Origin of the sequence: Bacillus infantis (genome assembly GCF_050107595.1) — a bacterium.
Lineage (GTDB): Bacteria > Bacillota > Bacilli > Bacillales > Cytobacillaceae > Bacillus_AB > Bacillus_AB infantis_C.
In genome coordinates this window covers 56,104-168,456 of the sequence record NZ_JBNILH010000007.1, presented here as the reverse complement: position 1 = coordinate 168,456, position 112,353 = coordinate 56,104, and the positions used below count along the sequence as shown (strand labels likewise).

General features: G+C 44.8%; 122 protein-coding genes, 3 pseudogenes and 4 riboswitches (2 of these 129 cut by a window edge). Of the genes and pseudogenes, 96 read left to right on the top strand and 29 right to left on the bottom strand.

Features of this window, described 5'->3' with window-relative positions:
* The 6 genes from ACQCVH_RS15990 to ACQCVH_RS15965 all read left to right on the top strand — a co-directional run.
* Nucleotides 1-349 carry the 3' end of an ABC transporter permease gene (locus ACQCVH_RS15990; protein ID WP_426836638.1) on the top strand. It extends 605 nt beyond the left edge of the window, so 349 of the gene's 954 nt are visible here — the last part of the coding sequence; the start codon falls outside the window, past its left edge; its stop codon occupies nt 347-349.
* Between the two features lie 714 nt (nt 350-1,063).
* Complete coding sequence (locus ACQCVH_RS15985; RefSeq protein WP_426836637.1) at nt 1,064-1,513, top strand: HIT family protein; 450 nt, start codon at nt 1,064-1,066, stop codon at nt 1,511-1,513.
* A complete protein-coding gene (locus tag ACQCVH_RS15980; RefSeq protein ID WP_426836636.1) occupies nt 1,510-2,319 on the top strand; it encodes a PP2C family serine/threonine-protein phosphatase in 810 nt (269 codons plus the stop codon). The genes ACQCVH_RS15985 and ACQCVH_RS15980 overlap by 4 nt, the downstream gene beginning before the upstream one ends.
* Before the next feature lie 41 nt (nt 2,320-2,360).
* Entirely contained in the window at nt 2,361-2,768 is a 408-nt protein-coding gene (locus tag ACQCVH_RS15975) for a hypothetical protein (RefSeq protein WP_426836635.1), read from the top strand.
* A 145-nt stretch (nt 2,769-2,913) separates the two neighbouring features.
* The gene (locus ACQCVH_RS15970) at nt 2,914-5,094 is read left to right on the top strand and encodes a malate synthase G (protein ID WP_426836634.1); all 2,181 of its coding nucleotides are present in this window, start codon (nt 2,914-2,916) and stop codon (nt 5,092-5,094) included.
* Between the two features lie 276 nt (nt 5,095-5,370).
* Complete coding sequence (locus tag ACQCVH_RS15965; RefSeq protein ID WP_426836633.1) at nt 5,371-5,988, top strand: hypothetical protein; 618 nt, start codon at nt 5,371-5,373, stop codon at nt 5,986-5,988.
* A 45-nt stretch (nt 5,989-6,033) separates the two neighbouring features.
* Here the strand turns inward: ACQCVH_RS15965 and ACQCVH_RS15960 are convergent, their stop codons facing one another.
* Nucleotides 6,034-6,408 carry a nucleotide excision repair endonuclease gene (locus tag ACQCVH_RS15960; protein WP_224897933.1) on the bottom strand — a complete coding sequence of 125 codons (375 nt, stop codon included), beginning with the start codon at nt 6,406-6,408 and terminating at the stop codon, nt 6,034-6,036.
* 187 nt (nt 6,409-6,595) lie between these two features.
* Here ACQCVH_RS15960 and ACQCVH_RS15955 point away from each other — a divergent pair, with 187 nt between their 5' ends.
* Both ACQCVH_RS15955 and ACQCVH_RS15950 read left to right on the top strand, forming a co-directional pair.
* The gene (locus ACQCVH_RS15955) at nt 6,596-7,129 is read left to right on the top strand and encodes an RNA polymerase sigma factor (protein ID WP_426836632.1); all 534 of its coding nucleotides are present in this window, start codon (nt 6,596-6,598) and stop codon (nt 7,127-7,129) included.
* A complete protein-coding gene (locus ACQCVH_RS15950; RefSeq protein WP_426836631.1) occupies nt 7,113-8,024 on the top strand; it encodes a hypothetical protein in 912 nt (303 codons plus the stop codon). The genes ACQCVH_RS15955 and ACQCVH_RS15950 overlap by 17 nt, the downstream gene beginning before the upstream one ends.
* Nucleotides 8,025-8,400: 376 nt before the next feature.
* Here the strand turns inward: ACQCVH_RS15950 and ACQCVH_RS15945 are convergent, their stop codons facing one another.
* Complete coding sequence (locus ACQCVH_RS15945) at nt 8,401-8,892, bottom strand: GNAT family N-acetyltransferase (RefSeq protein ID WP_426836630.1); 492 nt, start codon at nt 8,890-8,892, stop codon at nt 8,401-8,403.
* 155 nt (nt 8,893-9,047) lie between these two features.
* Nucleotides 9,048-9,209, bottom strand: a pseudogene (locus ACQCVH_RS15940) (YozQ family protein); the annotation flags it as partial.
* Between the two features lie 123 nt (nt 9,210-9,332).
* Here ACQCVH_RS15940 and ACQCVH_RS15935 point away from each other — a divergent pair.
* A complete protein-coding gene (locus tag ACQCVH_RS15935) occupies nt 9,333-9,473 on the top strand; it encodes a hypothetical protein (RefSeq protein ID WP_426836629.1) in 141 nt (46 codons plus the stop codon).
* Nucleotides 9,474-10,013: 540 nt separating this feature from the next.
* Here the strand turns inward: ACQCVH_RS15935 and ACQCVH_RS15930 are convergent.
* The 3 genes from ACQCVH_RS15930 to ACQCVH_RS15920 form a co-directional block, all read right to left on the bottom strand.
* Nucleotides 10,014-10,898 carry a PIG-L deacetylase family protein gene (locus ACQCVH_RS15930; protein ID WP_426836628.1) on the bottom strand — a complete coding sequence of 295 codons (885 nt, stop codon included), beginning with the start codon at nt 10,896-10,898 and terminating at the stop codon, nt 10,014-10,016.
* Between the two features lie 149 nt (nt 10,899-11,047).
* Nucleotides 11,048-11,227 (bottom strand): DUF8096 family protein, encoded by a 180-nt coding sequence (locus ACQCVH_RS15925; RefSeq protein WP_426836627.1) that lies wholly within the window; start codon nt 11,225-11,227, stop codon nt 11,048-11,050.
* A gap of 116 nt (nt 11,228-11,343) precedes the next feature.
* Entirely contained in the window at nt 11,344-11,718 is a 375-nt protein-coding gene (locus tag ACQCVH_RS15920) for a hypothetical protein (protein ID WP_426836626.1), read from the bottom strand.
* 147 nt (nt 11,719-11,865) lie between these two features.
* On the opposite strand from ACQCVH_RS15920, the gene ACQCVH_RS15915 reads away from it, so the two are divergent.
* Nucleotides 11,866-12,681: a metallophosphoesterase gene (locus tag ACQCVH_RS15915; protein ID WP_426836625.1), complete on the top strand. Its 816-nt coding sequence runs from the start codon at nt 11,866-11,868 to the stop codon at nt 12,679-12,681.
* A 716-nt stretch (nt 12,682-13,397) separates the two neighbouring features.
* Here ACQCVH_RS15915 and ACQCVH_RS15910 read toward each other — a convergent pair.
* Nucleotides 13,398-14,213, bottom strand: coding sequence for a helix-turn-helix domain-containing protein (locus ACQCVH_RS15910; RefSeq protein ID WP_426836624.1), 816 nt, complete (start codon nt 14,211-14,213; stop codon nt 13,398-13,400).
* Between the two features lie 135 nt (nt 14,214-14,348).
* Between ACQCVH_RS15910 and ACQCVH_RS15905 the strand changes: the two genes are divergently transcribed.
* The 6 genes from ACQCVH_RS15905 to ACQCVH_RS15880 all read left to right on the top strand — a co-directional run bounded on the left by ACQCVH_RS15905 (nt 14,349) and on the right by ACQCVH_RS15880 (nt 19,676).
* Complete coding sequence (locus ACQCVH_RS15905) at nt 14,349-15,116, top strand: sugar phosphate isomerase/epimerase family protein (RefSeq protein WP_426836623.1); 768 nt, start codon at nt 14,349-14,351, stop codon at nt 15,114-15,116.
* A gap of 5 nt (nt 15,117-15,121) precedes the next feature.
* Nucleotides 15,122-16,165 (top strand): Gfo/Idh/MocA family protein, encoded by a 1,044-nt coding sequence (locus ACQCVH_RS15900; RefSeq protein WP_426836622.1) that lies wholly within the window; start codon nt 15,122-15,124, stop codon nt 16,163-16,165.
* Complete coding sequence (locus ACQCVH_RS15895) at nt 16,162-17,130, top strand: sugar phosphate isomerase/epimerase family protein (protein WP_426836621.1); 969 nt, start codon at nt 16,162-16,164, stop codon at nt 17,128-17,130. Before ACQCVH_RS15900 ends, ACQCVH_RS15895 begins: the two co-directional genes overlap by 4 nt.
* A 472-nt stretch (nt 17,131-17,602) precedes the next feature.
* On the top strand, nt 17,603-17,923 hold the full coding sequence (locus ACQCVH_RS15890; RefSeq protein ID WP_426836620.1) for a hypothetical protein: 321 nt from the start codon (nt 17,603-17,605) through the stop codon (nt 17,921-17,923).
* Nucleotides 17,887-18,258, top strand: coding sequence for a BlaI/MecI/CopY family transcriptional regulator (locus ACQCVH_RS15885; RefSeq protein ID WP_426836619.1), 372 nt, complete (start codon nt 17,887-17,889; stop codon nt 18,256-18,258). Before ACQCVH_RS15890 ends, ACQCVH_RS15885 begins: the two co-directional genes overlap by 37 nt.
* A 509-nt stretch (nt 18,259-18,767) precedes the next feature.
* Nucleotides 18,768-19,676: an ROK family protein gene (locus ACQCVH_RS15880; protein ID WP_426836618.1), complete on the top strand. Its 909-nt coding sequence runs from the start codon at nt 18,768-18,770 to the stop codon at nt 19,674-19,676.
* Between the two features lie 111 nt (nt 19,677-19,787).
* Here ACQCVH_RS15880 and ACQCVH_RS15875 read toward each other — a convergent pair whose 3' ends face one another.
* The 3 genes from ACQCVH_RS15875 to ACQCVH_RS15865 form a co-directional block, all read right to left on the bottom strand.
* Nucleotides 19,788-20,624 (bottom strand): alpha/beta fold hydrolase, encoded by an 837-nt coding sequence (locus ACQCVH_RS15875; RefSeq protein ID WP_426836617.1) that lies wholly within the window; start codon nt 20,622-20,624, stop codon nt 19,788-19,790.
* Nucleotides 20,625-20,741: 117 nt separating this feature from the next.
* On the bottom strand, nt 20,742-20,957 hold the full coding sequence (locus ACQCVH_RS15870) for a hypothetical protein (RefSeq protein ID WP_148949282.1): 216 nt from the start codon (nt 20,955-20,957) through the stop codon (nt 20,742-20,744).
* Between the two features lie 149 nt (nt 20,958-21,106).
* The gene (locus tag ACQCVH_RS15865) at nt 21,107-22,807 is read right to left on the bottom strand and encodes a transglutaminase domain-containing protein (RefSeq protein WP_426836616.1); all 1,701 of its coding nucleotides are present in this window, start codon (nt 22,805-22,807) and stop codon (nt 21,107-21,109) included.
* A 231-nt stretch (nt 22,808-23,038) separates the two neighbouring features.
* Here ACQCVH_RS15865 and ACQCVH_RS15860 point away from each other — a divergent pair, with 231 nt between their 5' ends.
* The 19 genes from ACQCVH_RS15860 to ACQCVH_RS15770 all read left to right on the top strand — a co-directional run bounded on the left by ACQCVH_RS15860 (nt 23,039) and on the right by ACQCVH_RS15770 (nt 41,166).
* Entirely contained in the window at nt 23,039-24,505 is a 1,467-nt protein-coding gene (locus ACQCVH_RS15860) for an aldehyde dehydrogenase family protein (RefSeq protein WP_426836615.1), read from the top strand.
* 108 nt (nt 24,506-24,613) lie between these two features.
* The gene (locus tag ACQCVH_RS15855; RefSeq protein ID WP_426836775.1) at nt 24,614-25,801 is read left to right on the top strand and encodes an MFS transporter; all 1,188 of its coding nucleotides are present in this window, start codon (nt 24,614-24,616) and stop codon (nt 25,799-25,801) included.
* Nucleotides 25,802-25,875: 74 nt separating this feature from the next.
* Nucleotides 25,876-26,265, top strand: coding sequence for a CidA/LrgA family protein (locus tag ACQCVH_RS15850; protein ID WP_426836614.1), 390 nt, complete (start codon nt 25,876-25,878; stop codon nt 26,263-26,265).
* Nucleotides 26,243-26,935: an LrgB family protein gene (locus ACQCVH_RS15845; protein WP_426836613.1), complete on the top strand. Its 693-nt coding sequence runs from the start codon at nt 26,243-26,245 to the stop codon at nt 26,933-26,935. Before ACQCVH_RS15850 ends, ACQCVH_RS15845 begins: the two co-directional genes overlap by 23 nt.
* 75 nt (nt 26,936-27,010) lie before the next feature.
* Nucleotides 27,011-27,214 carry a ChaB family protein gene (locus tag ACQCVH_RS15840; protein ID WP_009793247.1) on the top strand — a complete coding sequence of 68 codons (204 nt, stop codon included), beginning with the start codon at nt 27,011-27,013 and terminating at the stop codon, nt 27,212-27,214.
* 102 nt (nt 27,215-27,316) lie between these two features.
* Nucleotides 27,317-27,748 (top strand): DUF4362 domain-containing protein, encoded by a 432-nt coding sequence (locus ACQCVH_RS15835; RefSeq protein WP_426836612.1) that lies wholly within the window; start codon nt 27,317-27,319, stop codon nt 27,746-27,748.
* Between the two features lie 87 nt (nt 27,749-27,835).
* On the top strand, nt 27,836-29,434 hold the full coding sequence (locus tag ACQCVH_RS15830; protein WP_426836611.1) for an ATP-binding protein: 1,599 nt from the start codon (nt 27,836-27,838) through the stop codon (nt 29,432-29,434).
* On the top strand, nt 29,431-30,108 hold the full coding sequence (locus ACQCVH_RS15825) for a response regulator (RefSeq protein WP_094767739.1): 678 nt from the start codon (nt 29,431-29,433) through the stop codon (nt 30,106-30,108). The genes ACQCVH_RS15830 and ACQCVH_RS15825 overlap by 4 nt, the downstream gene beginning before the upstream one ends.
* Before the next feature lie 201 nt (nt 30,109-30,309).
* A complete protein-coding gene (locus tag ACQCVH_RS15820) occupies nt 30,310-31,314 on the top strand; it encodes a tripartite tricarboxylate transporter substrate binding protein (protein WP_426836610.1) in 1,005 nt (334 codons plus the stop codon).
* 15 nt (nt 31,315-31,329) lie between these two features.
* On the top strand, nt 31,330-31,788 hold the full coding sequence (locus ACQCVH_RS15815; RefSeq protein ID WP_426836609.1) for a tripartite tricarboxylate transporter TctB family protein: 459 nt from the start codon (nt 31,330-31,332) through the stop codon (nt 31,786-31,788).
* Between the two features lie 12 nt (nt 31,789-31,800).
* Nucleotides 31,801-33,309, top strand: a complete 1,509-nt coding sequence (locus ACQCVH_RS15810; protein ID WP_426836608.1) for a tripartite tricarboxylate transporter permease — start codon at nt 31,801-31,803, stop codon at nt 33,307-33,309.
* A gap of 202 nt (nt 33,310-33,511) precedes the next feature.
* On the top strand, nt 33,512-33,781 hold the full coding sequence (gene rpsN, locus ACQCVH_RS15805) for a 30S ribosomal protein S14 (RefSeq protein WP_022544009.1): 270 nt from the start codon (nt 33,512-33,514) through the stop codon (nt 33,779-33,781).
* A gap of 45 nt (nt 33,782-33,826) precedes the next feature.
* Nucleotides 33,827-34,168 carry a hypothetical protein gene (locus ACQCVH_RS15800; RefSeq protein ID WP_426836607.1) on the top strand — a complete coding sequence of 114 codons (342 nt, stop codon included), beginning with the start codon at nt 33,827-33,829 and terminating at the stop codon, nt 34,166-34,168.
* Nucleotides 34,169-34,488: 320 nt separating this feature from the next.
* Nucleotides 34,489-36,264, top strand: a complete 1,776-nt coding sequence (gene ggt, locus ACQCVH_RS15795; RefSeq protein WP_426836606.1) for a gamma-glutamyltransferase — start codon at nt 34,489-34,491, stop codon at nt 36,262-36,264.
* Nucleotides 36,265-36,328: 64 nt separating this feature from the next.
* Nucleotides 36,329-36,811, top strand: coding sequence for a hypothetical protein (locus ACQCVH_RS15790; protein ID WP_426836605.1), 483 nt, complete (start codon nt 36,329-36,331; stop codon nt 36,809-36,811).
* 385 nt (nt 36,812-37,196) lie between these two features.
* Nucleotides 37,197-38,063: an ABC transporter permease subunit gene (locus tag ACQCVH_RS15785; RefSeq protein ID WP_426836604.1), complete on the top strand. Its 867-nt coding sequence runs from the start codon at nt 37,197-37,199 to the stop codon at nt 38,061-38,063.
* On the top strand, nt 38,060-38,977 hold the full coding sequence (locus ACQCVH_RS15780) for an ABC transporter permease (RefSeq protein ID WP_426836603.1): 918 nt from the start codon (nt 38,060-38,062) through the stop codon (nt 38,975-38,977). The genes ACQCVH_RS15785 and ACQCVH_RS15780 overlap by 4 nt, the downstream gene beginning before the upstream one ends.
* A gap of 113 nt (nt 38,978-39,090) precedes the next feature.
* Nucleotides 39,091-39,669, top strand: coding sequence for a TetR/AcrR family transcriptional regulator (locus tag ACQCVH_RS15775; protein WP_426836602.1), 579 nt, complete (start codon nt 39,091-39,093; stop codon nt 39,667-39,669).
* Between the two features lie 30 nt (nt 39,670-39,699).
* Nucleotides 39,700-41,166, top strand: coding sequence for a DHA2 family efflux MFS transporter permease subunit (locus ACQCVH_RS15770; protein ID WP_426836601.1), 1,467 nt, complete (start codon nt 39,700-39,702; stop codon nt 41,164-41,166).
* Between the two features lie 217 nt (nt 41,167-41,383).
* Here the strand turns inward: ACQCVH_RS15770 and ACQCVH_RS15765 are convergent, their stop codons facing one another.
* Nucleotides 41,384-41,632 carry a YueH family protein gene (locus ACQCVH_RS15765; RefSeq protein WP_346992523.1) on the bottom strand — a complete coding sequence of 83 codons (249 nt, stop codon included), beginning with the start codon at nt 41,630-41,632 and terminating at the stop codon, nt 41,384-41,386.
* A 159-nt stretch (nt 41,633-41,791) separates the two neighbouring features.
* On the opposite strand from ACQCVH_RS15765, the gene ACQCVH_RS15760 reads away from it, so the two are divergent.
* The 3 genes from ACQCVH_RS15760 (at nt 41,792) to ACQCVH_RS15750 (ending at nt 42,622) form a co-directional block, all read left to right on the top strand.
* The gene (locus ACQCVH_RS15760; RefSeq protein ID WP_426836600.1) at nt 41,792-42,040 is read left to right on the top strand and encodes a hypothetical protein; all 249 of its coding nucleotides are present in this window, start codon (nt 41,792-41,794) and stop codon (nt 42,038-42,040) included.
* Nucleotides 42,041-42,153: 113 nt separating this feature from the next.
* Complete coding sequence (locus ACQCVH_RS15755) at nt 42,154-42,318, top strand: hypothetical protein (protein ID WP_426836599.1); 165 nt, start codon at nt 42,154-42,156, stop codon at nt 42,316-42,318.
* A 109-nt stretch (nt 42,319-42,427) separates the two neighbouring features.
* Nucleotides 42,428-42,622, top strand: a complete 195-nt coding sequence (locus ACQCVH_RS15750) for a hypothetical protein (protein WP_426836598.1) — start codon at nt 42,428-42,430, stop codon at nt 42,620-42,622.
* 1 nt (nt 42,623) lies between these two features.
* On the opposite strand, the gene ACQCVH_RS15745 is transcribed toward ACQCVH_RS15750, so the two are convergent.
* Nucleotides 42,624-42,851: a hypothetical protein gene (locus tag ACQCVH_RS15745; RefSeq protein ID WP_426836597.1), complete on the bottom strand. Its 228-nt coding sequence runs from the start codon at nt 42,849-42,851 to the stop codon at nt 42,624-42,626.
* An 82-nt stretch (nt 42,852-42,933) separates the two neighbouring features.
* Between ACQCVH_RS15745 and ACQCVH_RS15740 the strand changes: the two genes are divergently transcribed.
* The 4 genes from ACQCVH_RS15740 (at nt 42,934) to ACQCVH_RS15725 (ending at nt 45,006) form a co-directional block, all read left to right on the top strand.
* On the top strand, nt 42,934-43,332 hold the full coding sequence (locus ACQCVH_RS15740; RefSeq protein WP_426836596.1) for a hypothetical protein: 399 nt from the start codon (nt 42,934-42,936) through the stop codon (nt 43,330-43,332).
* Nucleotides 43,332-43,664: a hypothetical protein gene (locus tag ACQCVH_RS15735; protein ID WP_426836595.1), complete on the top strand. Its 333-nt coding sequence runs from the start codon at nt 43,332-43,334 to the stop codon at nt 43,662-43,664. Before ACQCVH_RS15740 ends, ACQCVH_RS15735 begins: the two co-directional genes overlap by 1 nt.
* A gap of 83 nt (nt 43,665-43,747) precedes the next feature.
* Nucleotides 43,748-44,497 (top strand): hypothetical protein, encoded by a 750-nt coding sequence (locus tag ACQCVH_RS15730; RefSeq protein ID WP_426836774.1) that lies wholly within the window; start codon nt 43,748-43,750, stop codon nt 44,495-44,497.
* A gap of 29 nt (nt 44,498-44,526) precedes the next feature.
* A complete protein-coding gene (locus ACQCVH_RS15725) occupies nt 44,527-45,006 on the top strand; it encodes a GNAT family N-acetyltransferase (RefSeq protein ID WP_426836594.1) in 480 nt (159 codons plus the stop codon).
* A 65-nt stretch (nt 45,007-45,071) separates the two neighbouring features.
* Here ACQCVH_RS15725 and asnA read toward each other — a convergent pair whose 3' ends face one another.
* Complete coding sequence (gene asnA / locus ACQCVH_RS15720) at nt 45,072-46,055, bottom strand: aspartate--ammonia ligase (protein ID WP_426836773.1); 984 nt, start codon at nt 46,053-46,055, stop codon at nt 45,072-45,074.
* Between the two features lie 248 nt (nt 46,056-46,303).
* The gene (locus ACQCVH_RS15715; RefSeq protein ID WP_426836772.1) at nt 46,304-46,675 is read right to left on the bottom strand and encodes a hypothetical protein; all 372 of its coding nucleotides are present in this window, start codon (nt 46,673-46,675) and stop codon (nt 46,304-46,306) included.
* Between the two features lie 234 nt (nt 46,676-46,909).
* Here ACQCVH_RS15715 and ACQCVH_RS15710 point away from each other — a divergent pair, with 234 nt between their 5' ends.
* Nucleotides 46,910-47,755, top strand: coding sequence for a manganese catalase (locus ACQCVH_RS15710; protein WP_426836593.1), 846 nt, complete (start codon nt 46,910-46,912; stop codon nt 47,753-47,755).
* Nucleotides 47,756-47,832: 77 nt separating this feature from the next.
* On the opposite strand, the gene ACQCVH_RS15705 is transcribed toward ACQCVH_RS15710, so the two are convergent.
* Nucleotides 47,833-48,087, bottom strand: a complete 255-nt coding sequence (locus ACQCVH_RS15705; RefSeq protein ID WP_426836592.1) for a hypothetical protein — start codon at nt 48,085-48,087, stop codon at nt 47,833-47,835.
* 223 nt (nt 48,088-48,310) lie between these two features.
* On the opposite strand from ACQCVH_RS15705, the gene ACQCVH_RS15700 reads away from it, so the two are divergent.
* From ACQCVH_RS15700 to ACQCVH_RS15645, 12 genes are all read left to right on the top strand, one after another.
* Entirely contained in the window at nt 48,311-48,916 is a 606-nt protein-coding gene (locus tag ACQCVH_RS15700) for a DedA family protein (protein ID WP_426836591.1), read from the top strand.
* 56 nt (nt 48,917-48,972) lie between these two features.
* A riboswitch (TPP riboswitch) is annotated at nt 48,973-49,083 on the top strand.
* 235 nt (nt 49,084-49,318) lie between these two features.
* Nucleotides 49,319-49,429: riboswitch (TPP riboswitch) on the top strand.
* Nucleotides 49,430-49,504: 75 nt separating this feature from the next.
* Complete coding sequence (gene thiW / locus ACQCVH_RS15695; protein ID WP_426836590.1) at nt 49,505-50,011, top strand: energy coupling factor transporter S component ThiW; 507 nt, start codon at nt 49,505-49,507, stop codon at nt 50,009-50,011.
* Nucleotides 50,012-50,024: 13 nt separating this feature from the next.
* Nucleotides 50,025-51,380, top strand: a complete 1,356-nt coding sequence (locus ACQCVH_RS15690; RefSeq protein WP_426836589.1) for a solute carrier family 23 protein — start codon at nt 50,025-50,027, stop codon at nt 51,378-51,380.
* Nucleotides 51,343-52,446: a LuxE/PaaK family acyltransferase gene (locus ACQCVH_RS15685; RefSeq protein ID WP_426836588.1), complete on the top strand. Its 1,104-nt coding sequence runs from the start codon at nt 51,343-51,345 to the stop codon at nt 52,444-52,446. Before ACQCVH_RS15690 ends, ACQCVH_RS15685 begins: the two co-directional genes overlap by 38 nt.
* Nucleotides 52,409-53,902, top strand: coding sequence for an acyl-CoA reductase (locus ACQCVH_RS15680; protein ID WP_426836587.1), 1,494 nt, complete (start codon nt 52,409-52,411; stop codon nt 53,900-53,902). Before ACQCVH_RS15685 ends, ACQCVH_RS15680 begins: the two co-directional genes overlap by 38 nt.
* A 13-nt stretch (nt 53,903-53,915) precedes the next feature.
* Nucleotides 53,916-54,686 carry a 3-oxoacyl-ACP reductase gene (locus ACQCVH_RS15675; protein ID WP_426836586.1) on the top strand — a complete coding sequence of 257 codons (771 nt, stop codon included), beginning with the start codon at nt 53,916-53,918 and terminating at the stop codon, nt 54,684-54,686.
* Between the two features lie 73 nt (nt 54,687-54,759).
* The gene (locus ACQCVH_RS15670; RefSeq protein ID WP_426836585.1) at nt 54,760-55,023 is read left to right on the top strand and encodes a hypothetical protein; all 264 of its coding nucleotides are present in this window, start codon (nt 54,760-54,762) and stop codon (nt 55,021-55,023) included.
* Between the two features lie 519 nt (nt 55,024-55,542).
* Complete coding sequence (locus ACQCVH_RS15665) at nt 55,543-56,904, top strand: MATE family efflux transporter (protein WP_426836584.1); 1,362 nt, start codon at nt 55,543-55,545, stop codon at nt 56,902-56,904.
* Between the two features lie 14 nt (nt 56,905-56,918).
* Nucleotides 56,919-57,419: a GNAT family N-acetyltransferase gene (locus tag ACQCVH_RS15660; RefSeq protein ID WP_426836583.1), complete on the top strand. Its 501-nt coding sequence runs from the start codon at nt 56,919-56,921 to the stop codon at nt 57,417-57,419.
* A gap of 233 nt (nt 57,420-57,652) precedes the next feature.
* Nucleotides 57,653-57,895, top strand: a complete 243-nt coding sequence (locus ACQCVH_RS15655; RefSeq protein ID WP_426836771.1) for a hypothetical protein — start codon at nt 57,653-57,655, stop codon at nt 57,893-57,895.
* A gap of 119 nt (nt 57,896-58,014) precedes the next feature.
* Complete coding sequence (locus ACQCVH_RS15650) at nt 58,015-58,635, top strand: YdcF family protein (protein WP_426836582.1); 621 nt, start codon at nt 58,015-58,017, stop codon at nt 58,633-58,635.
* A gap of 16 nt (nt 58,636-58,651) precedes the next feature.
* Entirely contained in the window at nt 58,652-59,386 is a 735-nt protein-coding gene (locus tag ACQCVH_RS15645) for a Type 1 glutamine amidotransferase-like domain-containing protein (RefSeq protein WP_426836581.1), read from the top strand.
* Between the two features lie 65 nt (nt 59,387-59,451).
* Here ACQCVH_RS15645 and ACQCVH_RS15640 read toward each other — a convergent pair whose 3' ends face one another.
* Nucleotides 59,452-60,039, bottom strand: a complete 588-nt coding sequence (locus ACQCVH_RS15640; RefSeq protein WP_426836580.1) for a YhcN/YlaJ family sporulation lipoprotein — start codon at nt 60,037-60,039, stop codon at nt 59,452-59,454.
* A 168-nt stretch (nt 60,040-60,207) separates the two neighbouring features.
* On the opposite strand from ACQCVH_RS15640, the gene ACQCVH_RS15635 reads away from it, so the two are divergent.
* The 8 genes from ACQCVH_RS15635 to ACQCVH_RS15600 all read left to right on the top strand — a co-directional run bounded on the left by ACQCVH_RS15635 (nt 60,208) and on the right by ACQCVH_RS15600 (nt 65,968).
* The gene (locus ACQCVH_RS15635; protein ID WP_426836579.1) at nt 60,208-60,417 is read left to right on the top strand and encodes a helix-turn-helix transcriptional regulator; all 210 of its coding nucleotides are present in this window, start codon (nt 60,208-60,210) and stop codon (nt 60,415-60,417) included.
* Nucleotides 60,414-60,887 carry a hypothetical protein gene (locus ACQCVH_RS15630; protein ID WP_426836578.1) on the top strand — a complete coding sequence of 158 codons (474 nt, stop codon included), beginning with the start codon at nt 60,414-60,416 and terminating at the stop codon, nt 60,885-60,887. Before ACQCVH_RS15635 ends, ACQCVH_RS15630 begins: the two co-directional genes overlap by 4 nt.
* Nucleotides 60,888-61,017: 130 nt before the next feature.
* Nucleotides 61,018-61,584 carry an RNA polymerase sigma factor gene (locus tag ACQCVH_RS15625; protein ID WP_426836577.1) on the top strand — a complete coding sequence of 189 codons (567 nt, stop codon included), beginning with the start codon at nt 61,018-61,020 and terminating at the stop codon, nt 61,582-61,584.
* Nucleotides 61,562-63,166: a DUF4179 domain-containing protein gene (locus ACQCVH_RS15620; RefSeq protein WP_426836576.1), complete on the top strand. Its 1,605-nt coding sequence runs from the start codon at nt 61,562-61,564 to the stop codon at nt 63,164-63,166. Before ACQCVH_RS15625 ends, ACQCVH_RS15620 begins: the two co-directional genes overlap by 23 nt.
* A gap of 260 nt (nt 63,167-63,426) precedes the next feature.
* On the top strand, nt 63,427-64,575 hold the full coding sequence (locus ACQCVH_RS15615; protein WP_426836575.1) for a hypothetical protein: 1,149 nt from the start codon (nt 63,427-63,429) through the stop codon (nt 64,573-64,575).
* A gap of 24 nt (nt 64,576-64,599) precedes the next feature.
* Entirely contained in the window at nt 64,600-65,052 is a 453-nt protein-coding gene (locus ACQCVH_RS15610; protein ID WP_426836574.1) for a hypothetical protein, read from the top strand.
* A gap of 178 nt (nt 65,053-65,230) precedes the next feature.
* Nucleotides 65,231-65,677, top strand: a complete 447-nt coding sequence (locus tag ACQCVH_RS15605; RefSeq protein WP_426836573.1) for a hypothetical protein — start codon at nt 65,231-65,233, stop codon at nt 65,675-65,677.
* 63 nt (nt 65,678-65,740) lie between these two features.
* On the top strand, nt 65,741-65,968 hold the full coding sequence (locus ACQCVH_RS15600; RefSeq protein ID WP_426836572.1) for a hypothetical protein: 228 nt from the start codon (nt 65,741-65,743) through the stop codon (nt 65,966-65,968).
* Nucleotides 65,969-66,090: 122 nt separating this feature from the next.
* Here the strand turns inward: ACQCVH_RS15600 and ACQCVH_RS15595 are convergent, their stop codons facing one another.
* Nucleotides 66,091-66,429: a YlbF family regulator gene (locus tag ACQCVH_RS15595; protein ID WP_426836571.1), complete on the bottom strand. Its 339-nt coding sequence runs from the start codon at nt 66,427-66,429 to the stop codon at nt 66,091-66,093.
* 143 nt (nt 66,430-66,572) lie between these two features.
* Between ACQCVH_RS15595 and ACQCVH_RS15590 the strand changes: the two genes are divergently transcribed.
* The 5 genes and pseudogenes from ACQCVH_RS15590 (at nt 66,573) to ACQCVH_RS15570 (ending at nt 71,147) form a co-directional block, all read left to right on the top strand.
* Nucleotides 66,573-67,415: an alpha/beta fold hydrolase gene (locus ACQCVH_RS15590; RefSeq protein ID WP_426836570.1), complete on the top strand. Its 843-nt coding sequence runs from the start codon at nt 66,573-66,575 to the stop codon at nt 67,413-67,415.
* Nucleotides 67,408-68,292 carry a GNAT family N-acetyltransferase gene (locus tag ACQCVH_RS15585; RefSeq protein ID WP_426836569.1) on the top strand — a complete coding sequence of 295 codons (885 nt, stop codon included), beginning with the start codon at nt 67,408-67,410 and terminating at the stop codon, nt 68,290-68,292. Before ACQCVH_RS15590 ends, ACQCVH_RS15585 begins: the two co-directional genes overlap by 8 nt.
* 14 nt (nt 68,293-68,306) lie before the next feature.
* A complete protein-coding gene (locus tag ACQCVH_RS15580) occupies nt 68,307-69,320 on the top strand; it encodes an SDR family oxidoreductase (protein WP_426836568.1) in 1,014 nt (337 codons plus the stop codon).
* 96 nt (nt 69,321-69,416) lie between these two features.
* Nucleotides 69,417-70,202: pseudogene (locus tag ACQCVH_RS15575) on the top strand (HAMP domain-containing protein); the annotation flags it as partial.
* Nucleotides 70,197-71,147 carry a methyl-accepting chemotaxis protein gene (locus ACQCVH_RS15570; RefSeq protein WP_426836770.1) on the top strand — a complete coding sequence of 317 codons (951 nt, stop codon included), beginning with the start codon at nt 70,197-70,199 and terminating at the stop codon, nt 71,145-71,147. The pseudogene ACQCVH_RS15575 and the gene ACQCVH_RS15570, both read left to right, overlap by 6 nt.
* Nucleotides 71,148-71,182: 35 nt before the next feature.
* On the opposite strand, the gene ACQCVH_RS15565 is transcribed toward ACQCVH_RS15570, so the two are convergent.
* Both ACQCVH_RS15565 and ACQCVH_RS15560 read right to left on the bottom strand, forming a co-directional pair.
* Nucleotides 71,183-71,518, bottom strand: coding sequence for a hypothetical protein (locus ACQCVH_RS15565; protein ID WP_426836567.1), 336 nt, complete (start codon nt 71,516-71,518; stop codon nt 71,183-71,185).
* 323 nt (nt 71,519-71,841) lie between these two features.
* Entirely contained in the window at nt 71,842-72,168 is a 327-nt protein-coding gene (locus ACQCVH_RS15560; protein ID WP_426836566.1) for a hypothetical protein, read from the bottom strand.
* Between the two features lie 239 nt (nt 72,169-72,407).
* Here ACQCVH_RS15560 and ACQCVH_RS15555 point away from each other — a divergent pair, with 239 nt between their 5' ends.
* The 4 genes from ACQCVH_RS15555 to ACQCVH_RS15540 are packed head-to-tail and all read left to right on the top strand — an operon-like array spanning nt 72,408 to nt 77,356.
* Nucleotides 72,408-73,124, top strand: a complete 717-nt coding sequence (locus ACQCVH_RS15555) for a response regulator transcription factor (protein WP_426836565.1) — start codon at nt 72,408-72,410, stop codon at nt 73,122-73,124.
* Nucleotides 73,114-74,589 (top strand): sensor histidine kinase, encoded by a 1,476-nt coding sequence (locus ACQCVH_RS15550; RefSeq protein ID WP_426836564.1) that lies wholly within the window; start codon nt 73,114-73,116, stop codon nt 74,587-74,589. The genes ACQCVH_RS15555 and ACQCVH_RS15550 overlap by 11 nt, the downstream gene beginning before the upstream one ends.
* On the top strand, nt 74,579-75,640 hold the full coding sequence (locus ACQCVH_RS15545) for a LolA family protein (RefSeq protein WP_426836563.1): 1,062 nt from the start codon (nt 74,579-74,581) through the stop codon (nt 75,638-75,640). The genes ACQCVH_RS15550 and ACQCVH_RS15545 overlap by 11 nt, the downstream gene beginning before the upstream one ends.
* Nucleotides 75,641-75,652: 12 nt before the next feature.
* The gene (locus tag ACQCVH_RS15540) at nt 75,653-77,356 is read left to right on the top strand and encodes a M56 family metallopeptidase (protein ID WP_426836562.1); all 1,704 of its coding nucleotides are present in this window, start codon (nt 75,653-75,655) and stop codon (nt 77,354-77,356) included.
* 285 nt (nt 77,357-77,641) lie between these two features.
* Here the strand turns inward: ACQCVH_RS15540 and ACQCVH_RS15535 are convergent, their stop codons facing one another.
* On the bottom strand, nt 77,642-78,415 hold the full coding sequence (locus ACQCVH_RS15535; protein WP_426836561.1) for a class I SAM-dependent methyltransferase: 774 nt from the start codon (nt 78,413-78,415) through the stop codon (nt 77,642-77,644).
* A gap of 1,130 nt (nt 78,416-79,545) precedes the next feature.
* Here ACQCVH_RS15535 and ACQCVH_RS15530 point away from each other — a divergent pair.
* The 8 genes from ACQCVH_RS15530 (at nt 79,546) to ACQCVH_RS15495 (ending at nt 88,609) form a co-directional block, all read left to right on the top strand.
* Nucleotides 79,546-80,238 carry a response regulator transcription factor gene (locus ACQCVH_RS15530; RefSeq protein ID WP_009793320.1) on the top strand — a complete coding sequence of 231 codons (693 nt, stop codon included), beginning with the start codon at nt 79,546-79,548 and terminating at the stop codon, nt 80,236-80,238.
* Nucleotides 80,216-82,453, top strand: coding sequence for a sensor histidine kinase (locus ACQCVH_RS15525; RefSeq protein ID WP_426836560.1), 2,238 nt, complete (start codon nt 80,216-80,218; stop codon nt 82,451-82,453). Before ACQCVH_RS15530 ends, ACQCVH_RS15525 begins: the two co-directional genes overlap by 23 nt.
* A 12-nt stretch (nt 82,454-82,465) precedes the next feature.
* Nucleotides 82,466-82,981 carry an RNA polymerase sigma factor gene (locus ACQCVH_RS15520; protein WP_426836559.1) on the top strand — a complete coding sequence of 172 codons (516 nt, stop codon included), beginning with the start codon at nt 82,466-82,468 and terminating at the stop codon, nt 82,979-82,981.
* Nucleotides 82,982-83,176: 195 nt separating this feature from the next.
* A complete protein-coding gene (locus tag ACQCVH_RS15515; RefSeq protein ID WP_426836558.1) occupies nt 83,177-84,028 on the top strand; it encodes a GyrI-like domain-containing protein in 852 nt (283 codons plus the stop codon).
* 364 nt (nt 84,029-84,392) lie between these two features.
* Nucleotides 84,393-85,127 carry a hypothetical protein gene (locus ACQCVH_RS15510; protein WP_426836557.1) on the top strand — a complete coding sequence of 245 codons (735 nt, stop codon included), beginning with the start codon at nt 84,393-84,395 and terminating at the stop codon, nt 85,125-85,127.
* Nucleotides 85,128-85,203: 76 nt separating this feature from the next.
* Nucleotides 85,204-86,142 carry a catalase family peroxidase gene (locus ACQCVH_RS15505; protein WP_426836556.1) on the top strand — a complete coding sequence of 313 codons (939 nt, stop codon included), beginning with the start codon at nt 85,204-85,206 and terminating at the stop codon, nt 86,140-86,142.
* Nucleotides 86,143-86,201: 59 nt separating this feature from the next.
* Nucleotides 86,202-87,074, top strand: a complete 873-nt coding sequence (locus ACQCVH_RS15500; RefSeq protein WP_426836555.1) for a halocarboxylic acid dehydrogenase DehI family protein — start codon at nt 86,202-86,204, stop codon at nt 87,072-87,074.
* Nucleotides 87,075-87,328: 254 nt separating this feature from the next.
* Nucleotides 87,329-88,609 carry a histidine--tRNA ligase gene (locus tag ACQCVH_RS15495; RefSeq protein WP_426836554.1) on the top strand — a complete coding sequence of 427 codons (1,281 nt, stop codon included), beginning with the start codon at nt 87,329-87,331 and terminating at the stop codon, nt 88,607-88,609.
* Nucleotides 88,610-88,676: 67 nt separating this feature from the next.
* Here ACQCVH_RS15495 and ACQCVH_RS15490 read toward each other — a convergent pair.
* Nucleotides 88,677-88,841, bottom strand: a pseudogene (locus tag ACQCVH_RS15490) (hypothetical protein); the annotation flags it as partial.
* A 266-nt stretch (nt 88,842-89,107) separates the two neighbouring features.
* On the opposite strand from ACQCVH_RS15490, the gene msrA reads away from it, so the two are divergent.
* The 3 genes from msrA (at nt 89,108) to ACQCVH_RS15475 (ending at nt 91,561) form a co-directional block, all read left to right on the top strand.
* Complete coding sequence (gene msrA / locus ACQCVH_RS15485; RefSeq protein WP_426836553.1) at nt 89,108-89,638, top strand: peptide-methionine (S)-S-oxide reductase MsrA; 531 nt, start codon at nt 89,108-89,110, stop codon at nt 89,636-89,638.
* Between the two features lie 270 nt (nt 89,639-89,908).
* A complete protein-coding gene (locus ACQCVH_RS15480) occupies nt 89,909-90,451 on the top strand; it encodes a GNAT family N-acetyltransferase (RefSeq protein WP_426836552.1) in 543 nt (180 codons plus the stop codon).
* On the top strand, nt 90,452-91,561 hold the full coding sequence (locus ACQCVH_RS15475; RefSeq protein WP_426836551.1) for a DUF1835 domain-containing protein: 1,110 nt from the start codon (nt 90,452-90,454) through the stop codon (nt 91,559-91,561).
* On the opposite strand, the gene ACQCVH_RS15470 is transcribed toward ACQCVH_RS15475, so the two are convergent.
* A complete protein-coding gene (locus tag ACQCVH_RS15470) occupies nt 91,527-92,054 on the bottom strand; it encodes a small multi-drug export protein (protein ID WP_426836550.1) in 528 nt (175 codons plus the stop codon). The genes ACQCVH_RS15475 and ACQCVH_RS15470 overlap by 35 nt on opposite strands.
* Nucleotides 92,055-92,273: 219 nt before the next feature.
* Between ACQCVH_RS15470 and ACQCVH_RS15465 the strand changes: the two genes are divergently transcribed.
* The 5 genes from ACQCVH_RS15465 to ACQCVH_RS15445 all read left to right on the top strand — a co-directional run bounded on the left by ACQCVH_RS15465 (nt 92,274) and on the right by ACQCVH_RS15445 (nt 97,685).
* Nucleotides 92,274-92,972, top strand: a complete 699-nt coding sequence (locus ACQCVH_RS15465; protein WP_426836549.1) for a response regulator transcription factor — start codon at nt 92,274-92,276, stop codon at nt 92,970-92,972.
* A 6-nt stretch (nt 92,973-92,978) separates the two neighbouring features.
* Entirely contained in the window at nt 92,979-94,007 is a 1,029-nt protein-coding gene (locus ACQCVH_RS15460) for a sensor histidine kinase (RefSeq protein WP_426836548.1), read from the top strand.
* A 63-nt stretch (nt 94,008-94,070) separates the two neighbouring features.
* Nucleotides 94,071-94,835 (top strand): ABC transporter ATP-binding protein, encoded by a 765-nt coding sequence (locus ACQCVH_RS15455; protein ID WP_426836769.1) that lies wholly within the window; start codon nt 94,071-94,073, stop codon nt 94,833-94,835.
* The gene (locus ACQCVH_RS15450; RefSeq protein ID WP_426836547.1) at nt 94,810-96,690 is read left to right on the top strand and encodes an FtsX-like permease family protein; all 1,881 of its coding nucleotides are present in this window, start codon (nt 94,810-94,812) and stop codon (nt 96,688-96,690) included. The genes ACQCVH_RS15455 and ACQCVH_RS15450 overlap by 26 nt, the downstream gene beginning before the upstream one ends.
* Nucleotides 96,691-96,824: 134 nt before the next feature.
* A complete protein-coding gene (locus ACQCVH_RS15445; protein ID WP_426836768.1) occupies nt 96,825-97,685 on the top strand; it encodes a DMT family transporter in 861 nt (286 codons plus the stop codon).
* 49 nt (nt 97,686-97,734) lie between these two features.
* On the opposite strand, the gene spoIIP is transcribed toward ACQCVH_RS15445, so the two are convergent.
* Nucleotides 97,735-98,868 carry a stage II sporulation protein P gene (spoIIP, locus tag ACQCVH_RS15440; RefSeq protein ID WP_426836546.1) on the bottom strand — a complete coding sequence of 378 codons (1,134 nt, stop codon included), beginning with the start codon at nt 98,866-98,868 and terminating at the stop codon, nt 97,735-97,737.
* Between the two features lie 204 nt (nt 98,869-99,072).
* On the opposite strand from spoIIP, the gene ACQCVH_RS15435 reads away from it, so the two are divergent.
* Nucleotides 99,073-99,534 (top strand): hypothetical protein, encoded by a 462-nt coding sequence (locus ACQCVH_RS15435; RefSeq protein WP_426836545.1) that lies wholly within the window; start codon nt 99,073-99,075, stop codon nt 99,532-99,534.
* A gap of 127 nt (nt 99,535-99,661) precedes the next feature.
* Here ACQCVH_RS15435 and ACQCVH_RS15430 read toward each other — a convergent pair whose 3' ends face one another.
* Nucleotides 99,662-99,853 (bottom strand): hypothetical protein, encoded by a 192-nt coding sequence (locus ACQCVH_RS15430; RefSeq protein ID WP_426836544.1) that lies wholly within the window; start codon nt 99,851-99,853, stop codon nt 99,662-99,664.
* Nucleotides 99,854-100,118: 265 nt separating this feature from the next.
* Between ACQCVH_RS15430 and ACQCVH_RS15425 the strand changes: the two genes are divergently transcribed.
* Together ACQCVH_RS15425 and ACQCVH_RS15420 are read left to right on the top strand one after the other, a co-directional pair.
* The gene (locus tag ACQCVH_RS15425) at nt 100,119-100,937 is read left to right on the top strand and encodes an STAS domain-containing protein (RefSeq protein WP_426836543.1); all 819 of its coding nucleotides are present in this window, start codon (nt 100,119-100,121) and stop codon (nt 100,935-100,937) included.
* A 156-nt stretch (nt 100,938-101,093) separates the two neighbouring features.
* A complete protein-coding gene (locus ACQCVH_RS15420) occupies nt 101,094-101,870 on the top strand; it encodes a LysM peptidoglycan-binding domain-containing protein (protein WP_426836542.1) in 777 nt (258 codons plus the stop codon).
* Between the two features lie 52 nt (nt 101,871-101,922).
* On the opposite strand, the gene ACQCVH_RS15415 is transcribed toward ACQCVH_RS15420, so the two are convergent.
* Complete coding sequence (locus ACQCVH_RS15415) at nt 101,923-103,047, bottom strand: 5-methyltetrahydropteroyltriglutamate--homocysteine S-methyltransferase (protein WP_426836541.1); 1,125 nt, start codon at nt 103,045-103,047, stop codon at nt 101,923-101,925.
* A gap of 108 nt (nt 103,048-103,155) precedes the next feature.
* Nucleotides 103,156-103,259, bottom strand: a riboswitch (SAM riboswitch).
* 113 nt (nt 103,260-103,372) lie between these two features.
* Nucleotides 103,373-103,558 (bottom strand): hypothetical protein, encoded by a 186-nt coding sequence (locus ACQCVH_RS15410; RefSeq protein ID WP_035402415.1) that lies wholly within the window; start codon nt 103,556-103,558, stop codon nt 103,373-103,375.
* Between the two features lie 357 nt (nt 103,559-103,915).
* Nucleotides 103,916-104,056, top strand: a riboswitch (cyclic di-AMP (ydaO/yuaA leader).
* A gap of 254 nt (nt 104,057-104,310) precedes the next feature.
* Between ACQCVH_RS15410 and ACQCVH_RS15405 the strand changes: the two genes are divergently transcribed.
* Complete coding sequence (locus tag ACQCVH_RS15405) at nt 104,311-104,754, top strand: CBS domain-containing protein (protein WP_426836540.1); 444 nt, start codon at nt 104,311-104,313, stop codon at nt 104,752-104,754.
* A 416-nt stretch (nt 104,755-105,170) separates the two neighbouring features.
* Here ACQCVH_RS15405 and ACQCVH_RS15400 read toward each other — a convergent pair whose 3' ends face one another.
* The 3 genes from ACQCVH_RS15400 to ACQCVH_RS15390 all read right to left on the bottom strand — a co-directional run bounded on the left by ACQCVH_RS15400 (nt 105,171) and on the right by ACQCVH_RS15390 (nt 108,701).
* Nucleotides 105,171-105,920, bottom strand: coding sequence for a class I SAM-dependent methyltransferase (locus ACQCVH_RS15400; protein ID WP_426836539.1), 750 nt, complete (start codon nt 105,918-105,920; stop codon nt 105,171-105,173).
* 877 nt (nt 105,921-106,797) lie between these two features.
* Nucleotides 106,798-107,310, bottom strand: a complete 513-nt coding sequence (locus ACQCVH_RS15395) for a DUF3231 family protein (protein ID WP_101548137.1) — start codon at nt 107,308-107,310, stop codon at nt 106,798-106,800.
* A gap of 140 nt (nt 107,311-107,450) precedes the next feature.
* On the bottom strand, nt 107,451-108,701 hold the full coding sequence (locus tag ACQCVH_RS15390) for an MFS transporter (protein WP_426836538.1): 1,251 nt from the start codon (nt 108,699-108,701) through the stop codon (nt 107,451-107,453).
* 370 nt (nt 108,702-109,071) lie between these two features.
* Here ACQCVH_RS15390 and ACQCVH_RS15385 point away from each other — a divergent pair, with 370 nt between their 5' ends.
* The 4 genes from ACQCVH_RS15385 to ACQCVH_RS15370 all read left to right on the top strand — a co-directional run.
* A complete protein-coding gene (locus ACQCVH_RS15385; RefSeq protein ID WP_426836537.1) occupies nt 109,072-109,686 on the top strand; it encodes a hypothetical protein in 615 nt (204 codons plus the stop codon).
* 19 nt (nt 109,687-109,705) lie between these two features.
* Nucleotides 109,706-110,602, top strand: coding sequence for an alpha/beta fold hydrolase (locus ACQCVH_RS15380; protein ID WP_426836536.1), 897 nt, complete (start codon nt 109,706-109,708; stop codon nt 110,600-110,602).
* Complete coding sequence (locus tag ACQCVH_RS15375) at nt 110,602-111,513, top strand: aminoglycoside phosphotransferase family protein (RefSeq protein WP_426836535.1); 912 nt, start codon at nt 110,602-110,604, stop codon at nt 111,511-111,513. Before ACQCVH_RS15380 ends, ACQCVH_RS15375 begins: the two co-directional genes overlap by 1 nt.
* Before the next feature lie 103 nt (nt 111,514-111,616).
* Nucleotides 111,617-112,353: the 5' portion of an STAS domain-containing protein gene (locus tag ACQCVH_RS15370; protein ID WP_426836534.1), read on the top strand. 97 nt of this gene lie beyond the right edge of the window; only the first 737 of its 834 coding nucleotides appear in the window; its start codon is at nt 111,617-111,619; its stop codon lies off the right edge, out of view.

Here is a 112,353-nt window from a genome sequence, read left to right as displayed (position 1 = left end):
CATTGCCGGACATCTGGCTGTTTCCTATCTGCTCGCAAGTGTTGATGTACTGCTTGTAGCGACAATGGCTTTCATGATATCAGCCGTTTTCCGAAACAGCTCGCTTGCCATCGGCCTCTCCCTGTTTCTTCTGTTTACAGGAAGCACGGCAACCGTTATTTTGGCAGGTCTCTTCGATTGGGCAAAATATATCCTGTTTGCCAACACGAACCTTACCGTTTATTTTGATGGCGTCCCGCCAGTTGAAGGGATGACACTCACCTTTTCGGTCATCGTACTGCTTGTGTATTTTCTCATTTTCCATGCCCTTGCCTTCTGGCTGTTCAATAAAAGGGATGTATCAGCATAAAAGGGGAGCCGGACATTTTTTGTCCGGCTTATTTAGTTAGCAGAAGAATGGGTTAAGTTCTTAAAGGTTAAAGCGGGAGGATGTTAGTTAGGGGAACTGGGGCCGTCTAAATTGGAAAAAGAGAAATAGAGGGTGTTAGTGAGGGGAACTAATGCCGTCTAAATTGGAAAAAGAGAAACAGAGGGTGTTAGTGCGGTTAACTAATGCCGTCTAAATTGAAAAAAGAGAAATAGAGGGTGTTAGTGAGGGGAACTAAGGCCGTCTAAATTGGAAAAAGAGAAACAGAGGGTGTTAGTGCGGTTAACTAATACCGTCTAAATTGAAAAAAGAGAAATAGAGGGTGTTAGTACGGTTAACTAATACCGTCTAAATTGAAAAAAGAGAAATAGAGGGTGTTAGTGCGGTTAACTAATACCGTCTAAATTGGAAAAAGAGAAATAGAGGGTGTTAGTCTTGGTAACTAAGACCGTCTAAATTGCGAAAAGAGAATCAGAGGGTGTTAGTACAGGAAACTAGAGCCCTCTAAACAGAAAAAAGAGAAATAGACGGTGCTTGTAAGAGGAACTTCTGCCCACTAAGCCCTAAAAGAGAAGGGGATGTTGCCAGCGCAAACGCCTGAATCCACTCCTTTATTCAAAAAAACTATATTATCAGAAGATATAGACAACATCCAGCGAAAGTTATATTATACCAATTACCGAAGGAGGGGAAAAGATGGGAGAATGTTTTATTTGCAATAAGCATCAGGGAAAAATCAAAACTTCAGGAAGCGTAATCTATGAGGATCAGTTTGTTTATGCTGGACATATTGACGGAGGCGGAAAGCCCGTTTATCTTGGACATTTGATGATTGACTTAAAAAGGCATGCACCGACGCTGGCGGATTTGACGATGGAGGAAGCTTCGGCTTTTGGGAAATCTATGGCGAGGATCAGCCGGGCTTTGAAGGAGAGCGAGGGGGCAGAGCATATTTATTCTCTTGTATCAGGGAATAGCGTCCCTCATCTGCATATGCATTTGGTGCCGCGCTACCCGGGAACCCCGGAAGAACATTGGGGGCCGATGAGTGTTTATGATTGGGAGCAGGCACCGATGGGAGACGAAGAGGCGGTCAGCAAAATCTGCCGCAGAATCAATATTTACCTGGGAGGAGCAGAAACATGATTGAAATTTACTGGACTGGGATGGATGCTCCTTATCTGGATAATCCAGATGTCAGACAGGATGCCCATATTACGGTAGGGCGGTTTGGCGGAAATACAGAGGCCGGCCAGTGTAAAAATGAGGATGGCTGCCTCGTCTGGGCTGATGAAAATCGGGAATGGGAGTTTACCATCATCCTGGATGCACATGAATCACCAGAAAGTGCATACCTTGTCCTTCAGCAAATTAAATCGAAAAAGAAAGACATATTAGATATACTGCTGCTTCCAGCACATACAGCAATACCTGGTGTGGAAAAATTTATATTATCCCTCCTGGCTTCTGAAGAGTTCCGGTTGGAATGCAGCAAGGTAAAAGGTGAAACTGCCTGCCTGTTTGCTTTCCGGAAAGGGCAGTATCTTTGGTGGCTGTCTATCGGTGATTGTGTGCTTTTCCTCTTTCATCCCGAACTGGCGGCCATGGGGCAGCATCAGCTGAACCAGCGGCAATTTTTTGAATGGACAGGAAGGGCCAATGCATTTGATCTGCCGGTTCCCTGTTATACAACAGGGAGGAGGGAGCTCAGAGAAGGCTTAAATACCATCTTCCTAACAACCGATGGCCTCCTTGAATGCCCGGGAATGCCGTATGAAGACCCTGAAAAGATCATGGCGGCGCTGAAGGGGCCTTCAGATGGACAGGGTGTAAAAGAAATGCTGGAAGACATAAAGGCGCATAATGTCCGTGACAGTACAACGATCATCTCCTGGGAAGCCCGTTCCTTCCACAGGCCCTTGATGCCGGGAATCCTTCCAAGCAAGGGATAAATTTTCCGCACGATGGGCAACATACAGGCGGAGGGCTGCCAATGGCCAAGTTAAAGCATATACAGCAGGATACCAATATTGAAAGCTACTATATAACCTTATGCGATGTATATTTTTATCATCTTCCCGGAGAATCAGAAAAAGAAGAACAGCGGCTTGAGGCGGCTGTTGAAACTTTATCAAGCCTGATTTTTCATGCCATCAGCATAGACGGCACAACAATCAGGGAAATGGATAATAGCCGGTATGAGAAGGAGTACAAGCGGTTCTATACTGATATTATGAGGGCAATCAGAGAGTGTTCGCAGAACGAAGTGGACTTTAGCGAATTTCTCGAAATACTGGACGAAATCGTCGGGGCCGCCATTCTGCTTTCCAATGCTTTTGAAAAAATTGATAGGGTAAAAGAAGAGGCCGCACAGGAAGATGTTGAAGAGGAAGAGGAATGACCGGTTCCGGAGAGGGCCGGTCTTATTTCTGTTTCCTAAAGTTTTAATTTTAAAAAAATAATTGTAAAGACTTCTTTCTTTATGCTATTCTGTACTATAACAGATTAAGGAGACATCGCTGTGTAATAGAAAAAGGAGGATAAGGATGGCAAAGTATCGAAAAATCGGACACTTGCAGGTGGATGAAGCTCTGCATCAATTTATACAGAAGGAGGCCCTTACCGGGACCGGACTGGAAGAAAAGGCATTCTGGAATGGTTTGGAAAAGCTGATTGAAGAGCTAACTCCGGAAAACAAAAAACTTCTGGCCAAAAGGGAGGAGCTGCAAAGGGAGCTTGACCAGTTTCATTCTGAACATCGCGATGGCTTCAGTTTTGAGGCGTATAAACAATTCCTCCTGGATATCGGGTATGTGCAGCCGGAGCCTGGAGAGTTTCAGATCAGCACGAAAAATGTGGATGACGAGATCGCTCTGCAGGCAGGTCCACAGCTGGTTGTGCCGGTCAATAACAGCAGATACAGCATCAATGCGGCCAATGCGCGCTGGGGAAGCCTGTATGACGCTTTGTATGGAACAGACGCTATCAGTGATGAAGACGGAGCGGAAAGATCAGGCGGTTATAATCCTGTGCGCGGAAAAAAAGTAATAGAATCCGCAAAGGGATTTCTTGATCAGGCTGCCGCACTCGACGGTGCTTCCCATAAGGAAGCCGTCCGGTACTCAGTCAAGGAAGGCAGTCTGGTAATCGCTTTGAAGAATGGATCATCTTCAAAACTTAAAGAACCTGAAGCTTTTGCCGGTTACCGGGGAGATAAAGATCTTCCCGAAGCAGTATTGCTGAAGCATCATGGACTTCATTTCGAAATCCAGATTGACCGTGCTTCTGATATTGGAAAAAGTGATCCGGCGGGCGTTAAAGATATTCTTATGGAAGCAGCTGTTACAGTGATCATGGATTGTGAGGACTCAGTTGCGGCTGTTGATGCGGAGGACAAGATGCTCGTTTACCGGAATTGGCTTGGTTTGATGAAAGGGGAGCTCAGCGCCGATTTTTCTAAGGGAGGAAAAATTATAACAAGGAAACTGAACGGTGTCAGGCATTATCACGATCCTGAAGGCAATCCTTTTTCCCTGCCAGGCAGATCGCTTCTGTTTGTCCGCAATGTCGGCCATCTGATGACAAATCCGGCAGTTCTGGATAAGGCAGGAAATGAAGTGCACGAAGGAATCCTTGATGCCGTCTTTACTGGTCTGGCAGGGAAGCATTCTCTCTTGCAGAAAGAGGATCCGTCCAACTCCAGGAAAGGGTCGATTTATATTGTAAAGCCAAAGATGCATGGGCCGGAGGAAGCCGCATTTGCAGGGAAGCTTTTTGATAGAACAGAGGATTTGCTTGGGCTTGAGAGGAATACCATTAAGATCGGACTGATGGATGAAGAGCGCAGAACCTCACTGAATTTAAAAGGCTGTATAAAAGCAGTCAAAGACCGCATCGTGTTCATCAATACAGGATTCCTTGACCGGACAGGGGACGAAATCCACTCAAGCATGGAAGCAGGCCCGATGGTGCGTAAAGGAGACTTGAAAAAATCCAGTTGGCTGCAGGCTTACGAAGCGTCCAATGTTTCAGCAGGATTGTCTGCCGGCTTTTCAGGCAGGGCACAGATAGGCAAAGGCATGTGGGCCATGCCGGATAAAATGAAGGAGATGCTTGAGCAGAAGGGTGCCCAGCTCATGTCAGGGGCTAATACTGCCTGGGTGCCGTCGCCATCGGCGGCCGTCCTTCATGCATTGCATTACCATCAGATCAATGTAAAGGAAATCCAGCAAAAGGGGCTGCAGCGCCAGGCACTGTATAGGGATGAAATGCTGTCAATTCCTGTGGAGGACCATGAATCATGGTCTCCAGAAGAAATCCAGGAGGAAATCGAGAATAATGCCCAGGGCATTCTTGGCTATGTGGTCCGCTGGGTGGAACAGGGCATCGGCTGCTCGAAAGTGCCGGATATTCACGATGTCGGTCTGATGGAGGACCGTGCTACCCTGAGGATATCAAGCCAGCATCTGGCCAATTGGATCCATCATGAAGTGGCTTCAAAGGAACAGGTGATGGAAGCGCTCCAAAAAATGGCGAGGGTAGTAGATGCACAAAATGAAAATGAGCCGGGCTATAAAAGAATGTCTGATGATTTCAGCACTTCAGTTGCATTCCAGGCGGCCTGCGAACTGATTTTTGATGGGAAAAGTCAGCCTAATGGCTATACAGAACCTATTTTGCATAAAAGGAGACTGGAGGCGAAATCGAAACAGGCTGTCCGCCACTAAGGAGCATAAAAATAGTTAAGTCAGCAGGCCGCTCACTCTATATTAACGGGTTTCTCATGAAAAAAAGGGAGGGCATGGTGCTGCCGAACCCGCCAATATGATGGATATTATTAAAAGCTCTTTTAATAGAATTCCGGCTTCGATAGAACAATAGGGTTATGTCCCTGTTGCTGAAGTACATCTGTGGCCTGGTCTGAGCATGTCTTAAGAATATTGACGTTTTCGGATTTCTTCAGGTAAAATTTAGCTATTCTTACAGAAACTGAGGGGATTTTGTTGAAGCATTTGAAATTGTCATTATTTTTGGCAGGCCTGGTCATGATAAGCGCTGCCTGTTCCGGAGCAGGGGAAAGTGATTCAGCTTCAGAAAAAAAGGAGGAAGCTCCTGCAAAAAATGCAATAGAGGCAGTTGATGCTGCAGGGGAGAAAGCTGATGCTGAAGAGGCGGCAGGGAAGGAAAGCTTTATTGCCAACGGAAAGGAATGGCAGCTCGGCTTTACCGATTCTCAGAACGGGCTTTTTCAGGAATATGTCCTTGCAGGAGAAACAGTCGATAACTGGTCTGAGCTGATTACAGTTCACCGCTACAGCAATCCGAATGAGGTGCCGGTGCAGGCATATGCAGCCCAATTTAAAAATTCTCTTGAGCAGTCTGTTTCCGGTGACCTACACTTTGAGGTTCTAAAAGAGGATGCTCATAATCTTTATTATGAATTTCAGCTGACCGGAGATTCTGCCCATCCTGATCAATATGAAACAGCCAGGATTCAAAGCGAGGGCGGGGAAATTTGGTTCCTGCATTATGCCATTAAAACTGGCGGTATAGATGAAGGAGAAAAAAAGGCCTGGCAGAATATATTATCAACAGATGACTTGAAAAGCTGGGTTAAATAACGAAAAAAAACGAAGCGGTGATGCTTCGTTTTTTTCGTTGGCATGTTATTTATAAAAAACTTTTTCTGTATTATATTTGGCCTGGAGAGTATTGATGATATATGTCTCATAAATTTCCCTCTCCATCGGGTCTTCTACATAAATCAAGGCAATTTTGTATACATCATGGCGGACATCTTTAATTGGTGAAACCGTGTCTTCAAAGTGCTTCTTTACACGCTGCCTCAGCTTGCGCGCTTTTCCTACAAACATCAGGTCCTCATTTGAATCAAGGAACAGGATCAGGCCGCCTTTATCCCGGGGGATGCGGTGGTAATCCGTAAAGCCGTAGAGATTGCTCAGTACGGAGGATGTTTGTTCGTCGGCATGCTTGTTTTTAGTCAGAGTCAAATCCGGATTTGGAATTTCAATTTTTATCATCTTCAGTCACTTCCTTTTCTTTAACTTGTAAATGGTATCATACCGGAAGCCTGATATCCACTATATCCTGATTATTTTACCCTTATATCAAGGATAAAAAAGGTTTTTCAATTTTCTCTTCCTAAAGTGTCACAGTTTTCTCTTAAAGGCGACTAAGTATATAGAATAAGTAAAAGCAGGTGAGTGTGTGGGAAATCACAAGGAAAGGCTGATCCTTGAATGGTATGAGCAATTCGGAAAAGAGCTGTTCCGGTTTGTTTGGATCATGCTCGGATCAAAAGAGGGGTGCGATGATATTGTCCATGATACTTTTCTGAAAGCCTGGTCGGCGATAGATAGATTTGAGGAGAAGTCGTCTGTAAAGACATGGCTGTTCGCCATCGCCAGGCATCAGGTACTTGATGAAATCCGCAGACGGAAAAGGAGAAGGATTTTCCTGGGAAGATTGGCGGAAAGCCATATCCCATCCGGTTTGGATGTACAAAGAGTTGTGGAGATGAGGGAGGAAGTAAAGGAACTGTTGGAACAGATTCAAGAGCTGAAGCCCAACTACAGGATTGTCATTATTTTAAGCAAGGTAGAGGAATGCACTTCTAAGGAGATCGCTGAAATCCTGGGCTGGTCGGAAGTTAAGGTCCGCAAAACAGTCTCGCGCGCGATAAAAGTGCTGAGAAAGGAAAATCAGCTGAAAGGAGGCGATGGAATTGAAAGGTCAATTTGATAACCATAAATGGGATGGTCTGCGTGAGCTTGTGCCTGTTAAAGGTGAAAGCGAGCAGTTGAAAAGGAGAATCATGCAATCTGTAAAGAAGGGGAGTCAGACTGGAACCAGTTTTTTCCGGGCAGGTTCAATTGCGTCGGCATGCCTGCTTTTGCTTATATGCGGAGGTCTGCTTTTGCTATCCCTGCAGGAGTCAAAACTGCAGAAAGATGCTTCTTTTATTATGCTGGATGGCCACCCCTATACTTGGGACCTGCCGGGGATTGAAGTCAAAGCATCACAAGGAGAAGTTGAGTTTTTAAGGGGAGCGGAGGGAACGGAAACCAAGGCGGGCTTTGGCAAAAACATATCAGAGCAGGACATGGACAGCATCATATCTTCCCGCCCGATGTACGTCAGGCAAGAACTAGAGCATTTCCCTTTTAAAACTATAATGTATATTGAGCATGTCAAGATGATGGATACGGCTCTCCGCTATCATTTTTTCATCCAGCCTGAGGGGGAAGAATGGGTTTACTTCTCCTTTGATTATCCTAAATTTGAATATGCAGAAATATTTCAGGCTATTGCCAGCTTGCGATTCAAAGACGTCGAACCTTACATTCATCCGGAGCCCCTTTATGTCACCCATGGATATGGAGAGTTATTGTATCCGGTTGGGCTTACGCCGGTCACTGTCAGCTCCGGGTATGAGGAATACCGGTGGGAAGAGGCTTCGAGCCGCAGCTTTTCGGATTATTTAAAAGCTTTGGAGAGCAGCCCGGAAGGATGGGAGAAACAGGAGTCGGCGGGCAGTTCTGCTAATTATATATCCCGTTCCGGACTTGTGGAAGTAGCTATCCGCCTGGAAGGCAATATACTCACATATACGATTCACTATAACAGACAGGAATAACTGCTGATTGTTCAGCCCCGGCATGACTGGCGTTGAGGCTTTTTGCATGTAGTCTATAACTGGTATAGGTGCCTTTCACCTAAAAAATGACATATTTTGTTGTTTTCATTTTTGTAAAAAGGGTAAAGAGTAGTAAATAATTCAAATTGTAAGAGGGCGATTATGAACAGCATAGAATACTACATTTTTTTAGAGGAAATCCAACGGATGAAAAAAGAATATAACAGATGTAAAGACAAAGCCTTAAAGTCAGAAATTGTTAAGGATATCGAGCTATTGCAGACTGCGATCAACTGCGTAAGATAAAATGAATCGTCTAAACCATGAGTTAGGCGATTTTTTGTTTTTTATAAAGCCGGCATACTGCCGGCCTTTGTCATTTATTGAAGAAATATTGATAAAAAAGGACATCCTGCCATTCCCCAAATTTAAAGCCGACTTCCTTAAAAATGCCGATATAGCGGAAGCCCAGCCTTTCATGAAGCTTAACGCTTGCCGCATTGCCGGCAGTGAGCCCGCTGATGATCGTATGGTAGTCCAGTCCGGCTGCGCGGGAAAGCATATCCTCCACCAGGCCTGCCCCGATCCCTTTTCCCCTGAAGCAGGAAGATATGTAGACAGAAAGCTCTGCTGTTTTTTCATATGCCTGCTTGTCGCGGAATGGTCCAATCGAGCAATAGCCGGCAATGTGGCCATCTGCCTCTGCAACTGTCAGCGGATATTTGCCCCCGTACTTATTAAACCAGGCTGTCCGCTCTTCCAGGCTTTGTTCTTCAAGGTCAAATGTCGCTGTCAGTGTGCGGATTGCTTCATTATAAATATCAAGAATTTCAGGCAAATCTTCAATTGCTGCTTCGCGGATTATCATTTCATTATCCCTCCTGGTACTTATTTTAAAAGAGCAGAAGATGGAGGGGAAGTTAATTGTCTTATTTCCTGACGATGAAAGGTCTTTGAATTTATCAGTATAACTATGCCTGTCACGGAATAGAGCTGCTTGCGGAGGCAAGCAGCTCATTATGTCTATTCCTTCAGCTGATCCACGGTTCCCTCATTATAATCATCCCCGACTTGTTCATGGGTTTCAGCGAGACCCTGCTCCAGCTGGGAGTTACCTTTATAATCGGATGGATCGAAGTATTTGGCGGCAATTTGCGTTGTATCCGGTTGGTTTTGCTTATTGTTTTTCAATCGTCCCGCCTCCTTTCATCCATAGTATAAGTCAATTCTGAACAGATTATTTGATTAGAGGGAATGTACATAATTGGAATCAGGAACGGGGAACTTACAGTGAAGGAGGTGAGTCTCATGGCTAAAAATCAAAAGGGCGAAGACCGGACGAACGATCTTGGAAGATTCGCCGGAATATCCAGGGAATACGACTTTGAAACAGGAGCGCTGGATACAGCGGTACCGCAAAGCCAAAAGAAGAGTGACAAGAAGAAATAACACTTTAACATAAAGGGATTTTTCTATTGGGTTGAGAGCGGCCTGCGCCTATTATTTTGTAGCTTGGGCTAAATAGTGGTTCCAGCGGGGCTTGGTAGAATTGCTATTTTTGATTTATGATGAAATAGTGGTTCCAGCGGAGCTTGGTAGAACCGCTATTTTTGATTTGTAATGAAATAGTGGTTCCAGCGGGTCTTGCTAGAACCGCTATTTATTATTTTTGATGAATAGTGGTTCCAGCGGGGCTTGGTAGAATCGCTATTTCTGATTTTTGATGAAGTAGTGGTTCCAGTGGGTCTTGGTAGAACCGCTATTTCTGATTTTTGATGAAGTAGTGGTTCCAGTGGGTCTTGGTAGAACCGCTATTTCTGATTTTTGATGAATAGTGGTTCCAGCGGGTCTTGGTAGAACCGCTATTTTTAATTTTTTCTAAAAAAGTGGTTCCAGCAGGGCTGTCTAGAACTGTATTTTTGAATGGCAGCAGGACAAGTTAGGTACTCGCGTTTGATGCCCTTTATTGCCGCTGCTTAGGCATTTATTTCATTCCCGATCGTCTGACTCAGCCAGGTAAAAGTACTCCCGGTCAAAGATGCGATAGTAGATAGATGCCGGTATTTTATCATAGTACGGCTGGACACTTGAAATCACTTCTTTTTGGGTCCGATGAGCAAGGAGGACTTTTTTTCGTGCAGCAGCTTCAGTTGCCATTGGAAAAGCGATGTCCGGCGCTGGAAGACCTTTGCTGGTATCTTTCGGATACTTCTCCTTGAAGGTTGGGGAGAGCTTAAGCGCCACTTCAATCATCGGCTTGGGCAGTGTAACCATATAATGCCTTTTAACAGGAGAATTCCCCTTAGAAAGTTCTTCCCTTGCCACTTCCCGCACCAGTTTGCCTGTGACCACATGGTCGGGATGCCCGTATAAGCCTATCTCATCGTCATAAGATATCAATACCGTTGGCTTAATATCAGTAATTAAGTCTCTGATAACCTGTTTCATCTCCTCTCCATGTACTTCTTCTAAGCCTCCATCCGGAAAGTCATAAAACTCCAGCCGGTCCGCGCCTATAATTTCAGCAGATTTCTTCATTTCCTTTGTGCGTTCATCACCAAGCTTATCCCTCGGGACTATCCCTCCATCAGGACCTGCTTCGCCCCTGGTGAATACCGCCAGTGCGGTGAAAGCATCCTTCTGTTTCCCAAGCTTAGAAAAGGTTCCGCTGACCATAATTTCATCGTCCGGATGAGCAAACAGGGCTAGCACTCTTTTCGGCTCATTCTCCGGGAAAAGCTCCTGTGACACAGGCACTTCTCCGTCATTGACATAATAGTTGGCATAAATGATGGCAGAAACTGAACCCAGCAAAAGAAAAACGAAGAGAATCACCAACAAAATTGACAGCCTTTTAAGTGTTTTGCTTTTCATACCAGACCGATCACTCCTTACACTCTATGCTAGTCCAGTATATGAGACAAGGATCAAAGAGATGTGACAATAATAAACAGATAGATAGAGCGCTTTTCCTTCATCAATAAATAAAAAAAGACGCAAAATCTGCGCCTCCTTCAGCAGCTTTATATACTTTTCTTCATTCCGCATTTCCGGCATTCGCGGAGAAAAATAAAATCCTTTACCGAGCTTTTAAACAAGGTATTATCGCAATTATCGCATCTCCCGCTCTTAACATCAGGATAATCCTTGTAGTCATACACAATACTTGTGTCAATTCCTTTTAATTCGTTTGTTTCAGACATGTTTATTCACCTGCAGGTTGATTTTTATCTTTTTATTTTAGCAAAATTGCAGGTTTTTCGGTAGGTTAAATGACGACCATATGAATAAAAGAGGCCAATAACAAGCACTGGCCGATTTAAGCTCGTTTGACTGCCATTCTCTCTTTCTTAATCCCATACCATACCAAAAATGACCCGCCAATTACAAACAGGGGCTCAAGCCAGTTGGCCTCAGGTCCGTTTGTGATTCGGTGAAGCTGGAAGATCCAGTGAAATACGGCGATGTCGAAGCTCAGGAACAAACCTGCTGCCGCTGTGAATCCATTGAAAAAGGCAGCAGAAAACAGGCGGTGGAAGATGAGCATTAATACGCCCAGTACACAGACGCCAAAGAATACAGCCCCGATCCGTTCCAGACTGGTTTCGGCCTTAAGGCCAAAAGCAAAAGCGTCGATCAGGTGGAACAGGTTATCAGCAACAATAACTCCAATAATAATGCCAAGCAATCTCATAAAAACACTCCTTCCAATGAACCGAAAATACTATTGTACTACCTTTTCTGGAAAAAAGGTGATCGTTTTTTTAAAGACTTCCTCCAACTTCCACTAGGACTTAGGGGACGAGTCCTTTATACTGGTTACCTAGGAGGAGATGTGCGAATGTCATTATATTTTTTCTTGATCATTTCTGTCTACCTTGGTTATTTACTGTTTAAAGCAAATAAAAATACGAGCAAAGTAGCTGTCAGGACAGTATCGGTCGAACGGCCGGATATTGTGCTTGCCGGCAATAAAATAAAGATTCTTCATTTGTCTGATCTGCATTTGGAGAATATTTCAATCAGCCCAAATGAACTTTATGAGCTTTTACCCGGAAAGGATTTTGATCTGATTGCCCTGACGGGGGATTTCATGGACCGAAAAAGGAGCTTGCCGAAGCTGGCCCCCTACCTTCAAATGCTTAATAAACTCGAACCTCGTTATGGCATGTACGCCGTTTTTGGCAATCATGATTATGTTCTGAAGGGAAAGAATTTTGAGGCTCTGAAAGAGATACTTGAGCAAAACAGGTGCAGAACGCTTCGGAATGAGCATGCTGTCATTGATATTAATGGAGAAAAGTTAAATATTATTGGAATTGATAATTATAGTACTAAGCATCATAATGTGCCCCAATCTTACCTTGATGTGAGGGAGGGATATAATCTGGTGCTTACACATGATCCGAACGTGGTCCTTGAGATGAAGGACTATAAATATGATTATCTTTTATCCGGCCACTTCCACGGCGGCCAAATTCACTGGCCGAAACCGTATCATTTGGCTAAAATGGGAAAACTGGTGCGCATGAATATGGTAAAAGGCCTGCACTATCATAATGGCATGCCTTTCTATATCAGCGAGGGGCTGGGACAGACAGGGGTTAATATACGAATCGGCAGCCGGCCGGAAATCACTGTTCATGAGATTGCATAATAAGGAGGGCGCGTGAGAAGCATGCGCCTTTTTGGTGTGTTGAGGGAATGTTACTTTGTTTTTCTGATTAGATCACCAATTTCGGCAAATATTTTTGAGAAAAGATAGTACCCGTGTGGAGTGCTTCTCTGTATTCTAAAACGGAATATATCCATGCAGAGTACTCCATATTAGTGGCATGGGACACTCTGCGGCCCACAAAGCCTGAGCAGAGTGCTTCATGCCAGCGACCTGAGCACTCTGACACCAATAGAGCCTGAGCGGAATGCTTCATATAAGAAACCTGAGTCACTCTAACACCAACAGAGCCTGAGCAGAGTGCTTCATATCAGAAACCTGAGACACTCTAACACCAATAGAGCCAGTGCAGAGTGCTTCATATCAGAAACCTGAGACACTCTAACACCAACAGAGCCTGAACAGAGTGCTTTATATCAGAAACCTGAGACACTCTAACACCAACAGAGCCTGAGCAGAGTGCTTCATATCAGAAACCTGAGACACTCTAACACCAATAGAGCCAGTGCAGAGTGCTTCATATCAGAAACCTGAGACACTCTAAGACCAATAGAGCCAGTGCAGAGTGCTTCATATAAGAAACCTGAGACACTCTAAGACCAGTAGAGCCAGTGCAGAGTGCTTCATATCAGTAACATGAAACACTCAAAACCAGTAGAATGATAAAAGAGTGCCTCAAAACCTCCCACCCAAAACCCTCAGCTCTTCACTCTCCCCATCCCCCCATATTCCATCCGCCGATACACCCCTGGTGCCCTTCCATGCATTTTGCTGAACACACGGTGAAAATAAGGGTAGGTGCCGAAGCCGCAGTCTTCTGCAATCTGCTCCAGTGTCATGGTGGTATATTTCATCCTTTCCTCTGCAGCAGCGAGCCTGATTTCCATGGCATATTCCATGATCGTCTTTCCTGTGCTTTCCTTGAAAAGATGCACAGCACGTGAGACGCTCAGCCCGGCATGTGCAGCGGCTTCTTCGACTTTAAAAGAGGAAAGGGCATGCTCCTCGATGAACCTGAGCATCCTTGTGACTGCATATGGTCTGTGGGCTGAAAGAGACGTTTCTTTAAGCGCTCTTTCAAGCGAGATGCAGAGTGAGCGGAGAAGATAATCAGACAGTTCATTATATTCTTCCTTCGAAGGCCGCCTTAATTCGATGATCAGATGCCTCCAAAGGGAAAGCAGCCTCTCATCAGCGTCAATCCGTGCTATATCCGGTTTATTAGATCTTTTCCACCACTCTTCGATCCATTCCCCCTCACAGATGAGGTGATAGTCTCCGCTCAAAATAGCCTTATCAGGGAGCAGGCTGTCGACCATCAGTTCATAATGGTCCCCAGGCTTGATGAGCAGCAGGTCGCCTTTTTCCAATTTCCTGCGATTGCCTCTGACGATCGCTTCGCATGCTCCTTCTGTCTGCAGGCGGATCAGGTAGGAAGGGTAGCCGGACTTATGATGAGAATAAAAGGGCTGTGTATGGTATGAATAACCGCAAAACAATGTATCCGTTTTCAAAAAATGACCCCCGTCACTCAAAATAGCAAAATAGTGCATGTTTTAATCATATCATGAATGTTCAAATATTTGATGGTCACTTATGATGGAATCAAATAGTTTATTTTAAAAATTTGAGGAAGCGAGGGGATTAAGATGTCGGGAATACCAATTGCAGTACAGCTCTATACACTTCGTGAAGAAACGGAGAAAGATTTTGCGGGTACCCTGAAGAAGGTGGCAGAACTCGGTTTTGACGGGGTGGAATTTGCTGGTTTTGGAGGGCTGAGTGCAGAAAAAGTGAAGGAATTGACTGACGCTCTTAATCTTGCACCGGTATCTGCCCATATCCCTCTGGCGGACCTTAAGGACAACCTGGACAATGTGATTTCCAATCTTAAAACGGTTGGAATTCAATATGCAGTTTGCCCTTACCTTATGCCGGATGAGCGGACAGAGGAAAGCTATCAATCACTCATTCCCCTGCTGAATGAAGCAGGCCGGAAGCTGAAGGATGCAGGAATCACATTATGCTACCATAATCATGATTTCGAGCTTGAAAGATTGAGTGACGGGAGGATTGCGCTTGAGGCCATTTTTGATGACAGCGACCCCGGACTTCTCCAGACAGAACTGGATGTCTACTGGCTGGCAAAAGCAAAGGAAGATCCGGCTGCCTGGATTAAAAGGTATCAAGGCAGGTCACCCCTTGTACATCTGAAGGATATGACCAAAGATGAAGAACAGTTCTTTGCGGAACTTGGAAAAGGGAGCATCGATCTGCAGGAAATTCTCAGTCTTGGAGATGAAGCAGGAGTAAAGTGGTGGGTAGTAGAGCAGGATGCAAGCCGCCTGACGCCATTCGAAAGTATTGAAATAAGCATCAATTACTTAAAAGAACAATTTTCCACTAAAGGAGTTTGATACTAATGACTAAATTAAAAGCTGCTGTAATCGGCTGCGGAAGCATCGCCCAATTTCGCCACCTGCCGGAATATGCCGCAAATCCATTTGTTGAAATCGCTGCTGTATGCGACAGCAACCAGGAAAGAGCAGAAGAGACAGCTGCGAAATACGGTGCCAGGGCATTCACCAGTTATAAAGAAGCCATTGAAATGGAAGGAATCGACCTCGTCAGTGTTTGCCTGCCGAATTTCCTGCACGCTGAAGTTACTTTAGCAGCTTTGAATGCAGGCCGTCATGTTTTGTGTGAAAAGCCTATGGCTGCATCAAGGGAAGAAGCGGAAGCAATGAATGAGTCTGCAAGAGCTAACGGAAAGAAACTCATGATAGCCCACAACCAACGCTTCACTGCTGCTCATCAGAAAGCAAAGGAGATCATTGAGAGCGGCAAGCTTGGAAGGATATTCAGCTTCAGAACGACATTCGGGCATGCAGGTCCTGAAGGATGGAGTGCGGATGGTGCTGACAGCTGGTTCTTTAATAAAAGGGAAGCCTTTATCGGTGCCATGGGAGATCTTGGCGTGCATAAAGCCGATTTATTGCGGTATCTGCTCGGCGAATTTACTGAAGTCGGTGCGCTGATCGCGACCAACGCGAAGGAAAATACAGAAGTGGACGATAATGCGGTCTGTGTCCTCCGGTCAGAGTCAGGTGCAGTCGGCACATTGGCAGCAAGCTGGTCTTATATGGGCGGAAGCGACAACTCCACCGTCATCTACGGGGAAAAAGGGACCCTCCATCTTGAAGCAGATCCGGAATATTCGCTGATTGAAGTTTACCGCGACGGCAGTTCGGTTCAGCATAAGCTGGACAAAATCCAGACAAACGAGGAAGGCGGACAGACAACTTCCCATGTGATCAATCATTTTGTTGAAAGTGTAGTAAAAGACAAGGAGCCGCTGATCAGCGGAGAAGAAGGCTTAAGGAGCCTTGAAATCATTCTTGCAGCAATCGAATCACAGAAAACAAAACAAATTGTTCCTCTTAAGAAAGGGGTCCTGGCAGAATGAAGCTCGGTGTTTTCGCAGTATTATTTTCACAAAAATCTTTCGAAGAAATGCTCGATCATGTAAAAGAAGCAGGTCTTGATGCGGTTGAAATCGGCACAGGCTGCTATCCTGGAAATGCCCATTGCCCATTGGACGAATTGCTTGAAGATGAGGCTAAAAGAAAAGACTATCTGGAAGCAGTAACATCCAGAGGCCTGACGATCAGCGCATTCAGCTGCCACGGAAATCCGATTTCACCTGATAAAGCTTTTGCTGAAGAATCTGATGAAGTACTCAGAAAAACCATCAAGCTTGCTTCACTCCTTGGTGTACCGGTCGTCAATGCCTTTTCTGGCACAGCAGGCGACAGTGAGGAAGCAAAACAGCCAAACTGGCCAGTCGTACCATGGCCGGCAGAATACGGCGATGTCCTGAAATGGCAATGGGAAAACAGGCTAATACCATATTGGAAGGAAATCGGCACTTTAGCAGAAGAGCATAATGTGAAAATTGGACTGGAACTGCATGGCGGCTTCCTTGTCCATACACCTTACACCATGCTGAAGCTTCGCGAGGAAACAAGCCCGGCCATCGGGGCGAATCTTGATCCGAGCCATCTATGGTGGCAGGGCATTGATCCGGTCGCAGCGATAAAAATTCTCGGGAAAGCCGGTGCCATCCATCATTTCCATGCCAAGGACACCTATATCGATCAGGATAATGTCAATATGTATGGACTGACAGACATGCAGCCATATGGAGAAGTCCAGACACGCGCCTGGACCTTCCGCAGCGTCGGATGCGGCCACAGCATCCAGGAATGGAGCGATATGATGAGCGCCCTGAGGCTGTATGGATATGACTATGTCGTCAGCATTGAGCATGAAGATCCGCTGATGTCAATTGATGAAGGATTTGCACGCGCAGTGAAGAACCTGAATGAAGTTTTGATTCGGGAAACGCCTGGGGATATGTGGTGGGCGTAAAAACAGCTGGCCGAAAATAACTAAGTTATGAACGGGGTATCCAGGAAGCGGATGGATACCCCGCTTTTTTGTGTTAAGGCCATTCTAGGCCGAACCAAGACTCTTTTTTTACATAAGTATGTGAGGTTTAAACCCAAAAACTCTCCTTAAGGTTGGGAGATGCTAGAATTAAAATTATTGTCGAAAGGCATAAGTTGATTGACAATTTTTAGAATTCTATTAGACTAAAATTAGTTAATCTGATGCTGGTTATCGAAATATTCTTTTATCATTGCTGCTCCGCAATTCTATTTGCCCGGTTACAATCCTCTATTAATATCAAATTTATCCTTTCACACACATTACCACTAATTAATTTCCAAAGTTATTCAAAAACCTTCCTATTAAAACAAATGAAGCAATAATGGATTTGATTCATCGGAAGCTATTAAAGCCTATGCTGTTCATTTTCTTATTGTTAGGAGAGGGATATATGGGATTTGAAGAAGAATATCAGGCATTTTTACATGCACACTTACAGGCAAGAACCGGTGAGCGGCTGCGGCGCCTGGAAGAAGGTCACAAACATGCTGAAATGCTGTTTTTGAAACAAGTGTGGTGGCCAGTATTTTACCAGTTTAATTATCTTCATCCTGAATATGAGATTGATGATTATAAGGATGGCAAAAGGTATTTGGATCTTGCTTATATCCGTCCCGGCTTTAAGGTTTGTTTAGAGGTCGACGGGTATGGCCCTCACCTAAAGAATATCAGCAGATGGCAATTTTCCGACAACGTCAAAACCAGCTGGTGATTGATAGGTGGACCGTCATCCGCTTTTCTTTTGATCAAGTAAAAGAGAATCCCCGCAGCTGCCAACAGGTTGTTCAGCAAGTGATAGGCAAATGGCTGGGTGATGAGCTGGACCAAACTTCTTTGTCCTTTCTTGAAAAAGAAGTGCTCCGGCTAGTGATTCGAAAAGAAGATGACATATCCCCAAAAGAAGTCGAGAAGCATCTAAAGCTAAGTGCCAAGACAGTAAAAAAGGTACTTTCCCAACTGGTCGAAAAAAAGATGCTGATCCCCGCATCTGGCACTCAGAGGATTCGATCTTATCGGGTAGGGTATCAGGTTAAGAACCCAGTCTAATTAATGGACGGAAGAATTCCCCTTAAATAGAAATTTCTATAAAAAACAGCTCAAATAGACGGAGAAATTCCTCTTATTGACTCAAAAAACGTAAAAATGTGGTATTTTATTTTGCATAACCGGAAAATCTCCCCTTATTTACCTCGGAATGAGCTCCATTCTGTATTTAGCCGGAAAATCTCCGCTTATTATTTTCTCTTTGCTGGGTAAGAGAACTAAGTAACCATTTGTGATCCTCTTTCAAAAATTTGGAGTCAATCTTACTGCATCCACCAGAGTTGCAGTATTGGTGCAATCTATATTATATTTGCTCCTGGTTACTCTGAATGAGAAAATTAGTATCAGTCGGATGGGGCAAAGAAAAATAGAAGATCGGTGACCCCAAAAGTATATATACTCAAATGGAGTTTCGTTCCTGCCATTCAGCACGGACGCAGGACTTAACTGTTTATAGAGCGATTACGCAAAAATTATAAAAAAAGAGTTGCTGTGTAAGGAGCTATTTTGAAATGGATGAACTTGTAATTGGTGTAGATATTGGCGCTACCAATATTCGTGTGGGACTTATCGGAAAAGATCTGTCGGTTATCCGTTTGGAGACGGCATTAACCAGGAGTTTTGAAACGGCAGATGAAATGTTTAGCGAAATCTTCCGGATGGCTGAAAGGGTAGATCCTCAGAGAAATGCTAAGAAAATTGGAATTGCCCTGCCTGTCCCTTGGAATGGACAGACACAAGTAATAAAAGATGCAGACAACATACCGGTTTTGGACGGTATAAGAATTGAGTACATACAATCCTGCTTTCCTGGATTTGAGGTTTTCTTTGACAATGATGTCAATGCAGCGGGACTGCTGGAAGCAGAAAAGGGAGCGGCTAAAGGAAAAAGCTATTCTCTCTACATGACAGTGAGCACAGGCATTGGGATGGGCGTTTATTATAACGGCCAAATGATCAGGGGGGACAATGGATATGCAGGCGAAGCGGGCAGAATGATCATCGGCCAAGGAAGCGAAGAAGAGGGGATTAAGGAACAGACACTGGAATCCCTTTGCAGCGGCAGGACACTTGATGCCAGAAGTAAGCTAATATATGGTGAAAGTTCGGACGCAGAATACCTGTTTGAAAAATTTAAAGATAAGGAAAAGATGGCCGTTAAAGTGATCAATGATTGGATTGAGCATTTTTCCAGTGCTGTCGCCTCCATCGCTCAGCTCATGGATCCAGGGGCATTTGTGCTTGGCGGAGCTGTCATCTGCCGTAATCCCTGGCTGATGGTTGAGGTTAACAATAAAATTAATGAAAAACTATATGCAAATCTAAGAGGCAAAATGAAGCTTGCCATCTGTGAGTTCGGGGCAGAAGCAGGGGTGATCGGCGCTGGCTATATGGCGTTAAATCAAGCAAAAAAGCTATAAAAACTCTACATACTGTTCACTTATGAGTTTACTTCATGGCTTGTATTAAATTGGAGCGAAGCCGTGGAGTGCTTAGGGATGAAAAATGAGGCAAGCACAATGAAAAGACAGCTAATTGGGTAGCTGTCTTTTTGAAGCTGAATTTTTAAGGTGGGACAGTAATTCAGCGGAAACAATGCTTGGCTGATCAATCATTGAATAGTGGCTTGCATTTGGTATCAGCTTGAAAACGGAATGTGGGACATGCTGATGCAGAAGCTGCCCCCAGTAGGGAACCAGGTACCGGTCATGCTGCCCCCATAAGAAGGTTGCCGGACATTCTATTTGAGGCAAAGAGGGAACCAGATCCTCAGTCTGGTGATGGTTTAATGCAAATGAGGCCTGCTGCAGCTCTTCAGGACCTGTTGGAGTGCTGAAAGGCAAAGTGAATTTCCTGATCAGCTCCGGTTTCAGCATAGAAGGATAATATACTCCTTCCCGCAGCATCCTTTCAATGAAAAGTGGAGAAGGTACGAATTCCTCTGCAACAGGATACCTGATTGAAACTACTTTAGGCAAAGGCCAGTTAGAAAAACAGACCCCATCAATAACAACAATACTTTTCACTCTCTCTGGCTTTGTGACAGCAAGAATCTGGACAATGCCGCCTCCAAGATCATGGCCGACAAAATGAGCCTTTTTTATTCCTAATTGGTCTAACGCATTAAGTATATAGCGGGCTTGTTTAGGCAGTGTTAAATCATAAGAAGGGCCGCGGTCAGACTTGCCGTAGCCGATCAGTTCCACAGCGGCTACCTTGTACTTTTTCTTTAAATATGGAATAACATAATCCCACAAATGGGAGTTTGTAGGGATTCCGTGTATAAGCACTACTGACTCGTCAGATTGTGCTTCATTAAAATAACGGATGTTCATATGATATTTGCCAACATTCACTCTTTGTTCCATTCATCATTCCTCCCCAGTCCATTCAATGTATTCGGGGAGTGGGAGATGTTGCCTGTCAGGAAAGAATATATATAAATAAAAGCTGCTTATACTCCAGCAGCTCTCTCTACTAAAAACTTATTTAACCTCCAACGGCCCCTCCAGCTTCATCTTCTCCAATTCGATCCTCATCTTCTGTGTCTCTATCAAATAATTCTCATGCTTCAGTTTTTCCAGCTCCAGCTCTTTTTCAATGATTTTCACTTTAGTTTTGGCAAGTGATTGAAAGTGGCTCGTGACGATAGCGACAAGCGGAATGGAAAAAATCATAACCACAGTGACTAAACCTGTCATGTTCAAATCCTCCTTTATATGAATTTTATTTCAGAATATTCAATTTACCATACTCTCATACTACCATATTATGGTCTTTCGCCCTATATGAAAAAGAACCTTTTTAAAAAGAAGAGACAGAACTTAAATGTTCTATCTCTCCATACATATTAGTAGGTGACACCTTTTCTTGTATGCGTTTTTTCAAATTCAGCCTTATTTGGTTCAAAATATTTATCGGTGTATTTAGCGACGAATTGGTCGTTTTGAATATAGCCGGCTCCCCAGGTCGGGTCCATGACGATCCAGCTGCCGTTTGATTTGCCTTCGACCCAGGCATGGTTGGAAGGCCAGAAGCCTCCTCGGGCGGTACCTTCAATGATTCTGGCTTCAATCCCGCTGGCACGCACTAGGGCGGTGGCGAGGTAGGCATAATCCTGGCAGACGCCGGTTTTCGTTTCCAGCGTTTTCAGGGCGCTGTCATCCCAGCTGAATGTACTATTTTCATACTTGTCGACATCATAGGAAACATTTTTGGCGACATATTCATAGATTGCCTTAATTTTTTCTTTCTCAGAGCTTTTCCCTGATGTCAATTTGCCTGCGAGACTCTTAATTTCTGGTGCTTCTGACTCGACACCCCTTGATGGCAGAAGGTCACGCTTATCTTCGCTTTCTGCTTCCACTTCAAAAGAAGCAAAGCCGAAGTACCGGAACCTGTCACTGTTTTCTTCCTTGATTTCCGGTACACTCAGCGTTACTTCATAAGTGCCCGGCCCGAAGCGGAGGTGGAAGGAGCCGTCAAATTCAAAGTTTTCTACCGGGATGACATCAAGTGCTTCATCTTCACCTTTTTTGGTAGAAACATAGATGTGCGTGGTTTCAGGTCCGAAATCAGCCTCAGGATCTATTTTACCTTTGACAGTGTATTCACCATTGGACTCTTCGCCCCCGAACTGCGGAGTCTCCAGCGTGACACCGCGTTCCCTGTAAGTTTCATAATACTCGATTGGTTTCATGGTCCTGTCTGACTGATTGTCGATCAAGAGCGTTTTGGCGGTCTGGTAATAGTTCTCCCGTTCTTTGTCAGGAACAAGCACTTCAAGGTTGTGGACGCCTTTTCCATACAGCAGGGGGACATCGTAAGCGAACTTGCCCTGTTCGACCGGCAGGATGTGTGTCCAAGTATCAGAGTCTTTGTTCAGCTTGATCATCACTGTATCATTGTCATCGAGTTTGCCGGCATCTCCTTCAAGCCGGAAGATTTCATTCTCTTCCACATAGCTGGAATTTAGATCCAGGCTGATTTCATCCTCCTGTCCAAAAGGGGTATATGTTACATCGCGTACCATCTGCGGATTCACATTATGGACCGTGAACGATGCAGTATCATAATAGTAGTTTTCCTGATCCATGCTCGGAATCTGCACCTTTACCTGATACTCTCCCTCACCGTTGAAGAAGTGAAGCTCCTGTTTAAATTTTCCATCCTCAATCGCTGTGTAATATTCGTGCTCACTGCCAGCCGGACCCTCTTCATCTGCACGGAGTTTGATCCAGACAAAGTCAGATTTCAGGCTGGATGATTTTTCAATCGTTCCCTGGACAACTGCTTTTTCATTGACGGTAAATTCCTTGTAGACCGGTTCCTTCAGTTGCAAGCCAATCTCTTCGCTGTAGGAGGTCAATTCAATTGGCTCCAGCTCTGACTTCTCATTCTGTTCTTTTGCAAGTTTTTCATATTGATCTTCCTCCTGCTGGGCAGCCTGCGTTTCTTTTTTATCAGCTTCAATATTGCTGCAGGCAGAGATGACCAGGAAGCTGCTCAATATAGTTGTTAATAATAAATATTTATGTTTGCGTTCTTTCATGGCTTCCTCCTCAGACATTTGTTTCATTATAGCTTATCTACGGCCAGAGCCCTTATTAAGTTTCTGGGTAAAAACTCCTGTTTGAAAGAGGTTAGCCAGCTAAGCATATAAGTTGTTATAGCAACTTTTTATATGTTAAGATTCAATTGCTGCTGATGAAGCAACCCTAAATGTTGCTATAGCAACATAATGATTCTTTCAGCAGTAAGTTTCAGGGAGAGGGAGAGATTTATGGTCAATTTTAAGGATTACACTAAACAATATATTAACGGAAAATGGCTGGAGGGAAGCGGCGCCAATACAATTGATGTATTGAACCCGTATGACGATTCCAAGCTGTATGCCGTCAAAACGGTAACAGAAGCCGATATTGATCAGGCAATGCTTACTGCTGAAAAAGCCCAAAAAGAATGGGCAAAGACAACACCTGAAGAACGAAAAGAAGTTCTTAGGAAAGTGATTGACTACCTTGAGGAGCATAAAGAAGAAATCATAGACATTTACACATCAGAAACAGGCGGTACGATCCTTGCTGCAAACATCGCTCTGCAGATCACATTTGAGGAACTGGAGGAAGCGATTAAGTTTGCAGATGAAGTGAATGTCGTGAACCAGGTTCCAGCAGCCATCGAAGGGAAGGAAAACCATGTGTACCGTGTACCGGTGGGAGTTATCACAAGCATTTCGCCATTCAACTTCCCGCTTAACCTGTCAGTAAGGACCATTGCTCCTGCCATTGCGCTAGGCAATGCAGTTGTGCATAAGCCGGATGTCGCAACAGGCATCACAGGCGGCGTCATCCTGACAAAAGCATTTGAAGAAGCCGGCCTGCCGGCAGGCGTGCTGAACCTTCTGCTGACAGATCCAAAAACAGATGGTACAGGCGACTATCTGCTGGAACACCCAATTCCACGCTTCATTTCTTTCACAGGCTCAACCGCTGTCGGAAGGCATGTCGGGGAAATTGCCGGAAGGAATCTGAAAAAAGTGGCATTGGAGCTTGGCGGAAACAATCCATTCATCGTCCTTTCAGATGCTGATGTCGATCGGGCGGTTGATGCAGCAATCTTCGGCAAATTCGTCCACCAGGGCCAGATCTGCATGATTACAAACAGGATCATTGTCCATAAGGATATTGCTGAAGAATTTACAAATAAATTCGTCGAAAGAGCAAAAGCACTTCCTTATGGCAATCCAAAGGATCCTGCAACTGTCGTTGGGCCGCTGATCAACGATAGGCAGCTGCAGAAGGCTCAGGCAGTCATTGAAGCCGCCATTGCAAACGGTGAGAAAGTTGCGCTTGAAGGACAAAGAGTTGGCAACATCTTGACTCCGTACGTTTTCAAAGATGTGAAAAATGATTCTGCCCTGGCTCAGACTGAAGTCTTTTCGCCAATCGCAACCATCATTCCGGTTGAAAGTGATGAAGAAGCGATCAAGATTGCCTCTGAAACAGAGTATGGACTGTCATCATCCATCTTTACGCAGGATCTTGAAAAAGCGCAGCAATATGCCCTGCAGATTGACAGCGGTGTGACTCATATCAACGATCAGACTGTTAATGCGCAGCCGGATATTCCATTCGGCGGCAATAAAGCTTCAGGCGTCGGCCGTTTCGGAAATCCTTGGCTCATTGAAGAATTTACAACAACCAAATGGGTATCTGTCCAAAAAACTTATCGTGAGTTCCCATTCTAATAAAAGACAGGAAAATATCCTATAATATAGGGAAAAGCTCCTCAGATCACTTGGGGAGCTTTTCCCTCGTTAAATATATCCATATATCAGGAGAAAGATGTGAAACAGTTGGAAAAACCTCAGCTTTGGACAAAGGATTTTATCAATATTTCCTTTGCCAGTTTTTTTGTATTTGTAATTTTTTATATGCTGACCGTTACACTGCCGGTTTATGTAGCAGATGAACTGCAGGGCGGAGGGCAGGCAATCGGGCTCGTTATTACGGTATTTGTTCTGTCTGCGATAGTTTTCAGGCCGTTTTCTGGAAAATGGCTTGATACCTTTGGCCCGAAGAAAATTTTGATCATCGGAGCCTCTATTTTCCTGGCTGGATCTATCCTTTACCTTTTTGTTAAATCACCGTTTGTGCTGCTGATTATCCGGGTCATCCACGGTGCGGGCTTTGGTATGGCAACCACCGCAACAGGAGCTATTGCTGCAGCCATTATTCCGGCTGCGCGCCGCGGGGAAGGGATGGGCTATTATGCCACTTTCATGAACATTGCCATGGTCATCGGACCATTCGCCGGGCTGACCATAATAGGAGCAGCCAGTTACACCGTACTGTTCGCGGTTTGCATTGCCTGCTCCTTGCTTGCTCTTATCTGCGGGTTGATGATGGAGCTGAAAGAACAGCAAGACAGGCAGACCCAGCAGGCAGCAGCAGGGAAAAAGATGAAGCTGTCGGACTTCTTTGAACGTAAGACAGTGCCCATCGGATTCGTTGCTTTTACATTATCTTTTGTCTATTCGAGCGTCATTTCCTTCATCTCGGTGTATGCGAGAGAGCTGGACCTCGTCCAGGCAGCAAGCTATTTCTTTGTCGTTTATGCCGCAGCGCTATTGATTTCCCGCCCATTTACCGGAAGATGGTTTGATCAGTTCGGGGAAAATAAAGTGATTTATCCGTGCATCCTCTTCTTTGGGATCGGCGTCTGGATGCTGAGCCAGGCATCATCAAGCTTCCAGCTCCTGCTTTCAGGAGCATTTGTCGGCATCGGTTTTGGCACGCTGGTGTCGTGTTTTCAAACCATTGCAGTGGAATCGGCTCCCGCAGGCAGAAAGGGGACGGCAACCGCGACTTTCTTTGTCTTTTTTGACGGAGGCTTTGCCATTGGCTCTTTTATCCTCGGAACTGCTGCGGCCCATTCAGGCTACAGCTATATTTACATGATAGGAACAGTGATTGTCCTGATTGCTGCAGTCCTTTACTTGATCCTCCATGGAAGGAAAGCCGTCCGACGGCTGAATGTATAGAATAAAATTCTAAGCAATTTTGCACTTTTTCCTCTATTATGGATAGTAGATTATCTAGTGGGGGAAGGGTTAGAATGGTGAAAAATGCACTTATCTTTTTATGGCAGCTTTTTTTGCTGTGGATGATTTACGCCGTTTCAGATTTTATCGTTGAAATTCTTCACCTGTCCCTTCCTGCAAGCGTACTTGGCATGATGATTTTATTCATCCTCCTGCTGACCGGTGCCGTAAAGGTAAGCCAGATCGAAAAGGGGGCAGCATTCCTAAACCGGCACCTGGCTTTCTTTTTTATCCCGATAGCTGTCGGGCTGATGAGTTACGGGGGACTGATTCGGACGAGCGGCTGGCAGCTTCTCATAATGATTATCGGCAGTACCGTCATCGGGCTAATCATAACTTCCGGCCTGGCAGCTTATTTTTCAGGGAAGGGGGCGGAAAAGGGTGAGCGGGATCACACTCATTAGCATCCTTTTGACGATCATCGTCTATATCGGGGCAAAGGCGCTTTCTGCCCGGCTGCTTTCCCCATTTGCCACGCCTGTTTTTACAGCTACACTTATCATGATCCTTCTGCTGCTTGCCGGAAGGATTACGTATGAAGAATACACGCCGGCTAAAAATATCATGACCTTCATGCTTGGTCCTGCCACTGTCGCTCTTGCCGTTCCTCTGTATCATAACCGGAGGGTGATCAGGGAAAGATTAATGCCTGCTGTCATCGGTCTGACAGCTGGAACCTTATCGACCATCACATCGGCCGTACTGCTGGCAAAAGTGCTTGGTCTCCCGGAAAAAATCCAGGCGACCTCTGCCGTGAAAGCGATCACGACTCCGGTCGCAATCGAAGCTGCCAGAATAATCGGAGGTGACCCGCCGCTTGCTGCTGTGTTCGTCATCTCGGCCGGTATCTTTGGGGCTGTCATGGGCTCTGTTATTCTATCTTTTCTAAGAATCAGCGATCCTTTCGCTAGAGGGCTTGGCATCGGAACAGTGGCCCACGGGATCGGCACAAGCCAGGCAGCAATAGAAGACCCTGTGCAGGGAGCAGTCTCCAGCGCAGCCATGGGATTTTCCGCAATCCTTACTTCTTTAATCATTCCATGGTTTTATCCGTTCCTCCAGTTCCTGCTATGATTTCAACTTCTGGTGTTTAAGAAAATGCCATTCAGGAAAAATACCTAACAGGACAAGAGAAGAGGAGGAATCACTATGCCATACGATAAACTAAGCGAACTGCCGGATTCCGTCAAAGACAATCTGCCGCATCACGCCCAGGAAATCTTCAAGGAAGCCTTCAACTCAGCAAGTGAAGAATACGACGAAGAAGAAACAGCCTTCAAGGTGGCGTGGAGTGCGGTGAAGAAAAAGTATGAGAAAGACGATGATGATAACTGGGTGGAGAAGGAAGAATAGGAAAGAGGCTTGATCCTGGTGACAGGGTCGAGCTTTTTTCATTTAATAGACAAGCTTTCAAATGGTATAATCTGAGATAATATATATTTGGAGGGCTGCTTTTTGAAAAAACTCTTCCCTCTTTACATATTGGTTTCTCTCATCCTCCTGTCCTGCCAAACCCAGGAGGAACCTGCACCTAAACTCCCAGACTACAAGCCTTCAGAAGATGATATTGTCTCAATGCACGGAGACATCAATAACCTTGACAAGTTCTTTTCATTCATTACAAATATACAAATGGGCAGTGAAGATACCATCAGGGTGGTAAGTTATACAGAAGAAGGCGCCCCGATCCTTCATGATCTTGAATATGATGGGCAAGTCATTCTTTCTATTCTTGATACACGAAGAGATGGTTTTGGAGCGGGAATGGTTGAAGAAAGAAAATGCAAGTCTGTTAATATAGAAAAAGGGAAAAAGCAGTCAAATTATACCCTTACCGGCTGCGGGTGGAAAAAAGAAGATTACAGTATTTTGATAATCTCGAAATAAAGCGAGTCCAGTTTTCACCAATACATATGACACTCTATTTGAAATTGACAATTATAATAGAAGACAAACAGTTCGGGGTGCCAGCTTATGAGAAAAAAGAAAGCGGTTACGATGCGCACGAAGATTATCGTATTGATTGTATGGCTAATAGCGGGAGTCATTGTGCTTTTGTCCGGGCTATACGCTTATGTAGAATTTGAACAGACAGAGGAAAGTATGGGCAAGCAGGCCCTTTATGTGGCGCTGGCGGTTTCTCATATGCCTGGTGTGAAAGATGCTTTTGGGGAGGAAGATCCTTCAAAAAAGATCCAGCCGCTTGCAGAGAAAATCAGGCAAGATATTGGTGCTGAATTTATCGTGATAGGGAATGAGGACAGCATTCGCTATTCACATCCAGATGGCGGAAAGATTGGAAGGCGGATGGTCGGAGAAGATAATGAGCGGGCCCTCGAGCAGGGCGAAGCTTATGTATCTAAAGCTACAGGCTCGCTTGGACCTTCGATAAGAGGGAAGGCGCCAATAGTGGATAGAAATGGGGATATTGCAGGCGTTGTGTCAGTGGGTTTCCTTTTGGATGATCTTGAGGAAGAGGCTCTGAGCAGGCTGAAGAAAATCGGGCTCATCTCTTTTGGAGCCATTCTCCTTGGAGTAGCAGGAGGGACACTGCTTGCTAGAGATATCCGGAAAGATATGATGGGTCTGGAGCCACATGAAATTGCCTCCTTATACCATGAAAGGAGTGCAATCCTTGATTCGGTGAAAGAAGGGATCATTGCTGTGAATCGTTATGGTGTCATCACGATGATGAATCCCTCTGCCCGCCGGATTCTCGCTCTAAATGAAGACGGAGTAAATAAGAGAATCGCTGATGTTATCAAGGGAACGGGCATGAATAAGGTTTTGGAAACAGGTGTGCCCGAAAAAGATGTGGAAGTACTCCTCGAGGAAAAACCAGTCGTTGTGAACCGGACGCCTATCGTTGAGAACGATGAGGTTATTGGGGCGGTCGCCAGCTTCAGGGACAAAACCGAAATTAATGAGATGCTTAATACTTTATCAGAAGTGAGGCAATATTCTGAGGACCTTCGCGCCCAGACGCATGAATTTACAAATAAATTATATGTGCTGTCCGGCATGATGCAGCTGGGTCAGTATGAGGAAGCGGTCCGTATGATCCAGGAGGAATCAGGTGCCCATGATCAGCAAAATCTCATTCTGTTCGAGCAGATCAGGGACAGCAGCCTGCAGGCAGTCCTGCTGGGAAAATTGGCGAAAGCCTCTGAAAAGAAGGTAAGCTTTACGATTGATGACAGCTCGGCGGTTGAACCGCTGCCGGAAAGAATGACGGTTACCCATTTGATTACGATCATCGGCAATCTGATTGATAATGCCATAGAAGCGACAGAAGGGATGGCGGACAGGCGTATTTCTTTCTTTGCTACAGATATCGGCAATGACATTATCTTTGAAGTGGAAGATAATGGAGGAGGAATCTTGCCTGAGGATGAGCAGCGGATTTTTGAAAGGGGCTTCTCGACAAAAGAAAAGGACGGCAGGGGATATGGGCTTGCTCTCGTCAGCCAGGCAGTCGGGGAACTGGATGGAACGATTGAAATGAAGACTGGAGAGGCGGGGACGATTTTCACTGTTTTCCTGCCAAAAATATATGAGGATGAGAAAGAATGATCAAAGCGATTATAGCAGAAGATGATTACCGGGTGGCTGCCATCCATGAGCAATTCATAGAAAAATTATACGGCATCGAGTGTATTGGAAAAGCATTGAATGCTGCAGAAGCACTGGAACTGCTCGAGGAAAAGGAAGCAGATCTGCTGATTATGGATATCTATATGCCGGACGAGCTTGGAAGCAGCCTTCTGCCTAAAATAAGACAATGCTTTCCCAATCTTGAAGTGATCATGATTACCGCATCCAATGAAAAACAGATGGTAGAGGAGTCCTTGAGATACGGAGTGATCGATTATATGATCAAGCCGGTAACCTTTGAACGTTTCACGGAAGCAATCCGCAAAGTGAACAAAAAAAGAGATTTACTCGAATGCCGGGAAAGTGAACTGACGCAAGAAGCAATCGATCATTATTTAAGCAGCAGTTCAGCGGCAGTAATAGCTTCCGAAAAGATGCCTAAAGGAATCGATTCACTCACTTTAAAAAAAGTGAAAGAAATCCTGGACGGTATGAAGCAAGGCGTTAATGCAGAAGAACTTGGAAAGGAAATGGGCGCTTCAAGGACGACTGCCCGCAGATACCTGGAATACCTGGTAGCCTCCGATGAAGCAAAAGCTGAGCTGGAATATGGAATTGTCGGAAGGCCCGAGAGAAAATATTATCGATTATAGTCTATAGTTTATAATAGCTGCACCCCATGTTAGCTGATGAGGGTGCAGCTTTTTTGTGTTCTCAACCCCGTGAACAAAATGAACAAAAAGCCCGCAAAGTTCTTAACGCTCAATACTTGTTTAATAGATACAAACTTTTCTGATTTTTTTACAATAACAAAAAAGAAAACGTTTTCACCCATGGAAAGGAGCATAAGTTTGATGAAAAAAATGATTCTGGCAGCAGCACTGCTGCTCTGCATGGTGATGATGTCAGCCTGCTCGAGCAAGGAAGCTGCAGGCATTTATAAGGATGGCAAATGGATGCCAAGCAAGCCGATCGAAGTGGTGGCTACGGCTGGAGCCGGCGGAGGCTGGGATACCACAGCCCGCATGGTTGCCCAGACGCTAGAAAAGGACGGGCTTGTTGATCAAAGGATGCCTGTCATCAATAAACCGGGCGGAGGCGGAGCCGTCGGCTGGGCGTATATGATGAAAAAGGAAGGCAACCCTCATAATATATTTGTCTCGTCTCCGCCTATTATTCTTGTACCACTTAATGGGCAGTCAAAATACGGAGTAGACGACTTTACCCCGCTGTCCAATCTGATTGCCGACTATGCAGCCTTTGCTGTCAGGGCCGATGCAAAATGGGATGACCTGAATGATTTGTTTGATGATATGAAAAAAGATCCTTCCAAAATCTCGGTTGTTGGCGTTTCATCTCCGGGAAGCATGGACCATATCCAATTTATCAAGATTGCTAAAGCCGCTGGTGTGGATGTGACAAAAATCAAATATGTTTCAGACCAGGATGGCGGAGCCTTAACACAGCTCCTCAACGGAAGTGTCGACGTTTATTCTGCCGGTACTTCAGAAACAATCGAGCAGGTGAGAGCCGGAAAAATCAAAGTACTTGGAGTAAGCTCTCCGGAAAGACTGAAGGGTGATACACTCGAGGATTTCCCAACAGCCATAGAGCAGGGCATCAATGAAACCTTTGTGAACTGGAGGGGATTCTTTGGGCCTCCTAATATGGATGAAAAGCAAATTCAGTATTATGAAGAAAGGCTAAAAGAGCTGAATGATTCGCCGGAGTGGAAAAAGATCCGCGAGAAATATGGCTGGAATGAGCTCTATATGGACAGCGGCGAATACAAGGAGTTTCTAAAGAAGGAAAACGATGAAATGTATAAACTGCTTGATGAGCTGAAGCTGATCAGATAAAAGGGGGAATCATACATGCTGAAGCCAATCAATCGGAAAATTGGCCTTGTATTAATAGGTTTTGCACTGTTTTACCTTATTTTAAGCTTCAGGCTGCCAGAATATCCTTATGCAGCAATAGATGCAGACTTTGTGCCGGAAGCTCTCGGCTTTCTGCTTCTCCTGCTATCTGTACTGCTGTTTTTTTCTAAAAAGTCCGAGACGGAAGAAGAAAAGAAAAAACGGAAGATACCGGAAGGCGAAGCCACGACACTGCTTACAGTCTGCGCATTTATTTTGGTCTATATTTTCTTTTTTGAAATGATCGGGTTTGTGATCATGACGGCTCTTTTCATTTTTATCACAACCTGGTATTTAGGCTATAAGAAAAAATGGACAAATGCAATTGTCTCGGTCGTCTTTTCGCTGTCCATTTACATGCTGTTCAATTATTTACTGCAAATCTCACTGCCGGCAGGCATTCTGCCATTTTAAAGGAGGAATCTTATGGGCTCGTTTGAAGGATTATTATCAGGGTTTCAGGTTGCACTGAGCCTGCAGGGGATCTTATTTGTATTCCTCGGTGTTTTTATCGGTACATTCATCGGTATGATGCCGGGCCTCGGCCCCATCAGTGCGATTGCCATCATGATCCCGGTGACATACAATATGGACCCTGCCATTGCGTTAATGATGATGGCCGGAGTCTATTATGGAGCGATCTTCGGCGGATCGTCTTCATCCATCCTGCTGAATGCACCCGGGGTATCTGGGACGGTTGCTACCGCATTCGATGGCTATCCGATGGCCCAGCAGGGGAAGGCGGGAAAGGCACTGGCCATAGCAGCCATCGCCTCTTTCTTTGGAGGAACTGTCAGTGTTGTTTTATTAATGCTGTTTTCCCCGCTGCTATCCTCGGTTGCTGTTTCATTTGGCCCCGTCGAATACTTTGCTTTAATGCTTTTGGGATTGACGGCCATTTCCAGCTTGTCGGAAGGGTCCACCTTAAAGGCATTTATCTCAGCCACTCTTGGAGTCATTGTCGTGACCATTGGAATCGACGGGCAGACAGGCACAGCCCGTTTCACCTTTGACAACGCCTATCTGCTGGAAGGCATCGATTTCCTTATCATCGCTCTTGGGCTTTTTGCCCTGGCAGAAGTTTGTACATTGATATTTAATCGGAAGAATACTTCATCATCGGAAAATGAGAATATCGGCAGCCTGAAAATCACCAGGGAAGATTTCCGGGAGATGAAGGGACCGATGGCCCGCCAATCGGTGCTGGGGTTCATCCTTGGCGTCCTTCCAGGAGCAGGGGCGACCATCGCCTCCTTCATCGGCTATATCAGTGAAAAAAAGCTGGCGAAAAAGCCCGAAGAATTCGGGAAAGGCTCCATCAGGGGACTCACCGCGCCGGAAACCGCCAATAATGCAGCAACCGGAGGGGCCTTCGTTCCGCTCCTGAGCCTGGGGATTCCGGGGTCCGGTACAACAGCTGTCCTTCTGGGGGCCTTCCTGGTGCTGGGCATCCAGCCGGGCCCGCTGCTGGTGCAGGATCATCCCGATGTATTCTGGGGCATCATCGCCAGCATGTATATCGGCAATGTGTTTCTTTTGATTTTGAATCTGCCCCTTGTCCCTTATATAGCTAAGGTGCTCACGATTCCAAGGCCCATGCTGATTTCGCTAGTCATAACTTTCAGTATGGTCGGCGTCTACGCCTTAAGCTTTAACACGTTTGATTTGTACCTTCTTCTGATTTTCGGCGTTATTGGGTTTCTTATGAGGATCTTTTCTTTCCCGGCGGCACCTTTTATCCTCGCCTTTATCCTCGGCGGGATGATGGAGCAGGCCTTGAGGCAGACACTGACTATCTCTGACGGCAGCCTGGCCATCCTTTTGGATCGCCCGATCGGCCTGACGCTCATGATCATCGCTGTTCTTGTTATGATTGTGCCGCTTTTCAGGAGAAAAAAGAAGTCTGGTTCGTCTAAAGGATCACATGCTGCATAGTGAGGAGGGGAGCTGTCTTTTGGCAGCTTCTTTTATGTTTCCGGGCAGGCGGGTTTACACGAAAGGCTGATATATGATACTATAAGTTTTGTTGTAGATAGTAATGGTTACGATTTATTTTTTACGATCTGGCTGTTCTGTCTTTATTTTATATTTGATAAATCGTAATAATTACGAATTAAATCATGGAGGTCTTATAAAAATGGCTAAAAAATCAAAAGTAGCAAAAGAGAAAAAGCGCCAGGAAATGGTCGCAAAATATGCTGAGATCCGCAGGGAACTGAAGGAGAAGGGGGATTATGAGGCACTGAGAAGGCTGCCGCGTGATTCTTCCCCGACCCGCTTGAAAAACCGGTGTGAGGTGACAGGCCGTCCGCGCGGATACCTGCGCAAATTCAAGATGTCACGGATTGCTTTCCGGGAATACTCGCATAAAGGACAAATCCCTGGAGTCAAAAAAGCAAGCTGGTAATATGATAAACTAAAGGAACAAATTATACATGGCGGGGTGTTAAGCATGAATGAAAGACTCGTCGATATTATGATCAGGGAAATTGTCTCAGGGCTGCCCCATGAAGACCGGGATCTTTACAGATATGTCACTGACATAGAGGACCGTCTTGCACAGCAGTCCGAAACCTCCGACCAGTTCATGAGCCTCCTGGTCAAGCACTCTCCGCATAAGCAGGCAGCAGAAAAGTTCAGCCTGAGTGTGACGGAAACCTATCAAAGAATGCAAATGATCGAGCGGGAGATTAACAAGCTGGTAGAAGAACGGAGAACCAGAATGAAGTGGGTGGATTTTACTGATAGGCTGGATGCTGATGGGCAGAGACAGCTGTTTTTGTTTATTTCTTGAAGAAAGAGCCTGAAGGGGCTCTTTTTTTGCGTATAGGGGGCGGGTGAATTGAGGGAGAGCCGCTTATTAGCAAGTTTTTCATTTTATTAGCAGGAAATGGATTTTATTAGCAGCTTTTTTTGTTTATTAGCAAGTATCCGATTTTATTAGCAACTTTTGGAATATATTAGTAACTCTCAAATTTTCAATGCAATTTGGCCTAACTAATACTTAACTTTAATAGTAAAATATATTTAAAATTCTTAATTTTCTGCTATAAATTTGCCAATTTAGCTTTCCTTCTTTTAAGTTAGAAATGAACCAACATTAGGAGGGATAAGATGAAAAAAGCCGCCAGTGTTTTATTTGTGTATTTATCCAGTTTTTTATTGGTATTCGCTCCTCTTGCTGCTGCAGATGCAAAGCATAAGCAGGACCCCTATGAAAAATATGGTGAAGTTGCCGTGGGAGAGGATGGGATGGTCTCTACAGCCCATCCGCTTGCTTCAGAAATAGGGGCTGATGTGTTGAAGAAAGGCGGCAATGCCATTGATGCTGCTGTGGCAATCCAGTTTGCCCTTAACGTGACAGAGCCAATGATGTCAGGCATCGGAGGCGGCGGATTTATGATGGTGTATGATGGAAAAACGAAAGAAACAACCATCATCAACAGCCGTGAGCGCGCCCCAGCCGGAGCAAAGCCGGATATGTTCCTCGATGGAAATGGAAAGCCGATTCCTTTTGCGGAACGATCTGCCGGCGGAACGGCAGTCGGTGTACCGGGAACTTTAAAAGGCCTTGAAAAAGCACTGGATATGTGGGGAACAATCCCAATGAAAAGATTAATCCAGCCTTCTATTAAACTGGCTGATAAAGGTTTTCCAATCGATCCGGTACTGGCAGCGGCAATAGAAGATAATAAAGAAAAGCTGTCCCGGTCAGCAGCTGCTGAAGTGTTTCTCCCAGGAGGCGAGCCGCTGGAAGAAGGCGACATACTGATCCAGAAGGATCTTGCCAAAGCGTTTAAGCTAATTAGGAAAGATGGAAGCCAGGCGCTTTATGAAGGGCCGATTGGGGACGCACTTGCCAAGGAGGTCCAGGATTTCGGCGGTTCAATGGTGAAGGAAGACCTGGAAAAGTATGAAGCCACAATTGATAAGCCTGTTTGGGGAGAATATCAAGGCTATCAGATTGCCAGCATGCCTCCCCCAAGCTCAGGTGGTGTCTTCCTCCTGCAAATGCTCAAAATACTGGACGGCTTCGACCTTTCCCAATATCCAGTCCGCTCCTGGGAAAAATATCACCTCATGTCAGAAGCCATGCATCTTGCCTATGCAGACCGGGCCGCTTATGCGGGTGATCCTGAATTTGTAGAAGTCCCAGTTAAAGGCCTTCTTGATAATAACTATATTAAAGAACGGCAGCAGTTAATATCGCTTGATAGGATGAATACAGAACCTGAAGCAGGCGACCCATGGAAGTATGAAAGCGGGAAGCCCGATTACAGTGCAGCAGCTCAGCCTGCAGACAGACAGTATGGGGAAACCACCCATTTTACAGTAGCTGACCGGTGGGGGAATGTGGTTTCCTATACAACGACTATTGAACAGGTCTTTGGGACAGGCATCATGGTGCCGGGATTTGGCGTGATGCTGAATAACGAACTGACTGATTTTGATGCTGTGCCTGGAGGGGCAAATGAGGTCCAGCCTAATAAGCGCCCGCTCAGCAGCATGACTCCGACAATCGTTTTTAAAAATGAAAAGCCGGTACTGACAGTGGGATCGCCGGGAGGTCCGACCATTATAACCTCTGTTCTGCAAACAATCATTAATACAATAGAGTACGATATGGAACTGAAAGCAGCAGTTGAGGAACCGAGGATCTATACGAATAACCCATCGTCCTACCGGTTTGAAGAAGGGGTACCTTTATCAGCCCTGCAGAGGCTGAAGGAAATGGGCCATCGATTTGGAGAGAAACCAGAAACGATAGGCAATGTTCAAAGCATCCTGATTGATCACAAAGAAGGGTTATTCAAGGGGGTTGCTGACTCCAGCAGGAGCGGAGCGGCCATTGGTGTTGACCTGAAAGGAAAAGGCAAGAAGAAGCATTAGATACTAAAGGGCTGCGGAAATTCCGCAGCCTTTTTCTGGTAAAATAGTGGTCGAGGTGATTTTTATGAGTGAATATATCCACATGGAGGATGAGGAAATCATCTATCATGTTTATAATCTGAACTGGCATCTTCCTGAAGAAACACAAAAAGAAGCGGCTGATATCTTATTACAGCTCCCCGCAGACAAAGTCGGCATGATTATCCCAAAGTATGGCAAAGCCTGCTGGGAAAATGGAGTAGCAGTCATTAAGAAAATAGGCTATCCGAAAAATAAAAAAGCGCTGCCGCGGCTTGCAGGTCTCCTTCAGGACAGGAACTGGCCCGGTGCCCAGGAGTCGATTGAGATTTTCAGGGACTTAGGAAAAGAAATCAGCTCTCCTTACATTGAAAGGGAATGCGATGAAGCAATCATATGCGGGGACCATGACTGGCTGGAGCATCTTTACTATGCGGTTGAAAGCCTGGGCCTGGAGCTTGCGGATTTTCAGAATGAGGAGACATACAGAGAGATGCGGAAGCGGGCAGAGGAGCTTCGGGAGATATAGTGTGTTGACATCTGAGTCACTCTGATGGGTGAGAGGGCCGGTCAGAGTGCTTCAAGAGAGGAAGATAAGTCACTCTGAAGGAGAGAAAGCCAAACAGAGTGCCTCAAGAGGAAGATATGAGTCACTCTGAAGGTAGTGAAAGCCGAACAGAGTGCCTCAAGAAGCAAACATGAGGCACTCAGACTACGAAAAAACAAGTAGTGCATCAAGTGAATTACATAAGGCAACCGCTCCCGCATAACAAGCAAAAATATTGTTCCTCAGTGCACTGCAGCCCTAATCTCCTAAGTACCCACTTAATCTTTTAACCTTCATAAATTTCCTCCTGCCGCATGCTCCCTTGATATATAATAGAAACCGACTTTATACATAAGAAGGAGTACTTATGGCGACTATTTTTCGTAGCTTGACGAGTGTGGTGCTCATTATAATTCTGGCAGTGCTTCCTCTCGGGTTCCATAATGGAGATGCGAAGGTGGTATTCAGTATCATTCCAATGATTGACGAAATCTGTGATTTTATTCAAGGGCTGAAGTCAGGGGAATCCTGGCTATATTTGCAGGGAGAGCGGGAAAGGCCGCTCCTTGAGGATTTGATCCCATATTGGCTGTCTTCCTTTCTCTATCTGACTTTAAGTGCGGTGATTGCTGTCATTCTGTCCGTTGTATTTGGTGTGTTTTTATGGAAAAAAGGAGGCAGGTTGCTGAATGCGGTTCTCGGTTTCATTGGAATGCTGCCTGATTTTATACTTGTTCTGCTTTTGCAGCTGCTAACGGTATTTGTGCACAAAGAAACCGGAATAAAGACAGTAAAGGTGGCTTCTTCTTCAATGAGTGAGCCGGCTATATTTCTGCCTATATTTACTCTTGTTATCATTCCATTGTTTTATCTTCTTCGCTCCTTGTCAGAGCGGAGCCATGAAGTTAAAGGAGAAGATTACATACTGGCTGCCAAAGCAAAGGGCTTACGAAAGGGGAGTATCTATCTCTTCCATGTATTTTCAAATGTGCTTCCTTTCTTGAAAGCCGATCTTCACAAGATTTTAAGCATTATGCTTGGGAATCTTTTCATTATTGAATACTTGTATAACACAAGGGGAATCACAGCGCTCCTGTTTGTCCAGCAGATTCAATTTGGGTATCAGTATAATTTGGTCATTCTATGCTTGTTGAGCCTTCTTTTACTATATCTCGTTTCTTTATACACTTTAAAGCTATTGTTATGGCTGACTGAAAGGGGGCTGCAGAGATGAAAAAAAGGAGGAATCTTCCACTAGCCGCAGGGTTATTGATGCTTGCCTTCTTCCTGCTGGCCGCACTAGCCGGGCCAGAATTTGCACCCTATGATGTGAACGAATCAAAAAAGATCGACCATATCATAGATGAAGAAGGAAACAGGAAACTAGTGAGTTCGCCGTTTCCGCCTTCTGAGCAGCATCCTTTTGGGACAGATAAATGGGGTTATGATATATTGACCCTACTGCTGCATGGTGCTAAATATACTGTTTTCACTGTGATAGGTGTGGCCCTTCTGCGGCTGGTGATTGGAGCAGCGTTAGGGATCTTTCAGGGGATCCGAACAAAAAAAACGGGTACTAAACACATGAACATTTCCTTGTTCAGCGGGATCCCTATATTTATCATTATCTATTTCATCATGCTCGGCATCAATATTGAACCTAAGCTTTCAGCTTTTCAACTTACCATTATACAAGGTGCCCTTTTGACCATACTTGGCATCAATGGGGTATACAATGTTATTTTCAATAAGACGCTTGAGCTTAAAAAAATGGCTTACGTTGAGGCAGCAAAGACGCTTGGAGGCAATAATGCTCATCTTTCGCAAAAACATATTTTTCCATCTTTGCGAGCTGATTTCTCTGCAATTTTTGTCAATGAATGCATCCAGGTTCTCCATATCATTGGACAGCTGGGAATCTTCAATTTATTCCTGGGCGGGACGGAAAAGCAGTATTTTCCCACCATTTATTTATCGATAACCAATGAGTGGTCAGGCCTTATAGGACAGTCGCGTTCTTTTCTGTACCACTCCCAGTGGATCATCCTCTTCCCTCTTGCAGCTTATGTTCTGCTGCTGGTATCGTTCTATCTGCTGTCTGCAGGGTTGAAAGATAGGAAAAGACTTAACAGGCCAACTCATATATAACAGAGCACATTAAAAAATGTGCTTTTTTCAGTTTTGTTTTGTTGACTTTCTTGGCGGATTCCCATAAATTTATCTAGACCGGTTGTTATAATTTTTCCGAAAGGAGAATGATTTTGGAGGGTAAGCGAAAGACACGAGAGTCGATTTTGTGTGCGGCATCGAATCTATTCAAGTGCCAGGGGTATAATGGCACCGGATTGAATGAAATTATAGAGGTAAGCGGGGCTCCCAAAGGGTCAATTTATTATCATTTTCCAGGCGGCAAAGAGGAGATTGCAGTGGAAGCTGTTAAGCATGTTGGAAATGAAATAAAAACGATGATAAAGAAAGAGCTGGCATCTTCTGAAGATGCGGCAGCAGCCTTCCGCTATCATGCCGAAAAAATTGCTTCATACTTTGATGTGCCCCTGAGCCATGAAAATAGCGGCCTGCACATCGGACTGATTGCTTCGGAAACGGCTCTGACGAGTGAGCCAATCCGGCAGGCCTGTCAGGAAACTTACAAAGAATGGCAATCGCTGTACAAAGAAAAACTGCTGCTTTCCGGATTTTCTGAAAAGAGGTCGAAGGACCTGGCCCTGCTTGTGAGCTCTATGATTGAAGGGGCGGTCATGCTTTCTAACACCTATGGAAATGGCAAGCCGCTGCGGAATATAGCTGAACATTTTACATATGTATTCAGAGTCCAGTAAAGCAGCGCAGAAGTTGAGAGGAGAATCATTGTGCAAAGTACTAACCAAGGCGCAGCCGCGCCGAATGCATTAAAGGATATCAAAGCGGTTCCTATTATTATTTCTTTTCTGATAGCAGGATTTATCGGCCTGTTCAGTGAAACCGCCCTGAATATGGCAATCAGGGATCTTATTGTGATTTTTGAAACGGATGCAGCTACCGTTCAATGGCTGACAACAGGGTATTTATTGACCCTTGGGATATTAGTGCCGATTTCAGGACTGCTCTTGCAATGGTTTACGACGAGGCAGCTATTTGCAGTATCGCTCGTTTTCTCAATCATTGGGACATTCATTGCAGCAGTCGCCCCTGTGTTCAGCATCCTGATGCTGGCTCGCGTCATCCAGGCAATCGGAACAGCGCTTCTTCTGCCGCTCATGTTCAATACGATCCTTGTCATCATACCGCCGCATAAGCGTGGAGGGGCGATGGGGATCATCGGGCTGGTCATCATGTTCGCTCCTGCAATCGGACCGACGATATCAGGATTAATTCTGCAGAATCTGACATGGCATTGGATTTTCTGGATTTCATTGCCGTTCTTTGTTTTAGCTCTCATTTTTGGACTATTTTATATGCAGAATGTTTCCACCCCTACCAAGCCAAAGATCGATCTGCTGTCCATCCTTTTATCGACTATCGGTTTCGGCGGAATCGTATTCGGATTCAGCAGTGCCGGTGAAGGAGAAGGAGGCTGGGGCAGTCCGAAGGTAATCATTGCCCTTGTACTGGGAGTGGTCGGTCTTATTCTGTTCTGTATCCGACAGACAAAGATGAAACAGCCTATGATCAATCTGCGCACCTTTTCATACCCTATGTTCAATTTAGGCCTGCTGATGGTGCTGATCGCAATGATGGTCATATTATCTTCAATGATCATGCTTCCTCTTTACTTGCAGAATTCACTTCTGCTGACTACATTTGCGGCTGGGCTAGTTTTGCTGCCCGGAGGAGTAGTAAACGGGATTCTGTCGCCTGTAATGGGACGCTTGTTCGATAAATACGGTCCCACATGGCTGGTCCGCAGCGGTCTTGTGATCGTCACAATCGTCATGTTTGCGTTCTCCGGAATAACAAATGATACGTCAGCCGGCTATATTGTAATGCTGCATATCTTTATGATGGTGGGTATTGCGATGGTATTCATGCCGGCTCAGACAAATGGCCTCAATGAACTGCCGCCTGAGCTATATCCTGATGGGACGGCTATCATGAACACCCTTCAGCAGGTAGCAGGTGCAATCGGAACAGCTGTTGCGATTTCCATCATGACAGCTGGGCAAAAGAGCTTTATGGAAGAAGCAGCAAACCCTCAGGATCCTGCATTACTGCCGCTGTCATTGACAGCAGGCATCCAGAATGCATTTATATTTGCCATTTGCGTGGCCATTTTGGGACTGATTGCTTCATTCTTTATTAAGCGCGTTAAGGTTGAGCAGCAGGAAAGCTCTAATTAAGAGGAAAAGCCCGGACATTTCCGGGCTTTTTCTTTTACATATATACAGAACTGCAATTGCATAGACTGAGAAGACAAAATGAAAAAAGCAGGGATAGTTCTTTTTCCGAGCTTTGAGTAAGGTTTTTTCAAGAAAGAGAGGGGTGAGAAATCCGGGGAATTTTCATGATGTATACACACCTAACAGAGTCACTCTGCCAGGCGGTTATAAAAGAGAATCAGATATGTTTTTCTGCTTCTTTGATAATGGCGGCAGCAAGCTCTTCCGTGTTCCCTTCAAACATATGGAAATTCAGCGAGGACTGGAGATGCTTGAATTGTTCTTTCAGTTCATCCAGCTGACTGATTTCGGCAGACCAGCTGATGGAAGGTATGGAAATAATGAATCGCTTGTCCTCCGTTATATTCAGGAAGACCTCGGCATACTTATTTCCTGAAATGGTTATTTTCTCGTAAGAGGTTATCAAATTGGTCATCCTTCCCTTATGAGCCGTTTCATCTATTGTAGCATCATTTGGATGCAGAATCGAATATTCGGGATGGAAGCTTCTGTAACTGCCACTGGGCCCGGGTCACACAAACCGTCCTAATCATGCATATAGTAGCATTACAAACAGAAAGGAGGGATGGAATTGCCTGTTTCGGTCATTTTTAATCAGATTAATGTTATTAGTATGTCATCCAATTCCATCATTTCCACGGGGCAGAACAGCCAGCCTGACTGGAACGCTCAAGGGAAATTGAATACTGGAAATGGGGTATATATCAACGCTGCCTCTCTTGGCAATTTAAGCTTTGTCAATGATCCGGATGTTGCGGATACGCCGATCACCCAGCCGGAAAACATTAATCCTCAGCCTGTCTCACAGATATAGAGATGAAGTCAGCTCTACGAAATATCTCAATAAAATTCAATAACATCCATATAACCTCCATGGCTGCCAATTCGGGTATCTTTACGGGAGACAATACACAATCCGGGTGGCAGGTGAAAAGGAAGGATAATACAGGCTTCGGGTCGGTGACCGGATGCCAGAATCTTTCAGCCTATAATGTCAATATCGTTGATGACAGCGACTTTATGGATGCCTTTTTTTATGGGAGTGATGGTGAAGAAGGACAAGGGCAAGAACAAGATGAGCAGGATCCTTAAGCCATTTCGTATGGCTTTTTATTTTATCCTGAAAAGCTTTACGTTGAGGCGCATATTTTCCTTGCCGGCAAAATAAGATGAAGAAAAAGGCGGCTTTGGGGGTAGATTGTTGACAAATATTCGATTTAAAACATTAAAAGTGAATCAGATTAAAAACAATTCCGGGATATTCTATGGACAGAATACACCAGTATACTGGCAGCATACCGGGAAGAATTCAGAAGGTTTTGGGAAGGTGGCGGGAAAAGGGAATATAATCAGCCGGAATTTTACATGGGCGGCCAGAAGCAGAGAGGAATCCTAACCTATTTGTGGCTTTCTTCTCTCTCTTTGCGGTCTGTCTGGACAAGATGAATGTTACCCAATATTTTATTACGATAGCCTGCTATAGACCCGAATCCAGAGGTGCCATTCATATTGGAGGACCAATTTTTCTGTCTGTTTTTGCCCATGAATATGCCAGAGCTGTCAGAGAATTGTCCGATAAAAATATCCTTAAAATGAATTTTTGCAGGTCCAATCTTTTTTTTCATGCTTGCTCCCCCCATTCTCTATGCCCCTTTTACCATATGCCTTCAAAAGCAGAAGATGTGACACTAAAAAGGATGAACTTTTATGCAATTGGATGAAAAAGCTCTTATTGCCATATTGGGAAAATTGAACGGACGCATTGCTGATGTGGAGATCCGTTTAAAAGAGCTTGAAAAAGAAAAGTCCAGCGGGCATAACATCCACTTGGAGATAAATGAAGTGAATATAGAGAGTTTCCAGCTGGATCAGCTTTCTTATTTTCTCGACAGGATTGATGTTAAAAGCTTGAGCGGGATGATGAATCTCGGAAACAGCTTCTACACGCCAGCAAACAAACGAAAGGTACAGACAGGGAAAAAGAAAAATGCCAGCCAGACAAAAGCAGCAGAAAAACACAGCGGTGATGCCGGCATTCGTATCTTTATTAATGGAAAAGAGACTCCATATGCCATGGAAAGCAACACGGGAACGGAGGAACTTTGATGAGATATTTCTCTCCTTTGTTTAAAATCAACAGCATTCACATCGGGTCCATCGAGGATGCTTCATGCGTCAATTTCGGAAACAGCTTTCCAGCCGGCTTTACCAGTTTGAAGAAACATAATCAGGGATTCGGCAATGTACTGGGGGACCATAATGATATCCATGATATCCTGTCACGGCTGGAAGAAAAGGATATAACCGAAGTGTTCCACAAGAACGGAGGAGAAGAGATTCCTGATTGGATAGCCAAGCTTCTGCAGGAAGATGGGGAAGAAGGAAATATGGAAATGTATGCAGAAGAAAGCGCTGATTTTAGTGAAACTGGCCAATAGCCGGTTTTTTATTTTGGCTTTTAAAGGAAATTCTTCTGTGATTGTCGAATTAAGCAAACGGACAATTAGAGGAGAGTGGCATGATGAAAGCACCTGAAAGCATTTTGTCTGTATGGAAAAGATTTGACATCTTCCCGATGGAGACGCTTACTAAACTGTGGCTGCACCATAAAGGGATCGGGCAAAGGGAAGTTTCCCAGATGAAAGAGCAGCGGGAGCAGTTTGGGATCACTGGAAACTGCTTTGATCTTGCCCTTTGGCTGCTTAACGAATTTGATAGAGAAGGAATCAGGGCCTATCCGGTCGGAAGCAGCTTGCATTCAGAAAAGGCCCATGCCGCCGTTGTGGCCGAGGATGAAAATGGCAGCCGCTATTTATGCGACCTGGGCGACCAGTGGCTGCAGCCTGTACTGATTGATAGAGACACGAAAGCACCGCTAAAAGGGTATTTCCCGGCGGCAGGCATTGAAATTAAAAGCAGCGGCAATGCAGCAGGTATCACCTATCATAGGCCGGGCGGAAAGCAGTCATTCCAAACGTATCATCTGGAGCCGGTCGACAGAGATGAATTCTGGATTGCTGCCGGGCATTCAAGCCGCCAGATTCATCCTAAACCGCTTTTGGAATGCCGCGTTCCCCTTACAGGTGAAACGGCCCATTGGGAGTTTTATGATTGGGAAAGTTTCCTCAGCACAGATGACGGGCTGGTATATGATCCCCCTCTGGCTGGAATCGATGAATGGGCGGACCGGATCCATCAGAAGACAGGCTTTGATAGAAGCTTTCTGGAAGAATCCCTGGAGCTTTATATGTCACTTGGAAATGATAAATAATAGACTGGTGCCTGCCACCACTGGAGGATATGATGGAAATCAGACTTACGGAAGTAACTGAACAAAACTTCTATGATGTAATCAATCTCAAATCAGATGAAGTGCAGGAAACACGGAACCAGATTTATGAAAGATGGGTAGGATCGAACGCCTTTTTCCTTGGCGCCTGCCAGGTGTTTGGGTATACGCCTAGAGCTATTTATGATGGCAGTACACTGATTGGGTTTGCTTCATACGGCTTCAGGAAGGAAACAGAGTGGCATGAATTGATCAGTATGATGATCGGCCATCAATATCAAGGGCAAGGATACAGCGGTACCGTCCTGAAGGCCGTCATTGATGAGATGGCAGAGTCATTAGATTGCAGTGAGATTTATATTACAGTGATCCATGATAATGACAGAGCCATTAGAATGTACGAAAAAGCTGGCTTTATACCGACCGGGGAAGTTGAAGAAGGGCATCATCCAGAGCCGGTTTATTGTTTGAAGCTGAATAGCAGTGAATAGCAGTGACAGGCACCTATACCAGTTGGCTGATTGGTATAGGTGCCTGTCACCGTCTATGTCATTGTTTATAAAAGCGGGATATTGGCTTCCTGGCATTCTTTCCTGATCCTGCTGTTCCACACGGATGCCTGAACTTCGCCAATGTGAGCTTTTTTAAGCAGAAACATGCATAGTCTCGACTGGCCAATGCCTCCGCCGATTGTGAAAGGAAGCTTGCCATCAATGAGGGCTTTGTGAAAAGGGAGCTCTAGTCTTTCCTCATTTCTGCACTCTTTGAGCTGGCTTCTGAGTGATTTCTCATCAACCCGGATACCCATGGAAGAAATTTCAATGCTTCTGTTTAGCGGTGCGTACCAAAAGATCAGATCACCATTCAGGCTCCAATCATCATAATCCGGGGAACGGCTGTCATGCTTGCTGCCTGAAAGCAGAGTGCCGCCGATATTCATGACGAAGACGGCGCCAAACTTTTCTGCGATCCTGTCTTCCCGCTGTTTTGGCGGAAGATCAGGGTACATGTCTTCAAGATCCTGTGAATTTATAAAGCTAATGTTTTCTGGTAAAACAGGCACCAAATGAGAATAGGCAAGGAAAAGCTGCTTTTCTGTTTCTTTGATGCTTTCATAGATTGAAATAACCTCAGCCTTCAGTGTCTGCTTGTTTCTTTTACTTTTCGGAATCACCTTTTCCCAATCCCATTGGTCTACATATATTGAATGGAGCAGATCGAGCTCTTCGTCTTTTCTGATCGCCCGCATATCAGTATACAAGCCTTCACCATCTGAAAAGTGAAAACGGGCAAGGGCCATTCTTTTCCACTTTGCCAGTGACTGGACTATTTCTAGTGTTTCCCCAAGATCTTTAGCATCAATAGTCGCCATCCTCTCTATCCCATTGAGATTATCATTGATTCCGGTCTTGCTTTCAAGAAGCAGCGGCGCTGATACCTTTGTCAGATTAAGTCTCTCACTGAGTCTCCCTTCAAAGTCATCCTTTACATATTTAATTGCCTTTTCAGTTTCAATCATGTTTAAAGCAGGGGCATACAATTGCGGGACGAGCTGTCGGTTATTCATTTATGGGCACCTCCATTAAGGCCTTCATTATTAATAAATAGGCCGCTTTCTAAATTATGTATGGAGAGAACCAAATGTTCTTTTTTTCCTTTAAAGAGCTGAAGCTTTAACAAAATAGCTGGATGAAATACATGTTAAATATACTTATATACAGTCAGGATTTAACAATGATGAGTCATCAAAATAAAAAGCCCTGCAGAATGCAGAGCCTAAAAAAGCAGCTATTGCGAAAAATTCCCAGGAAACTGTGTTCCTGTATATTGAGAAGAACTATGATGTGTCCCCATAAATGGACCAGACATTTCCTGCTGAAGCTGGTTGCACATCTGAACAACCTGCTGACATTGCTGAATTGCGACTTCGTGTGCATGGAGCGATTGCTGGATTGTCTGGGCGGCCTGCTGTTCATGAGCCAGAATCTGCTGAAGCATCTGAATGTTCTGCTGTTCCTGATGAAGCATCTGGCGATATTGCTGATTGCTTTGCTGTGTCTGCTGGATCAGCTGCTGCGCTGTCTGACGGCAAGCGTTAAGCTGGCCCATTCCCTGGGTCTGCTGTAGTGTATGGGAAATGTTTAATTGACCCGGGTTCATATTCTGCGGCTGGTTCATTCTTTATCCCTCCAAGGCTTGAATAGGTTGTCACCTAAATTAGTATGTTCAAAATGGGTGGTGTAATGCTGGCCGGATACACTTGCTATATTTACCTGCTGAGGAAATGGAGAGCCTTATTAGAGGGACAAGGCAAATGTAATTCGAACATTTATCAATGCATTAATCCCGTTCTTCTGGAAAAAATATAGATGAAACTAAGGAAGAGGTGAAAAAATGTTCTATCATGTCAAAGAACTTCAATACAATGCAAAGCCAGAAAAGCCGGATGCAGTCTATGCGAGAAAGCTGCAGGAAATCCTTGGCGGTCAATTCGGTGAAATCAGCGTTATGATTCAATACCTTTTCCAGGGATGGAATTGCCGGGCAGACCAAAAATACCGCGATATGCTTCTTGATATCGGAACTGAAGAAATCGCTCATGTTGAAATGCTGTCCACTATGATTGCCCAGCTGCTTGATAAAGCACCTGTTAAAGAACAGGATGAAGTTGCACAGGATCCAATCATCAGAGCTGCAATGGGCGGAATGAACGTGCAGCATGCCATTGTTTCCGGGCTCGGAGCGAAGCCTGACGACAGCATGGGGTATCCGTGGACAGCCCGCTATACAGTGGCAAGCGGGAATCTGCTGGCTGACTTCCGCGCGAACCTAAATGCCGAGTCTCAAGGGCGCCTTCAGGCGGTCCGTCTTTATGAAATGACAGAAGACCGAGGGGTCAGGGACATGCTGTCCTTCCTGATTGCTCGAGACACTATGCATCAAAACCAATGGCTCGCAGCAATCTCAGAGCTTGAAGCAAGGGAAGGAAAGGTTGTGCCAGGCACATTTAACCGCCAGCAGGAAAAGCAGGAAGTATCTTATTCATTCATGAACTGCTCGAAGGGAACAGAAAGTGCAGAAGGCCGGTGGGCAAAAGGGCCGAGCATGGATGGCCAGGGGCAGTTCGAATATATTGAAAACCCCGAGCCGATGGGGCAGATCCCAGTCTTGGCCCCAGGTCCAATTTATATTCATGGTACAATGCCTGCTGGACAGACACCGCCTCCATCACAATTTTAATATCTCTTGAAGCTGCAGATCCGCCTTTATTTATTGGCGGATCTTTTGGTCTATAGCAAGTAATCAGCCAAAGCCTTCTAAAGCAGCTTAAGCTTTTGGTCAATAACAACGTAAAAATAAGCTGCAGGATTTTTTGCAGGTTCGGATGATTTCATTTTCCTCATCAGTATCCTTAATGATTCCACTGCAGCAGGCAATATAGCTTCCCGGTCATTACCCATCCCGTTTCTTTTAGCAGCAAGAAGTACTTTTAACCATAGCTCTTCAGCTGCCTCATCATCCTCCGTAAGATAACGTGCCATGCAGGCAAAAGCATCAGGGGTAGCTTTCATTGACATCCTCCTCTTTAAGAATATCAATAAAATATATTCAAACAAAGAACGAATGTTCTTATTTTTAGCTCTGTGCGGGTTATTAGTTGATTATTTCGCAGGATGAGTTATTCTAATTTCAGCTTACTGGGCTTGCCCGATTGAAATTCCCTTTTCCTGAAGGGGTGGAAATAGAAGATAACGTTTATTAACTGATATGCTTTTTTTCACTTTGGGAGGTATTATGGAGAACTGGATTAAAGATGTGATTGAACAATTCGGCTATGCAGGAATTTTCCTGCTGATTGCGCTTGAGAACATTTTTCCACCTATCCCGTCAGAAATTATTCTGACATTTGGCGGTTTTATGACTGCGCAAACAAGTATTACAGTTTTCGGGACAATTGCTGCGGCTACCCTTGGCTCGACAGTGGGAGCTGCTTTGCTTTACGGGGCGGGCTTTTTTCTGAGCCGAAACAGGCTTGAGAGAATTATAGACAGGTGGGGAGGCTTCCTCCGCCTGGAAAAGGCAGATCTTGATAAAGCTTTTGGGTGGTTTGACCGCTACGGCTATTGGACAATCCTGATATGCCGGATGATCCCGCTGGTTAGAAGCCTTATTTCCATTCCTGCCGGGATGGCGAAAATGAATTTTCCGCTGTTTATGCTATATACAGTCGTCGGTACACTGATCTGGAATACAATCCTTGTGAATATTGGGGCAGCCTTTGGCGATTCATGGGAAACAGCACTGGAATATCTGGGGATGTACTCTGATGTGGTATATATGCTGATTGCCCTGGCCGTAATTGGCTCAGCTGTCTTTTTGTTCAGGCGGAGGAAAAAATAAACAATGCCTTTACTTTTGCCAGGAACAAAGTTATGATGATTCTTAATTGGATATTGTATGACTGCTAGGGGTGTCCGCACAGGCGGGCTGAGAGGAAAACCGATGTTTTTTAACCCTTTGGACCTGAACTGGATCATGCCAGCGTAGGAAAGTAGAATGAGCAACATTACTTTTTTTATGTATGCAAAAGCCTGGTCCCGTCATAAGTGGACTGGGCTTTTTTATTGGTGAACGATTCGTCTTTTCAAGGAGTACCTCATTAGAGAATGGGAAACTGCAGCAGTTCCTTCTCGATAAACAGATTCCTGTCCTTACAAAAATATGGCCAGGAATTCATTTTAAGAATTCTGAACCTGTTTGCCAAAATCCAAAACAGCCTGGTATCCAAGATAACTTAATACATAATAGCACTGGGGGAGCCGGAGTAGTCCGGCTGAGAGTGGGCCCGTTACGGTCCTAACCCTTATACCTGATCCGGGTTATGCCGGCGGAGGGAAGTGCGGGTTTCTTATGCTGGCTGAAAAAAGCCTTCCTGTGATTCCTAAGCTTCCTTTCCCTCAGTGCAAAACGTGCAAGGAGGGTTTTTTTATGGGAAAAACACAGAAATTAACGCTGGCTGCAATGATGGCAGCAGTCGGAACATTGACGGGCAGCATGCTGTATATTCCGCTTGGCTTTGCAAAGGCATTTCCAATCCAGCATATGCTGAATGTGCTGTCAGCCGTATTGCTTGGCCCTTATTATGCCGTGGCACAGGCTTTATGCATTTCGCTGCTAAGGAATCTGATGGGAACCGGCTCTGTATTTGCTTTTCCCGGAAGCATGGCAGGCGCATTGATTGCAGCGCTTCTGTACAGCAGGACAAAAAAGCTGTCGATGGCTTTTACTGGGGAAGTGATTGGCACCGGCATTATCGGGGCGCTGCTGTCATATCCGATTGCTGTTTGGATATTGGGACAAAAAGCTGCACTCTTCGGCTTTATCCCGCTATTTATCTTCAGTTCGATTATCGGAGCACTGCTGGGAATCCTCGTTTTAGCTATCCTGGCGAAAAAAAGGGCGCCAATTTTTGAAGGATTTCAAAATAAAGGTTGAGGAGGATGGAAAAATGGACGAGAGAAAAACAGAATCGGGCCAAAATGAGATAGTAATAGGATTGGAAGAAAAGCTTCCCCCGGGGAAAACCGTCTTATATGGGCTTCAGCATGTTTTTGTATCGAATGTCTGGCTGGATCCGATCTTTGTGTCAGCTATGATCGGACTGCCATTTGCTTTATCGGCCAATATGGTGAACAGCATCTTCATTGCAGCCGGAATCGTCACTTTCATACAGGCGACAAAGCTGGTCAGACTCCCGATCATTCAGGGACCATCAGCAGCTTTTGATAGCATTATGATTTCAGCAGGGAAAGCGAATGGGCTTGCTGCAGCAACCGGGGGCATCCTGGCCAGCGCAGCAATTGTGTTCCTTCTATCCATTACGGGGGTGCTGGGGCGCTTGAGGGCCCTGTTTACTCCAGTCATTTCCGGGACCGTTATATTTTTGGTCGGGATATCGCTCGCCGGCTTCACTCTGCATGAATTTTTAGGTGGCTCACCGGGTGAAGAGGGGTTTGCCAGTCCATCAACCCTGCTGCTATCGATAACAACAGCTTTGATTGTCCTTGGCCTTTCTTTGTTTGGAAAAGGCCTCTGGAAGTCTTTTTCGTTTTTGATCGCTTTGATTGCAGGTGATGCTCTTGCTTTCTCGCTGGGAAAAGCTGATTTTTCTATGATAAAGGAAAGTGCCTGGTTCGGGCTTCCCCATTTTCTGCCCTATGGACTTACCTTTGAATGGGGAGCCTTCCTGACCTTTTTCATTGCGTATCTAGTGGCCGTTATAGAGGCAATGGGGGTTTATCAGGCATCCTCTGCCATGCTGAAAACCGAGCTGACGGCCAGAAGGATCCGCGGCGGTTTTGCCGGAGAGTCGGCCGGTTCTTTTGTATCAGCCTTAATCGGCGGATTTCCGACAACTGCCTATGCACAGAATGTCGGCCTGCTGCGCTTGACAGGGGTCGGCTCAAGATACCCGGTCATGGCTGCTGCTGTCATCTTCCTGGTGCTCGGGCTTGTGCCTAAAGCGGGCGCACTCCTGGCTCTGACGCCGGCCCCTGTTGTCGGCGGAATCTTTCTGCCGGCTGCCGCTACACTTGTGTTCACAGGAATTTCGATCCTGGCGAAGGCGGAAGCCACTCAAATCAATTATATGATTGTCGGGCTTTCCATGCTGCTGGCCATCTCGCTGCCGGCATATGCTGTGAATGCGGCAGGGATAGCAGGGACATTCCTGACAAACAGTATCTTGATAGGAGCATTCACCAGCATCATTCTGCAGCTGGCTTTAGTCAACCTCCCTAATCTGTTTAAAAAAGGAGCGGCAAGTAATGAAAGAAGAATCGATCAGATTGATAGCAGAAATTAAAGATTTTATTGAAGGGGGGAGTGATTCTGATGACGCCTTTGGCATGCTGGCGCTTAAACTTTTCCGCTATCAGTATGAGAATAACGTATTCTATAAGAAATTCTGCCAGGCGCAGAGGAAGACTCCCATTACTGTGCACACATGGGAAGAGATTCCCCCTATGCCGGTTCAGGGTTTTAAAGATCTGACATTAACCTGCGAACCCCCTGAAGAGGCTGAAGCAGTCTTTATGACCAGCGGGACAACCAATCCTGATGCTAAGGGGGAAAATTATCACCCGGATTTATCCTTATGGGATCTCTCTATGAAGGACCCTTTCAAAAAATTTGTACTGCCTGACCAGGAAAAGATAGCCATTTTTGTCCTGTCTCCATCAGACGAGTATAACAAAAACTCTTCTCTCTCCCGCTATCTTACCAATGCTGTCTTTTATTATGGCAATGAGTACAGCCGCTTTTTTCACAATGGAGAGTCCCTCGACTTTCAAGGAGCAGCAGAATCGCTCGGCCGGATGGCAGAAAGGGGAGAGCCTGTCCTGATTATGGGAGCGACATTTGCTTTTGTTCACTTCTTGGATTATATGAAAGAAATGGACCAGTCTCTCCTTCTGGCTGATGGAAGCAGAATATTTGATACTGGCGGGTTCAAAGGCCAGGCAAGGGAAATAACCCCGGAAGAAATGACTGTTCTTTATGAACGTTTCTTTGGAATAGAAAAGGATATGCAAATCAATATGTACGGCATGACGGAGCTCAGCTCTCAGAATTATGATCAGACGATTCTTTCCAGGCATTTGGGGAGACAGGCATTAACCGATAAAAGCGGTCCAGCCTGGCTGAAGACGAGAATACTCCACCCAGGCACTTTGGAACCGGTAAAAGAAGGAGAGGCGGGAGTGCTTGCCCACTATGACCTGGCCAACTGGAATTCATGCCTGGCTGTCCTGACGGAAGATCTTGGGGTAAAAACAGGGTACGGTTTCAAGCTGCTCGGCAGAGTAAAGGGTTCTGAAGCAAGAGGCTGTTCCATTGCAGCAGACCAGCTTCTTTCCAGGGGTGGCCGGTAAAGTGGCGGAAACAGTCGATATTTTTCATTTGCCGGCATCAATCAAGCCAACTATTGTAAAAGGAAAGATTTTTAAGGTGGAAGGAGATACGCTCTCCCTCAAATATCCCGAATTTAGCGGTGAGGAAATGGTAAAAGTAATTGATGCTGTACTGGACAAGCGCAGTCAATACCTCAAAGATTTGCCGGTTGCAAGCATTGTCAGCAAAATTGATGCAGCGGTCCAGCTATGGCTGGATCCTGATTATCATCTGAGAAAGCTGGCGGAAAAGCTCCTTCCTGCCGTTACGGGCTATGACAGTGAAATGATCCGGCTGGAGCTGAAAAGATATATGAGAACCTTCCGGAAAAAAGAGCTTTTGCGCTTCCTGGAAGAAGAATTTGATTCTCCGGAGATACTGGACGAATTCCGGCCAAGAAAGTCGGGAGGGTTGAGCAGAGCTTATGGTCCGGACCTGATTTTTCATGTGTTTTCCGGCAATGTTCCGGGTGTCCAGCTATGGAGCCTGATTATGGGGTTCCTTATGAAATCTGCCCATATTGGTAAAACCTCTTTCTCTGAGCCAGTCCTGCCGGTGTTATTTCTGAAGTCCCTGGCAGAGATAGATGAAAATCTGGCAGAATCCGCGGCGATTCTTCCATGGCCTGGAGGAAAATACGAGATGGAAGCGCCGGCTCTTGAACTAGCCGAAGCTGTTATTGTATACGGATCAGATAAGACAGTAAATAGCATAAAACAGAGGCTTCCGGATGGTAAGCGCCTTCTTGCATATGGGCATAAAATCAGTATCAGCATGATCGGAAAAGAAGCCCTGACTCCTGATCTGTATACCAGGACAGCCCGCAGGCTTGCTGAGGATATATGCATCTATGACCAGCAGGGCTGCCTTTCTCCGCAATCTGTTTACATAGAAGTAGGAGGCACGGTTGAGCCTGGACGTTTCGCCCAGCTGCTCGGCTCAGAGCTTGCCCGGTACGAAAAAAAGCGGCGCAGGTCAGCTCTGTCAGAAGAAGAGCACCTGTCCATCCAAAGAACAAGGGGGAAATATGAACTGGAAAAACTGAAAGGCAGCAGCACCCAAGTTTATAAAGGCGGAATGAATACAGGCTGGACAGTCGTTTTTCATGAAGGCAGCGGTTTTGAAGCATCCCCTTTAAATAGATTTGTTCATATTTTTTCTGTCCCGAAACTGGAAGGATGCATTGGCGGGCTTAAGCCCTATAAAAAGTATATGCAGTCCTGCGGTCTGGCGGTACTGCCTGACAGGCTGATGGATATTAGCGCCAAACTCGGTGATGCGGGAATCAGCAGAATCTGCCCGGTTGGCGAGATGAACAGGGCAAAGCCGGGCTGGCATCATGACGGCAGCTTTAATCTGCTCTCGCTTGCAAGAGTCATAGATATTGAAAGAAATGCGGAAGAAGATATGGAACGCTATGATCCTGATGTTGAATAGGAGGAAGGAAATCGTGCTTGTTAAAAACAAAGTGGTCCTTGTTACCGGTGCGAGCCGGGGAATCGGCAGGGCAATTGCCAGGAAGATGGGTTCTGAGGGAGCACTGATCATCCTTAACTATCTTTCCAGCAGGGAGGCCGCCGAGTCGGCCGCTAAGGAAATAAGGGAGTCGGGCGGCCAGGCTGCTGCCATGCAGGCAGATGTGACTGATGAGCAGCAGGTCAACAGGATGATGAATGATATTACCGGGAATTATGGAGGCATCGATGCGGTCATCAATAATGCCTTAAGCCATTATTCTTTTAATCCTAAAGAACGCAAGGCAGCCTGGGAGCTTGAGTGGGACGACTACAATCGGCAGTGGGAAGGGAGCGTCCGCTCTGCTTACAATGTATCCAGGGCAGCCATTCCCTATATGAAGGAGCAGATGAGCGGCAGTATTGTAAATATTGTGAGCAACCTTGTGAGTTTACCGGTGATTCCCTATCATGACTATACAACCGCCAAGTCAGGCTTGCTCGGATTTACCAGAAATCTCGCGAAGGAGCTTGGCTGTTTTGGAATCACTGTGAATGCAGTTGCCCCAGGGCTGACCTATCCGACCGATTCAAGCGCCGGGACAAAGGAGGATGTAAGGAACAGCATCATTGAACTCACTCCGATGCAGCGCCTCGCAGCCCCGGGGGATATTGCAGATGCTGTTCTATATTTCGCATCCCCGCTCTCAAGCTTTGTGACAGGGCAGTGCCTGTATGTTGATGGCGGCCTGGTCATGGGCGGATGAAACCTTTTCCGGGCTGGTCCGTATAATAGTTAGTACAGACAATCAGCATTTTGTTAGAAAGAGGAGGATATCTATGATACCGATCCTGCTGACTATTATACTCTTTATTAGTCTGCCTGTTTCAATATCCATTTTAATAAAAAAAAGAAAAGAAGCAGGTATTACCGGCTTCAAAAGCGCCTTAACCTCCATCTGTTTCTTCCTGATAGCAATAGTCAATCTTATTTCGTACTGGATGGGCTGGCTCGGGATTTTCAACTGGATGATGACCATGATTCTGCTGCTGGCCGGAGCCTACTTCACAAAATATCTTAAGCCGGCTGAAACAGGGAATTAGCAGGAGGGAAGGCAGAGGCATTGGAAGAAATATTTACTATTAGCCCCATGGGCACTGCTTGCAGGAATGGAATGCTCTTGTACCCTCCTTTCCGCAGCTATGCTATATTGCCGATATTGATTATGTGGGCTATCTATTATATTTGGGTTTATTTTGAGAATAGGAACAGTCATTAGAAAAGTCTGCTGCAGCAGTCTTTTTTTTTTATAAATAGGGCAGCTGATTTCCGTTCCAGGCACTTCGCTTTCCGCGGGGCGGCGCTGAGCCTCCTCTTCGCTTCGCTCATGCAGGTCTCAGCCCTGCCGCTGCTTCCCGCAGGAGTCTGCGTGCCTTCCACTCCAATCAACAGGCTTCTAAAATTTGATTGACAAGAGCTATTCAAACACGGGTAAAAGCTATTACAGCATCAGCCAGCCCATCTTTTCAGGAGATTTTCTAACAATTACATTTTTTCCGCCCGCTGATGCTTTGTTTAGCTTATAATTATCCTTGTGACTTTCATTTCCAAGGAGTACCATCATGAATCAGACTTTTACAGTAAAAGAAAAAATCAAACAAATCTTCATTTTATTGATCCCCATCCTGATTACCCAGCTTGGGATGTTTTCAATGGTTTTCTTTAATACCATTATGTCAGGTAAATACAGTGCTTCCGATCTTGCAGGGGTAGCTATCGGGTCATCGATTTGGAATCCTGTTTTTACAGGGCTGAGCGGAATCCTTCTGGCTGTTTCTCCGATCGCGGCTCAGCGGTTTGGCGAGAAAAAGCAAGGAGAAGTTGCGTCAGTTGTCAAGAATGGCATGTATCTTGCCGTCATGATTGCACTGGCTGTCATTGCGGCCGGTTCTTTCCTGATAGGCCCAATCTTGGATAGAATGGATTTAGAGAGCGGTGTTGAACAGACCGCAAGAGGATATTTGATAGGATTGAGCTTTGGGATTATCCCGCTATTTCTGTTCAATGTCCTTCGGTCTTTTATTTATGCTCTAGGTAAAACGCGGGTTGTCATGGTGATTCTGCTGTGTGCACTTCCTGTTAACTTCTTCCTGAATTTTGTCCTGATCTTTGGTTTTTGGGGCTTTCCGGAGCTTGGCGGGGCAGGAGGAGGCTATGCTACTGCTGCCACCTATTGGGTAATCCTTGCCCTGACAATCTTCATTATCAGAACACAGCAGCCATTTGCCGTGTTTAAGGTGTTTTCTAATATGGGAGACTTCTCATGGTCCCAATGCAAGGAAATTTTAAAAATCGGGGTTCCGATGGGTTTGTCGATCTTTTTTGAAACGAGCATGTTTGCGGTTGTGACCATTTTGTTGAGCCGTTTCAGCGTGGAGACGCTTGCTTCCTATCAGTCGGCACTTAATATCGTTTCCTTCCTTTATATGATTCCAATCAGCATTTCGATGGCGCAGACTGTGCTGGTAGGCTATGAGGTGGGGGCTAAGAGGAATAGAGATGCGAAGGCATACAGCTGGATCGGAATCTACTTGTCCATTGCCATTGCCCTTGTCACTGGCCTTCTTGTTGTCCTGTTCCGCTACCAGGTTGCAGGCTTTTACTCCAATGATGCGGCAGTGATTTCCCTGACGGCACATTTCCTGATTTATGCTTTGTTCTTCCAGATTTCAGATGCCATCCAGGCGACTGCACAGGCTGCTTTAAGGGGCTATAAGGATGTTAATCTTGCGTTCATCATTACGCTTATTGCCTACTGGCTGATCTGCCTGCCCCTTGGATATGGGCTGGCCCATTATACCAGCCTTGGTGCCCCGGGCTATTGGATCGGGCTTACCGCCGGTCTATTGGCAGCAGGCATCTGTCTGTCAGCAAGGCTGATTTATATCCAGAAGAAAAAATTCGCTCCAGCAGAAGGGGTATAATCGGAGGAAGTAACATGAAAATCCGCAAGCTTGTACCAGAGGATGGAGAAGCTTTTGCCGAGCTTATTAAAGATGTGGAAAATGAATCATCATTTATGCTATATGGGCCAGGGGAACGAAACGTTTCCACGGACATTCAAAGAAGGATGATCGAGGCGCTTTCCGGCCGTAATAATTCCGTCATTTTCGCAGCAGAAGTCAGCGGCCGTCTGGCTGGCTATTTGATTGTCAATGGCGGAAATGCCGGAAGGGTGAGGCACTCCGCTGCTCTTGTGATAGGCATCAGAAAAGAATATAGAGGACAAGGAATCGGCTACAGGCTTTTTCAGAACCTTGACAGCTGGGCGATGGAAGCCAGCCTGCACAGACTTGAGCTTTCAGTTGTCAGTAAAAATGAAAGGGCGCTTGCGTTATATAAAAAAGCTGGATTTGAAATTGAAGGTGTCAAGAAAGACTCATTATTCATTGATGGTAACTATCATGATGAATATATAATGGCAAAACTGTTAGAATAATTCCTGTTAAGAACCTGCTGTTTTAAGCAGGTTCTTATTTCTATTGACAGGAAAAGAATTTGTCATTTCTCCCGGGTTTTGGGTAAATGTCTATTCAAAGAGGCGTTCTCTGACATATTCTAGACTGAAACCTATGCGAAGAGGGGGGCTTTAATATCTATGTTTGCTGCCCCTCAAATGGAATTTAAAGATAGAATATGAGAGGAGAAGGTATGATGAATCATCAGCAGTTTATGTATCGCCCTGAAACAGCTTATCATGGAGAGTTTAGCCGTTTTGGCTTTGGCAGGCCAGGGTTCGGCAGATTCGGATTTGGGCGTCCGTTTGGCTTTGGTTTTGGCCGCCCGTTTGGCTTTGGCTACGGTTTTCCATTCCTTGGAGGCCTTGCAGGAGGCCTGCTTTTAGGAAGCGCGCTCGCAGGCCCGTATGGATACGGCTATCCTTACCCCTATCCCCCTTACCCATACTATTATTAAAAAAGGCTTAAGGCGGGACGGCGGAAGCGCAGCCTGCCTTTCTTACATAAAATATAAATATGACAGGAATTTCAGTCAGGCTGGAGAATAGTATATTAGCAAATAAAGAGGTGCAATCCATGAAAACACGAATATCAAAGCTTGATTTCAATCATTTGTCAGACAGGCAGGTCGGGGATCTTCTTTATAAAAATATCGCGGATGACAAAGCATCGGGAGAATGCATTTTCGTCCTGGGGAGCAGCAAGGCTGCTGAATACAGACTTCCAAAGGCGCTGGAGCTATACCGGAGCGGCAGGGCAGGAAAGCTTCTTTTTTCCGGCGGTGTTGTGTGGGCACCGTCTAAGCTATGTGAGGCAGAGCTTTTAAAAGAGAAAGCTCTGGCACTTGGAATCCCGGCAGCAGATATTTTAATAGAAGATCAATCTCTCCACACAAAGGAAAATGTGCTTGCCTCACTGCTGGTCCTTGACCGGGAGTTCAATCTCCACACAATAAAAAGGATTTTGGTCGTGACAGCTTCCTACCATATAAGAAGGGCGCATCTGACCATGAAAACCTATATGCCGGACTGGATACAATACTCTCTTTGCCCTGTGGATGATATCCATACAAAGGAAGGGAACTGGCAGCAGTCAGAGGCAGGCAGGCTGAGGGCAAAGAGGGAAGCGGAAAAACTGATCTACTATGTCAAACAAGGCATCATCACAGACGCTGAAGTTGAGATTTCAGATTCTTAAAGAGAGGAAATGAAAAATGAGGCTGATCATCGCAATGGGAGGAGGCGGATTTTCCATGGAACCTGAAAACCTCCTTCTTGATCAATATATCATTGGGCAGTCGCAAAATAAGAAACCAAAAATATGCTTTCTGCCCACAGCAAGCGGGGACCAGCAAAGCTACATAGACCGATTTTATGAGGCATTTGGGGACATGGATTGCATCCCGGCCCATCTTTCGCTGTTTGAGCCAAACTTTAATGACGCAGAGGAGTTTTTGCTTGGACAGGATATCATCTACGTTGGAGGCGGGAATACCCGCAATATGATGATTCTTTGGAAAGAATGGGGGCTCGATGAGCTGCTGATCCAATGCTATCAAGAAGGGATCATCTTGGCTGGCATAAGCGCAGGGAGCATCTGCTGGTTTGAAGAAGGCCTTACAGATCCGCTTAACGGGCCGCTATATCGCATAAAGGGGCTGGGCATCCTAAAAGGCAGCCATTGCCCGCATTATGACGGGGAGAATAAGAGAAAGTCAGCTTACAGGCAGCATATCAGGGAAACGCTCATGAAGCCTGGCTATGCAGCAGATGACGGAACTGCACTCCATTTTGTGGATGAAATCTTATATAAATCCGTCAGTTCACGAAAGAACAGCAGCGCCTATTATGTAGAAGCGAAGGGGAATGAAGTTTTGGAAACAAAATTGGATAGTGTCTATCTTGCGGAATCAGGGATTAGCAAGGCAGAAAACGGTCATACCGGTTGAAATGCAGCCAGATTATAGATGTAGAAAAGCCCACTTTCCTGTTAGGAAGCAGGCTTTTTTTCATTTTATCGAGATTCAGGGAAAATTCTTTGCACCGTTTCGGAAAATTGATCAAATAATCCTCTTACAGGGTTTCCATTCTGAATATCATCCCTATATCCGCGCATACGTTCCATAAAATCAGGATTGCTTGAAACAAATACTTCATTGATATTCTGATCTGCTGCCTGAACCTGATCTGAAACCTTCTTTTTCATTTCTTCATTTACATCGCCATCCCCATTTGCGAGCTTTACAGCTGCATATGCTTTGCTTCCGGCTGTAATGACTACTGCATTATCAACTTCTTTCATGGCTTCAACTTTCTGCTGGGCTTCATCTGAATTGCGAAGATTATTCTGATCGCTGCCATTCTGTTCATTGCCGTTCTGCCCGTTGTCATTCAGTCCATTGTTATACTGTTTGTTGTTATTCTGTTCGTCGTCCATTAAGTTAATGTCATTGTCAGTTGCATCGCTGTCAGTGACATTCCTCATGGATAATGTGCCGGATTGGCCGTCATTTCCATCCTGGCTGCCCTGGTTGGTTGAGGCACAGCCGGTAATCAGTACAGATGCAGCGGCGCCTATTAAAAGCCATTTTAATTTTTTCATTCAAATACCTCCTAAATATATATTCGTGAGTAATTTTTCCAAAAACAAAAAAGTTATACATCAACATAAAATAATGTTAAATATGCTTTACATAATGTTAAGTTTACTATACAATTAGCTTGAAGATGTTAAGCTGACTTAACAAAGAGATGGTGAATGAGGTGCACTATGGAAATCGGCAATCGTGTCAAAGAACTCCGTGCGAGAAACAGCTGGACACAGGAAATGCTGGCCCAGTCTGCCGGTGTGACGAGGCAGACAATCGCGGCACTTGAAAAAGGGGATTATATCCCGTCACTGCTGCTTGCCCTAAAGATATGTGAGACATTCCAGTTGAAGATGGAAGAAGTATTCTGGCTATTAAAGGAGGAAGAATGATGAAAACGAATCGGACAGTTTTATTAAGCTTTGTTTTATATGCCCTGTTTGCCTGGGCCATGATTGCAATGTACGATGCCCAGACCCAGTTTGCGGAAGTGCTGCGGAATCCTGAGCCGCCCTGGTCACTGACAATTAATTTCACGCCGGTTGCAGTTTTTTTGCTGATAGGGGGAGTAATCAGCTGGTTTCTATACAGCAAGAACAAGAAAAAGCGGTCAAGTATAAGTGCTCTGCTTCTCCTGCCGCCTGAGTTCGAGGAACAGGATGAACGGGAAAAAATGATGACTGCCAGAGCCTGCAGAAGCTCATATATCTCGCTGTATTTTGCGGTGCCTTTCACAGCGGCCCTTATGCTTTTCTATCCTTTGCTCGCGGATAAAGTCCCGTTCTACCCGATTCTGATCATTCTGCTGATCCCGGCCATTCAGATGCTTTCTTATTATCTGTCCATACGAAAAAGTCTGTGAAAAATAGTAAGGCGGCTGCAAATATCCTGCAGCTGCTATTTTTTTTTGAAAAAAGATGAGATTTTTTTACATCTGTTTCCGTTATTATAGAAGAATCGGACAAAAGGACAGGAAGGAACGGGAGGTACATATGGAAGAGGAAGCATTTTGGATAAAGCAGGTGCTGGCCGGAAACAAGCAGGCTTACGGGCACATCATCAATAAATACAAAAATCCTTTGTACGCAACGATACTGAGGATGACAAAAAACCCGCAGGATGCCCAGGATCTGGTCCAGGAGGCATTTATCAAAATTTACAATCAGCTTGGCAAGTATGACCAGAAAGGGGCATTTTCCAGCTGGCTTTACCGGGTGGCGGTGAATCACTGCATGGATGAATTCAGGAAGAAAAGCTCCCAAATCAAGCAGGCGGAAATAAACGAGGCCTCTGCCGTCAACACAAAGCACCCGGAAGTGATTCTTCTGAAAAAAGAGCAAAACAGGCAGGTGGAAAAGCTGATCAGCACACTGCCGGAGGATGAAAGGATTATTATACTCCTTCGCTATGCCAATGAATTGCCATATGAGGAAATTGCAGAAACGACAGGCATGCCCTTATCCATGGTCCGGAACAAGCTTCACAGGGCCAAAAAGAAAATGAGGGAAACAGTCAAAAAACAGGGAGGCTATTATAATGAATTGTCCAACGGCGGATAAAATCTCTCAATATACCGATCAGCTTTTAACCGAAAAGGAACAGTCTGAACTGAAAGGCCATATCGCAGGCTGTCAGTCTTGTGCTGAAGTTGCTGGTTTATTTGAACATGAAGCTGAATTCATGAAAGAAACCCTGCAGATGCCGAAGCTTCCCGACGATTTTGCAGATGTCATCATTGGGCAGCTTGAATCATACAGACCAAAAAGAAAGTTTGTCTCAGGGAAACGGATGGCCGCAGCGGCAGCCGGACTGCTCCTGGCTGCAGGAATCAGCACGGTCCCTGGCTTTGCAGACTGGGTCGGCGGGCTATTTTCCTCCAATGAGGTGGATGACGGTCTGAGGCTGGCATCTCAAGAGGGAATGGCGACGCGGGTGAATATTGCCGCAACAGATCAGAACACAACGTTCAAAATAGAGGATGTAGTCGCGGATACATCAAGAATTGCGCTTTCTTTTAAAGTATTGGATTCAAACGGCAAACCGCTTGATACCAGTATCAATATGGATGACACAAAAAACAGGATCGCAGCCTATGATCAGGACGGTAAAGAAATCGAAGGCTACGGAATGCGCTGGACAGAGGGATCTGAGTATGGATTGATAGAATTTTCGCTGAGGGATCGGACCGGTCTAGAAGAGGTCGTGGTTAAAGTCGATCTTAAGGAGCTTAACGGTAAGCAGGGGAACTGGAATGTTGAAGTGCCTGTTGACCTGAGAGAAAGGCAAAAATATACGAGCAGGCTTGCGCTTGATAAGCATAGCACCACTTCCAATGGAGTCGCCATTGATCTGAAGGAAGTGCAATTTGCTCCTTCTTCAAACGAGCTGATCTATGAGACATCATTCACGAAAGAGGAAAAAGCTGAAGTGGAAGCCAGGATTAAAGACCTTGAAAAGAAGTTTGGCAAGGAAAATGTTGGAATGTTCTCTGGATTCGGAACGGCTATTCAATATCATATTGTGGATGAAAAGAATGAAGCTGTTTATAAGCATAATACCTTTGCTGAGGGGCAGGCCCATCCCAGCAATGCAGGCTTCATATCAGGGTCTAGCAAAGATCTGGATGAACTTGGGGGTGTACGCTGGAATGAATCATTTATCCCGGAAAAAAACAGAAGCAGGTATGCTCTTGTACTCGATGGCGTAATTAAAACCCTGCCAGCCGATTTTTCCATAAAAGTTAAACCGGATGATCTCCGGAAGAAACCAGTCAGCTTTGAATACGAAGGCAATCATGTAACAATAAAAAAAGCAAAGAAGAAAAATGATTACTCGCTGCGCAAATCGCTGATGCCAATTCAAAAAGAAACCTATTTTGAGATCGAGATGGAGGGTGGCAAGGAAGTACCTTCCGCTGATTTTGGGTCATGGGTGATGACGGATGAGGAAGGAAATGTTTTTCCGCTTTATCACAGCGGTTCAATTTTAAATGAAAAAGATAAAAATGGGCGTTTCAAAACTTCTCTCCAACTCAAAGCTTATGATTTGGAGAAAGAGCCGGAAGAACTGACATTGCATCTCATATCTAGCACGCGTTATTATCCAGTAGATAAAGAGTGGAAGGTGCCGTTATTTAAATAAACAGAATGAAAAGCAGGCTTTCAGCAGCCTGTTTTTCTTTTGGGGAGATTTTGGGAAAAATTGCAACTTTCTGCTTGTCAAAACGTATATAAAGTATCTTGATTTGTATATGCGGCGATAGGGGGATTTTCATGAAAGAAAGCAGTAAAAAGAGATTTCATTGGATTCGCCCGCTTCTATGGGGAGCCGGGGCAGTTATCGTCATTTTGACGATGCTTTATTTTGATAAAGAAAAGGTTTATAAGGAAGAAAAGCCGCCGATGCCGGTGATTACAGTTGGAGATACAGAGGTGCAGGCAATCATGGGTTCTTACCGGTGGAATGACGGACTGGTGGAAAAAGAGATGAAGGATATTACCAAGTCTCTGAAAAATCAGCATGTATACGAGAATGAGGAAATGAAAGTCGAATTTCTAGATGATGCTGACATCCCTGTTTTTATAGGAAAAAGCACGCTGATGCCTAAGGGAAAAAAATTTCCTGATTTATTGCCGAGTATAAATGGAGAAAACGGCTTATTCAGTGAAGATGAGGGAATTCGAACAGTAGTCTTACAGGCATATTGGAAGGATGGAAAAACAGCTGAGTATTATCTGCCTATAAAAATTGAGAAACAGCCCCAGAAAGAGCCATATTTTCCAAGGTTCAAAGGCCAGTATTCAATCGTGATAACAGAAGAAGATGTCTCACCGGAAAAAGATGTGGAGGTAAGAGCGAAGTTATTACAGCAGTATCCCCCTTCATTTATAACAATAGGGGCATATACAGATTTACAAAGAGCAGAAGAAGAGCTATCGGAATTAAATATTAAAGAAGTACCTTCCTATATACTATTAGACGAGGAAGGAGAAGTATTCCGCAGCAAAGATATCGGGTCAATGAAAAAATATATTGATGAAAATGTATTTCCTGAAGCGACCAGCAAGGAAGGAATTGTAACCGAAGTCAACCGTGAACTGGGTTTTATAAAAATAGATGAGGTTCCATTCTGGATTGATAAGGGAGCAATGTATCATACAGGCCAGAAACTTGCATTTAAAGCGAGGTATCCAGAAGATGGTCAATTATGGTTTCCGATTCTGGAAGAAGTCAGGGTTCTCGAGAATCAGGATGAAATCTTTAATGGCAGTAACTGGCTGTCGAATGAAAGTGGTAAACTGTCCATAATTGCAATCGGAAATAAATCAAAAGAGATAATTGAATCATTGAAAAAAGAGGGAATTAAAACTGTTGTGAAGACTTCAGCTGAAAATTCTCTTAAAATGGAGAGCGGAAAAGAGCTGACCGATTATACAATTTTTGTTTTTAACGAAAAAGAGCTTATTTTTCAGACAGATGCTTATGATAACTTGCTTAAATTTCTATATTCTAAAGAGAACCTGGATTTACGATTGAGTATCATCCCATAATGAAGGTATTTTAGGAGCGGTAAAATGAAAAAGGATGTTATGAAAAGAAAAGTCCAGCGAGCCTACCAAAATAAAATGCTGTCCAAAGAGAAAAGCAGAAAACATACTTTTGAAGCAGGTGTGTTATTTTTGGGAATTATCCTTCTTTTTGCATTAAGCGAACCGCTTCAACAGGAAACCGGCAAGGCGTACAGAATGAAAGGGGAGCAGGTAAGCACATGGAGTATGCCGGCTGCAGCCATTCAACATAAACTTAGTGAATTCGAGGGATTCAAAGGCATCGCAATCGATACACAACCTAAACCGGTTAAATATATCATAAAAACTTCATTTAATTATGATGCTGCATCAGCAGCAAAGATGATTGAAGAAGCACACAGCATAATTAGTACTGCAACTGAGCCACGTAAAGATGTCTACCAAATCGTTGTGCGGGGAAAGGAAAATGAGGTTTTAGAAAGAAAGGAATATCCCTGATTTGGGAGTCATGAGTCACCCTGATGGTGGGGAAAGCCTTTTAGAGTGTCTCAAAATGAGAATATGAGTCACTCTGATGGAGGGGAAAGCTGGTTAGAGTGCCTCAAGAGGAGAGACATGAGTCACTCAAACAAAAAAGAAAGTCGAGAAGGCGCCTGAAATAAGGGGGAAGCAATAATTGAGGCTTAAAAAGATGGTTCAGAGAAAATTAACTGTTTCGTTTGCTGCGTCAGCAGCTGTCTCCATACTGTGTGCTTTTTTTACTGTCTATGATACTGAATCTGCCCCTGGACTAGGGACTGCCTTTCTAGGCTGGCTTCTGTTTTTTATGCTCTATGCCGGAACGATTATCTTTTTATACGGTAATCTTGTATCGTTTCTGCTTGAAGTTTTGCAGAAACGAGTGGCTCTCCTTAGGAAAGACTGGTTTTATATTTTACTCCACGGACTTTTTGGATTGGCAAACGGACTGCTTTTTCAAAATATGATTGCAGCAATATATGGTATGGCAGCTGCTCTTTTATACGCTTTACTGGACAGGCGGCTTTTCAGGAGAGAAGGCAGCACTTTATTTATTGTATCGCTTCTTATTTGCGCAGGTATGCTTGGGGTTATTTCCTCCTGATATAAGCTGCCCCCTTTTACTGAGAAGGAAGCGCTTGAGTTTGCTTCACAGGGAGAAGGATCGATGACTGATCACTTTCCCAAGGGCGAAGGAAAATGGAAAGGCAAGATGAAAGGTTATCAGGTGGTAAAAGATACGTCAGCAGAAAAAATAGTGAAAGAAAATTCATTACTACTTATAAAGAATCATGGGAAAAAGACGGTAAGTCCAGCTCATGGTTTTTTGGATGAAGTTGGCCGCCAATTTTTAACTGGCAAAGGAGGGGGAGGAGAGGGAGCCGCCATACTATAAGGAGGAGGGCTGGCCATAATTGTGCCAAGCTTGTACCTCATATAAAAGGAGAGCAAATTTGCTTTCCTTTTTTTAACGAAAAGAGGGCCGATCTCTAAAGCATATTTCCTGCCGTTCTTCACTCAGCCATAAATTTCTTCCATCGGCCTGGCCAGCATCATATTCAGTTCCTGGATGGCCTGGAAGATTTGTTCTTCTGCCTGCAGATAAGAAGCGGTTTTTTGATTTTGCATCAGACCGGATTCCAGCAGCTGCAGTTTTTGAATATCAGCAGCGCCCAGACTTTCTCCGCGGATTTGCTTTTCCTGCAATAAGTGGTGGATGCTGCGGAAATCCTCGATCAGCTGCCTTGCTGCCGGATCGGCATTAATTTCTGCTGCCAGCTTCCTCAGCAGCTGGTACTCCCTGCTTCTGCGTATAATGGTTTCCAGTGCAGGCCCCTGCTCTAATAAAGCTCTCATTGTATCCCCTCCATCAGCCTAAGTAATACAGCGTATGTTCAAATGAAAAAAAAGTTCGAGTATCCAAAAATAACTGGATAAAATTCAGAATAGAATGATAATATAAAATAGACTAATCAGTTTATTTTTGGGAGTGGGGACTTATGGAATCAGCTCTTGTAACATTAAGAAATGAGTCTATTTTTGTAATGCAAATGGGGGAAGGCGAACCTATCGTGTTTTTGCATGGCGGCCCGGGTGGAGAGCATCGCTTTTTTCTCCCCCACCTTGAACCCTTATCATCTCAGTTCAAGCTGGTGTTTTATGACCAGCGGGGCTGCGGGCGGTCTTCTTTTTGTGAGGAAGCGGTTTATACCATGGAGGAAGAAGTTGAAACATTAGAAGCGCTTAGGAAGCATCTTGATATCGGCAGGCTGAACCTTGTCGGGGAATCGTGGGGATCCATGCTTGCACTGCTGTACGCCTCAAAATATCCGGCAAACATAAACAGGCTATTTCTGACGGCGGCAGTCGGAGCAAAAACAGAAGGATATAAGAATTTTGGCCGTTTGCTGATGGAGCGGCTCTCTGAAGAAGAGCAGGAGCGGTTCCATCAAGTTATAGAGGACTACAAAAAAGGCAAGGCAGCTGCCGCAGACATCTTTCAGATCATTGATCCATATTATTTGAATGATAGTGCCAATCTTGCCAGGAAAACTGAGACGATTAGCAATAGCATGGTAAATTCACAGATAGGGGAAGATATTCTGCAACATTACGAATCCGGCATCAGTCCGGCCGCACTGGCTGAAATCCCGGTTATGGCAGCGCAGGGTGTAAGGGATATCCTGACCCCTGATATGCTGAAGGAGCTGCTGCTTCCCCTTATTCCACATGCGGTAATTGAAGTGATACCTGAGTGCGGCCACTGGACTGCTATTGAACAGCCGGCAATACTAATGGAAAAAATAATAGAATTTTTTTCAAGGGAGAAGAGAAATGATTGAAATCAGGCGCTTGTCGGATTGCACGATAAATGAAGCAGTAACAGCCTGGAACAAAGGGTTTGAAGGATATTTCTTCGATGCATCTACAACGCCGGAAAAGTTTGTTGCAAGGATGGCAGCTGAAGGCCTGTCGCCGGACTTATCAATTATCGCTTTTGAAGAAGGAGAGCCAATCGGCATTGTTAAAAACGGCATCCGGGAATTCAAGGGAAGAAAGATTGCGTGGAATGGCGGCACAGGTGTTGCTTCTGCCTGGCGCAGCAAAGGGGTCGGACGCAGGCTGATTGAAGAATCTTTAAAAATATATTCAGAGCAAGGTGTCCAGACGGCCACACTTGAAGCGATCAGTCAGAATACGAAAGCCATAAGCCTTTATGAAAAACTAGGGTATCAAAAAGTGGATGATCTTGAGTATTTAGAGCTGAAAGGAAGGAGGCTGCAAAATTCTATTTCACTGGCTGTTCGAAAATCTTACGAAGTAAAGTCAGCATATCCTCAAGAGGTATCATTCCTGAACTTTTACAAGGGAACAGATCCATGGCAGACCTGCTGGCAGAATGCAGCAGGCGGCGAAGCATTGATAGCAATAGAAGGTGGAAGTGCCATTGGTTATGCTGTCTTCCGCAAGAGCTTCTCTGCTGAAGGAAGTCATATGGCAACCACCCTGTTCCAGCTGGAAGCGGAACAGGGCAGGAATGACCGCCAGGAAATAGGCGCTTATCTGCTGTCAAAAGTATTTGGGGATTTCAGCGATGATATTCGGAGAGTTATACCTAACTTTCCTGTAAGCGGCAATAAAGAAATCTATGAACAATTGTCAGCTGCAGGATTTACGCCCGCCGTAAGCCAGGTTTATATGATGAAAGAGTTATCATAATGGGGGTCATCCGAATGAAGGTATTAATCATTGGCGGTACAAATTTCATGGGTCCGTATGTGTTGGAAGAGCTTTATCAAAAAGGCCATAAAATTGCCGTTTTTAACAGAGGGCAGACAGAAGCATCCCTGCCGGAGGAGATTATCCGCATCCACGGAGACATCAGTGAAATTAGAGATCACAAAAATGAGCTTAGGGGCTTTCGTCCGGATGTTGTCCTTGATATGATTCCCTTCACTGAAAAGCATGCTGAGACTGTGAGAGATATTTTCGAAGGAACCGCAGACCGGCTTGTGGCAATCAGCAGTGCAGATGTATACCTCAGCTTTGGAAGACTGCTTGGAACTGAGCCCGGGGAGCCTGTTCCAACACCTTCAAGAGAGGATTCTCGATTGAGGGAAAAGCTTTATCCTTATAGAGAAAATGTAAGTGAGGAACACTTTTATTATCATTATGACAAAATTCCCGTAGAAAAAGTGTTTATGGGAAGCGAAAAACTGAAAGGCACAGTCCTGAGGCTTCCGATGGTGTATGGGCCTGGCGACAGACAGCACAGACTTTATCAATATATTAAGAGGATGGCAGACAAAAGGCCGTATATTATATTGGATGAAGTTCACAGCCGGTGGAAGACCTGCAGAGGGTATGTTGAAAATGTCGCCCATGCAATTGTCGCTGCTATTGAAAATCCCATGGCTGCAGGAAAGATTTATAATGTTGCAGAAAACAATTTTTCGGAGAAGGAGTGGGTCGGCAAAATTGGAGAAGCAATGGGGTGGCTAGGTTCAATAGAGGGGGTTGAGGAAGGGAAACTTCCTTTAAGCATGAATGCCCGCCAGAGCATTGATCTTTCATCCCAAAGGATTAGAGAGGAACTGGGCTATAAAGAAATCATCACATTCGAAAGAGGGATCCAGAAAACCATTGAATGGGAGCTGGAAAATCCGCCTGAAGATTCTGCTGCACAAGATGTTGATTACGATAAGGAAGACAGGATCATGAGGGAGAGAAAAAGCCATAAAGAATAGGCATTTTCAAGAGAAAAATAAAGAATTTTAACTACTTCAATGACTGAATAATTCGAATTCAACATATTGACTGAAAAACCTGCAATATCTGCCGATATGTCATATGAACAAGCTGACAACAGAGAGAGAGGGAGCTTAATGAGAATGACAATCGGGAGAAAGCTGTTTGCGGGGTTTTCTGGAGTTCTGATTCTGCTGGCAGTAATGTCGGTGATCAGTATTACGCAGATTAATTCAATCGACAGCCAATATTCGGAGCTGATAGAAGATCGGGCTGCAAAGCTTATGAAAATCAAGGAGCTTAACATTAATATTGCAGAGCAGCAGAGCAATCAGGGCAGCTACCTGGCACTTGGTGAAGAGAAGTATTTGAAGCAGTTTGAGGAAGGGCACTCTGCCTATCAAAAATCAAGCAAAGACCTTCAATCCACTATCAAACAGGAGAAATCGAAGGAATTTTTAAAGGATCTAAATAAACTTGAGCTGCAATATTATCTCTTCTCGCAATCTGTGTTTCAATTAAAGCAGCAGGGAGAAATGGAGCAACTGGAAACACTGGTTTCCAAACAGCAAATTGTGGAGAACTTTAATAAAAAAATTAAAGAACTCTCCCAGTATCAGGAAGGTCTTATGGCAGATGGGCAGTCAGCTGTCTCAAAGAGATCCGGGCAAATTATGCTGGCTGTTTCTTTGATCGGGCTTGCAGCTATAATCATAGGAATCCTTGCCGCATATCTGACAGCAAGGGTTATTTCAAGGCCTGTCAAGCTTCTTGCTGCTGAAGCAAAGGAAATTGCTGGCGGAAACCTGGCAGTCAGGAAACTGAACGTGCGGAATAAAGATGAAATCGGCCTTTTGGCAGAATCTTTTAATCTAATGGCACAGAATTTGAGGAATGTGATTAAAAGAACTGCTGAAAATGCTGAACAGGTGGCTGCATCCGCCGAACAGCTGACAGCTGGTGCAGAGCAGTCAGGGGCTGCTGGCAGACAGATTGCTGCTGCCATGAATAATGTGGCGTCAGGTTCTGATAAGCAGGTACAATCGGTAGAGCAGGCTTCTATTACAGTAGGGCGCATGTCCGCCGGTGTGAGGCAAATTGCAGATAATGCCGCTGCTGTTTCCGAAACGGCCGGTGGTGCAGCCAGCCTGTCAGCAGAGGGCAGCAAAGCGATCGGTTCAGCAATCGAACAAATGAGTTCTATCAATGAAACCTTTGCAGGGCTGGAAGATGTTATTAAAAAGCTTGGCCAGCGGTCACATGATATTACGCATATAATAGAGGCCATTACTGGTATAGCAGATCAGACCAACTTGCTTGCATTGAATGCCGCAATTGAAGCTGCACGTGCTGGTGAAGCAGGAAAAGGTTTTGCAGTGGTTGCAGATGAGGTCAGGAAGCTGGCTGAGCAGTCGGCAGATTCTGCCCGGCAGATTTCCGGGATCATTTCAGCCATTCAGCAGGATACAGACAAAGCCATTTCGTCGATGGCCGATGCAGGCAAGGAAGTAGAAAGAGGAATCACGGCAGTTGGTGAAGCAGGGGGAGCCTTTAAAGAAATCGGGGATTCTGTATCAGGGGTTAGAGCACAGATCGAAGAGGTTTCAGCCGCTGTGCAGCAGCTTGCAGCAGGAGCCGAACACATTGTGCAGGCGATCGATGACATAGCTGCTGCAGCCGAAGAGTCAGCTTCAAGCACCCAGGAGGTTTCTGCGTCAACAGAAGAGCAGCTTGCTTCCATGGATGAAATGTCTGATTCTGCAGCATCGCTTGCAAAAATGGCAGAAGATCTGAATGAGTCAGTCAGCCGGTTCAGATTGAAATAGGAAAGCAATTGAGCATCGCATAAGCGGTGCTTTTTTTAGCATCCTTTTATCGTGATGGAAATAGGTTCGGCGGCAGGAATGATGGGCTGGTCTTCAGGTGGAGGGTCAAAAACATAGGGGCAGGGATTATCATGATTAAAGAGAATGTGTTCAATGGCACCTGCGGCATAATCGATTGATTGAAAGCTCAAGGTCCGCTGATTGAATACTGATTCTACAGGCACGGAAACCAGCAAGGAATAACAAAAGCTTTCTTTTAAAAAACTGACCTCCATACGCAAATTCCGCTCCGTAAAGATATGGGTTATGTCACAATCCCTATAATACATAAGATTCAGAAGCATATTCCGAATACCTTTTTTTGTGGTCATCCTAATTCCTCCTATCCTGCAAGATGGGATGGGACTAAGAAAAGTCTGAAGGATCCCCTAACACTTCTTGCTCTAATACTAACAGTAAATTCCAACATAATCGATAAGCATTTATGTCTATTTATAGGAGTGCTTGGCGGTATTTGGCGGTTGTAGCTGAAATGCTGCGGTATCTGGAGAAAAATGCAGGTGGAATGTATTAAATGAATCAGTTCAATGAGCCATAAGGTATTATTAAAGATTTTCCTGCAGACAATTTCCCAATGAGAATTTTCATAATCCCATGAAAAAAAAGATGGGCTCTTTGCTGCCCATCTTTTATTTTACTGACAGATGCACCGGTGTGACTGGCAATAGAGTCTGCCGCAGCGGGTACAAACTTTATATTCCTCAGCTGGTATCCGCTCTCCGCATTCCCAGCAGGCTGCTTCTGGAGACACATGGATGCCATTATTAAAAAAAATGTCTGCCTCAAGAGAGAGGACCTGGTTTTTTTGTTCTGCAGGAGAAAGAAATTGAAAGTCTACAAAATAATCTTCTGTTATTAGATTCTCCATTTTCTTGCTCCCCATATAAATGCCTTTGGCCAATCTGACAAGGCTATAGTTTCCTCCAATATCTTTAAAAATATATAATTCTCCTGATCTCACCGAACCACTCCTTTATATACTACTTCTGCAAAAAGGGGCGAATCCCTTTTTAAACCGGATTTATGGTGTTGTAATATATCAATATAATAAATAGAATAAAAGGTAAATGATGGTGTAAAATCTCAAACTGCTGGGAACAGGCCTGGCAGTTTTATTTGTTTTAAAAATTATGAAGAGTTTATAAAGTTTTCAGAGATACATTTATTGTTTTTTATAATGGACTGGAAGGGGAGGGGCATATGGCAAAGCAAGCAAGGCTGCTGCTCGTGGAGGACGATGGGCAGATTGCCAAAATCATTTGTGATCACTTACGGAAGGATGGTTTCAGTGTGGCATGGGCATCTACCGGAAAAGAGGGGCTGGAGGAATTTGCAGCGGAGGCCTTTGATCTTGTGCTCGTCGATCTCATGCTTCCTGAGCTGGACGGTTTCACGCTGCTGCGGACTATTCGGAAGACGCATGAAATTCCAATGCTGATCATCAGTGCAAGGTCAGAAGATGAAACTAAAGTGAAGGGTTTGAATCTGGGAGCGGATGATTATATCACAAAGCCATTCAGCCTTGAAGAACTGAGTGCAAGGATTTCTTCCCATTTACGCAGGTACAGAAGATATCAGGGAGTAGAGGATACCAGCGAAGTGAATGTTTATCAAAAAGGCCTTTCAATCGACTTTTCTCAAAAAGCAGTTCACTTGGACGGTCAGTTGCTGAATCTGACAGCAAAAGAATATGAGCTGCTGCAGCTCCTGGCTAAAAATCCGTTTGAAACATTTTCAAAAGAAACTCTGCTTAAAATGGTCTGGAAACAGGAGGACACTTCTGCAAGCAATACGGTAACCGTGCATATCAAAAGTCTGCGCAGCAAGCTGAAGGATACTTCCAGGTCAGCTGTTTTCATACAGACGGTGTGGGGTACTGGCTACCGTTTCATTGGAGAAGAAAAGGATGAAAATTAAAACCTGGCTCAGATTCAGTTATCTGGCGGTGATGCTGCTTCCGCTGCTGTTTCTCTTCCTCTTATATCTCAGTATTTCTGAGTGGGATGAACAAAGAGATGTTATGGAATACTTGGAAGTGCAGCAAAAAATGCAAGAGCTCAGTCCCAGCCTGGAAGACAAAAATCTTTATGAAATACAGCCGGCCAGCAAGTATGAGAAGCTCAAACAGCTTTCCACCGAAAAGCTCAAAATTGCTCTCTACCGCCCAGATGGAATTTCCCTTTTTTCCTCTCTGGAGGACCTGTCGGTGAACAGGCTCCAGCAGAGGAGGCCGGAAGATTTATATAAAGGGCTTAATGAAATGAACAAAAACATGAGATCTTATGTTGTTAAAAAACCAGTATTTGAGGATGGCAATTTAATAGGGATTTATGAGGTGACCTTCGCCAGGCAGACTTGGATGGAAGGCGTTGAAAACCGCACCCTTCTTTACGGGATATCATTGGCAGCATTCCTGCTGGCAGTGTATGCAGCAGCAGCGCTTCTGATAAACAGAAAGCTGAATCGTCCGCTGGAGCGGCTGGAGAACCAGATGGAACGCTTTGCCGGCGGAATGCCAATCGAAAAGGAAAAGCCTGCAGGAGATGAAATTGGTGCACTATACGAAGGCTTCTATCAAATGAAGGCCCAGCTGGAAAAGTCCCAGGAGGAAATTATCCAGCAGCAGAAGGAGAAGGAATTTATTTTAGCAGCGTTATCCCATGATATGAAAACACCGCTCACTGTCATACAGGCCTATGCAGAAGCATTGACTGGCAGCCGTCCCTTAACCGCCCAGGAAAATACAGAATATAATGAAATTCTGCTGGAGAAGCTCGGCTACATGAAGCAGCTGATCGATGATCTTGCTCTTTATGCATCCTTACAGACCGGCCAGAAAAAAATCGAGCTTACAGATGTTGAAGGTGAAGAGTTCTTTGAATATCTTTTGTCAGGGTATGAAGAGCCTTGCTTGAAAAAAGGAATCAGGCTGAAAGTGGAAACGCCGGTCAACGGAATATACAGCCTGCATGCAGGCCAAATGATAAGGATAGCAGACAATCTAATGGCAAACGCCATCCGGCATACTGGTGAAGGCAGCACCATTCTCGCCGCAGCTGTCTCTGAAAATGAATCATTGCCTGATGCTGTTTACCCTCCATTTAGGGATGAACTGGAAGAGTGGAGAAAAGATGGGGCAATACTCCTGGTACAAAATGAAGGAAGCTATATCCCGGAACAAATGCAGAAGACAATTTTTCTCCCGTTTGTCCAGGGTGAAGACTCAAGGGCGCATGGAGGAAGCTCAGGTATCGGGCTGAGCATCAGCAAAATGCTGATAGAGCAGCATAAAGGTAAAATCAGTGTATGGTCCAGTGAAGGCTATGGAACCTTATTTGCCTGCTGGATTAGAGAAAGGATGGAAACCAATAATGACATTTAAAAAGATGATAACAGCAGCAGGTGCAGCGGTCATGATTCTTTCAGGCTGCAGCGGAAGCATCAATGTTTCTTCAGATGAGATCGTTTCCAATGTATTGGAATCCGGAAAAGAACCGGCAGCATATCTTGGGACAGGATCTTACAAGATTTATAGTGATGGGGAACTCACCGAGAATGCTTCTTTTGAAGAATATGCAAATAAAGACGGAAAAAGGAAAATCATCATGGAGAACAGCGGAGAAGATGGAAAACGGTTCATTGCCATCAATGACGGCAAACAGCTCATCAGCTATGAGGAAGGAAGCAAGACGGCACAATCAATTGATATCAGTGGAGCTGAGCTTCCTGCTGCAATGACACAAAAAGAGCAGATCACCGGTATGCTTGAAAATCTAAGCGGGACACATTCATATGAAGTGGCCGGTGAGGAAGAGATGATCGGAAGGGATGTTTATCATTTGAAAATAAATGCCAAGTCAAAGGAAAACCTGCTTGGCGATATGGAATTCTGGGTTGACAAAAAAACATGGTTTCCGATTAAGTCGGTTTCCAATTCAGGGGATAACCGATCAGAAGTAATCTATGAAAGTGTTGATTTTTCCCCGGATTTTGCAGCTGAGGAATTTAAGGCTGATCTGCCCGAAGATGTTGAGATCGTATCGATTGATTCCAGTATGGAAGCCACTGAGGGCACGGCTGAGCAGGCTGCAGAAAAGCTTGGCATGCCTATCCTGATCCTGGAAGAAAGCTTGGAGAGAATTGAATGGACAGAGCTTGGGGGAGAGTTGGCACGGACCGAGGTGACTGCCTATTATTCCAAAGACGCTATTCCAAGCTTTAGCATCTCAACATTCCCGGTTCCTGAAGGAGAGGGCATGGAGCTTGACGGCGAAGAAGTCACTGTAAGGAATATGGCTGGTTTTTATGATAAAGAACTCCGCATGATCAGCTGGGATGAGGAGGGACTCCGCTATGTGCTGATGATTGAACATCCTGATTTGAGCAAAGAGGAAGTCATTCAGGAACTCGAAGGCATGGAGCCTGTCAGCTAAAGGAGGAGAATCATGCTGCCAAGTATAACTGAAATGCTGGTCCCGATCTTATTTGGATCTGCGATTGCCGGAATCGGCCTGCTGATCGGCATTAAACACCGAAAATGGGCAGCTGCCGCTGAAATCCTGCTGGCTGCTGCTTCAATCGGCTGGCTGATCTATAAAAATGGATTTCTGGATAGCCTTTTGCTGATTTCCCTTCTTTCCAGTGCCTACTTCTCCCTTTTTCTGGCCGGATTCGGCTATAGAAAGTACCGGGAGCTGAAAGAGGAGCTGGGCAGGATTGAGGCTGAAGAATGGATGGTCAGCCGGAATGCAGCAAGAATCTGGACTGATGTTCTGATCAGCCTGGCCGTCTTTCTGGGAGCCATATTATTTCTTAAATATGGTCCTGAGGCCAGTCCGCTAAAGGTGTTTCTCCTTTTCGGACTCATAGCTGCCGCGGCAGAACTGGGAAAACGTGTAATTGTCTTTATTACATTAAGAATCTATTTTTCTGAAGAAAAAAATATGATATTCATTGTTTCCAAGCTCGATTGCCGGGAGCTGCCTCTTTATGCTTTGAAGGAATACAGTGAAGAAGAAGCGGCAGATATTCTGAGGCTTCACCCCCTGCTGACTGTTTTTACTTCAAACAGCGATTTTACAACGAGCCTGGGGCAAGTTCAGCGTATAGGGGCAGCAAATGAGGCGATCTACCTCAATTTAGCCGATACAGTCAGACTGAAAGAAATCATCAGACGCTGTCCAGAGTGTCAAACAGGTAAAGAAGCTGCAGCTGTTCTGCCTCTTTATCACTGGAAAAACCTGAAGCGGCTGGCGGGAAAGCTTTATTATGCAGTCACAGTAAAAGGAATCTCCGCATACACATCCATCATTCTAATACTCTACTTCTTAGAGGTGAACTCCTGGGTCATAGCAGCCTTTGCTTCCTTGTATTGGCTCATCAATTTGTATCTGTCTGACAGAGTTTTAAAAGCAGCTATGGATGCAAAGGAAATTGAAGATGCGGAAATTAGACAGATGGCTGAGAGAATTTTTACTAAGGCAGGAATAGCGGGAGTAAAGGTTTATGAAACTGACTCTCCGCAATATAATGGCCTTGCCACTGGCATGAATATCGGGCGCGGGATGGTAACAGTGACAACAGCTACCTTGGCTTTGCCTCTTTCAAGCATAGAAAGCATTCTTGCCCATGAAGCTATACATGTCAAAAAGAGGGATGTCCTATGGTCACAAATCTGGAGGATCGCCTACTTTTGCCTGCTGGGATTATCCATATTGCTTCTTTTAGATAAGGTTCCTGATATTACTGATTATCCAATTCCTGTTTTTATTGGCGTCTGGCTTCTTATGATGTTTCTGCCTATCTATCAATCTTTTATTTCTCAATGGATGGAAGTAAGAGCAGACCAGCTGGGGGCACAGCTTCTTGAGGGTGGCTATAGTCAGATGGCTGAGGGGCTTGCAGACCTGGCAGAAAGGCAGGACCAGGAAGTTAATCAGTCAGCCGAATACCGTGCGGCCAAAGATGAAAAAAGGAGAGTCATCTCCTCGCTTGAACGCGACAAGCTCATCTGGCGCCTCATTGAATTCCAGTTCATGCCCCATCCGCCGATGTATTGGCGTGTGCAAACCTTGAGAAACAGCACTTCACCTGAAGGAATGATCAGGAGATGGGCCGCTGACAGGATGAGGGAATCTTTTACAAGGTAATGGTTGAATGACCTGTGCTTTCCCGATGGAAAGTCGCAGGTCATTTTTTCTCTGTAGAGGAATTTATAAATTGTAAGTCTTGTGGATAAATATCAATTCTTGATCAACGTCCAGCAGCTGCGCCGAGGTCACAAGCCAAACCTCGCAAAAAGGCAAAGAACGCCTTTCCGGGAGGTTCGTCTTGAGGCCCCCATGAAGCTGGTCATGCAGACGTTGCCACAGGACGTGGCGTTCTTAGTCTGCGTTCCTTAAGGGTGATCAAGGCGCTTGCGCTTTTGTTCCTGGCTAAACAACTGCCCGGACGATATATCTGGAATGAGTGGCGGCAAGTCCTCCGGCTTCGGCATGCTGATTAAAAATCCTGGTAATATCAGGTTCATATTTTTCCTCAACGAATGCTGTGATTGAAGGCAGCTGCCCAAAACAGGCAAGTCTGATGACGTCCTGCGGTGATTTGAGATATTCAATACTGGTAACCTCTTCAATTGTTGCATGAGTAAAATTGGATTCCTCTACGCGATTCTCCAGCCCTTTTAGAATGGGAGTGCCTGAGTTTTCTTCAAATAGCAGCGGAAACAAGCCAGGCAATTCCCGGCCCTGACTGTCGCCAGGGTGAAGGCCCCGGATATGCCCGCCCTCTTTCACAGCTCTCTTTAAGAGAGGATAAGCGGATGTGGGTCCTTTTCTTATATAGGCGAAATCAAATTCCTTATTTGCATACGGCAGGCCGCTTTTTGTATTTGCAACGATAAAAGTTGCATTATTCTTCCGCTGCCGATTTCCTTCTATAATGAACGGCTCTGCTGCATCAATCCCCACTATTTCCTTGGCAGCTGAGGCGCAGTGTATGGTAAACAGGCCTTCCCCGCACCCAACGTCAAGGACTTTTTGGTTGACCGCCAATTCTTCAGTTTCGTAGTCAAAAATGGATTCTCCATTCGGCTCAGCAATGAATGATTCCCAAGGGTACACATATTTCCCTTCCAGTCTGCCGAGCTGTTCATACCAATCTAATGAATGTGGTGTCACCCAGCCTGGGATGGAAGTGATTTTCGTCAATTTATCTCCTCCTTTTTTGGTCGCTAACTATGTCTTCTCCATCGGTTTATCGTTTTCCTGTTATGTGGAAAAATAGAGAAGTATACAGTTGATATACCTAAGCCGAGTGCCTGTGCCGGGAAACGAATGATTAGGGGAGTTTGATGTATGGAACATTATGTGCTGCTGGAGCCGCTATTTCGCAGTAAAGGCAGTATAGTGGACCCAGCTGGGTGACTGGAACCACTATTTCGTTTGAAAAGAAAAATAGCGGTCCCAGGCGGAGTAACTGGAACCACTATTTGGTGTAAAAAGAAAAATAGCAGTCCCAGCCGGAGAAGCTGGAACCACTATTTCGTGCGAAAAGAAAAATAGCGGTCCCAGCCGGAGAAGCTGGAACCACTATTTTGTACGAAAAGAAAAATAGCGGTCCCAGGCGGAGTGACGGGAACCATTATTTCATGCGGAAAGAGAAATAGCGGTCCCAGCCGGAGAAGCTGGAACCATTATTCCGTGCGAAAAGAAAAATAGTGGTCCCAGCCGAGTGACTGGAACCACTATTTCGTTTGAAAAGAAAAATAGCGGTCCCAGGCGGAGTAACTGGAACCACTATTTGGTTTAAAAGAAAAATAGTGGTCCCAGCTGGAGAAGCTGGAACCACTATTTCGTGCGAAAAGAAAAATAGCGGTCCCAGCCGGAGAAGCTGGAACCACTATTTCATGCGAAAAGAAAAATAGCGGTCCCAGCCGGAGAAGCTGGAACCACTATTTTGTACGAAAAGAAAAATAGCGGTTCCAGGCGGAGTAACTGGAACCACTATTTCATGCGAAAAGAAAAATAGCGGTCCCAGCAGAACATCTAATTCCAATAATAGCGAAAAGCCAATTTATTGCAGAGATGGATAGCCGGAATCTTTCTTTAATAATAGTCAGCGCAACAGCCAGCTTTCTCCTAATTAATATTACCTTTAATTATGCTGCTCCACTGACGGCTTTTTCTTTTTCCATGCTTTCACCGCAAGTTTTCTAGTATACAATAGTGGAAGCAAGATCCAATATTAAGAAAATCTTAAGATATTTATAAAAGGAATATTAAGATTTGCTCTTTATGATAGATACATAAGCAGCTGCTAAGAAGGTAGGAATAGGGGAATGGAAAATTATAATGTTCTTGTTGTAGATGATGAAAAGGAGATCCGCGACGCAATTGAGATTTATTTAAAAAATGAAGGAATTACAGTCCTTAAGGCTGGCGATGGCATTGAAGCGCTCGAGATGCTCAATGAACACCAGGTCCACCTGATTGTCCTGGATGTCATGATGCCGAATCTGGACGGCATTTCTGCCACCTATAAAATCAGGGAAAAAAAGAATATCCCGATCATCATCCTGAGCGCGAAAAGCGAAGATACCGATAAAATCCTGGGGCTTCAGGTAGGCGCTGATGATTATGTGACCAAGCCCTTCAACCCTATGGAACTGGTCGCAAGGGTCAAGTCACAGCTGAGAAGATATGTGTCATTCGGGACGTTTGAAGGCATCAGAAAAGTCGTAGATCTAAACGGGCTGACGCTTGAAAAGGAAACAAAGGAGGTCAAGGTCAATGGCGAGCCCGTCAAGCTCACACCGATTGAATATAAAATAGTAGAGCTGCTGATGCTCAATGCCGGCCGGGTATTTTCTATCCAGGAAATCTATGAACTGGTCTGGAAGGAGCCTGGCTATAACGCAGAAAATACGGTTGCCGTACATATAAGGAAAATACGTGAAAAAATTGAAATCGATGCAAAAAATCCAAGATATTTAAAGGTGGTTTGGGGTGTTGGATACAAGATGGAAAGGTAGGCTGATGATTGGAGTATGGGCACTTTTGTTCACCATTTTCATTAATGGGGTGCTTTCAGCTTTTCTTTTAACAAGCAATTATTCTCATCGTGATTATTTTCATACAAACAGTTTCCAATATTCCATAGATGAAGCTGCCGGTTATTTAAGTATGTTGGAGCTGTATGATATTACATTGGAAGAAGCGAAAGAGGAAATAACAGTATCTGCTGCCGACATTGAAGAGCATCGGACAAGATATGGGTCCCTCCCTTCTCAGATAGCAAATATCAAGTCACAGTATGAAGGGGTCATCCAGGGTGCCGTGGATGCTGGCAATGAAGAAGCCGAAGAAGCTTTCGTCAATGAACGGGATGGAAAAATAGCTGATATCACCAAGAACTTTCAAAGTGATGACCATGTGAGGCCTAAGGTAGTCAAGGAAAAGGAAGATAAGCTTGAAGCACTATTTAAACAGAGAGAACAGTATCGGGAAGATTATCAAAGGGTCAAGAGAAACTTACTATATTATTTTAAAAACGACCGAACTGGAAAGGTTTATACAAATATTCATTTAAAGAGCGGTGAAACAGCAGAAGAGTATTTTCGCGGAGATAAGGTTCAGTACGCAACTAATTATTACATTGGATCAGATTTATTCTTCTACAGTTTGCCCCGTGATACCACTATAATTGACCCCCTTCTGAATTCGATGGGTGATTATGAAGGGAAAATTGCTGTTGCCGCCCAAATAGGCCCTTCCAATCCTTTTTTTTATGATAACCAGGCATATAAAAGAGATCAGATGGTGCTGGCTATCCTTTCAGCATCAGGATTGGCAGCTTTCCTTCTGTGGGTTTTAATCTCACGCAGGTCAATGGCTTTGAACACGGTAATGACAAGATGGGAGCCATATTATAACAAGCTGCCGATTGACTCCAGAATCCTTTTTCTTCTGCTTTCTGCAATAGGAGCCATGACTTGTATGTCAGTTATTATGGATACGACCATGAATATGGTAAATGTTCCTTATGACAGGCTGGAATTAATTATATTTATTCCTGCTGCCACTGCTTTATGGGGACTTGTGATTGTGCAGTGGAAATATCTTTATGCAGTCCTTAAGAACGGGAAGCGGACCAGGGATGATTGGCAGAATAGCTTGTTGTATGAGGGAAGCGTCCTATTAAAGAAGATATACGCAACATCTAATCGGGCAGTGGAAGATGCTTTCATCAATAGAAGCACAGGCACCAAAATGTTCATCATGTTCATCCTTGTTTTTGGCATGGGAGCCCTCTCCCTCATCATTCTTATAGATCCAATATTTATCATTGTATATCTTATCATTCTCTTTAGTCTGGGCACGCGGATTGCAATAAGCCTTGTAAAAAAGATCGGCTATTTTAACCGCATCGTCCAATATACGGAGAAATTGTCGTCGGGAAATCTGGGTCCGGATCTCGAGGTTTCCGGAAAATCTGTTTTGTCTGACCTGGCTGCTAATGTCAATCTTTTGAAGGAAGCGGTAAGATCTTCCCAGAGCCAGGAAGCCAAGAGTGAGCGTCTGAAAACGGAGCTGATTACAAATGTGAGCCACGATCTTCGGACTCCTTTGACTTCGATTATCACTTATACGGAGCTTTTAAAGCAGGAGGGCATTGATCCGGATGAAAGGGAGGCATACCTGGAAATCATAGACCGCAAGTCGCAAAGGCTGAAGGTCCTGATCGAGGATTTGTTTGAAGTAAGCAAGATGGCAAGCGGAAATATAGAGCTTGCCAAAACGAAAGCAGATCTTGTCCAGCTTCTTCAGCAGTCCCTCGGAGAGTATGATGAAATGATCCAGGGATCAAGCCTGAATTTCCGTGTAACAAAACCTGAAAAGCCGCTGGCTGCTATGGTTGATGGACAGAAAATCTGGCGGGTATTTGATAATCTGATCGGCAATATCCTGAAATATTCACTGGAAAACAGCCGTGTGTATATCTCTATCCGGGAGACGGGCCGAAAAGCGGAAATCACTTTCAAGAATGTTTCAAAATATGAGCTTAATGATAATGCTGAAGAGCTGTCCGAGAGATTCAAACGGGGTGACGAATCCCGCCATACCGATGGATCCGGCCTGGGGCTGGCCATCGCCAAATCGATCATTGATTTACACGAAGGAGAGCTTGAAATCGAGACAGATGGCGATCTCTTCAAAGTAATTCTTATATTGCCGGTGGAGGAGTAAGGGAGTGGAAAAATGACTGGAGCAGAAATAGCAAATTCATATGAAACTCATAAAAAAAGGCTCTTCCATATCAGCTATTCTATTACAAGAGACTCTTATTTAGCCGAAGATGCCGTACAGGAAACATTTATTAAGGCACTCAATAAGGCACACACCATAATTGACAAGGAGAAGCTTGGAGCATGGCTGAATGTTACTGCAGCCAGAACAGCAATCGACTTTGTACGCAGAGAACGGAAGAAAAGCTGCCAGCCTATGGAATTAGAGGCAATCGAAGCGCTGGGAAGTGTTAAGAGTGAAGCGGTGGAGAGCATGGTGGAGGCACAGCTGATGGAGGCGCAGATCAATCGGGCTATTAATACTCTGGGGGATGGCTACAGAGATATCCTTCACCTCAAAGCTAGCAAGGGGCTGAAGGAAAAAGAGATTGCAGAGGTGCTTAACCTGAAGCCATGCACTGTAAAAACAAGATTGTACAGGGCGAGGAAAAGATTGAAGCCTCTTTTTATCGGATTAGCAAATACGTAGAATATAAAGACAAAAGGAGCTAAACATGAGCTCCTTTTGTCTTTATATTGATAGAGAAATCTTCACGTTTTTTAAAGGGAGTTCTGTACTTTACATAGAATAGGTTACAGAAAAGAAATGGCTGTCATCAAAGAGCAAAAACTGACAGGAGACCAGAACGAACAGCTGCTACTATAAAAGCAGGGAGTGAGCGATATGGGATGGGCTGAGGGGCTGCAGAAAGCAATTGATTATATGGAGGACCACCTCCTGGAAGAGATTTCAGTGGAGGAAATTGCCTTGCGGGCAAATGCTTCTTCCTTCCATTTTCAGCGGACATTCTCTGTGCTGACTGATATGTCTATTGGAGAATATTTGCGGAAGAGGAGGCTGACGCTTGCAGCGCAGGAGCTTATAGCATCAGATGAAAAGGTCATCGATATCGCCCTGAAATATGGCTACGAAACTCCTGAGGCATTTGCGAAGGCCTTTCGCCGCCAGCATGGGTTGACACCAACAGAGGCGCGTAAAAAGGCCGGACAGCTTAATGCCTATAATCGCCTGGTCATACAGGTAACCTTGAAGGGAGCGGAACCAATGAAGTATAAAATCATTGAAAAAGAAAGCTTTACAGCGGCAGGAATCAGAAAGGAATTTTCCATGGAGAACGGAGAGAATTTCAAAGGCATTCCACAGATGTGGAAGCAGGTGCATGAAGATGGCATCAATGAAACCCTTTTCACGCTCAATGAACATGTTCTTGGAATTTGTGTCGATAAAAGGGATGAAACCGGAGAGCCAAAGATGGACTATTGGATTGCGGCTGAATGCAAAGGCGAGAAGCCGGAAGGATTAGAAGAGCTGATTCTTCCTGCCTCCAAATGGGCTGTTTTCGAGGTGCATGGGAAGATGCCTGATGCTATGCAGAGTACCTGGAAACAAATCTTCTCAGAGTGGTTCCCATCCAACCCGTACGAGCATGCGGGGACACCTGAGCTTGAGGTCTACAATGACGATGATCCCTACAGCCCGGACTGCTATTCTGAGATTTGGATACCGGTAAAATAACAGATAAAGTGAAAGAGCGGCATATAGCTGCTCTTTTTTTGAAAATAAGGGTGTTTAGACTGTCTTGAGTCAGGTTATGGAATATTAGGCTTCGGGAAGCCAGTGGTTTGTGATAAATCCTATTTTTTTATTGGGATTTTTTTATGTTCAGCTGGCTTTTTAATTAATTCGGCGGGTAATTTGATCAATTCAAAAAATAATTCAATCATTTCACAGGATATTCTACCGTTTCAGCAGATATTCTACCATTTCAAAAGATATTCTACCAACTCGCAATTCAGCCAGCCGCCCATCCTACCAAACCTGCCGTCCTGGCCGCCCATCAAGCCCGAAACAGACACCAAACTAAAAAAGGAATGATCATATGCTCTTTTGGCTCAGCATGATTTTTGCAATCGGTTTTGCGCTCATCCATTTTTCCTCAAAATATATGAATTTTATCAAGGAAACCCCAAGGAGCAGGATTCTTTCCGTAGCCGGCGGCATCGCTGTTGCTTATGTGTTCCTGCACCTGCTTCCAGAATTGAATGGCTATCAGGAGAGCTTGGAGGATTCGATCGGGACGGATGCAGGAAAATATATTGAGAATCATATTTACCTGATTGCCATGATTGGACTGGCGATATTTTATGGCCTTGAACGGATTGTGAAGGTTTCCAAAAAGAAGAAGAAAGACAAGACGGAAAACCTGACTTCTGCCGGCGTGTTCTGGATTCATATCGGATCTTTTTTTATTTATAACAGCATCATCGGTTATCTCCTCATACGCGAGGAATATGAAAGCCCGTGGGGAATGTTTTTTTATTTTATAGCTCTAAGCATCCATTTCATCACCAATGACAGAGGACTCAGGCGGGATCACCGTGAAGTTTATGACAAATACGGCCGCATACTTCTGACTGCAGCAATTTTGCTCGGCTGGGTGATCGGAGCGGTTATGGAAGTTCATGACCTTATCATTTCAATCCTTGTCGCTTTCCTGGCTGGAGGCGTGGTGCTGAATGTGCTGAAGGAGGAGCTGCCGGAAGAGCGGGAAAGCAGCTTTGCGGCATTCTGCATCGGTCTTGCTGGCTATTCAGTCCTTCTCATGGTCATTTAATAACACACCGATTTGTTTCTAAAAGCCGGCTCAGGGGAAGAATAGAGTAATCAATAAGAAAAAAGGGGGCCAGCTGATGGATAGCATTAAAAATACCAATCTTGCCGGACGTGCCATAGATAGTATTGAAGGGGCAGCCGGAAAGTTCCCTGGCCGCAAAAGGGCACATGCACGGGGAATCTCCTATGAAGGAACTTTTAAGCCAAACGGTCAAGCCGCCTATTTGACGTCTGCCCCTCATCTGCAAGGTGGCGAGGTGCCGGCTATCATCCGTTTTTCCAACAGCTCGACCAATCCTGGACACAGTGATGCGCTGACTCCGCCTAAGGGAATGGCAGTTCAATTCCAGCTGCCAGATGGAGACGTTACAAATCTTGTATGTACGACCGTGCCGCTGTTTTTTGCGAGGACACCCGAATCTTTCACCCAAATTATTGAGCTGTTTGCCTCTATACGCAAGGGAAAGCCTGACCTTAAATCATTGGCAGGCATAGCTAAGGCCTTTCCTGAAAGCAAAGCGTTCATTGAGCTGATCCAGGAGGTGAGGCTGCCTGCAAGCTATGCAGCTGCTCTTTATTATTCTATCCATGCCTTTTACCTTACCACCAGGGAGGGAGGACGGCAGGCAGTTAAATTCATCTGGGAGCCGGAAGAAGGCGTCAGCATGTACACTAAAAAAGAAGCGGCCGGCCATCTTGCGGAAACATATCTCGGAACAGAGCTGGATGAGAGGCTGGCAAAGGGCTCGGTCCGTTTTACATTGTCAGTGCAGCTTGGGGAAAAAGACGATCCGACAGACGACCCGACAGTGCTATGGCCGGGAGACAGGCAGAAGCTTGCAATTGGAGAACTGACAATCACACATAAGAACGAAGAACCAAATGAAATGATTTTTGATCCGACCATTCTGCCTGAAGGAATTGAATGCAGCGATGACCCTATTCTCCACTTCCGGCATGAAGCCTACCATGAATCGAGAAAGAGGCGTGAAAGCGAGAAGGAGGAAGGGCTCTAAGCTGGCTGCTCTAACCCGCAGCTATTCTTACATATTCCATTTTCTTAAGCATATGTTTAATGAAAAAGGAAACGGTGACCGCTTTGAAAAAACTGCAATTCGGAATCCCGGAAATTTTTGAGGAGAGCGCTCCAGGTTCACTGCAATTGCTGTATGGTGATATTAAGCATGTATTAAAGGTGCCCATTGTCAATTTTATCTTCCGGGCGCTGGCGCATTATGAAAAATTCCTCTATACAGGGTGGCAGCAGGTGCGGCCCAGCATGCTAACCATTCATGCAGAAAGGGCAGCAGCAAGTTTGAGAGAACCCGGCCTTTCTTTTGTGCCTGAACGATACGACTGGGAAAGGATTATGGGGATGGAGCGTCTGAAGAGAGTTGAAAGCATTGTTTTTACTTTCAACTATGTTAATCCAAAGCTTCTTCTGATTGCATTGGCCTGGCAGGAAAGCTTGGGGTACAGGCCGATAAAGGGCGGGACTTTGTCCGGCGGACTGTTGGAGCCGGGGATTTTACCAGGGCTGCCATCCATTCGGCTGATTGATTTTCCGGAAGCTGACAGAAGACAAAAGGATATACTCTGGGATATCATGACTGCGAAGCACAGCTATGATACCGCCAGCGATTATCGTGCACTTGTTTTATACCCGGAATTTCTGCAGCCGGTCTGGTACGGGATGAAAGAGTATGTATCTTCTGAAGAGTTTTCACTGAGGTCCAGGAGTATAAAGGAGCAAGCCAGGCAGCTGGTTCATACCAGCTTTCCTTACCCTGTTGCCATCACGCCAGAGGAGCTGGCAGCCATGTACTCACAGAAGGATGCTGCCGGAATAATGGCAGTGATTGCCCTTTTTTCTGATTTTCTCGCAGATCTTATCGTAGAAGGTGAGTGCATCCGCCGTTTTTTGTATCCGCCGTCAAAATCCAGTTGATATTACTGTTTCTCTATGCTACATTATATGGAAATCAGAGGTGATCCTTATGCAGCCGGATAGAAGCAGTTGTCCATTTTCACAAAACCATCATCATAAAAACTAGCCTTGCTATCGATTTTTAAAAATCGCAAATAGGAAGGCTATTAATCATGAACCGCATTATTTTAAGTATCCACTTAAAAGAGTGCGGTTTTTTTGTAATTTTAAAAGGGTGAGGATCATCTCTAAATCTTATTCTGGAGGAATAGCTGATGAAAAAGATGGATTATCAAAATGTAAAAGGAACTAAAGATTATTTGCCTGAAGAAGAGATTGTAAGACGGAGGATTCAAAGAGAGCTGGAGGATGTATTCATTCAATACGGATGCAAACCGCTGGAGACCCCGATTCTGAACTATACTGAACTTCTCGCTTCTAAGTATGGCGGGGGAGCAGAGATTCTTGAGGAGATGTATACGCTGTCTGACCGCGGGAACAGAGATTTGGCTTTAAGGTATGATTTGACTATCCCCTTTGCAAAAGCAGCTGCTATGAATCCTGGAATACGGCTTCCTTTCAAGCGGTATGAGATCGGCAGAGTTTTCCGCGATGGCCCGATAAAAACAGGGCGTCTCCGCGAGTTCACACAGTGTGATGTTGATATAGCAGGAGCAGATTCCCAGCTTGCTGAAGCCGAGCTGATGGTAATGGCACTGGATGCCTTTCAGAGGATTGGCCTCGATATTACAATTCAATATAATAACCGCAAGCTGCTCTCCGGCTTGCTACAGGAATTTGGCGTGCTGGAAGAGAAGCGCAATGAGGCAATCCTTGTGCTGGATAAGCTGGAAAAAGCAGGCTGGAAGAAGGTTTCTGAAGAACTGGCAGCAAAGGATATCGGGTATGAAACGATTCAAAAAATTGCGGGCTTTATTTCTGACACGAATATTGGAGAGCTTGCCTACTATAAGGAAATCGAGGATAAAAACGTCCTCTTAAAAGAAGGTTTGCAGGAATTGCAGGAGCTGGAAGGTTATCTAACCTATTTGAATTGCGGCGGGAAATCGGTTTTTAATCCTTTTTTAGCAAGAGGCCTGGACATATACACAGGCACGATCTATGAAATATTCCTCACGGACAGATCGCTTGCCTCAAGCATAGGGAGCGGCGGCAGATATGATAACGCAATCGGCGGCTTCATAGGGAGCGGAAAAAAAGTTGCGACTGTTGGAATCTCGTTTGGGTTGGATGCCATTTTTACCGCAGTCAGCCAAAGCCTTTCCTGGACTGAACGGGAAAGTACGGCAGATTATTTTATCATTCCAATCAATACGCCAAAAGAATCCCTTGCTCTTGCACAGTATCTGCGCGAAAAAGGGTGGAGAGTAGAGTTGGAGCTGGGCAGCCGCAAATTAAGCAAGGCTCTTGAAAGGGCTAACAAGGAAAACATCAGGAAAGTGATTCTGCTGGGAGAAGAAGAAGTCTCTAATAACCAGTATAAAGTAAAGGATATGGAAACAGGGGAAGAAGCATTCGAGAAATTTGATTTTTAGAAGTATGGCTGAAAAAAGAAACATGCAAACATTTGCTTTGCATGTTTCTCCAAATTATTTATTAATACCAAAAGCCTGGTCGTCCGAAGCCATAGCCCCATCCGGGACGTCCATAACCCCAGCCGGGCCTGCCATAGCCCCACCCGGGACGTCCGTAGCCAAATCCGTAACCGCCATAGCCCCAGCCAGGGCGGCCAAAACCGAACCCGCCGGTAGCTGCACCAATTGCCAGAAGCGGAAGGAACCTTTCATCATGCTGCTGATATGCATACTCAGGAATTGCCATATAAGGATTCATTTGCATAGCCTCCAGTCTCTTTTTCTCTGTATGCTATGCAGCAGGAGGGCGGTTGCCCCCATTATATGGCGGGGAATTTGAAAAATGGACATTTGCCCAGTAAAAGTTTTTAATACTAAACATGAGAATATCCAAAAGCCTTTGGAGGTGGTAAACTGGTAGAAAAGCTTCTCATATTTAATAGAAAAGGTGATTTGCGAATGACAGAGAGAAAAGAATTGGCAACTTTTGCTGGAGGCTGCTTTTGGTGCATGGTCAAGCCTTTCGATCAATTTGACGGAATTCATAGCATCATTTCCGGCTATACCGGCGGGCATGTTGCTGATCCAACATATGAAGATGTAAAAAAAGGGGACAGCGGCCATTATGAGGTTGTCCAAATCGAATTTGATCCTGAAGTATTTCCATATGAAAACCTGCTTGAACTGTTCTGGCAGCAGATAGATCCTACAGATGAAGGCGGCCAGTTCCATGACCGCGGGGACCAGTACCGGACTGCTGTTTTCTATCACAATGAAACTCAGAGGGACAAAGCAATCGCTGCCCGCAATAAGCTTGCGGAAAGCGGAAAGTTCAGCAAGCCGATTGTCACAAAGGTACTGCCTGCTGAAACCTTCTATCCGGCTGAAGATTATCACCAGGACTATTATAAGAAAAATTCCGCCCATTACAAGGAAGACAGGGAAAAATCAGGGCGTGATGAGTTCATTAAAGAGCATTGGGAAAAGTAAAGCTTAGTAAGGCCCCGCAATCTTGCATGCGGGGCTTTTATTAATGACACTATCTTCTGAGAGGAAGGAGAGGATGGAGAAGATGCAGATTCGCGGGCAATTTTACTGCCATAATTCAAAGAGTAAGCTGCATTTCTTGTCTGATATCAAAGTATTTCAATGAAAAACAGTTTGCATCTTCAAATAAAGAAAACAAATTAGCTAAGCAGGAAATCCTCTATAAAATGCCGAATATTGTCAGTTGATCTGAAATACAAAGGAGCATAATCAATGTATATAGAAACAGAACGGCTGATCATCAGGGATTTTCAGGAGAAGGACTGGCGGGATGTTTATACATATACCTCTGATGCACAAGTCATGGAGTATATGCCGGAAGGTGTTTTCAATGAAGAAGCTGCCATGAAATTTGTGAAGGAAAATATGATTGAAGCAAGAAACTATCCAGTCATTGTTAAAGAAAACAGGCAGCTCGCCGGCCATATCGTTTTTCATCCCTATTTTGGAACTCATACCTATGAAATCGGCTGGGCAATGAACCCTCATTTCCAAAACAGGGGTCTGGCATCTGAAGCAGGTTCTGCTGTTTTGAAGCACGGGTTCGAACAAAAGAATCTCCACAGAATCATTGCTACCTGCCAGCCGGAAAATATCGCATCCTTTAAAGTGATGGAGAAAATCGGGATGAGGAGAGAAGGATTTTTCAAAAAGTGCATTCCGCATGGTGAAGGATGGCGGGATGAATATTATTATGCGATTCTTGGGGAAGAGTGGCATCTTCACCATACTGCTGCAGGAATGGAGAATGACTGAATGTCTATAAGAATCCGATATCCTTTTATTTATTTCTATGCTGAGCCGAATGTTGTTTTTGTCTGCAAAATAAATAGGACAGAATTTCTTGATTCCAATAGTTTCCGTGAACTGGAGAAGCAAACTTATGAGATGGCAGCAGGGGAGGCTTTCTCTGATTTCAATCATGAAAACCATCAGCCTCTGGAAGGCCGCGGTTATCTTATGAGTCTTGAAAACCACTATAAAATGATCAAAATAATCAACAGGGCGATTCAGCAGCATAAAAAAGAAACAGAAACCAGGAGAAGCCACTCATTCACCGCTGTCCATATTGCACCATCAGAATCCGCTGCCGGCAGCATAAGGGTTATGCTGCCTCAGCGGGAGAAAGTAATCAGCCAGATAGAACATCTTGGCATTGGGCCTCTATGGAAACTGGATACTGAAGAGGGGAAAAAACATCGTGCTGACTGGATGTTTGACCATATCAACTACCAGATAGAAGACTTTGAACTGGATCAGAAAATTGACAATATGCTCCTGGAAATAGCTGATATCCCTGAAGAAGTGCCCATCTATATATGGGCAGGCGAAAATGCGGATGAGCAGACAAATCTCCGCTATTTAATGAGTCTGCTAGATGGCAAGAAAAATGACATAATCGTCATTAATTCCACTGGCCAATTCACAGAGATGGGCTTGAAGAATAATGGGCCTGCCCGTTATACAAGCCAAATGGAGCCCGACAATCTGTCGCTTATTTTTAAGAGGGGCAAAGAGAACTCCCCCCTGAGCGAGAAACAGCGTTCAAAGCTCCTGAGTGAGTGGGAAAAACTTACCCGCACTCAATCAGTTTTGCGCAAATGGGAGAACCAATGCATTGTCTCCGTTCAAGAAGACCATCTAGACCCTATTATCATCGAAACAATAAAAGAAATTGAAGCTGATAGTGAAGATGGCTTTGTCAGAGCTGGACACCTAATTGGAGCCATAACAGATAAAGATTTGCCGGACACAGATTTATTTTACCTGGAGTACCGGATCAGAGAACTGATTTACAATGGCAATCTTGAATCAAGGGGAGTCCCAAAATCTATGCGGCATTACCGTGTGAAGCTGCGGGAGTAGAAGCCAACAGCGCTTCCTGGGTGAAATCCAGCAAACTGACCCCATAGGCGGAAGCAGCCGCAAACACGATTGTCCACATGGCAAGGCTGACGGTCATCCAGGCAAGAACCCGGGAACGGGAAGCCCCGAGGGAAAAAGCGGCTATGGCAGCAATATCCGTCCCAACCAATAAAGGAGCAAGAAGGGCGAGGCCCGGGATACCGTATTTTTCCCAAAGCTGCTTTGAACGTATATCTCTTTTTGTGGGGCCGGATGCCCCTTTTTTCTCCCGCCTGCTGTTCCTCCACAGAAAGAACTGCTCAAAAAAGAGAGCAAGCAAGATCAGCAGCAGAAGATTTCCTGCAAATGCCAGGACTCCTGTCCAAAAGGGTGATAATCCCCAAAGTACTCCAAGCGGAACCATAATGGAAATGTCCATCCAGGGTGCAGCTGAGAAAATAAAAATGACGATATACTGCCAGAAAGCACTGGCGGATTCTGCCCATTCAATCATCGTTCTTCTCCTTTCTTCGCTATTGCTCAAATCATTTATTACTATTATAAAAGCAACAGTTTAATATAGGGTAAGATTGTGTTTAATTTTGTTTAAAAAGCAGCTAATCTCCTTCCAGTATATAAATATGGAGAGCTGAAAGTGTGTCTGAGCTAAAATTGAAAGAAACAGCATGCTGTTAAATATCCATACATACATTTTGTAAACAGGAGAGAGGATATGCACAAAATATTGCTTGTGGAAGATGATACAAAAATAGCAGAACTGCTGAAGTCGCATCTCATGAAGTATGGCTATGAAGCTGCCGTATGCACGGAATTCGATGAGGTAGTTAAATGCTTTGAAAGAGAGCAGCCTGCGATGGTCCTGATGGATATCAATCTGCCGAGCTATGACGGTTTTTACTGGACACGCCAGCTCAGGCAATTGACAACCTGCCCGATCATATTCGTTTCAGCCCGTACGGGTGAAATGGACCAAATTATGGCATTAGAGCATGGAGGCGATGATTACATAACCAAGCCATTCCATTATGAGGTCGTCCTGGCTAAAATCAAGAGCCATCTAAGGAGGGCATATGGGGAATATGCATTGAAAATGAAGGAACGGCAGATTGAAGCTGATGGACTTATCCTTTATCCTGAAAGACTCCTGCTTGTTTTCGGAGAAAAGCAGGCTTCGGTCACAAAGAATGAGTGTGCGGTCCTGGAAATTCTGTTGAAAAGATATCCCCGCTTTGCCAGCAGGGAAGCGCTGCTCGAAAAGCTGTGGGATGATCAGGCTTATGTGGATGAAAACACATTGAATGTCAATATGAACAGAGTAAGGAAGAAGCTCAGGGAAATATCTATAACCGGAGCGGTCGAGACCGTCAGGGGAGCAGGCTATCTGCTTCAAAATACCTGGAAAAGGAGCTGATTGGTTTTGAAGCTCTTTTTTAAGGATCATTCAGGGGTCATCTTTCTACATATTGTCATGCTCTTTTCTGTGCTTATCATCTATCGTATGGCAGGATTCCGGGACATAAAGGTAAGCTTATATACTGTTTTTTTTGGGCTTTGCCTGCTCGGCGGTTATCTGGTTTTCCGTTATGCAGGGATGAAGGGATATTATGCACGGCTCACTGATCCGTTTGCGGCTCTCGATGAATCGATTTCTGTGACAGGCTTCTATCCGATGGCAGAAGCACTAGATCAGCTCCTGCGGAATCAATACCAGCTTTATGAGAACAAGCTGGCGCAATGGGAAAAAGATAAAAATGAACATCTTATCTTTATGAATCAGTGGGTGCATCAAATGAAAACCCCCCTGTCTGTCATAGAACTGCTGCTGCAGGATGATGACGAAGTAAGCCGTGAAAGCATCAGGGAAGAGACGGACAGAATTCATAATGGTCTGGAAACAGTACTGTACAATGCAAGGCTAAAATCTTTTGAGCATGATTTCCATGCAGAGCCTGTCAGGCTGAGGGAGCTGGCTGTGAAACTGGTGCAGGAAAATAAGCGCTTGTTCATCCGGAATGAAGTTTATCCTGAAATTGCAGCAGGGGCTGATCTTATTGTCCATTCTGACAAGAAATGGCTCGAGTTTGCAGTCTCCCAGATTCTGATAAATAGCATAAAATATTCAAAAGGTACAAATCAACAGGTGACCATCTCCTTCTGGCAGGAAGGAGAAACTGTCATCCTTGAAGTGAAGGATCGCGGGCATGGAATACCGGCCAGTGATATCGAGCGTGTCTTCCAGCCTTTCTTTACCGGTGAAAACGGGCGCCGTTTCCCGGAATCAACAGGCATGGGACTGTATCTGGTTTCAGAAATCAGCATGAAGCTTCAATTTCAGCTGGAGCTGGAGTCCGAGGAAGAAAAGGGGACTGCTGTCCGCTTTCTGTTCAATGAGCCGAACAGCATCTTACAAAATTGTAAGACTCCTGAAAGGAACATCGATAGCTGAAGCAATCACTCTCCTTTAACATAAAAGCAACAGAAGAAAGAGAGGAGAAGCTATATGAATAATATGCTTCAGATAAAACGGCTGAGCAAAGTTTATGCAGGCAAGGTATCTTACCGGGCGCTGTCAGAACTCAGCCTGGAAATCAGCAAAGGGGAGTTCACCGGAATTATGGGCCCTTCAGGCAGCGGGAAGACTACGCTGCTGAATATGATATCTACGATTGACTCCCCTACTTCGGGCGAAATACTGATAGAAGGAAAAAATCCGAATTTGCTGAAGAAAAATGATTTAGCAAAATTCCGCAGGAGGGAGCTTGGTTTTGTGTTTCAGGATTTTAATCTGCTGGAGACACTGACTGTAAAAGAAAACATTTTGCTCCCCTTAACTTTGGATGGGGTCCGCCTGAAAGTAATGGAAGAGAAAGCAGAAAAGGTGGCCGGCAAGCTTGGCATCGGTCCGATCATGAATAAAAGGACGTATGAAATTTCGGGCGGTCAGGCTCAAAGGGCCGCGATTGCAAGGGCAATCATTCATACGCCGAAGCTGCTGCTTGCGGATGAACCGACCGGGAATCTGGACTCAAAGGCTTCACGCGATGTAATGGAGACAATGTCAGACATAAATAAAGCTGACGGAACGACCATGCTGCTTGTCACGCATGACCCACTGGCTGCCAGTTATTGTGACCGGGTCGTCTTTATCAAGGACGGCAGACTATACAATGAAATCAGGCAGGGAGACAACCGGCAGGCTTTTTTCCAAAAAATCATCGATATGCTTTCAATCCTGGGAGGGAATGCACATGACCTTTCGTCAATTCGCGTTTAAAAATGTGCACCGCAACAAGCGGCTGTATGCTGCTTATCTGCTGAGCAGCGCCTTTTCTGTAATGGTTTTTTTCGTGTATGCAGTCTTTGCCTTTCATCCCGGCTTGAAAACAGAAGGCATTGGCAGCCATGTCTCGGTTGGGCTGCATTTCGCGGAAGGCGTCATTTATGTGTTTTCCTTCTTTTTTGTCTTATTCAGCATGAGCGCTTTCCTGAAATCAAGAAAAAAGGAGCTGGGATTGCTGGTTATGCATGGGATGACAAGCATGCAGCTCAGAAAAATGATCTTTCTGGAAAATATCATGATCGGCCTGTTCTCGATTTTAATAGGAATCGGTACTGGCCTTGTCCTTGCGAAGGCCATCCTGCTTGCAGCAGAAAATGTTCTTGGGCTAAAAGAGGCTTTGCCGTTTTATATGCCCTTTGAAGCACTGGGCCTGACTGCAGGTGCATTCGTTCTGCTGTTTGTCTTTATCTCGATTTTCACTGTTTCCATATTCAGAGGGAATCAGCTGGCAGCGTTCATTAAAGGAAGTGCTGCTCCAAAGCCTGAGCCCAGAGCCTCACGCCTGCTTGCCCTGCTGTCTGCAGTCCTTCTCGGGACGGGATATTTTACAGCTCTTAAGGTAGAGGGTGTCTATGTGAGCGTTGCATTGGTGCCGGTCAGCACTGTTGTTATTATCGGCACCTATTTTCTCTTTACACAGCTAAGCGTGTATATCATCGGCAGATTGAAGAAGAAGCATTCTTTCCTCTTCAAAAGAACGAATCTGCTTCTTTTCTCTGATCTGGCCTACCGGATGAAGGATAATGCCAGAACCTTCTTCATTGTTTCCATCGTATCAACTGTGGCATTCTCAGCTATTGGCTCGCTGGTCGGTTTCAGGACAGTCATGACCAAGGCGGTTCAAGAGGAGAATCCGTTTGCTTTTGATTACAGCAGCTATGCGGGAAATAAGGAAGAAGCAGCTCAAGTCGGTCTAATCCGGACAAAGCTGAAGGAAGAGGAGATCTCCTACCGTGAATTTAAGGCGGTCGGGCTTTACCAGACAGTCGGCGACAGAACGGCGATGTTTGTCAAAAGCTCTGAATATAATCCGATAGCCAGAGCGGCAGGCGGCAATGCAGTAGACCCTGTGCGGGACGAAGCAATAAAAATAGTGCCTAGGAAAACACCTGCTGAAAAAGGAAAACTAACAAACCTAACCCTTGTAGAAAGCGGGGAATCTATTTCTGCTGCAGGAAATACCCAATCGTATGCATTTCCTGTTTATGAGAGCTTTTATGTTGTTTCAGACAATAAGTTTGCTGCTCTGCAGGATTCTGCCAACGAACGGCATTTTTATATGTTTGATGTGAAAGATTGGAAGAGTACCTCAGATATTGGGGAAGAACTGGCCGAAGAGCTTCCGATCAGCAGACTGGGAAAGGAATACAGCTTTTTCCCGCTTGCTCATGAATTGGATAAGATCGTCCAATGGTATGGCGCCATCCTATTTGTCGGCCTATTTATCGGCGCTGTGTTTTTTGTAGCGGCCGGGAGCTTCCTTTACTTCAGGCTCTTTAGCGATCTTGATGAAGATAAGAAGAAATTTTCCCGCATTGCAAAAATTGGGCTGACGGATGCTGAACTGTCAAAAGTGGTTTCAGTGCAGATTGGACTCCTGTTTTTTGTACCGGTATGTGTTGCCGCTGTCCATGGTGCTGTCGCCCTTACCAGCTTGCAGAATATGTTCGGCACCTCGCTCATCAAGGAATCTGCTCTTGTGCTGGGAAGCTTTTTACTGATTCAGCTAGTCTACTATGCTTTCATCCGTTCGGCATATTTAAGAAATATTAAGGGAGCCCTCCGTTAAAAGGAAGCAGGATCTGGATGAGATCCTGCTTTGTTTCGTCTGCTGCGAAATTGATTAGTTGACGGAGGGTGCCTGTCTGCCTTTAGAATGCATAGGTGAACATAGAGTTTATGAAAACAAGGGGAGATGCTGATATGAACCGCTATACCTATATATTGCTGGTCCTTTTGACTACTTCCCTTATGGGTTCGTCCTTCGCTATCGGGAAGATCGGGCTCGATTATATCTCTCCCCTTATGCTGACAGGTCTGCGCTTTACCATTGCCGGGGTGCTGATGGCAGCCATTGTTCACCGGTTCCCGCGTCCTGGCACAATGACAGATTGGCTGAAAGTGTTCTCAATCGGCCTATTTCAGACAGCAGGGGTGATGGGCTGTATTTTTCTCAGCTTAAGAACCATCACCGCGGGCGAATCGTCCATTCTTACCTTCAGTAATCCGTTGATTGTAGTAGTTCTTGGTACGCTCCTCTTCGGCCTAAAGTATACAAAGATCCAATGGATTGGCGTCATTGCTGGATTTCTTGGTGTAATACTGACACTTGGCTTTCAATTCCAGCTGGAATCAGGCACTCTCCTTGGTCTCGGGGCAGCTTTTTCATGGGCAATCGCTACATTGCTTATTAAAAGGTGGGGAGGGCAATTCAATACCTGGGTTTTGACTGCTTATCAGCTTCTATTCGGAGGAATCGTCCTGCTGCTTATGAGCTTGACGGTGGAAAAGATTGAACTGCACATCACGCCGTTTTCGGTCTTTATTGTCTTATGGCTCGCTGTAATGGCGTCCATTGTCCAATTCGCTGTCTGGTTTTATTTATTAAGCAAAGGAGATCCGGGGAAAACGAGTGCCTTCCTTTTCCTTGCCCCATTCTTTGGCGTGCTGTCTGGATGGCTTCTTCTGGGGGAAGCTGTGCATTGGTATGTGTATGCAGGTGGAGCACTTATTTTTCTCGGAATTTTTCTTGTCAACTGGACATTTAAAAAGAGCAGCGCCTAATAAAGAGAGCCGCACCTCAGAAGGGCGGCTCTTCGCTATTCTCGGCGGATTACTCTTTGCTGCCGCCGTTTTCTTCCCAATAGATGTCTGCAAATGCTTCAGACAAAGCATCAACTGTCCTGTGAAGCTCCTCCAGATTATTATCGACTCCGCCAAGCTCAATCAGAATAGCTCTGTTTGAGATATCCTGGTTATATACCCCGTTTCCTTCAAGCTTTGTCTTCAAGAATACCCCGCGGCTGAGGCCTGGATATTTTTCCTCAACCTTTGCATTCAGTTTTTTTGTATATTCCAGATTGGCCTGGTAATTTTTATTTTCCTTGCCGACGATGAAATACAGACGTGCATAGGTTTTGCCGTTGATCGTCGCAGTCGTTTTATCCTTCCTGGCAGAATCGCGGTGGATGTCTATGAAATATTTCAAATTTGGATTTGCTTCTGCAGAAGCGTGGACAACTTCATTGGATACTTTATAGGAAGAAGAGTACGTCCACTCTCTCTTGAGCAATTCCTTATTAATATTGGTTTTGTCCTGGGACGCCCCAATCCCTTTTTGCAGCAGTGCATCAGAAAGCCTGCTGCCCAGGCCGACCACATTGGCCCGTTCATCTGAAGTTACGGCTTTATTGGCGTCTTTAGTGTTTTTAAGCAGCGGGAGGAAAGCCTCCATATTATGTGAATGATAAATCAGCACATCCGTTTTTTCGGGCTTTTTGGCCGGTTGTGCAGGCTTGTCCGCCACAGGCTGCTGCAGTTTGTCTTCTGCAACTTCACGCTCATTCATGAGCACTTCTGCGGGAGGTGCTGATTCGAATGGAAGTGTGGAAAGATCGGTTCCTTCACCGGCAACCACAATTTCTGTATCAAAATACACTAGGCCGGGAAGCTCTGTTCCGAGGAAGGTACGGGCATCCGTAGGCTTAACATTTGTGGCAAGGGAAAATAAAGCATCTGTCACATTTTCAAAGGTAAAAGGGTCGCTGTCAGGAGCGAAGGAATGATTGGCCGAGCTGATAAAATAAGTCAGAAGTTCATTGATTTCAATATTTCTCATAACACGTTCCAGTGACTTTGAGCTGAATTGAGTGTAGATAATGATAGAAAAGAGGAAAACGGCGGCAGCGATTAGTAGATAGATGAGATCTTTGTAATGTTTTACGTTTACTGTTACAACTTTTATCATGAAATTCACCTCAATTCACCATATGCTCATTTTTACAAGAGTATGCGATATGAGAGGACAATGATTTGTAAAGTTCCTGCTGGGAGATGTATTTGCAAAATAGGGATGGCTTTATCAGAAAGGCACTGAATAACCTGCCGCCAAACGGGGGATTTTATAAGAAAAAGAGGCAGAAGCCTGCTGATTGAAAAGTAGGGAAAAGAGATGGCCGGACTTATTATTTCAATTATCATTTTTAATATTGCAGCTGTTAAGTTCGGCAAAGCACTGTCTGGCAATCAGAAGCTGCATATATGGACATTTACGATTGCATTTCAGCAGGCCTTTGATGTCATCATAGAATTTAAGCTGCATGGATACTGGTATTTCAGCATAGAACCGGATTTTGGCGGACTGCTCGCACACATGCTGCTGCTACCTCCAGTAAATATTCTCTTTCTTAGTCGATACCCTTTACATTCCTACTTGCGGAAAAGAATCTTATATATCATCCTCTGGGTTATAGCCATTCTTCTTTACGAATATGCCACTTTGCTTCCGGAGCCTTGGGGATATTTCCATTATGGATGGTGGAGGCTTTGGCATGCAGCAATCGTAGACCCAATCCTTTTCTTCTTGTTGATCCAGTATTATAAATGGATACGAAAATTGGAAGATGCATTATAGAATGAGCCATAATGGGTTGCAAAAATGAAGAGACAAAGATTGCTGCTGTATGTATGGGGCGCTGCTCATTTTTATACGGTTTTAAATACGTTAAGCCCCACTCTTAAAGAGCGGGGCTTGCTGACAGCTAACCATTTTTGCGCTGATGGTCAACCCACCAATCTATATGATTCAAATCAAAAACGATGATGCTGCCAAAAGGTCTTTGATGGGGGAGCTTCCGTTTTTGAATGAGATCCAGAATGGCCTCCTCAGTCAGCGGATAGTCTTTCATATCCAGATAAGCTATCAGATCTTTTATGCTGTAAGCCTTCCTCAAATATTAATCACCTCCCGCCAATCCTCCTTTATAGAAAGGAAGTCTGGCGAAAAGCACTTAATGGTGGAAAAGCTTAACATACTTTTCCCCGGCTTTTTTGCCTTTAATCGCATCTTGGGATAAAAACTTCAAATTTTAATGAATGCCTCACTAACTGAAATATTTGCCATAAAGCCGAAAAATCTGCAGGAATGGAGAATGGTTTTATTTTCAGAAAATTTGTTATAATTGTAGAACGAAATATTTTTATGGGAGTGATTTTTGGGTGGCAATCGCATTAGAAAGAGAATATGCAGAATTTTTCAGGAGCAATTCAAGCTTCTTTCAGGAAAAGCTCCTGAATGAAGCAGTGAATGTACGCGAAAAAATAGAGGAAATTCTCTTGATCGGAAATATTGATCTCCTAAACAATGCCCATGCTCTTGTCTTGCACGTACTAAAGGAAGAGAGGGAAGAGGTAAAAGAATTTGCAAAAAAGGAAGGAGCCTCTTGGGCTAAGCATAATTTGACTCTTTCATTTAAGCTGGAGTGGGTACAGGCGATTAGAAGGACCATCTGGTATTTACTCGAAAAGTTTAATGATGAGAGTGAAGAAAAGAAAAGGAATGAAGAATTTTACGAACTGGAGCGGCTTATAAATGATCAGGTCGATCAGTTTTTGAATGCTTTCTTTTTAAGCTACTCAGATTATAAGGACGAATTGCTCAAGGCCCAGAAAGCAATCGTGGAGGATTTGTCTGTTCCCATCATCCCCATCAGCCCAAGTGTATGTGTGCTGCCATTGATTGGGCAGATTGATTCCTCTAGATCCCATACTATCGGGGAAAAAGCGCTTGAAGAAATTGCCCGGATCAGCATTGAAACGCTTGTGATCGATCTTTCCGGCATTGCCTATATGGAAACAGATGTCATACACCATATCATGAGGATCATCGACGGAGCGAATATGATGGGCTGCCAATGTGTGATAACCGGCCTTCGTCCGGCCCTTGTCCAAAAAATCACTTCACTTGGCCTTTCATTTGAGAGCAAAGCAGTTACGAAGGCAACCCTTCAGCAGGCACTGGAAGATTTCTTAAATTGATTCAAGGTCTGAAGATGGTTCCTAAAAAAAAACAGCTTTTTAAATTAGTTTTAAATGAAAAAATGGGTTTGTCCCTCTGAAACAGTTATTCATTGCCCCCGTCTAATATGGAGTATAGAAAAATTACATCAAGATTGTCAGAAGGGGGTTTTAAAAGTGAAAAAAGTAAAAAAACTGGCTGCAGCAGGACTGATGGCATTAGGAATCATTACATTCAGCCAGGGCCATGCAGCAGCCGAGGAGTTTTACCAGATAAAGAAAGGGGACACTCTTTACAGCATTGCCAGGAAATACGGCAGTACAGTCGGGCAGCTCAAGCATATCAATCAATTAAAGAGCGATAGGATCTATGCGGGCAGCAAACTGGAGGTCCCAGGAACGATTACGGTAAAAAAGGGAGACACACTCTGGGGGATCGGCCAAAAATACGCTCTCAGCATCGCTGAACTTAAAAAAATTAACGGGCTGAAGAGCGACCTGATTCTAAAAGGGCAGAAGCTGTCAGTCAATAAGGGGATTGTTGCTTCATATGATGCTGATAAGGTGAAGTTGTCCGTTTCCGTCAAGAAAGACTATACATTCCATGCAGAAGAGCCGCGCCGCTTCCTTTTGGAATATGGGAAGAATGCCCGGTATTTTGCCAGGGTGGAAGTTCTTGACGGCAAATCAGTAATGGATGAAGTCAAGAAAAATTCTCTGGATTATCTCAGGACGATTGGCAAGCCACAAGAGATGAAATCTGTCCAGGTTCCATTTTATAGAGATAGCATGATGGTTCTGCACGCACATAACAAAACTGATCAGGCAAACATGATTGTCAAAAAAGTAGACGATAAGCTGCTTCGATTCACAATCCATTATGTGAACCAGGAGGAATCAGAAGAGGTTTATGAGACGATGATCTCGATTCTAGGAAGCATGATAGCAAACTGAAAATGAAGGAGTGAGGGGATCCTGCGGTCCCCTCACTTGCCATTCACAATGCTTATTTCCAGACCTCTTCTGCAATGCGGACAACATGCCTGAGTTTTTCCCATTGCTGCTGTTCTGTCAGGATATTGCCTTCCTCAGTGGAAGCAAAGCCGCATTGAGGGCTTAAGCATAATTGGTTTAGTCCTGTATATTTAGATGCTTCCTCGATTCTGCGCTTGATCCTGTCAGCATTCTCCAACTCGCCGTGCTTAGATGTAATGAGCCCGAGGACAACCTGCAGATCGGGACGTTTGACATAGCGCAGGGGCTCGAAGCCTCCTGAACGCTTATCATCGTATTCCAGGAAAAGTCCGTCAATATTCAGGCCGTCAAAGATTGTTTCTGATACTGCATCATAGCCTCCTTCGGCAGTCCAGGTTGAACGGAAGTTGCCCCGGCATATGTGCATCGTGATGGTCATGTCCTCCGGTTTTTTGGCCACAGCTTCATTGACTGCTTTGGCAAATAGCTTTCTCAGCCTGACGGGATCCTGGCCCTTAGCCCTGATGGAACGAAGGCCAGCCTCTGAAAAGAATGCAGCCCATGAAGTGTCATCAAGCTGAAGGTAGCGGCATCCGGCATCATAAAAGGACTGTATGGCTTTCTGATAGGCGCGGGACAGGTCAAAAAGCAGCTGCTCTTGGTCTTCATAAAGGGAGAATTCATTTTTTCCCCGGAAGAAGAGCATGTTGGGGCTCGGAATGGTCATTTTCGCTTTGCTTCCGGCTAAACTGTGTAAATATTTATAGTCGGCGAGCATCGGATGATCGAGAAAATCGATTGCGCCGGTGATTCTGACACCATGTGCCTTTGTTGTTGTGCCGTGGAATTGAATGCCTGATTCCGGTTCATAGCCCTCAACACCTTTAAGCCCCTCAAGGAAATCGAAATGCCACCAGGCACGGCGGAATTCTCCGTCCGTAATGGACTGTAAGCCTATTTCTTTCTGTTTCTCAACGATTCTGGCAATCTCCCTGTCCTCAATCTCCCTAAGCCCAGAAAAGGACATAATCCCTTCTTGTTCCTTTCTGCGTGCTTCCTTCACTTCCGCTGGACGCAGCAGGCTTCCAACATGATCCGCTTTGAATGGTCCTATTGATCTTTTGGCTGCTGGCTTTAAATCCTGAATGTTAGTCATATTCTTACCTGCTTTCCTTTAGTGTTTTTCATATAGATCAGCTGAAGCCAGGAGCAATAACACAAAATAAGAGCCTTCTGCGAGAGAAGGCCCTGTATCGGTAAATTCCTCTCATCTTCCAGGCAAAATGCCTGCTGGAGTTAGCACCGGACCTTTACAGGCTGGTTGCTGAGGCGTCGCAGGGCCAGTCCCTCAACCTCTCTGGATAAGCTGAAACAATATGTAATTTTCTAATACTCTATATGAAAGAAGAGGGAAATGCAAGGAAGAAAATAGAGAGCTTGTGCAAGCTCTCTATCTGTACATGTTTATAGGGTGTTGTGCTTTATTTTGAAAACAGCTTCAGCAGCGGATGCTTATTTTTGTCTTTCACCTTGATTTCCTCCATCACTATCCGATCCTGATGCTCAGAAATCCATTCTTCCATTTCTTTTTTATCTTTGCATTGTGTGTAGTAGGTTTCTCCGCCTTTTCCAACTGCATTAATGACATATCGGCAAGTGTTTCCCATAAATCCTCCCGTTGCTGTGGTGTTTAAAAGGTATTATGCATGCATTCCATCATCGTTTCTTCTACTCTCTGATACTCTTGTTTTTACAAAATCAGAGGAGGCGAAACCCAAATTTCAAGTCATGATTTCCAATAATAAATCCTGTTCTGCCTTATCTTACTCACGAACTTAATGGCTGTCAACGGAAAATAAAAAAGAATTAAAAAAAGAAATAAACTGGTTGAAAACATGATGATGTCTTTGTAGAATAGAGGATTCACTCATTTTTTTTCCTATTGCTGAAGGCCTGATATAAAAAGGTCTGTGCAGAAATTTGCTTATGCGGAAAGTTGGCAGTAAAATTATTTCAACACCTAAAAAATGAATCGGCTCAATCTCATATTTGAGAACGGAGGAACCAATTATCAGGGGCTAATTCTGCAGTATACAGGAGGGATGATAACGATCTTTCGCCATCCTGCCCGTCAGCTACCTTCGTCGCCTAAAGCGAGTGAGGTCACAGGAGACCGCCTAATCAGCAGCCCCCCTGCTTTCGAATCTGCAGAAGCTGCCCGCAGCCAGGACAGGTTTTTTTGTGCTGTATATATTCTGCGCACGTTTTAGGGCTGGTGTTTGAAGGGAAAGAAAGGTAATGTGACTGTTTATGCATTTCCATTGCAGGAGACAGTTTTTTGCCAAGAAACCGGAGTGAACAATTAAGCAGGAAAAATGCTGCAGGTGTTCAGTGATATTAAGAAGGAGAATCAGCTGTAATGAATATCGCGTTTTTTTTATTGCCTAAAAATGAACTGGTTTTTGTCTACGAGCATTGGACAATGAGACAAGCCATGGAAAAAATGGAGTATCACCGTTATACAACCTTCCCGATATTGAATAAAGAAGGGAAATATGTAGGTTCTCTGTCAGAAGGGGATTTGTTATGGAAGCTCAAAAGCATGGGCAGGGTAGATTTTAATGAGATCCAGGAAGTGATGCTGAAAGATGTGCCGCTTCACAGATCATATGAGCCGGTGCTAGTGAGCAGTGAGATGGAAGAAATCATTAATTCATCACTAAATCAGAATTTTGTCCCTGTTACTGATGACAGCGGCGTCTTCATAGGGTTGATCCGCAGAAGGGAAATTATCGATTATCTGGCAGGCAGCTATAAAGAAAGAAACTTGTCAGTTCCTGGGGAGCAGAGCAAGACAACATAAGGAAGGCTGAGCAGCCACTTTTATACAGAAAAAAAAGTCCATACAATTTGGTATGGACTTTTTGGCGCCGCAAGGATTTGGGGAGGTTTTGGTTCAGGATAGCTTTGTTTCTCCTGGAAAATGCTATTAATTTAAGCATGTTTTGAGGAAATATCATTAACTTGAAGGGTGAGCTACTATCTTGTAGGCGGTTCACCCGACTTTTGAAGAGAGCATCTCAAAATTCCGGGTAAATCATTCCGGATACGCCAATAATCTTGCCTGTTTAGGTAATATTCATTCCGGACCTGCCATTAATCATGCCAATTTCCATATTAATCATTTCTATTCCCATATATTTACAACATTCTATACAATCCGCGATGCAAAGCTGCACATGAAGCAGCAAGGTTCATGGCGTACCCGCTCGCTATTCTCTAATTAGCTTTTGTGCTCTTGATAATGATAGTTGTCGGAAGATATTGGGCTTTTTCATAAGAATACCAGCGGTTGCTGTGCCTTTTCCTGTCTTCCTCTGATAAGCGTGCTTCTTCTATAACTCTCTCGACTTTAAAACCCTGGCTGACCAGGGCATTGATATAGGTGCCTACTTTATACTGCTGCATGAAAGCGGGCGTATTCCACCCTTCATGGTTATAAACTCCTTCTTCGTGATAAGGCTTATCGACAATAATGGAGGAATTCTGATTCCTGATTCTGCTGAAAAATGGATGTTCCCAGCTGAAAACGAAAGTGCCGCCAGGCTTTAAATATCTGTGGATATTAGCCAGGGTATCCTCGAGGCTTGTGGTCCAGCCGAGAGCATAGATGGAATAGACAATATCAAAGTAATTGATAGGGAGCCCGGGATCATTCTCCATAGGGGATTCAAACAGCTTTACAGGCGCTGCAGCGGCTCCGAGCACATTCTGTGCCGTATGTATCTGCTTAGGAGACAAATCGATGCCCCAAAGCTCTGCCGCACTCCGTCCGTCCATATAAAGGAGGGAATGCCCGCTGCCGCAGCCGATATCCAGCACCTTTTTCCCGGAAGGGTCGCCAAGCAGATGCAGTTCATTCTCCACAGGGGCCAGGGGACCATACTCAGGTAGCGGATTACGGCCGAAAAAGCGCTCTGCTGAAAGGTTCCAGCTTTCTTTGTTTTTCTCTAGAATCTCTGTTTTCATTATAATCATCCTTTTTTTAGTTTAAAAAGGCTCCGGATCATCTTTCTGTAAGCCTCCTCAAATATTCTATATTTATCCAGAGTTTTCCTTTATTCTACAAAATGGATTTACAGGTTTCTCACTGATTTCTTCTTATTCCATCTGAAACTTGCAGTGTGGATCACATGGGGAATATGAAAGCCAGAGGGCAGCATGGCAGGAAAGCCTGAGATATTTGGTGCACCATAATGATAATAATGCATGACTGCGCCGGGGTACAAAGAGAAGGAGTGGTGCAGCTGAAAGAGCTTGCTTTATGAAACGGTATATTTTATTTTACTAGGGCCGGGCACCGATTTCTCTTTTCCTTTGATTGATGAACCCTTCAAAAGAGAAATAAGCGGAGGTTTTCCGGCTAAATACAGAATGGAGTTCGTTTTGAGGTAAATAAGGGGAGACTTTCTGTTTATGCAAAGCAAAATATCATAATTCCACATTTTTTGAGTCAATAAGCGGAATTTCTCCGTCTGTTTGTGCTGTTTTTCATATAAATTACTAAATAAGCAGAATTCTTTCAGCTAATAATCAGAAAGGATCCTTAAGCCGATCGGCTAACCGAAAAGAGCGGTTTGTGTTCCGGATGCTGGAATCAGCATCTTTTCTCGACTAGTTGAGAAAGTATTTTTTTTACGTCTTGTCACTTAGCTTTAAATAATTTTCCACTTTTGCTGAAGAATGTTTTCCCTTTTCGAATCACTAGCCGAAGTACTTCCTTTTCAAGAAAAGACACAAAACAGAAACAGCCCTGGCAGTGTTTCCTTTGAGGCTCAGGGCTGAATCAATGGGGAATATCGAATAAATACCAGGGAGAGCGTCTTTGTTCTCCCTTTCCATGCTTCTAGCAGTCCTTCCCTTTAGACAGGTGCAGGGGAGGAGGGATCAGCCAGCCTTTTTCTTTATTCAGGCGCAAAACCTTGGCGCCAAGCTGTGCTTTTTGTGTGTGGAACTGCCCATACATCATGGCTACATCTTCACGGATCGACATACCTATAACCTGGCTGCAGGCAACAAGCCCTGCGGCAATGTCAGCTGAAAGTGTTCCCGCTATTTCCATATCGGATACCCTTGCGCCAACGGGGATGTCATCCAGGCACGCATCCGGCCGTTCAGGCAGTGCCGGCGGAAGACCGACGCCATTTTCTTTTAGCAGTTCTTCCACCTGCCTGCGGTTTTCCATGCCTAGTTCAATCGCTTCTGCAAGCAGCTTCTTAAGATCGTCATCACCTGCGTGGTTCATCATGGTTTGATAGCCTGCAATCATCGCATTTCCTGCAAGCTGGGAGGACCAGATACTAAATACTTCGCCATAATGCAGCGGTTCATCCTTTGGGTTGCCGCTTAAAATTCCCATCATAAACCTCCTTAAATTATCTCTCATCAGAGTGCCGCCTTTCTGTTGCACAAGCGTAGTATTGCCCATCTGCCTGCAAATCATTTCATCTTTTTCAAAAGCACAAAAAAACTTGAGGCTAAATCTCCTCAAGCTTTGAGTTATATTTCTTCGCTCACTCCAGATTTAACAGAGTTTCTGCCCATGATTGGCAGGAGAATGAGAATTCCAATCGCCAGGAGTACAGCTGAAGCTTCATAAATCAGTACGATGGAAAGCTTGCTGAGCAGCCAGCCGGACATCGACATGGTAATGACGGTTGCTCCCATAAAGAGGGGATTCAGGATGCCATTGACCCTGCCAATAAAGTGTTCTTCAGTATTTTGCAGAATCATCGTATTAATGCCGATATGGATGCACGGCATAAACAGACCGGAGAAAAATTGTGCAGCAAGTGTGAGCCAGAAAGCGGTCGACAAGCCCATTCCTATGAAGCCGATTGCGCTGGCCGCCATTCCAAGCGCAAGAAGCAGCTGGGGCTGTGCCTTCTTTGAAATAGCAACTGTCACGCCTCCGCCAATGATCATACCGGCACCAAAGGCAGTCATCAGCCATTGAAGCTCCTCTTTTGGAAGGCCAAGCCTGTCAGTTATGAGAAAGACGCCGAGCGGCTGGGTAAGGCCGATAGCAAGGCCGGCAGCAGCAAAGCAGCCTCCGAGCAAAGTCAGTGGCTTGCTGCTCCAAACATAGCGAAAACCGTCCTTTATCTCCATAAACAGCGATTTTCTATCGGTTGTTTCATCCAATTCCCTGTCAGCCGGCAGCATAAGCAGAATGAGGGCAGAAAGGATGAAAGCAACACCCATGACCGCAATGGCTGTCATGATGCCGAAGCGCTGATAGACAAAGGTTCCGATTACAGGCCCCAGGATCATGAAAAGCGCAAATACAGTCTGGTAAATAGACATCCCCATCTGAACCAATTCTGCCGGAACATGGAGTTTGAAAAGCTTCATGCCGGCAGGCTGGGAAAATTGGGACAAGATCGAAGAGACAAGAGTCGCAAAGAATATCACTTTCCAGCTTCCGAATAACAGGGTGAGCAGCACTGCGAAAATGGATAAGGCACTTAATAAGTCGCACCATACCATGGTCCTTTTCGGCCTCCACCGGTCTGCAAATGTTCCGCCGATAAAAGAAAACAGGAAAATGGGCGCAAATTCAGCGACTGATATAAGAGACACCGCTACAGGGTTTTCATTTGTTTTTTCAATTACATAAAGAAGGATCGAGTAATTACGGACCCAGATCCCGATTTGCAGGAAAAAAACAGACAGCAGGATGGTTCTGATAACGCGATTTTGAAACAGCGCCCCCAAGCCCGCTTTTCCTGCAAGCATATTTTCTGTCATAAAAAAACCTCCTGGCTTTTTCTGGGCAGGAGGCTCCTTGGGTGTATGGCAGGGCAGAGGTATTCTGCCTGCTTTCACAAAAAGGGTGCACTAATCCTATCCAGAAAAGAATCGTATAGATGAATTACGAACATTTTCCAAAAAGAATTAGTTGTTCATCGCCCTTTTGTCACCCTTCCGATAAATTAATATCCATATATTACCGGAATCCGCTGGAGAAGGCAAGGGTAGTCATGGAATAAAAAATCGACATATTCAGCGGAGGATATTGTTTTATTAATGATGACAGAAAGTTTAAAATAATCATTAAGAATGATTTTCGCTGTCTTTCACTGTCCGGAAATATAGCCTGCTTTAAGGAGGAAGCTCTATGAGAAAAATAAAGCAATTCCATTATCCAGAGTATTATGACCAAAGGGCTGCCCCATATGATGAAAAAATCCTTTCTTTGCTGAAAGAAAGGAAAATGGCAGCGGAGCATAATCCCGGTGTCCCGCCGGAGGAACAACTGGATCAGTGGGCTGAAAAGTACGAACTGTACCCCGACTATGTTACAGCATTTTTTGGGACTATGTGCATGGAAGAGGACTTGAGGCCAAGAGCTGAGCCTGAAGGTTTTATTAAATATGTTCCTGTAATGAGAAGCGCGGAAAGAGACGGGAAGCTATACAGCGTAACAGCGGTCAAACAATACAGCAATGCGAGTGTCATTGCCATGGCAGTTGAGTGGGACGAAACGGCTGAAGAGCAGGGACCTGGCGGATATCCTTTATTTGGACAGTTCAGGCTATTTATCGAAGGAGGCTATGACTGCAGGAGGCGCGGTGCGAAAGGGAGAAACGGCAGCATGTCATTCAGCTTTACCGTTGTGCCTCCTCTGCCGGAGAACCTGGAAGAAATTTCTTTCGTCTTCAAGGAATATGAGGATGCATTCGGTCAGGAGCCATCCGGGTTAGAATGGGAGTTTAATCCGAGTCAAGAATAGAACATGAAAGGGGACTGTCATGAAGGAAGAAATGATTCAATTGCCGAATGGATTAACATTGAATGTGTCCCATCATCTTTCTGAAAAACCAGCCATTCTGTTCCTGCATTTCAGCGGCGGGACATGGCAGGCATGGGATGGTGTCCTGGCGCATTTTACTGCAGACTTTAGTGTGATTGCACCGGATATCAGGGGACATGGCAAATCAGATAAACCTGTAAACGGCTACCATATTGACAAAATGGCTGAAGATATCATTTTCCTTTTGAATGAATTGGGAATTGAATGCTGCCATATCATTGGAAGCTCCATGGGGGCTGAAGTGGGGCTCAGCATAGCAGCCTCCCATCCTGGAATGGTCAAATCGCTTGTTTGTGAAGGCGGTTTATATGATCGCTGGGGAGAATACAGCCTGCTGGAAGGAACAAAAGAAGAGGCAGACATAGAAAGAATAGAGCTTCTGGCAAGCATTAATGATGAAGAAGAACTTGTTTTCTCTTCAGCTGAAGAGTATATTTCGGCAATGGAGAAAGAATTCAAGGAAGCGGATATCTGGAACAGATATGCAGAAGCGTTCATTAAAAGCACTATGGAACAAAGAGAAAACGGACACTTTGCGAATCGCTTTACAAAGAATGTCCTTGCCGGCTTCATTTCATCATGCTGGGATATCAGGCTGGAAGACTATTACTGTAAAATCAGCTGTCCTGTTCTATTTCTGCCAAGCCAGGAGGAGTCAGAAAACGGATTGGCAGAAAAAAGCATCAATCATTTTTCTTCCCTTATCCAGGAACATAAAATTATTTATATACCGGATTCAATGCACGCGTATGTTTGGCTGCAGTTTCCCCTCCAGGCGGCAGAAGCCGTCAAATCTTTTTATAAAAGCTTAAAAACAGGGAGGCTTTCCGTTTAATGGATCTGCCTGAAGCGTTCAAAAGAACCATCATAAGTATACATAAAGAGAAAGGCATAGAATGGCTTTCGAACTTTGAACATTTAATAGAAGAGTGTGAGGAGCGATGGAAGCTTAAAATAGGGAAGCATTATAAGCTTTCTTATAATTTTGCCGCGCCCGTTCTTATGCCAGACGGAACAGAGGCTGTTCTGAAACTTGCAGTGCCGGGCAGGGAATCCAGAGGTGAGGCATATGCCCTGGAGCAGCTTAAAGGTCCGGCCGTTGTTAGCGTGATTGAAGCTGATGTGGAAAAAGGCATTCTCCTTCTTGAAAAGGTGTCCCCCGGCTCAACACTTTCTGGAGTAGAAGATGATGAAGAAGCTACAGGGATTGCCGCAAGTCTCATGAAAAACCTCTGGGTTCCCGCGCCGAAATCATCTGATTTGCCCGGGATGGAGGAGCGGCATCAAAGCCTTCAGCGGATTCTGCGTGAAAATCCGGAAGGGCTGGGACCGATAAAAGCTTCGATGCTGAATGAAGCAGATGCCATATTTGCTGAGAATATAAGAAATACTACAGCACCTTTCCTTCTTCACGGAGATCTGCATCATTTTAATATTCTGGATGGCGGGAAAAATGGCTGGATCATCATTGATCCAAAAGGTCTGATCGGGGAAAGAGAATATGATGTCATTCAGTATCTTCTCAATAGGCTGCCTGAAACGGGGGCAGAATCAATTATTTCAAAAAGGATTGACCTATTCGCAGAGACAGCCGGCCTGAAAAGAGATAAGCTGATCAGCTGGGGATATGCCCATTCAATCCTCTCAGCTTCATGGAGCTGGAAAGAAAATGGCAGCTGTGAGCCTTCTTTTTTTAACAGTATTTGGGTATTTGAAGCTCTGTTAAGAGAAAGCAGGAAGGCCTGAAAGGAAACAGCTTTCCGAAGCAGTTTAAAAGATGACCCCTTTAAGCAGAAATGCTACAATAGTAAAGAAAAATATCTTAAATAGAGAGGTCTCAGGGGAAGCTATGCATAGAAATAAAGATTTACACGAATTTTTAGTAAATAAAACATGGCAGCTAACAGAAGACTGGTATACTTCATTGGATAAAAGCGATCCAAAAGGGGTATACAGCTCGACCAATCCGGATGTAATCCGGACGATAAAGCAGCAGAACCATGATTTTCATGAACATTTCTGCAAAATTTTTTTCATGGAGGAAAATGCCTTCTTCCGTGAATTCGAACAGTGGATTCTATCCATTGCCCAGGATGAAGAGCATTTGAGCACTCCTGTCCATTTTATCTTAAGAGAGTTTTTCAATACGCAGGAACAGTATCTTGATTTAATGGAAGAATATGCAAAGAAAAACGATGGAAAGTATACGCAGGATCAGATCAATATTTGGAACAGACTGATCATTAAGGCATTCAGCAAAGTGATGACCTGGTTCACGCAGGAAAACCATAAATATTCTGAAGCCAGACTGAAGGCCAGCCAGGAAATGATCAATGAACTCAGCTCGCCGGTCATTTCACTTAATAATAATGCAGCATTGCTGCCGCTTGTTGGCGATATTGATACGGCAAGGGCCAAGTTCATTCTTGAGCATACGCTGCTCGAATGCAACGAGAAAAAGGTTAACCATCTGTTCATCGACCTGTCGGGAGTGGTCATGATTGATACAATGGTTGCACACCAGATATTCCAGCTGATAGAGACGCTTACACTGATTGGCGTGAAGAGCACTTTATCAGGCATCCG

Bases quoted from the DNA above. Each gene is read 5' to 3' on its own strand.
- ACQCVH_RS15780 (WP_426836603.1), top strand. From the start codon at position 38,060: ATGAAAAAAAGGAGGAATCTTCCACTAGCCGCAGGGTTATTGATGCTT.
- ACQCVH_RS15865 (WP_426836616.1), bottom strand. From the start codon at position 22,807: ATGAAAGAACGCAAACATAAATATTTATTATTAACAACTATATTGAGC.
- ACQCVH_RS15715 (WP_426836772.1), bottom strand. From the start codon at position 46,675: ATGAACCCGGGTCAATTAAACATTTCCCATACACTACAGCAGACCCAG.
- ACQCVH_RS15625 (WP_426836577.1), top strand. From the start codon at position 61,018: ATGGAAGAGGAAGCATTTTGGATAAAGCAGGTGCTGGCCGGAAACAAG.
- ACQCVH_RS15585 (WP_426836569.1), top strand. From the start codon at position 67,408: ATGATTGAAATCAGGCGCTTGTCGGATTGCACGATAAATGAAGCAGTA.
- ACQCVH_RS15975 (WP_426836635.1), top strand. From the start codon at position 2,361: ATGGCCAAGTTAAAGCATATACAGCAGGATACCAATATTGAAAGCTAC.
- ACQCVH_RS15590 (WP_426836570.1), top strand. From the start codon at position 66,573: ATGGAATCAGCTCTTGTAACATTAAGAAATGAGTCTATTTTTGTAATG.
- ACQCVH_RS15895 (WP_426836621.1), top strand. From the start codon at position 16,162: ATGAAGCTCGGTGTTTTCGCAGTATTATTTTCACAAAAATCTTTCGAA.
- ACQCVH_RS15670 (WP_426836585.1), top strand. From the start codon at position 54,760: ATGATACCGATCCTGCTGACTATTATACTCTTTATTAGTCTGCCTGTT.
- ACQCVH_RS15480 (WP_426836552.1), top strand. From the start codon at position 89,909: ATGTATATAGAAACAGAACGGCTGATCATCAGGGATTTTCAGGAGAAG.
- ACQCVH_RS15385 (WP_426836537.1), top strand. From the start codon at position 109,072: ATGAGAAAAATAAAGCAATTCCATTATCCAGAGTATTATGACCAAAGG.
- ACQCVH_RS15635 (WP_426836579.1), top strand. From the start codon at position 60,208: ATGGAAATCGGCAATCGTGTCAAAGAACTCCGTGCGAGAAACAGCTGG.
- ACQCVH_RS15540 (WP_426836562.1), top strand. From the start codon at position 75,653: ATGCTGCCAAGTATAACTGAAATGCTGGTCCCGATCTTATTTGGATCT.
- ACQCVH_RS15500 (WP_426836555.1), top strand. From the start codon at position 86,202: ATGAAAAAGGAAACGGTGACCGCTTTGAAAAAACTGCAATTCGGAATC.
- ACQCVH_RS15450 (WP_426836547.1), top strand. From the start codon at position 94,810: ATGACCTTTCGTCAATTCGCGTTTAAAAATGTGCACCGCAACAAGCGG.
- ACQCVH_RS15970 (WP_426836634.1), top strand. From the start codon at position 2,914: ATGGCAAAGTATCGAAAAATCGGACACTTGCAGGTGGATGAAGCTCTG.
- ACQCVH_RS15735 (WP_426836595.1), top strand. From the start codon at position 43,332: ATGAGATATTTCTCTCCTTTGTTTAAAATCAACAGCATTCACATCGGG.
- ACQCVH_RS15645 (WP_426836581.1), top strand. From the start codon at position 58,652: ATGAGGCTGATCATCGCAATGGGAGGAGGCGGATTTTCCATGGAACCT.
- rpsN (WP_022544009.1), top strand. From the start codon at position 33,512: ATGGCTAAAAAATCAAAAGTAGCAAAAGAGAAAAAGCGCCAGGAAATG.
- ACQCVH_RS15980 (WP_426836636.1), top strand. From the start codon at position 1,510: ATGATTGAAATTTACTGGACTGGGATGGATGCTCCTTATCTGGATAAT.
- ACQCVH_RS15740 (WP_426836596.1), top strand. From the start codon at position 42,934: ATGCAATTGGATGAAAAAGCTCTTATTGCCATATTGGGAAAATTGAAC.
- ACQCVH_RS15615 (WP_426836575.1), top strand. From the start codon at position 63,427: ATGCCGGTGATTACAGTTGGAGATACAGAGGTGCAGGCAATCATGGGT.
- ACQCVH_RS15890 (WP_426836620.1), top strand. From the start codon at position 17,603: ATGGGATTTGAAGAAGAATATCAGGCATTTTTACATGCACACTTACAG.
- ACQCVH_RS15880 (WP_426836618.1), top strand. From the start codon at position 18,768: ATGGATGAACTTGTAATTGGTGTAGATATTGGCGCTACCAATATTCGT.
- ACQCVH_RS15945 (WP_426836630.1), bottom strand. From the start codon at position 8,892: ATGATAATCCGCGAAGCAGCAATTGAAGATTTGCCTGAAATTCTTGAT.
- ACQCVH_RS15885 (WP_426836619.1), top strand. From the start codon at position 17,887: ATGGCAATTTTCCGACAACGTCAAAACCAGCTGGTGATTGATAGGTGG.
- ACQCVH_RS15455 (WP_426836769.1), top strand. From the start codon at position 94,071: ATGCTTCAGATAAAACGGCTGAGCAAAGTTTATGCAGGCAAGGTATCT.
- ACQCVH_RS15505 (WP_426836556.1), top strand. From the start codon at position 85,204: ATGGATAGCATTAAAAATACCAATCTTGCCGGACGTGCCATAGATAGT.
- ACQCVH_RS15860 (WP_426836615.1), top strand. From the start codon at position 23,039: ATGGTCAATTTTAAGGATTACACTAAACAATATATTAACGGAAAATGG.
- ACQCVH_RS15530 (WP_009793320.1), top strand. From the start codon at position 79,546: ATGGAAAATTATAATGTTCTTGTTGTAGATGATGAAAAGGAGATCCGC.
- ACQCVH_RS15380 (WP_426836536.1), top strand. From the start codon at position 109,706: ATGAAGGAAGAAATGATTCAATTGCCGAATGGATTAACATTGAATGTG.
- ACQCVH_RS15510 (WP_426836557.1), top strand. From the start codon at position 84,393: ATGCTCTTTTGGCTCAGCATGATTTTTGCAATCGGTTTTGCGCTCATC.
- ACQCVH_RS15555 (WP_426836565.1), top strand. From the start codon at position 72,408: ATGGCAAAGCAAGCAAGGCTGCTGCTCGTGGAGGACGATGGGCAGATT.
- ACQCVH_RS15700 (WP_426836591.1), top strand. From the start codon at position 48,311: ATGGAGAACTGGATTAAAGATGTGATTGAACAATTCGGCTATGCAGGA.
- ACQCVH_RS15415 (WP_426836541.1), bottom strand. From the start codon at position 103,047: ATGACTAACATTCAGGATTTAAAGCCAGCAGCCAAAAGATCAATAGGA.
- ACQCVH_RS15395 (WP_101548137.1), bottom strand. From the start codon at position 107,310: ATGGGAATTTTAAGCGGCAACCCAAAGGATGAACCGCTGCATTATGGC.
- ACQCVH_RS15400 (WP_426836539.1), bottom strand. From the start codon at position 105,920: ATGAAAACAGAGATTCTAGAGAAAAACAAAGAAAGCTGGAACCTTTCA.
- thiW (WP_426836590.1), top strand. From the start codon at position 49,505: ATGGGAAAAACACAGAAATTAACGCTGGCTGCAATGATGGCAGCAGTC.
- ACQCVH_RS15725 (WP_426836594.1), top strand. From the start codon at position 44,527: ATGATGGAAATCAGACTTACGGAAGTAACTGAACAAAACTTCTATGAT.
- ACQCVH_RS15550 (WP_426836564.1), top strand. From the start codon at position 73,114: ATGAAAATTAAAACCTGGCTCAGATTCAGTTATCTGGCGGTGATGCTG.
- ACQCVH_RS15985 (WP_426836637.1), top strand. From the start codon at position 1,064: ATGGGAGAATGTTTTATTTGCAATAAGCATCAGGGAAAAATCAAAACT.
- ACQCVH_RS15660 (WP_426836583.1), top strand. From the start codon at position 56,919: ATGAAAATCCGCAAGCTTGTACCAGAGGATGGAGAAGCTTTTGCCGAG.
- ACQCVH_RS15665 (WP_426836584.1), top strand. From the start codon at position 55,543: ATGAATCAGACTTTTACAGTAAAAGAAAAAATCAAACAAATCTTCATT.
- ACQCVH_RS15595 (WP_426836571.1), bottom strand. From the start codon at position 66,429: ATGAGAGCTTTATTAGAGCAGGGGCCTGCACTGGAAACCATTATACGC.
- ACQCVH_RS15390 (WP_426836538.1), bottom strand. From the start codon at position 108,701: ATGACAGAAAATATGCTTGCAGGAAAAGCGGGCTTGGGGGCGCTGTTT.
- ACQCVH_RS15800 (WP_426836607.1), top strand. From the start codon at position 33,827: ATGAATGAAAGACTCGTCGATATTATGATCAGGGAAATTGTCTCAGGG.
- ACQCVH_RS15570 (WP_426836770.1), top strand. From the start codon at position 70,197: ATGGCACAGAATTTGAGGAATGTGATTAAAAGAACTGCTGAAAATGCT.
- ACQCVH_RS15810 (WP_426836608.1), top strand. From the start codon at position 31,801: ATGGGCTCGTTTGAAGGATTATTATCAGGGTTTCAGGTTGCACTGAGC.
- ACQCVH_RS15620 (WP_426836576.1), top strand. From the start codon at position 61,562: ATGAATTGTCCAACGGCGGATAAAATCTCTCAATATACCGATCAGCTT.
- ACQCVH_RS15470 (WP_426836550.1), bottom strand. From the start codon at position 92,054: ATGATTGAATGGGCAGAATCCGCCAGTGCTTTCTGGCAGTATATCGTC.
- ACQCVH_RS15375 (WP_426836535.1), top strand. From the start codon at position 110,602: ATGGATCTGCCTGAAGCGTTCAAAAGAACCATCATAAGTATACATAAA.
- ACQCVH_RS15465 (WP_426836549.1), top strand. From the start codon at position 92,274: ATGCACAAAATATTGCTTGTGGAAGATGATACAAAAATAGCAGAACTG.
- msrA (WP_426836553.1), top strand. From the start codon at position 89,108: ATGACAGAGAGAAAAGAATTGGCAACTTTTGCTGGAGGCTGCTTTTGG.
- ACQCVH_RS15710 (WP_426836593.1), top strand. From the start codon at position 46,910: ATGTTCTATCATGTCAAAGAACTTCAATACAATGCAAAGCCAGAAAAG.
- ACQCVH_RS15445 (WP_426836768.1), top strand. From the start codon at position 96,825: ATGAACCGCTATACCTATATATTGCTGGTCCTTTTGACTACTTCCCTT.
- ACQCVH_RS15825 (WP_094767739.1), top strand. From the start codon at position 29,431: ATGATCAAAGCGATTATAGCAGAAGATGATTACCGGGTGGCTGCCATC.
- spoIIP (WP_426836546.1), bottom strand. From the start codon at position 98,868: ATGATAAAAGTTGTAACAGTAAACGTAAAACATTACAAAGATCTCATC.
- ACQCVH_RS15870 (WP_148949282.1), bottom strand. From the start codon at position 20,957: ATGACAGGTTTAGTCACTGTGGTTATGATTTTTTCCATTCCGCTTGTC.
- ACQCVH_RS15580 (WP_426836568.1), top strand. From the start codon at position 68,307: ATGAAGGTATTAATCATTGGCGGTACAAATTTCATGGGTCCGTATGTG.
- ACQCVH_RS15820 (WP_426836610.1), top strand. From the start codon at position 30,310: ATGAAAAAAATGATTCTGGCAGCAGCACTGCTGCTCTGCATGGTGATG.
- ACQCVH_RS15630 (WP_426836578.1), top strand. From the start codon at position 60,414: ATGATGAAAACGAATCGGACAGTTTTATTAAGCTTTGTTTTATATGCC.
- ACQCVH_RS15685 (WP_426836588.1), top strand. From the start codon at position 51,343: ATGAAAGAAGAATCGATCAGATTGATAGCAGAAATTAAAGATTTTATT.
- ACQCVH_RS15915 (WP_426836625.1), top strand. From the start codon at position 11,866: ATGTCATTATATTTTTTCTTGATCATTTCTGTCTACCTTGGTTATTTA.
- ACQCVH_RS15495 (WP_426836554.1), top strand. From the start codon at position 87,329: ATGAAAAAGATGGATTATCAAAATGTAAAAGGAACTAAAGATTATTTG.
- ggt (WP_426836606.1), top strand. From the start codon at position 34,489: ATGAAAAAAGCCGCCAGTGTTTTATTTGTGTATTTATCCAGTTTTTTA.
- ACQCVH_RS15515 (WP_426836558.1), top strand. From the start codon at position 83,177: ATGGGATGGGCTGAGGGGCTGCAGAAAGCAATTGATTATATGGAGGAC.
- ACQCVH_RS15830 (WP_426836611.1), top strand. From the start codon at position 27,836: ATGAGAAAAAAGAAAGCGGTTACGATGCGCACGAAGATTATCGTATTG.
- ACQCVH_RS15475 (WP_426836551.1), top strand. From the start codon at position 90,452: ATGTCTATAAGAATCCGATATCCTTTTATTTATTTCTATGCTGAGCCG.
- ACQCVH_RS15410 (WP_035402415.1), bottom strand. From the start codon at position 103,558: ATGGGAAACACTTGCCGATATGTCATTAATGCAGTTGGAAAAGGCGGA.
- ACQCVH_RS15545 (WP_426836563.1), top strand. From the start codon at position 74,579: ATGACATTTAAAAAGATGATAACAGCAGCAGGTGCAGCGGTCATGATT.
- ACQCVH_RS15925 (WP_426836627.1), bottom strand. From the start codon at position 11,227: ATGTCTGAAACAAACGAATTAAAAGGAATTGACACAAGTATTGTGTAT.
- ACQCVH_RS15690 (WP_426836589.1), top strand. From the start codon at position 50,025: ATGGACGAGAGAAAAACAGAATCGGGCCAAAATGAGATAGTAATAGGA.
- ACQCVH_RS15900 (WP_426836622.1), top strand. From the start codon at position 15,122: ATGACTAAATTAAAAGCTGCTGTAATCGGCTGCGGAAGCATCGCCCAA.
- ACQCVH_RS15655 (WP_426836771.1), top strand. From the start codon at position 57,653: ATGTATCGCCCTGAAACAGCTTATCATGGAGAGTTTAGCCGTTTTGGC.
- ACQCVH_RS15565 (WP_426836567.1), bottom strand. From the start codon at position 71,518: ATGACCACAAAAAAAGGTATTCGGAATATGCTTCTGAATCTTATGTAT.
- ACQCVH_RS15600 (WP_426836572.1), top strand. From the start codon at position 65,741: ATGACTGATCACTTTCCCAAGGGCGAAGGAAAATGGAAAGGCAAGATG.
- ACQCVH_RS15405 (WP_426836540.1), top strand. From the start codon at position 104,311: ATGAATATCGCGTTTTTTTTATTGCCTAAAAATGAACTGGTTTTTGTC.
- ACQCVH_RS15790 (WP_426836605.1), top strand. From the start codon at position 36,329: ATGAGTGAATATATCCACATGGAGGATGAGGAAATCATCTATCATGTT.
- ACQCVH_RS15935 (WP_426836629.1), top strand. From the start codon at position 9,333: ATGGCTAAAAATCAAAAGGGCGAAGACCGGACGAACGATCTTGGAAGA.
- ACQCVH_RS15840 (WP_009793247.1), top strand. From the start codon at position 27,011: ATGCCATACGATAAACTAAGCGAACTGCCGGATTCCGTCAAAGACAAT.
- ACQCVH_RS15640 (WP_426836580.1), bottom strand. From the start codon at position 60,039: ATGAAAAAATTAAAATGGCTTTTAATAGGCGCCGCTGCATCTGTACTG.
- ACQCVH_RS15610 (WP_426836574.1), top strand. From the start codon at position 64,600: ATGAAAAAGGATGTTATGAAAAGAAAAGTCCAGCGAGCCTACCAAAAT.
- ACQCVH_RS15435 (WP_426836545.1), top strand. From the start codon at position 99,073: ATGGCCGGACTTATTATTTCAATTATCATTTTTAATATTGCAGCTGTT.
- ACQCVH_RS15705 (WP_426836592.1), bottom strand. From the start codon at position 48,087: ATGAAAGCTACCCCTGATGCTTTTGCCTGCATGGCACGTTATCTTACG.
- ACQCVH_RS15875 (WP_426836617.1), bottom strand. From the start codon at position 20,624: ATGGAACAAAGAGTGAATGTTGGCAAATATCATATGAACATCCGTTAT.
- ACQCVH_RS15930 (WP_426836628.1), bottom strand. From the start codon at position 10,898: ATGAAAAGCAAAACACTTAAAAGGCTGTCAATTTTGTTGGTGATTCTC.
- ACQCVH_RS15785 (WP_426836604.1), top strand. From the start codon at position 37,197: ATGGCGACTATTTTTCGTAGCTTGACGAGTGTGGTGCTCATTATAATT.
- ACQCVH_RS15815 (WP_426836609.1), top strand. From the start codon at position 31,330: ATGCTGAAGCCAATCAATCGGAAAATTGGCCTTGTATTAATAGGTTTT.
- ACQCVH_RS15520 (WP_426836559.1), top strand. From the start codon at position 82,466: ATGACTGGAGCAGAAATAGCAAATTCATATGAAACTCATAAAAAAAGG.
- ACQCVH_RS15960 (WP_224897933.1), bottom strand. From the start codon at position 6,408: ATGATAAAAATTGAAATTCCAAATCCGGATTTGACTCTGACTAAAAAC.
- ACQCVH_RS15905 (WP_426836623.1), top strand. From the start codon at position 14,349: ATGTCGGGAATACCAATTGCAGTACAGCTCTATACACTTCGTGAAGAA.
- ACQCVH_RS15650 (WP_426836582.1), top strand. From the start codon at position 58,015: ATGAAAACACGAATATCAAAGCTTGATTTCAATCATTTGTCAGACAGG.
- ACQCVH_RS15850 (WP_426836614.1), top strand. From the start codon at position 25,876: ATGGTGAAAAATGCACTTATCTTTTTATGGCAGCTTTTTTTGCTGTGG.
- ACQCVH_RS15760 (WP_426836600.1), top strand. From the start codon at position 41,792: ATGGAATTGCCTGTTTCGGTCATTTTTAATCAGATTAATGTTATTAGT.
- ACQCVH_RS15920 (WP_426836626.1), bottom strand. From the start codon at position 11,718: ATGAGATTGCTTGGCATTATTATTGGAGTTATTGTTGCTGATAACCTG.
- ACQCVH_RS15745 (WP_426836597.1), bottom strand. From the start codon at position 42,851: ATGAAAAAAAAGATTGGACCTGCAAAAATTCATTTTAAGGATATTTTT.
- ACQCVH_RS15730 (WP_426836774.1), top strand. From the start codon at position 43,748: ATGAAAGCACCTGAAAGCATTTTGTCTGTATGGAAAAGATTTGACATC.